This window comes from Bradyrhizobium oligotrophicum (assembly GCF_051168495.1).
GTDB classification, from domain to species: domain Bacteria; phylum Pseudomonadota; class Alphaproteobacteria; order Rhizobiales; family Xanthobacteraceae; genus Bradyrhizobium; species Bradyrhizobium oligotrophicum_A.
Map to the genome: position 1 here is coordinate 454,462 of NZ_JBNPVB010000001.1, position 115,001 is coordinate 569,462.

General features: G+C 64.4%; 97 protein-coding genes, 1 tRNA gene and 4 pseudogenes (2 of these 102 only partly in view). 46 read left to right on the plus strand and 56 right to left on the minus strand.

The genetic code is table 11. The features are described 5' to 3' along the window. Both ACQR1B_RS01960 and ACQR1B_RS01965 read left to right on the plus strand, forming a co-directional pair. Positions 1–549, plus strand: the 3' portion of a protein-coding gene (locus ACQR1B_RS01960) for a Shedu anti-phage system protein SduA domain-containing protein (RefSeq protein ID WP_434831496.1). 87 nt of this gene lie to the left of the window's left edge; only the last 549 of its 636 coding nucleotides appear in the window; its start codon lies beyond the left edge, outside the window; it ends in the stop codon at positions 547–549. Between the two features lie 36 nt (positions 550–585). Continuing rightward, positions 586–1,371 carry a hypothetical protein gene (locus ACQR1B_RS01965; RefSeq protein WP_434831495.1) on the plus strand — a complete coding sequence of 262 codons (786 nt, stop codon included), beginning with the start codon at positions 586–588 and terminating at the stop codon, positions 1,369–1,371. A gap of 20 nt (positions 1,372–1,391) precedes the next feature. Here ACQR1B_RS01965 and ACQR1B_RS01970 read toward each other — a convergent pair whose 3' ends face one another. From ACQR1B_RS01970 to ACQR1B_RS01980, 3 genes are all read right to left on the minus strand, one after another. Then, positions 1,392–2,198, minus strand: a complete 807-nt coding sequence (locus tag ACQR1B_RS01970) for an enoyl-CoA hydratase/isomerase family protein (protein WP_434831494.1) — start codon at positions 2,196–2,198, stop codon at positions 1,392–1,394. A 225-nt stretch (positions 2,199–2,423) separates the two neighbouring features. Continuing rightward, on the minus strand, positions 2,424–3,581 hold the full coding sequence (locus ACQR1B_RS01975; protein ID WP_434831493.1) for an acyl-CoA dehydrogenase family protein: 1,158 nt from the start codon (positions 3,579–3,581) through the stop codon (positions 2,424–2,426). Positions 3,582–3,603: 22 nt separating this feature from the next. Next, entirely contained in the window at positions 3,604–4,668 is a 1,065-nt protein-coding gene (locus ACQR1B_RS01980; RefSeq protein ID WP_434831492.1) for an acyl-CoA dehydrogenase family protein, read from the minus strand. A 194-nt stretch (positions 4,669–4,862) separates the two neighbouring features. On the opposite strand from ACQR1B_RS01980, the gene ACQR1B_RS01985 reads away from it, so the two are divergent. After that, on the plus strand, positions 4,863–5,645 hold the full coding sequence (locus ACQR1B_RS01985) for an SDR family NAD(P)-dependent oxidoreductase (protein WP_434831491.1): 783 nt from the start codon (positions 4,863–4,865) through the stop codon (positions 5,643–5,645). Between the two features lie 126 nt (positions 5,646–5,771). Here ACQR1B_RS01985 and ACQR1B_RS01990 read toward each other — a convergent pair whose 3' ends face one another. From ACQR1B_RS01990 to ACQR1B_RS02000, 3 genes are all read right to left on the minus strand, one after another. Continuing rightward, a complete protein-coding gene (locus ACQR1B_RS01990; RefSeq protein WP_434831490.1) occupies positions 5,772–6,038 on the minus strand; it encodes a GlsB/YeaQ/YmgE family stress response membrane protein in 267 nt (88 codons plus the stop codon). Between the two features lie 36 nt (positions 6,039–6,074). Beyond that, positions 6,075–6,659, minus strand: coding sequence for a YidB family protein (locus ACQR1B_RS01995; RefSeq protein ID WP_434831489.1), 585 nt, complete (start codon positions 6,657–6,659; stop codon positions 6,075–6,077). Positions 6,660–6,855: 196 nt separating this feature from the next. Further along, the gene (locus ACQR1B_RS02000; protein ID WP_434831488.1) at positions 6,856–7,509 is read right to left on the minus strand and encodes a hypothetical protein; all 654 of its coding nucleotides are present in this window, start codon (positions 7,507–7,509) and stop codon (positions 6,856–6,858) included. Between the two features lie 430 nt (positions 7,510–7,939). Here ACQR1B_RS02000 and ACQR1B_RS02005 point away from each other — a divergent pair, with 430 nt between their 5' ends. Continuing rightward, positions 7,940–10,069 (plus strand): FAD-dependent oxidoreductase, encoded by a 2,130-nt coding sequence (locus tag ACQR1B_RS02005; RefSeq protein ID WP_434831487.1) that lies wholly within the window; start codon positions 7,940–7,942, stop codon positions 10,067–10,069. A 14-nt stretch (positions 10,070–10,083) separates the two neighbouring features. On the opposite strand, the gene ACQR1B_RS02010 is transcribed toward ACQR1B_RS02005, so the two are convergent. The 3 genes from ACQR1B_RS02010 to ACQR1B_RS02020 are packed head-to-tail and all read right to left on the minus strand — an operon-like array spanning position 10,084 to position 12,590. Continuing rightward, complete coding sequence (locus ACQR1B_RS02010; protein WP_434831486.1) at positions 10,084–11,028, minus strand: M28 family peptidase; 945 nt, start codon at positions 11,026–11,028, stop codon at positions 10,084–10,086. 24 nt (positions 11,029–11,052) lie between these two features. Continuing rightward, the gene (locus ACQR1B_RS02015) at positions 11,053–11,670 is read right to left on the minus strand and encodes a fused MFS/spermidine synthase (protein ID WP_434831485.1); all 618 of its coding nucleotides are present in this window, start codon (positions 11,668–11,670) and stop codon (positions 11,053–11,055) included. After that, the gene (locus ACQR1B_RS02020; protein WP_434831484.1) at positions 11,667–12,590 is read right to left on the minus strand and encodes a spermidine synthase; all 924 of its coding nucleotides are present in this window, start codon (positions 12,588–12,590) and stop codon (positions 11,667–11,669) included. The genes ACQR1B_RS02015 and ACQR1B_RS02020 overlap by 4 nt, the downstream gene beginning before the upstream one ends. A gap of 396 nt (positions 12,591–12,986) precedes the next feature. Here ACQR1B_RS02020 and ACQR1B_RS02025 point away from each other — a divergent pair. Together ACQR1B_RS02025 and ACQR1B_RS02030 are read left to right on the plus strand one after the other, a co-directional pair. Beyond that, a tRNA-Arg gene (locus ACQR1B_RS02025) sits at positions 12,987–13,063 on the plus strand. 236 nt (positions 13,064–13,299) lie between these two features. Next, the gene (locus ACQR1B_RS02030) at positions 13,300–15,411 is read left to right on the plus strand and encodes a tetratricopeptide repeat protein (RefSeq protein WP_434831483.1); all 2,112 of its coding nucleotides are present in this window, start codon (positions 13,300–13,302) and stop codon (positions 15,409–15,411) included. A 200-nt stretch (positions 15,412–15,611) separates the two neighbouring features. Here the strand turns inward: ACQR1B_RS02030 and ACQR1B_RS02035 are convergent, their stop codons facing one another. Further along, positions 15,612–16,652 (minus strand): LLM class flavin-dependent oxidoreductase, encoded by a 1,041-nt coding sequence (locus ACQR1B_RS02035; protein WP_434831482.1) that lies wholly within the window; start codon positions 16,650–16,652, stop codon positions 15,612–15,614. An 859-nt stretch (positions 16,653–17,511) separates the two neighbouring features. Between ACQR1B_RS02035 and ACQR1B_RS02040 the strand changes: the two genes are divergently transcribed. Both ACQR1B_RS02040 and ACQR1B_RS02045 read left to right on the plus strand, forming a co-directional pair. Then, the gene (locus ACQR1B_RS02040; RefSeq protein ID WP_434831481.1) at positions 17,512–18,537 is read left to right on the plus strand and encodes an alpha/beta fold hydrolase; all 1,026 of its coding nucleotides are present in this window, start codon (positions 17,512–17,514) and stop codon (positions 18,535–18,537) included. A 14-nt stretch (positions 18,538–18,551) separates the two neighbouring features. Then, positions 18,552–19,511, plus strand: a complete 960-nt coding sequence (locus ACQR1B_RS02045; protein WP_434831480.1) for a fatty acid desaturase — start codon at positions 18,552–18,554, stop codon at positions 19,509–19,511. Between the two features lie 228 nt (positions 19,512–19,739). Here the strand turns inward: ACQR1B_RS02045 and ACQR1B_RS02050 are convergent, their stop codons facing one another. Beyond that, positions 19,740–21,800: an ATP-dependent helicase gene (locus ACQR1B_RS02050; protein ID WP_434831479.1), complete on the minus strand. Its 2,061-nt coding sequence runs from the start codon at positions 21,798–21,800 to the stop codon at positions 19,740–19,742. A 196-nt stretch (positions 21,801–21,996) separates the two neighbouring features. Here ACQR1B_RS02050 and ACQR1B_RS02055 point away from each other — a divergent pair, with 196 nt between their 5' ends. The 11 genes from ACQR1B_RS02055 (at position 21,997) to ACQR1B_RS02105 (ending at position 35,791) form a co-directional block, all read left to right on the plus strand. Continuing rightward, positions 21,997–24,312, plus strand: a complete 2,316-nt coding sequence (locus tag ACQR1B_RS02055) for a Tex family protein (protein ID WP_434831478.1) — start codon at positions 21,997–21,999, stop codon at positions 24,310–24,312. 143 nt (positions 24,313–24,455) lie between these two features. Continuing rightward, complete coding sequence (locus tag ACQR1B_RS02060; RefSeq protein ID WP_434831477.1) at positions 24,456–25,115, plus strand: nucleoside-diphosphate sugar epimerase; 660 nt, start codon at positions 24,456–24,458, stop codon at positions 25,113–25,115. A gap of 185 nt (positions 25,116–25,300) precedes the next feature. Then, positions 25,301–26,194: a TRAP transporter substrate-binding protein gene (locus tag ACQR1B_RS02065; protein WP_434831476.1), complete on the plus strand. Its 894-nt coding sequence runs from the start codon at positions 25,301–25,303 to the stop codon at positions 26,192–26,194. 34 nt (positions 26,195–26,228) lie between these two features. After that, the gene (locus ACQR1B_RS02070; RefSeq protein WP_434831614.1) at positions 26,229–28,244 is read left to right on the plus strand and encodes a methyl-accepting chemotaxis protein; all 2,016 of its coding nucleotides are present in this window, start codon (positions 26,229–26,231) and stop codon (positions 28,242–28,244) included. A 205-nt stretch (positions 28,245–28,449) separates the two neighbouring features. Next, positions 28,450–29,394, plus strand: a complete 945-nt coding sequence (locus ACQR1B_RS02075) for a TRAP transporter substrate-binding protein (RefSeq protein ID WP_434831475.1) — start codon at positions 28,450–28,452, stop codon at positions 29,392–29,394. A 15-nt stretch (positions 29,395–29,409) separates the two neighbouring features. After that, entirely contained in the window at positions 29,410–31,443 is a 2,034-nt protein-coding gene (locus tag ACQR1B_RS02080) for a methyl-accepting chemotaxis protein (RefSeq protein WP_434831474.1), read from the plus strand. A 114-nt stretch (positions 31,444–31,557) separates the two neighbouring features. Next, positions 31,558–32,241, plus strand: a complete 684-nt coding sequence (locus ACQR1B_RS02085; protein WP_434831473.1) for an alpha/beta hydrolase family protein — start codon at positions 31,558–31,560, stop codon at positions 32,239–32,241. Between the two features lie 123 nt (positions 32,242–32,364). After that, positions 32,365–32,850 carry a hypothetical protein gene (locus tag ACQR1B_RS02090; RefSeq protein ID WP_434831472.1) on the plus strand — a complete coding sequence of 162 codons (486 nt, stop codon included), beginning with the start codon at positions 32,365–32,367 and terminating at the stop codon, positions 32,848–32,850. A 298-nt stretch (positions 32,851–33,148) separates the two neighbouring features. Beyond that, positions 33,149–34,150 carry an ABC transporter substrate-binding protein gene (locus tag ACQR1B_RS02095; protein ID WP_434831471.1) on the plus strand — a complete coding sequence of 334 codons (1,002 nt, stop codon included), beginning with the start codon at positions 33,149–33,151 and terminating at the stop codon, positions 34,148–34,150. Between the two features lie 44 nt (positions 34,151–34,194). Further along, positions 34,195–34,968, plus strand: a complete 774-nt coding sequence (locus ACQR1B_RS02100) for an ABC transporter ATP-binding protein (protein ID WP_434831470.1) — start codon at positions 34,195–34,197, stop codon at positions 34,966–34,968. Next, complete coding sequence (locus tag ACQR1B_RS02105; protein WP_434831469.1) at positions 34,961–35,791, plus strand: ABC transporter permease; 831 nt, start codon at positions 34,961–34,963, stop codon at positions 35,789–35,791. Before ACQR1B_RS02100 ends, ACQR1B_RS02105 begins: the two co-directional genes overlap by 8 nt. 5 nt (positions 35,792–35,796) lie before the next feature. On the opposite strand, the gene gtdA is transcribed toward ACQR1B_RS02105, so the two are convergent. Continuing rightward, a complete protein-coding gene (gtdA, locus tag ACQR1B_RS02110) occupies positions 35,797–36,834 on the minus strand; it encodes a gentisate 1,2-dioxygenase (protein ID WP_434831468.1) in 1,038 nt (345 codons plus the stop codon). A 102-nt stretch (positions 36,835–36,936) separates the two neighbouring features. Here gtdA and maiA point away from each other — a divergent pair, with 102 nt between their 5' ends. Continuing rightward, on the plus strand, positions 36,937–37,569 hold the full coding sequence (gene maiA / locus ACQR1B_RS02115) for a maleylacetoacetate isomerase (RefSeq protein ID WP_434831467.1): 633 nt from the start codon (positions 36,937–36,939) through the stop codon (positions 37,567–37,569). Further along, positions 37,559–38,068 carry a MarR family winged helix-turn-helix transcriptional regulator gene (locus tag ACQR1B_RS02120; RefSeq protein WP_434831466.1) on the plus strand — a complete coding sequence of 170 codons (510 nt, stop codon included), beginning with the start codon at positions 37,559–37,561 and terminating at the stop codon, positions 38,066–38,068. The genes maiA and ACQR1B_RS02120 overlap by 11 nt, the downstream gene beginning before the upstream one ends. A gap of 38 nt (positions 38,069–38,106) precedes the next feature. On the opposite strand, the gene ACQR1B_RS02125 is transcribed toward ACQR1B_RS02120, so the two are convergent. The 3 genes from ACQR1B_RS02125 to ACQR1B_RS02135 form a co-directional block, all read right to left on the minus strand. Beyond that, entirely contained in the window at positions 38,107–39,720 is a 1,614-nt protein-coding gene (locus ACQR1B_RS02125; RefSeq protein ID WP_434831465.1) for a benzoate-CoA ligase family protein, read from the minus strand. Beyond that, positions 39,717–40,856, minus strand: coding sequence for an FAD-dependent monooxygenase (locus tag ACQR1B_RS02130; RefSeq protein ID WP_434831464.1), 1,140 nt, complete (start codon positions 40,854–40,856; stop codon positions 39,717–39,719). The genes ACQR1B_RS02125 and ACQR1B_RS02130 overlap by 4 nt, the downstream gene beginning before the upstream one ends. A 112-nt stretch (positions 40,857–40,968) precedes the next feature. Beyond that, on the minus strand, positions 40,969–41,922 hold the full coding sequence (locus ACQR1B_RS02135; RefSeq protein ID WP_434831463.1) for a RimK-like protein: 954 nt from the start codon (positions 41,920–41,922) through the stop codon (positions 40,969–40,971). A gap of 285 nt (positions 41,923–42,207) precedes the next feature. On the opposite strand from ACQR1B_RS02135, the gene ACQR1B_RS02140 reads away from it, so the two are divergent. From ACQR1B_RS02140 to ACQR1B_RS02150, 3 genes are all read left to right on the plus strand, one after another. Beyond that, on the plus strand, positions 42,208–42,981 hold the full coding sequence (locus ACQR1B_RS02140) for a ferredoxin--NADP reductase (RefSeq protein WP_434831462.1): 774 nt from the start codon (positions 42,208–42,210) through the stop codon (positions 42,979–42,981). A gap of 165 nt (positions 42,982–43,146) precedes the next feature. Further along, complete coding sequence (locus tag ACQR1B_RS02145) at positions 43,147–44,712, plus strand: acyl-CoA synthetase (RefSeq protein WP_434831461.1); 1,566 nt, start codon at positions 43,147–43,149, stop codon at positions 44,710–44,712. Positions 44,713–44,919: 207 nt separating this feature from the next. Beyond that, a complete protein-coding gene (locus ACQR1B_RS02150; protein WP_434831460.1) occupies positions 44,920–46,542 on the plus strand; it encodes an FMN-binding glutamate synthase family protein in 1,623 nt (540 codons plus the stop codon). 230 nt (positions 46,543–46,772) lie between these two features. Here ACQR1B_RS02150 and ACQR1B_RS02155 read toward each other — a convergent pair whose 3' ends face one another. From ACQR1B_RS02155 to ACQR1B_RS02180, 6 genes are all read right to left on the minus strand, one after another. Next, the gene (locus ACQR1B_RS02155; RefSeq protein ID WP_434831459.1) at positions 46,773–48,074 is read right to left on the minus strand and encodes an ABC transporter ATP-binding protein; all 1,302 of its coding nucleotides are present in this window, start codon (positions 48,072–48,074) and stop codon (positions 46,773–46,775) included. Between the two features lie 15 nt (positions 48,075–48,089). Next, positions 48,090–49,823, minus strand: coding sequence for an ABC transporter permease (locus tag ACQR1B_RS02160; RefSeq protein ID WP_434831458.1), 1,734 nt, complete (start codon positions 49,821–49,823; stop codon positions 48,090–48,092). Between the two features lie 1,037 nt (positions 49,824–50,860). Beyond that, the gene (locus tag ACQR1B_RS02165) at positions 50,861–52,171 is read right to left on the minus strand and encodes a hemolysin family protein (protein WP_434831457.1); all 1,311 of its coding nucleotides are present in this window, start codon (positions 52,169–52,171) and stop codon (positions 50,861–50,863) included. A gap of 451 nt (positions 52,172–52,622) precedes the next feature. Next, positions 52,623–54,617 carry a carbohydrate porin gene (locus ACQR1B_RS02170; protein ID WP_434831456.1) on the minus strand — a complete coding sequence of 665 codons (1,995 nt, stop codon included), beginning with the start codon at positions 54,615–54,617 and terminating at the stop codon, positions 52,623–52,625. Between the two features lie 377 nt (positions 54,618–54,994). Next, positions 54,995–55,273, minus strand: coding sequence for a hypothetical protein (locus ACQR1B_RS02175; RefSeq protein WP_434831455.1), 279 nt, complete (start codon positions 55,271–55,273; stop codon positions 54,995–54,997). 146 nt (positions 55,274–55,419) lie between these two features. Further along, on the minus strand, positions 55,420–56,235 hold the full coding sequence (locus ACQR1B_RS02180; RefSeq protein WP_434831454.1) for a creatininase family protein: 816 nt from the start codon (positions 56,233–56,235) through the stop codon (positions 55,420–55,422). 92 nt (positions 56,236–56,327) lie between these two features. On the opposite strand from ACQR1B_RS02180, the gene ACQR1B_RS02185 reads away from it, so the two are divergent. From ACQR1B_RS02185 to ACQR1B_RS02215, 7 genes are all read left to right on the plus strand, one after another. Beyond that, positions 56,328–57,347 (plus strand): ABC transporter substrate-binding protein, encoded by a 1,020-nt coding sequence (locus tag ACQR1B_RS02185; RefSeq protein WP_434831453.1) that lies wholly within the window; start codon positions 56,328–56,330, stop codon positions 57,345–57,347. Between the two features lie 27 nt (positions 57,348–57,374). Beyond that, the gene (locus ACQR1B_RS02190) at positions 57,375–58,181 is read left to right on the plus strand and encodes an ABC transporter ATP-binding protein (RefSeq protein ID WP_434831452.1); all 807 of its coding nucleotides are present in this window, start codon (positions 57,375–57,377) and stop codon (positions 58,179–58,181) included. A 26-nt stretch (positions 58,182–58,207) separates the two neighbouring features. Then, on the plus strand, positions 58,208–58,993 hold the full coding sequence (locus ACQR1B_RS02195) for an ABC transporter permease (RefSeq protein WP_434831613.1): 786 nt from the start codon (positions 58,208–58,210) through the stop codon (positions 58,991–58,993). Then, the gene (locus tag ACQR1B_RS02200; protein ID WP_434831451.1) at positions 58,993–59,976 is read left to right on the plus strand and encodes a 2-hydroxyacid dehydrogenase; all 984 of its coding nucleotides are present in this window, start codon (positions 58,993–58,995) and stop codon (positions 59,974–59,976) included. Before ACQR1B_RS02195 ends, ACQR1B_RS02200 begins: the two co-directional genes overlap by 1 nt. A gap of 92 nt (positions 59,977–60,068) precedes the next feature. After that, the gene (locus tag ACQR1B_RS02205) at positions 60,069–60,665 is read left to right on the plus strand and encodes an AprI/Inh family metalloprotease inhibitor (protein WP_434831612.1); all 597 of its coding nucleotides are present in this window, start codon (positions 60,069–60,071) and stop codon (positions 60,663–60,665) included. 143 nt (positions 60,666–60,808) lie between these two features. Then, positions 60,809–62,461, plus strand: coding sequence for a PAS-domain containing protein (locus tag ACQR1B_RS02210; RefSeq protein ID WP_434831450.1), 1,653 nt, complete (start codon positions 60,809–60,811; stop codon positions 62,459–62,461). A gap of 107 nt (positions 62,462–62,568) precedes the next feature. Then, entirely contained in the window at positions 62,569–62,886 is a 318-nt protein-coding gene (locus ACQR1B_RS02215; protein WP_434831449.1) for a hypothetical protein, read from the plus strand. 53 nt (positions 62,887–62,939) lie between these two features. On the opposite strand, the gene ACQR1B_RS02220 is transcribed toward ACQR1B_RS02215, so the two are convergent. Next, a complete protein-coding gene (locus ACQR1B_RS02220) occupies positions 62,940–64,340 on the minus strand; it encodes a PLP-dependent aminotransferase family protein (RefSeq protein ID WP_434831448.1) in 1,401 nt (466 codons plus the stop codon). Between the two features lie 113 nt (positions 64,341–64,453). Here ACQR1B_RS02220 and ACQR1B_RS02225 point away from each other — a divergent pair, with 113 nt between their 5' ends. Next, positions 64,454–65,314 (plus strand): DMT family transporter, encoded by an 861-nt coding sequence (locus tag ACQR1B_RS02225; RefSeq protein ID WP_434831447.1) that lies wholly within the window; start codon positions 64,454–64,456, stop codon positions 65,312–65,314. A gap of 28 nt (positions 65,315–65,342) precedes the next feature. On the opposite strand, the pseudogene ACQR1B_RS02230 reads toward ACQR1B_RS02225, so the two are convergent. The 5 genes and pseudogenes from ACQR1B_RS02230 to traA form a co-directional block, all read right to left on the minus strand. After that, positions 65,343–65,507: pseudogene (locus ACQR1B_RS02230) on the minus strand (JAB domain-containing protein); the annotation flags it as partial. Between the two features lie 103 nt (positions 65,508–65,610). Next, positions 65,611–65,841, minus strand: a complete 231-nt coding sequence (locus ACQR1B_RS02235; RefSeq protein WP_434831446.1) for a helix-turn-helix domain-containing protein — start codon at positions 65,839–65,841, stop codon at positions 65,611–65,613. A gap of 211 nt (positions 65,842–66,052) precedes the next feature. Next, a complete protein-coding gene (locus ACQR1B_RS02240; RefSeq protein WP_434831445.1) occupies positions 66,053–66,292 on the minus strand; it encodes a helix-turn-helix domain-containing protein in 240 nt (79 codons plus the stop codon). Between the two features lie 655 nt (positions 66,293–66,947). Further along, positions 66,948–67,163 carry a helix-turn-helix transcriptional regulator gene (locus ACQR1B_RS02245; protein ID WP_434831444.1) on the minus strand — a complete coding sequence of 72 codons (216 nt, stop codon included), beginning with the start codon at positions 67,161–67,163 and terminating at the stop codon, positions 66,948–66,950. A 128-nt stretch (positions 67,164–67,291) separates the two neighbouring features. Then, entirely contained in the window at positions 67,292–70,303 is a 3,012-nt protein-coding gene (traA, locus tag ACQR1B_RS02250; RefSeq protein WP_434831443.1) for a Ti-type conjugative transfer relaxase TraA, read from the minus strand. 171 nt (positions 70,304–70,474) lie between these two features. Here traA and ACQR1B_RS02255 point away from each other — a divergent pair, with 171 nt between their 5' ends. Continuing rightward, complete coding sequence (locus tag ACQR1B_RS02255) at positions 70,475–70,801, plus strand: conjugal transfer protein TraD (RefSeq protein ID WP_434831442.1); 327 nt, start codon at positions 70,475–70,477, stop codon at positions 70,799–70,801. 1 nt (position 70,802) lies between these two features. Next, positions 70,803–71,048: a conjugal transfer protein TraD gene (locus ACQR1B_RS02260; protein ID WP_434831441.1), complete on the plus strand. Its 246-nt coding sequence runs from the start codon at positions 70,803–70,805 to the stop codon at positions 71,046–71,048. Between the two features lie 523 nt (positions 71,049–71,571). Here the strand turns inward: ACQR1B_RS02260 and ACQR1B_RS02265 are convergent. From ACQR1B_RS02265 to ACQR1B_RS02285, 5 genes and pseudogenes are all read right to left on the minus strand, one after another. Next, positions 71,572–71,739 carry a hypothetical protein gene (locus tag ACQR1B_RS02265; protein WP_434831440.1) on the minus strand — a complete coding sequence of 56 codons (168 nt, stop codon included), beginning with the start codon at positions 71,737–71,739 and terminating at the stop codon, positions 71,572–71,574. Between the two features lie 14 nt (positions 71,740–71,753). Further along, a pseudogene (locus ACQR1B_RS02270) lies at positions 71,754–72,615 on the minus strand (ParB/RepB/Spo0J family partition protein); the annotation flags it as partial. An 830-nt stretch (positions 72,616–73,445) separates the two neighbouring features. Continuing rightward, positions 73,446–74,382 (minus strand): annotated as a pseudogene (locus ACQR1B_RS02275) (ArdC family protein). A 203-nt stretch (positions 74,383–74,585) separates the two neighbouring features. Then, positions 74,586–75,674: a DUF3800 domain-containing protein gene (locus ACQR1B_RS02280; protein ID WP_434831439.1), complete on the minus strand. Its 1,089-nt coding sequence runs from the start codon at positions 75,672–75,674 to the stop codon at positions 74,586–74,588. A 140-nt stretch (positions 75,675–75,814) separates the two neighbouring features. Then, positions 75,815–76,324, minus strand: a complete 510-nt coding sequence (locus tag ACQR1B_RS02285) for an SOS response-associated peptidase family protein (protein WP_434831611.1) — start codon at positions 76,322–76,324, stop codon at positions 75,815–75,817. 56 nt (positions 76,325–76,380) lie between these two features. Here ACQR1B_RS02285 and ACQR1B_RS02290 point away from each other — a divergent pair, with 56 nt between their 5' ends. Continuing rightward, positions 76,381–76,971, plus strand: a complete 591-nt coding sequence (locus ACQR1B_RS02290) for an SOS response-associated peptidase (RefSeq protein ID WP_434831438.1) — start codon at positions 76,381–76,383, stop codon at positions 76,969–76,971. A 45-nt stretch (positions 76,972–77,016) separates the two neighbouring features. Here the strand turns inward: ACQR1B_RS02290 and ACQR1B_RS02295 are convergent, their stop codons facing one another. From ACQR1B_RS02295 to ACQR1B_RS02320, 6 genes are read right to left on the minus strand one after another with little or no spacing between them, the layout of a single operon-like run. Then, positions 77,017–78,405: a hypothetical protein gene (locus ACQR1B_RS02295; protein WP_434831437.1), complete on the minus strand. Its 1,389-nt coding sequence runs from the start codon at positions 78,403–78,405 to the stop codon at positions 77,017–77,019. Positions 78,406–78,415: 10 nt separating this feature from the next. Then, positions 78,416–79,633, minus strand: a complete 1,218-nt coding sequence (locus ACQR1B_RS02300) for a restriction endonuclease (protein ID WP_434831436.1) — start codon at positions 79,631–79,633, stop codon at positions 78,416–78,418. Then, positions 79,630–80,241, minus strand: a complete 612-nt coding sequence (locus tag ACQR1B_RS02305; RefSeq protein WP_434831435.1) for a hypothetical protein — start codon at positions 80,239–80,241, stop codon at positions 79,630–79,632. Before ACQR1B_RS02305 ends, ACQR1B_RS02300 begins: the two co-directional genes overlap by 4 nt. A gap of 8 nt (positions 80,242–80,249) precedes the next feature. Continuing rightward, positions 80,250–81,296, minus strand: coding sequence for a UvrD-helicase domain-containing protein (locus tag ACQR1B_RS02310; RefSeq protein ID WP_434831434.1), 1,047 nt, complete (start codon positions 81,294–81,296; stop codon positions 80,250–80,252). 10 nt (positions 81,297–81,306) lie between these two features. Next, on the minus strand, positions 81,307–82,902 hold the full coding sequence (locus ACQR1B_RS02315) for an ATP-dependent nuclease (RefSeq protein ID WP_434831433.1): 1,596 nt from the start codon (positions 82,900–82,902) through the stop codon (positions 81,307–81,309). Between the two features lie 54 nt (positions 82,903–82,956). Further along, on the minus strand, positions 82,957–83,445 hold the full coding sequence (locus ACQR1B_RS02320) for a hypothetical protein (protein WP_434831432.1): 489 nt from the start codon (positions 83,443–83,445) through the stop codon (positions 82,957–82,959). Between the two features lie 247 nt (positions 83,446–83,692). On the opposite strand from ACQR1B_RS02320, the gene ACQR1B_RS02325 reads away from it, so the two are divergent. The 7 genes from ACQR1B_RS02325 (at position 83,693) to ACQR1B_RS02355 (ending at position 89,952) form a co-directional block, all read left to right on the plus strand. Continuing rightward, a complete protein-coding gene (locus ACQR1B_RS02325) occupies positions 83,693–84,439 on the plus strand; it encodes a hypothetical protein (RefSeq protein WP_434831431.1) in 747 nt (248 codons plus the stop codon). A 343-nt stretch (positions 84,440–84,782) separates the two neighbouring features. After that, complete coding sequence (locus ACQR1B_RS02330; RefSeq protein WP_434831430.1) at positions 84,783–85,295, plus strand: hypothetical protein; 513 nt, start codon at positions 84,783–84,785, stop codon at positions 85,293–85,295. After that, the gene (locus ACQR1B_RS02335; RefSeq protein WP_434831429.1) at positions 85,292–85,981 is read left to right on the plus strand and encodes a hypothetical protein; all 690 of its coding nucleotides are present in this window, start codon (positions 85,292–85,294) and stop codon (positions 85,979–85,981) included. The genes ACQR1B_RS02330 and ACQR1B_RS02335 overlap by 4 nt, the downstream gene beginning before the upstream one ends. Positions 85,982–86,040: 59 nt before the next feature. Next, entirely contained in the window at positions 86,041–86,940 is a 900-nt protein-coding gene (locus tag ACQR1B_RS02340) for a bacteriophage abortive infection AbiH family protein (protein ID WP_434831428.1), read from the plus strand. A 45-nt stretch (positions 86,941–86,985) separates the two neighbouring features. After that, entirely contained in the window at positions 86,986–87,984 is a 999-nt protein-coding gene (locus ACQR1B_RS02345; protein WP_434831427.1) for a restriction endonuclease, read from the plus strand. Beyond that, positions 87,974–88,687, plus strand: coding sequence for an AbiV family abortive infection protein (locus ACQR1B_RS02350; protein WP_434831426.1), 714 nt, complete (start codon positions 87,974–87,976; stop codon positions 88,685–88,687). The genes ACQR1B_RS02345 and ACQR1B_RS02350 overlap by 11 nt, the downstream gene beginning before the upstream one ends. 53 nt (positions 88,688–88,740) lie before the next feature. Then, positions 88,741–89,952 carry a restriction endonuclease gene (locus ACQR1B_RS02355; protein WP_434831425.1) on the plus strand — a complete coding sequence of 404 codons (1,212 nt, stop codon included), beginning with the start codon at positions 88,741–88,743 and terminating at the stop codon, positions 89,950–89,952. A gap of 117 nt (positions 89,953–90,069) precedes the next feature. Here the strand turns inward: ACQR1B_RS02355 and ACQR1B_RS02360 are convergent, their stop codons facing one another. The 15 genes and pseudogenes from ACQR1B_RS02360 to ACQR1B_RS02430 all read right to left on the minus strand — a co-directional run bounded on the left by ACQR1B_RS02360 (position 90,070) and on the right by ACQR1B_RS02430 (position 107,925). Then, on the minus strand, positions 90,070–92,106 hold the full coding sequence (locus ACQR1B_RS02360) for an ATP-binding protein (protein ID WP_434831424.1): 2,037 nt from the start codon (positions 92,104–92,106) through the stop codon (positions 90,070–90,072). Positions 92,107–92,263: 157 nt separating this feature from the next. Next, entirely contained in the window at positions 92,264–95,533 is a 3,270-nt protein-coding gene (locus tag ACQR1B_RS02365; RefSeq protein ID WP_434831423.1) for an error-prone DNA polymerase, read from the minus strand. Beyond that, the gene (locus tag ACQR1B_RS02370; protein ID WP_434831422.1) at positions 95,530–97,053 is read right to left on the minus strand and encodes a Y-family DNA polymerase; all 1,524 of its coding nucleotides are present in this window, start codon (positions 97,051–97,053) and stop codon (positions 95,530–95,532) included. Before ACQR1B_RS02370 ends, ACQR1B_RS02365 begins: the two co-directional genes overlap by 4 nt. Continuing rightward, complete coding sequence (locus tag ACQR1B_RS02375; protein WP_434831421.1) at positions 96,968–97,720, minus strand: ImuA family protein; 753 nt, start codon at positions 97,718–97,720, stop codon at positions 96,968–96,970. The genes ACQR1B_RS02370 and ACQR1B_RS02375 overlap by 86 nt, the downstream gene beginning before the upstream one ends. Before the next feature lie 119 nt (positions 97,721–97,839). After that, positions 97,840–98,856, minus strand: a complete 1,017-nt coding sequence (locus ACQR1B_RS02380; protein ID WP_434831420.1) for a hypothetical protein — start codon at positions 98,854–98,856, stop codon at positions 97,840–97,842. An 83-nt stretch (positions 98,857–98,939) separates the two neighbouring features. Beyond that, positions 98,940–99,770 (minus strand): restriction endonuclease, encoded by an 831-nt coding sequence (locus tag ACQR1B_RS02385; protein WP_434831419.1) that lies wholly within the window; start codon positions 99,768–99,770, stop codon positions 98,940–98,942. A gap of 3 nt (positions 99,771–99,773) precedes the next feature. After that, on the minus strand, positions 99,774–100,727 hold the full coding sequence (locus tag ACQR1B_RS02390; protein WP_434831418.1) for a restriction endonuclease: 954 nt from the start codon (positions 100,725–100,727) through the stop codon (positions 99,774–99,776). Beyond that, on the minus strand, positions 100,724–101,992 hold the full coding sequence (locus tag ACQR1B_RS02395) for a three-Cys-motif partner protein TcmP (protein WP_434831417.1): 1,269 nt from the start codon (positions 101,990–101,992) through the stop codon (positions 100,724–100,726). Before ACQR1B_RS02395 ends, ACQR1B_RS02390 begins: the two co-directional genes overlap by 4 nt. A gap of 26 nt (positions 101,993–102,018) precedes the next feature. Next, entirely contained in the window at positions 102,019–102,801 is a 783-nt protein-coding gene (locus ACQR1B_RS02400) for a DUF5131 family protein (RefSeq protein WP_434831416.1), read from the minus strand. Between the two features lie 50 nt (positions 102,802–102,851). After that, positions 102,852–103,226: an XRE family transcriptional regulator gene (locus tag ACQR1B_RS02405; protein WP_434831415.1), complete on the minus strand. Its 375-nt coding sequence runs from the start codon at positions 103,224–103,226 to the stop codon at positions 102,852–102,854. Positions 103,227–103,230: 4 nt separating this feature from the next. Beyond that, complete coding sequence (locus ACQR1B_RS02410) at positions 103,231–103,596, minus strand: type II toxin-antitoxin system RelE/ParE family toxin (RefSeq protein ID WP_434831414.1); 366 nt, start codon at positions 103,594–103,596, stop codon at positions 103,231–103,233. Between the two features lie 97 nt (positions 103,597–103,693). Then, complete coding sequence (locus ACQR1B_RS02415) at positions 103,694–104,947, minus strand: tyrosine-type recombinase/integrase (RefSeq protein ID WP_434831413.1); 1,254 nt, start codon at positions 104,945–104,947, stop codon at positions 103,694–103,696. A 148-nt stretch (positions 104,948–105,095) separates the two neighbouring features. Continuing rightward, positions 105,096–105,706: pseudogene (locus ACQR1B_RS02420) on the minus strand (JAB domain-containing protein). A gap of 72 nt (positions 105,707–105,778) precedes the next feature. Then, positions 105,779–106,318 (minus strand): MAPEG family protein, encoded by a 540-nt coding sequence (locus tag ACQR1B_RS02425; protein WP_434831412.1) that lies wholly within the window; start codon positions 106,316–106,318, stop codon positions 105,779–105,781. Between the two features lie 56 nt (positions 106,319–106,374). Then, positions 106,375–107,925 carry an alpha/beta fold hydrolase gene (locus ACQR1B_RS02430; protein WP_434831610.1) on the minus strand — a complete coding sequence of 517 codons (1,551 nt, stop codon included), beginning with the start codon at positions 107,923–107,925 and terminating at the stop codon, positions 106,375–106,377. 159 nt (positions 107,926–108,084) lie between these two features. On the opposite strand from ACQR1B_RS02430, the gene mddA reads away from it, so the two are divergent. Both mddA and ACQR1B_RS02440 read left to right on the plus strand, forming a co-directional pair. Then, positions 108,085–108,861, plus strand: coding sequence for a methanethiol S-methyltransferase (gene mddA, locus ACQR1B_RS02435; RefSeq protein WP_434831411.1), 777 nt, complete (start codon positions 108,085–108,087; stop codon positions 108,859–108,861). A 152-nt stretch (positions 108,862–109,013) separates the two neighbouring features. Further along, positions 109,014–110,204 (plus strand): MFS transporter, encoded by a 1,191-nt coding sequence (locus ACQR1B_RS02440; RefSeq protein WP_434831410.1) that lies wholly within the window; start codon positions 109,014–109,016, stop codon positions 110,202–110,204. Here the strand turns inward: ACQR1B_RS02440 and ACQR1B_RS02445 are convergent, their stop codons facing one another. Then, the gene (locus ACQR1B_RS02445) at positions 110,205–111,011 is read right to left on the minus strand and encodes an intradiol ring-cleavage dioxygenase (RefSeq protein ID WP_434831409.1); all 807 of its coding nucleotides are present in this window, start codon (positions 111,009–111,011) and stop codon (positions 110,205–110,207) included. 177 nt (positions 111,012–111,188) lie between these two features. On the opposite strand from ACQR1B_RS02445, the gene ACQR1B_RS02450 reads away from it, so the two are divergent. Then, on the plus strand, positions 111,189–112,241 hold the full coding sequence (locus ACQR1B_RS02450; protein ID WP_434831408.1) for a DUF3616 domain-containing protein: 1,053 nt from the start codon (positions 111,189–111,191) through the stop codon (positions 112,239–112,241). A 53-nt stretch (positions 112,242–112,294) separates the two neighbouring features. Here the strand turns inward: ACQR1B_RS02450 and map are convergent, their stop codons facing one another. Next, the gene (map, locus tag ACQR1B_RS02455; protein ID WP_434831407.1) at positions 112,295–113,119 is read right to left on the minus strand and encodes a type I methionyl aminopeptidase; all 825 of its coding nucleotides are present in this window, start codon (positions 113,117–113,119) and stop codon (positions 112,295–112,297) included. A 418-nt stretch (positions 113,120–113,537) separates the two neighbouring features. Between map and ACQR1B_RS02460 the strand changes: the two genes are divergently transcribed. Further along, the gene (locus tag ACQR1B_RS02460; protein WP_434831406.1) at positions 113,538–114,275 is read left to right on the plus strand and encodes a response regulator transcription factor; all 738 of its coding nucleotides are present in this window, start codon (positions 113,538–113,540) and stop codon (positions 114,273–114,275) included. Positions 114,276–114,361: 86 nt separating this feature from the next. On the opposite strand, the gene ACQR1B_RS02465 is transcribed toward ACQR1B_RS02460, so the two are convergent. Then, positions 114,362–115,001 carry the 3' end of a mechanosensitive ion channel family protein gene (locus ACQR1B_RS02465; RefSeq protein ID WP_434831405.1) on the minus strand. 677 nt of this gene lie beyond the right edge of the window, so the window shows 640 of its 1,317 coding nt (coding positions 678–1,317); its start codon lies beyond the right edge, outside the window; the stop codon is at positions 114,362–114,364.

Here is a 115,001-nt window from a genome sequence, read left to right on the forward strand (position 1 = left end):
GCTACTTTCAAGGAAAGAGCGGTCGTCGCCCACTTGAAAAAGGCATCGAGCCTCACCTGCTTACTCGGATCGTTGATCGCTGGTGTTCCGAGAGCTGATGTCTACAAGTTCGAATTCGCAGTTTTGGGGGCATTTCGCGCTGACTTTGTGGTGGGCGACTCGACCAGTCGACGGCTGGTTTTTGTTGAGTTTGAAGGCGGCGAACCAAATAGTTTGTTCGGCCCGACTGGTACCGCCCAGATGCGAGACTGGTCAAAGTCATTGGAACACGGTTTCGGCCAGTTGATCGACTGGGCGTGGGCACTCAAGGATGGTGCAACAAATCCGTTGCTTCAGAATGCTTTTGGGTTCGAAGTCGCATCATTTGCGTCCGTGGTAATCTGTGGTCGGGACTCGTTCATGGATGTCACCGAAAGAAGACGTTTTGATTGGCGAGCAGCGAATGTTGCAGTAGGCCAAACGACGTCGACATCGACCTGCCTAACTTACGATGGGTTGCTTGCCTACTTTGAGAGCACGATTGCGGCCGTTAAATCACTTGGTTCATAACGGCGCTCGCGAGCTCAATCTCAGGAATCTGAGCCCTTGACGAAGCTAACGGCGTCTCATCTCCATCTGCGCCAGATCTGCCTGGTTGCACCGCGGCTCGAGCCCGTCGTGTCGGACATCGCCGCCATCATGGGCCTTGAGGTCTGCTACCGAGACCCGCATGTCGGCAAATATGGGCTGGAGAATGCGCTGCTGCCGGTCGGGCCGATTCTGCTCGAAATGATCGCGCCGACCCGCGAGGGCACCCCGGCCGGCCGCTTTCTCGCCAAGAGCGGCGGCCGTGGCGGCTACATGGCGATCTTTTCCTGCGACGATCCGGATGGCCGCGCTGCCAGAGCGAATGCAATCGGCGTGCGCACCGCCAATGTCATCGATCATCCACCCTATCACGGCGTGCAACTGCATCCGCGCGACTGCCGCGCCGCCTTCATCGAGCTCAATCACACCGATGGCAGCGACGACGTGCTGGGGCCGTATCCTCCGGCCGGGCCGGATTGGACACGCGCGATCCGCAGCGATGTGACGACGACCCTCACCGAAGTCGTGCTGCAGAGCCCCGAGCCGGCATCGCTCGCGGCGCATTGGGGGCGCATTCTCGATCTTGTGCCGGTGACGACGGAAGAGGGCGTTCAACTGACGCTGCCGAACGTGCGGGTTCGGGTGGTGCCGGGAGAGCGCGAACTCATGAGTGGGCTAACTTTCCACGTCGTCGACGTCGCGCGGATCAGCGACGCCGCGCGCGCCCGTGGCTATGCGGTTGCGGGCGAGACTTTCACGATCGGCGGCGTTGCCTTTGCCTTGCAGGGCGCGGCCGCCAGTTAGTGGCAGGACGAGTTGGAAGATCATCGCCCCTTGAAGTTCGCGAAGCGGCGCTCCTCGGTCGCCTTGACGCCTTCCTTGAAATCTTCCGTGGCGCGCAGCCGCGTCTGTTCGGCGAGTTCGTGCTCGGTCGCGGCCATCACGCGGTCGGCGAGGCCGGCGCGCATCGTGGCGCGGGTCGAGAGCAGGCCGAGCGGGGAGCACTCCGCAATCTCCGACGCCAGCTTCATGGCGGCTGCCCGCACCTGGTCCTGCGGCACGCATGCATTGGCGAGGCCGATTCTGAGCGCCTCCTCGCCGGTGACGCGGCGGCTGGTGTAGAACATCAGCTCGGCGTTGTTCTTGCCGACCAGCTCCGGCAGCGTCACCGTCAGCCCGAAGCCCGGGTGGAAGCCGAGCTTGGTGAAGTTGGCAGAGAAGCGCGCCTCAGGGCAGGTGACGCGGAAATCGGCCGACACGGCAAGGCCCAGCCCGCCGCCGATCGCCGCGCCATGTACGGCCGCGACCACCGGCTTCCTGCAGCGGAAGATGCGGACCGCCTGCATGTAGAGATGATTGATCGCCCCGAGACTGTCGGCGGGATCGCCCTTTGCTTCCGCATCATCCTGCGCCTGCCGCGCCGGATCGCCGAAGTTGGCGCCGGCGCAGAACGCTTTGCCTTCCGCGGCCAGCACCGAGGCGCGGATCTCGATGTCGCGATCGAAGCCTTCGAGCGCATCGGCGATCTGGTTGATCAGCGCAATGTCGAAGAAGTTGAGCGGCGGCCGGCGAATCTCGATCAGGCCGACATGGCCATGGATCTCGACGCCGATGTCAGGGAAGTGGGTCATGTGGGTCTCCGGTGAGCGTCGTCAATGATGTCGCGCTACGCTTCTGTCGAAGCTGTCGCGCAGGAGCCGGTCTGCTCCCTCTCCCCGTTCTTACGGGGAGAGGGTCGGGGTGAGGGGCAGACGCACGGGGAGTGTGCGTGGTGAGACCTGTACCCCCTCACCCGGATTGCATCTGACGATGCAATCCGACCTCTCCCCGCAAGCGGGGAGAGGTAAGAAGCATCTTCACCGCAGCCCCAGCCCGCGCGCGATGATGCCGCGCAGCACCTCGGTGGTGCCGCCCTGGATGGTCAGCTTCGGCGCGGTGCGGATCGCGAAGGCCAGCTGATTCTCCAAGGTCTCGCGATTGCCCGCGTCCTCCTCGACGAAGGCGGCGAGGTCGCGCACGCGGTGCGGCAGCTGCTGCTCCCACACCGTGCCGACGTCCTTGACGATCGAGGCCTCCACCACCGGCTCTTTGCCGGCCTGCAGCATGCCCGCGACCGACACCGACATCCGCCGCATCGCGTGGAGTTGTGCGACGAGCCGCCCGATGCCTTCGGCGCTGCGCGTGTCCGGATCGGGGCCGACGGCGCGCACCAGCTCGGTCAGTACGTAGTAGGTCTCCAGGAAGCGCTCCGGTCCCGAGCGCTCATAGGCGAGCTCCGAGGTCGCCTGCTTCCAGGCGCCGTCGATCTCGCCGAGCTGATGATCGTCCGGCACGAAGGCGTCGGTGAAGACGACCTCGTTGAACTCCTTCTGGCCGGTGATCTGTCCGATCGGGTTCACCTTGATGCCCGGCGATGTCATGTTCACCAGGAACTGCGTCAGGCCATGACGCCGGTTCTCCTTCGTGGCCGGCGACGTCCGGAAGATCGCAATCATGTAGTCGGCCATGTGAGCCGACGTCGTCCAGATCTTCGAGCCGTTGATCAGCCATCCGCCATCGGTCCTGGTCGCGCGCGTCTTGGCGGCGAACAGGTCGGAGCCGGAGTTCGGCTCGCTCATGCCGATGGCAAAGCACAATTCGCCGCGGCAGATGCGCGGCAGGATGTCGATCTTGATGTGTTCGGGCGCATAGCGCAGCAGGATCGGGCCGCTCTGGCGGTCGGCGACGAAGAAACGCCTGACGGGCGCGTTGGCGACGCGCATCTCCTCGGTCACCACGTAGCGCTCCAGGAACGAGCGCTCATGGCCGCCATATTGCTTCGGCCAGGTCATGCCGATCCAGCCGCGTTCGCCGACGCGGCGCGAGAACTCGCGCGCATCGGCATCCTCGCGCAGCGGCTGGAACGGGTTGAAGGTGCCGGCGGCGATCTCCTCGGCCAGGAAGGCGCGCACCTCCTTGCGCAGCTCCTCGCATTCGCTCGGCAGGCGGATCGGATCGAAACGGAGCGCGGTCATGGTCTATTCCTCTCGTTTCGGTTCAGCGTGAGGCGACCAGCGGCCACAGCTCGTCGGCGCCGCGCGCGGCGACACGCCTGCCCAGTGCGACGGCCCAATGGCTCTCGGAGCCGAAATCGTCGCGCCAGGCGAGCGCCCGCAGCGAGAAACGGTGCAGGATGTGCTCGGTGGTGAAGCCGATCGCGCCGTGCACCTGGTGTGCGATCGCAGCGCCCTTCTCGGCGGCTTCGGCGCAGCGGATCTTGGCCGAGGCGGCCTCCAGAAAGATGGCGTCGTCGAACGCGCCGGCATGCGCGATCGCATCGGCGGCCGAGGTCGCGGCGGCGCTGGCGGCCGCGCATTCGCCGGCGAGGCGGGCGAGATTGTGCTGCACCGCCTGGAATTTGCCGATCGGCTTCTCGAAGGCGACGCGCTCGCCAGCATAGTTGACGCTGATCGTGAGCAACCGGTCCAGCGCGCCCGCGATCTGCAGGCCGCGCACGACGCCGCCCATCAGCATCAAACTGTCCTGATCGAAGCCGGTCGGCGCCGCCCCGATCGCCACCGGCGCGACCTTGTCGAAGCTGACGGTGTCGCTGGGATCGTTGGCGAGCGACAGGCCCGCATCGATGCGCAATGCGCTCGCATCGACCAATGCGATCGAGACACCGTCGCCGCCATGCGCGACGACGGCGATATGCCTTGCGCTCCTTGCGAACGGCACGCCGCGGGCGCGGCCCGACAGCGTGCCGTCGGCATTCAGCGTGATCCTGTCCTTCGGACCCGCAGGCGCGATCGTCATGATGCCGTCAGGCGAGGCGATGCCGCCCTGCTGCAGCAGCCAGCCGGCCAGCAAGGTTTCGGCGAGCGGGACTGGCAAGGCGAAGCGGCCGGCAGAGTTGATGATGGCGAAGCCGTCGGCGAGATCGGCGCCGGCGCCGCCGAACTCCTCGCTGACCCAGGCCAGCGGCAGGCCCGCTTCGCTCAGCGCCTGCCACAGCGGCGCCGCCCAGCGTCCGTCCTTGTCGTGATTGATGCTCTGCGGGTCGGCGAGATCGGCGAAGATTTTCTCCGCGGTCGCAACCACGATGTTCTCGGCGTCCGCCACGGCGTTCCTCGTCCCTGATCGTTTGCGCGGCATGATGAGCGCAAGCGAAGGTCATGACAAGCGCGGGCCTCGCAACGCCACGTCCGCCGGCCGCATGGACGCGCGATGATTTCCGCACTGCGGAGATTGGCGCGATTTGCACTGTGCCCGAACTTGGCTAAGAAGGCTGATAGGTGAGAACGGGGAGAAACCGAATGCCGACCAAGGGTCTTTGCGCGATCGTGACGGGTTCGGCATCCGGCCTCGGGGCCGCGACGGCGCTGCTGCTGGCCAAGGCCGGCATGCGCATCGTCGTCAACTACGCCAACAGCAAGACGGACGCCGAGCAGACCGCGGATCTCTGCCGCAAGGAAGGCGCCGAGGTGGTGGTCGTGCAGGGCGACGTGTCGCGCGACGAGGATTGCAAGGCGATCGTGGCGGCGGCTGCGCCCTGGGGAAGGCTGGACGTGCTGGTCAACAACGCCGGCACCACCAAACACGTGCCGCATGCCGAACTCGACGACCTCTCAGCCGAGGATTTTCAGCGCATCTTCGCGGTCAACACCATCGGCCCGTTCCAGATGGTGCGCGCGGCGCGGCCGCTGCTCGAAGCCGCAGCCAAGCAGACGGCCCGGGCCTCGGCCGTGGTCAACGTATCGTCGGTCGCCGGCATCAGCGGCATCGGCTCATCGGTGGCCTACGCCGCGAGCAAGGGCGCGCTGAACACGATGACCTTGTCGTTGGCGCGCGCGCTCGCGCCGTCGATCCGCGTCAATACGGTCTGCCCCGGCTATATCGATACGCCCTGGTTCACCAAGGGCCGCGGCGAGGCGGGCGCCAAGCAGGTGCGCGATGCGATCGTGGCCCGGGTGCCGCTGCGGACGGCGTCGTCGGCCGAGGACATCGCGCAACTGGTGACATTCCTGGCGAGCCCGGCATCGGGACAAATGACCGGCGAGGTCGTGCGCATGGATGCGGGGATGCATCTGCTGGGCTGAGCGGGCCGCCCGGTCGCGGGCGGAGCCGAAGCAACCCAGACCGCCCTTGCGGATCTGGTCTGGATTGCTTGTCGTGAACGCCGTTCGGGCCGTACCGAAGCCGTCGCCTCGCTGGCGATGGCGGGGCTACCGGTTGAAGTCGCGGATCGTGCCGCTGGCGACCAGCCGATTCCACACGAACAGCACGACGATGGCGCCGATGGTCGCGGTGATGTAGCCGGCGCCCTCGCTCGGACTGTAATGCCCGATGGCCTGCCCGACAGCGGTGGCGAGAAACGCGCCGACGATGCCGAGCACGATGGTCAGGATGAAACCGGAGGGATTGTTGGGCCCGGGCGACAGCATGCGCGCGAGGAAACCAGCAACCAGCCCGACGATCAGAATGTGCAGCACGCGTGTCGTCCTTTCCCGTCAAGTCATCGAGGATCGTCAGATCCGGCCGGCGATCTCATGCTCGGTCGGCAGCCGCCCGTCGGGCGTCAGCTGATCGATCACTTTCGGCAGGTACTGGCTCAGCCCATTCAGCAGTTCGTCACGCGGCAGGCCGGTCTGCGCAGTGAGCTGATCGATCTGGTCGGCGCCGAGCGCGTTGGCGAGATCACCCGGGGCGATCGGCTTGTTCTCGCCGGGAGACACCCAGGAACTCGCGGTGTCGCCATGGCCGTTGTCCTGGAACCGGCGCAGCAGATCGCCAAGTCCGCCGGACAGCACGCTGCCGGCCGCGCCGCCTGCAAGCAGCCCACCAAGTCCGCCGGCAATGACGTTCCCGAGGCCGCCACCCAACGCACCGCCGAGCGGTCCGCCTTGCGGGCTGGTCGGCTGTTGCGGCGGAACGGGCGCGGGAGCCGCGTTTGGCTGCTGTCCGTTCGGCGAGAAATGCTTCACCGCCTTCCACGCCAGCAGAGCGAGGATCGCCATCGTCAACGGCGACATGCCGCCGTTATTCTGCGTGGTCGGATGACTGGGCCCGTGCGGACCGTTCTGCATGCCGTTGAGGATGTCGAGTAGACCCATAGCCTGCCTCCGTGCGCCCCACACGCGTCAAGCTATGGGCTTGCATCGGGCGTTACAAGCGGCGGGCAGAACCGGCGCCAACGAATCGGTGCGACGGCAGCCGCCGCGCGTGTCGCTGCGTGATATGGCAGGGTGGAGATGACGGCGGGATGAACGGGCAGGTGTACGCCGCTTGCGCCGGTGCGCCCGGTCCGTGTCAGTTCTTCGCGTCGGCGCGCTTGGGGGACTTCGCCGCCGCTGAGGTCTGGCTCGGACCGGTGAACATCCGCTTCAGCTCGTCGAGCTTCTCGGACAGGACCGGAAAGTTGCAGGAGAACGAATCGCGCCGCCAGCCGTCTCGGGCGCATTGCGCCGCCTTGATGCGGGCGCGTGCCTCGGCGCTGGCGCCCGGCGGGGGCGTCAGTCCGGCCTGCGGCGCGGCCGGTGGCTTGCTCGGCCGCGGCGGTGGCGGCGGCGCGGGCGCAGGGGGGGGCGGCTCGATCGCGGCACGCGCCGTCATCTCCCTGAGCGAGGTCGACTGCAGCCCCTGCGGCTGCGGCCGCGGCATCATCGCCGAGCTCATGTTGGCGTGGCGCTGCCGCTCGAGGTACTGAGTGTACTGCTGGTCGATGAACTTCTGTTCTTCGGGCGTCGGGTTGGGACCTGCGATGTCGAAGCTGCGGTCCTGCATGAAGTCGTAGTAGACGTAGCCGCCACCCGTCTTCCGTCTCCCGGCAAATTTGGCGTTGCATTGCGCCAGGGCCGCGGTCTTCTCCTCCTTCGTGGCCGACTTCTCGGCCGCGTCGGCGCATTCCTCGAAATCCGTCGGGGAGCGGCTCCACCACTCGGCATGCGCGCGTTGAGGTTGCATGGCGGGCAAGCAGGTGATTGCAGCGAAGGCCAATACTGGCAGGTTGGGTCGGTTCACGAACGGCAATCCTCAGCGTCTGCCTGCCTCAGATGACCGCAGATTGTCGCCATTTTGCGGCGGTGTGTGACTCCTATGCTGCGCAATTTGCGGCTTTCTTCGTCGCATGCCGTGATTCCGTGTTCATAATGCCACAGTCGGGCCAGCTTTGACGGCCTTGGCGTGGGCGAATCTCGCCTGCTGTGGCGGCCGAACGATAGGCCGTGGCGGGCATGCCGAGGGCAGCATCATGGTACCATTTCCATCCCGCGGTGGTTGATGAAACTAATCTTGACGGTGGAAAGATTCGTGTTGACCCGGCCGGGGCGTTGCCGCTAGCTTATCTTGACAACGGCAAGATCGAGCGCGCGCCGATGGCGCGGAGGAGGCGGGTATGAAAGTATTCCTCACCGTAAAATTGGCGCTGTTGCCATACATTATATTTTGGGCCCTGCTCGGCTGGAACCAGCCAGCCTGGGCGGTATGGTCCGCCCTGGCGCTGTCGCTGTCCGGCAATCTCTGGCGCGCCCATCGCGGCGAACTCGCGCTTCTCGAACTTGGCAGCCTCGTGCTGTTCGTCGTCCTGGCGATAGCCAACGATCTCGCCCCCGGCTGGACAGCGGTCCATGCGCTGTGGCTGTCGTTTGCGGCGCTCGGCGGAATCAGCCTGGTGTCGCTCGCCGCCGGCCGCCCGTGGACCGCGGACTATTCGCGGGCGAGCTATGCCGACAATGCCGCGACGCCGCAGTTCCACCTGATCAACATGCTGATGACCGGGCTGTGGGGCGTCCTGTTCCTCGTGCTCGGCCTGTGCCGCTGGGCCGGCGTTGCGTCCTGGATCACGACCCTGATCGTCGTGGCCGGCGCGCTGATCTCGATCTTCGGTCCGCGCCTCGCCATCCGCCAGGCCCTGCAGCGGATGCGGGCCTCGCGCGAGGACTACCATTGGCCGGCGCCGAGCTTCACGCCGGCGGCCGAGACCGATTGCGACGTCGCGGTGATCGGCGCCGGCATCGGCGGCCTCACGGCGGCGGCGCTGCTGGCCGATGCCGGCCTGAAGGTGAAGGTGTTCGATCACCACGTCGTGCCCGGCGGCTTCTGCCACAGCTATCTGCGCAAGGCGCATCACGATAACAAGCCGGTGCTCTATCGCTTCGACGCCGGCCCGCATGATTTCTCCGGCGTCTGGCCGGGCGGCCCGATCGACAGCGTGCTGCACCGGCTCGGCGTCGCCGATCGCGCGCAGTGGAAGCGCGTCACCCATTCCTATCGGCTCGCCGGCCGCCGCATCGACGTGCCCGAGGACTGGCGTGCCTATGTCCGCCAACTCGGCGAGATGTTTCCCGGAAGCGCCGACGGCCTCGCAAAACTGTTCGATACGATCCACGCGATCTTCGAGAGCATGTATGCGACCGGCCGGGGCCGCAGCGGCATTCCCGGCATGCCCGAATCACTCGAGGAGATGCTGGCCTTCCCGAAACAGCATCCGCTGGCGTTCCGCTGGATGAACCGTCCCTTCGATGAACTGGTCGCCGCGCATGTCTCCGATCCCGAGGCGATCGCCTATCTCAATGCGCTGGCGGGCTATCTCGGCGACGGCCGCGACCGGCTGAGCTGCGCCCAGATGGTCCCGATCTTCGGTTATTATTTCAAGGGCGGCTTCTATCCCGTCGGCGGTTCCGGCCACTTCGCCGACGTCCTGGCCGACGCCATCACCGCCCGCGGCGGCGAGGTGCTGCTGAAATCCAAGGTCGCGCGCATCCTGGTCGAAGACGGCCGCGCCACCGGTGTCGTGCTCGGCAACGGTCGCACGATCCGTGCGCAGGCCGTCGTCTCCAATGCCGATCTCGGCCGCACCTTCACCGAGCTGCTGCGGCCCGACGATCTGCCGGCCGCCTTCCGGGCGCGGGCCAGCACGATCGAGCCTGCGAATTCGTGCTTCTCGGTGCATCTCGGCCTTGATGTCGTGCCCGACATCGCACCGGCGACCCATCTCGACACGCCGATGGGCATCGGCCTTGCCGTGATGTCCAAGCTCGATCCGTCAGCGGCGCCGCAGGGGCATGCGACGATGACCATCATCACCCTCGTCTCCCACGCGCAGGCCAAGGGCTGGTTTGCGGGCGAGGGGGGTGACGACTGGAAGGCGTGGCGCCGCTCGCCGGACTATGAGGCGCGCAAGCAGGCGCTCGGCGACGCCATGGTCGCCGCGGCCGAAACCGTCATTCCCGGCCTGTCGCAGCACATCGTCTATCGCACCGATGCGAGCCCGGTGACCTATGCCCGCTATGACCTCGCCAGTGCCGGCTCGATCTATGGCGTGGCCCGGTCGGGCCGGCTGAAGGGCGCCAAGGCGCCGCTGCGCAATCTCGTCATCGCCGGTGGCGGCAATGCCGGAGCAGGGGTCGAAGCGGTGGTGATATCAGGCGCAGAGGCAGCCGAAGCGCTGGTGCCCGGCCTGTTGTCGCGGGCGCCCCGCGCCGGATCGGATGCAGCCGAGGCGCCGGCGTCGCGGGCAGCGTAACCAGCGCCGCTCGCTCACGGCGTATAGAGATAGCGCAGCAGGGTGCGGCCGACGGTCTCCAGGCTCTGGGCCGAGCACTGTTCGATCGTATCCTGCGTGGTGTTGAAATAGGGCTCGTAGTCGAAGTCGATGACCAGGAAGCTCGGAATGCCGGCCTGCTGCAGCGCCGTGTGGTCGTCGCTGATCGGATAGGCCGTCGGCTCCGGCGAGAACGCCTGTGGCGCGATGCGGCTGCCGATGCTCCAGAACTTCTTCACCTCCGGCAGCGCCGAATGCAGTGACGACGGCTCCGGCTGCAGCCTGAGGTCCTTGTCGCAGACCATGTCGAAATCGACCGCCTTCTCGGGCTTCCTGGTCGGATAATAGTCCTTCAGATTCGCCGCGAAATGCGGCGAGCCGAGGGGACGCCAGGTCGGGTCGCCGGCGCCGAGCGATTTCGGGCCCTCTTCGCCGTCGAAGAAGATGATGTCGATGCCGATATCGGGCTTGGGCGACAGCGACAGCACGCGCGCGGTCTCCAGCAGCAGTGCCACGGCGGAGGCCGAATTGTTGGCGCCGGGCATCGGCGCCTCCGGCGATTTGGCGTCGCGATAGGCCTTGACGATGCTGTCGTAATGGGTGGCGACGATCACGCGCCGCGGGTTCTGTACCTGGAAGCGGGCGATGATGTTGGTGAGCGGGATCGTCTTGCCGTCATCGCCCTTGGCGGTGAAGCTCTGCGTCAGCACGGCCTCGGCCGCGCTCTTGGCCATCGACGCCTTGATGTAGTCGATCGTCTTCTGATGCCCCGGCTCGCCCATCGACCGCGGCGTGAAGCGCAAGAGATCGGCGATGTGCGTCATCGCGCGCTGGCCATCCCACAGCTCGATCTGCGGCTCGGCCGCATCAGCCGCAGGCGATGTCAGCAGCAGCACCGTGGTCGCCGCCATGGCGGCGAGGCGAGGCCAGAACTCGGTCATCGGCACGCTCTTCATGAATGAATGTCAGGAGGTCTTCTTGCTGAAGGGAATGAACAGGATGCCGGCGCAGCCCGCCAGCACCACGGCAAAATAATAAGTAATCGCGCGCGAGCCGATGGTCGGGATCAGCGAGAACGTCGTGACCAGCGTGCCGACGACGTTGCCGATGGTCGAGACGCCGTAGACGAGGCCTGCGACGCGGCCGGCATCGTCGCCCGAGCGCGTCAGCAGGCTGACGGCGATCGGCGAGAACGTGCCGAGCAGCGTCAACGGCACCAGCAACAGCGCGGTGGCGGCCATCAGCGTCGCCATCGGACCGTCGCCGATCGTGTCGAGGATGTCGGCCATCACGGTGTCGGCCGTCGCCGGCACCACCGCCATGTAGGCGGCGGCGATCAGGATCATGGTGCCGATGGTGCGCGTCGAAGGCCTGCGGTCGACGATGGCGCTGCCGGCGAAATAGCCGATCGCGAGCGCGCACAGCACGGTCGAGATCAGGCTGGCCCAGGCGCCGATGCCGCTGCCGAAATACGGATTGAGATAGCGGCTGCCGAGCATCTCGAACCCCATCAGCACGCAGCCGACCAGGAACGAGCAGATGTAGATCGCCAGCATGCCGGCGCGGGAGACCGGCGCGCTCACGGCAGCTTCCTGTTGTGGCGCTCGATGGTCTTGAGCGCCTCCACCGGCGCGAAGTCGTCGGTCAGCACCTTGGCCTTGGCGTCGATCACCTGGCCGTCGTCGATGTCGATGCGCTTGCGCTGCGCCAGCATGTCGGCGAGTTTGTAGCGGAAGCCGAATTCCTTGTCGCGCTGCTGGGCGATGCCGGCGAGATCCTCGGGCTTCCGCTCGTCACCGGGATAGGCGACCATGACGATGTTGCCGTCGGCCTTGTAGAAGTCGACCTGCGGGAACACGCTGTGGATGGTCTTGACAGCGGAATCGAACAGCATGGTCGAGGGCTCGACGTTCTGCGCCACCACGCCGCCCTCGGCGAGATGATCCTTGAGCAGCTGATAGAATTCCTTGGTCAGCAGATGGAACGGCACGAACGGGCCGCGATAGGCATCGATCAGGATGATGTCGTAGCGCTCCTTGGATTCCTGCACGAACAGCCGGCCGTCGCGGTTGGCGACGTGGAAGTTCGGTTCCTCCTTGATGCCGAAATATTTCTTGGCGAACTCCAGCACGGTCGGATCGAGCTCGACCGACGTCACCTGCACCTTGGGCAGGAAGCGATGCAGATACCAGGCGGTGCGGCCGCCGCCGAAGCCGATCTCCAGGATCGAGCGGACCTCCTTGGCGTACATCACGCTCGCGGTCATGAAGCGGGTGTAGTCGACCGGCAGGTCGAGCTCGTCGCGGGTATTGTAGACGCTCTCGGTATAGATCCGCCGGTTGTGACCGAAGGTCATGCTGCGGTAGGGCGCCTGCTCATAGACATAGATGTTGTTGTAGAGCGACTCCTTGGACTCCAACAGATGACGGGTGTCCTGCGCGCGGGCGGCGGCAATGGAGAGGAGACCTGCGAGTGCGCCGAAAATGACCGAACGAATGAGCATCGACTTGACTGTTTCCCTCGGCTGAAATGGTGGTCAATCACATGCGGCCTGGCCGCTCCCAGGCCGCAGGACGGCCGTCCCCCGTCGGAGCCTGCGCTCAGGCACGACCAATACGGCAATCCCGAGGCCGGTTCCGCATCGGCGCCGTTCTCTTAGCCCATTTGGCTGCCTCCGGGATAGCCAAACCGCCCCCGCCAACGGGGCTGTGATCGGACCCCGGGCTCGAGAGCGGCCTGGTATGCGGACGTTCCGCCGCGAATTGGGCCGCGCACCGGCCGCGCGCGGCGTTGTGCCACGGCGATCGGCCCCGTCCGGGCGATGACCGGAGAGGCTTCCGGTCGGTGGCCGGGTCTGCTATGGAGACGGCCGAAGCAGGTGCACTCCGGTGCAGGCTCCGGTCCCGTAGCTCAGCTGGATAGAGCGGCGGTTTCCTAAACCGTAGGTCGCATGTTCGAGTCATGCCGGGATCGCCATTTGCCGCAACGCCGTGCGCGTGGGCTCATCCAGACCGAATCACCGTGCGCTCGTCCCTTCCGCTCAGGCAGCGGCGCGAGTCTCTCGCCGCGGACGGCCTGTCGCCATGAGCCGGACGGGTTCGTAGCAGCCGGACTCGACCCGCGGCCGTGTCCGAAGCCATTGCCCGCTTCTCGCCTGATTTGGCGGTCCCGCACGTTGAAGCCTTCATCCGAGTGCGAGACGTGGGGATGTCATGGGGGCTGTTTCTGTCGAGAGGCTGCTGATCGAGGCGGCTGATCACTACAAGGCCGGGCGGCCCGAGCCGGCGCGTGTCCTGTGCGGCGACATCCTCCAGGCGGCCCCGGATCATCTGCCCGCGCTGCATCTGTCGGCGGTCCTCGCCTTTGCCGACGGCCGCATGGCGGAGGGCGCGGAACTGCTCGGGCGTGTCTTCGCCTGCGATCCCGACCATGCGCCGGCCTATGTGACGCTCGGCGACGCGCTGGCGGTGAAAGGCGAGCGCGACGGCGCCGCCGATGCCTTCGCGCGCGCCGCGGCGTTGCGGCCGCTCGACGCGTCCATTCACGGCAAGCTCGGCAGCGCGCTGCTGGAGCTGTCGCGCTTCACCGAGGCCGAGGCCGCCTATCGCCAGGCACTGGCGCTCGATCCTGCGCTGCTCGGCGCGCGCTGGAATCTCGCTTTGGCGCTGAGCCGCCAGGGCCGCCTGGCGGAGGCCGAAGCGACGTACCGCGCGCTGCTCGAATGGGATCCGGCCTATCCCGAGGCCTGGCGGGCGCTGGCGCATGTGCTCGCCGACCAGGCGAAGGACGAGGCGGCCGTACCGGCCTATCTGCACGCGCTGGCCACCCGTCCCGCCGATGCCGGCCTGCATAGGAGCCTCGGCGACGTGCTCTACAGGCAGGGCGCTTTCGCCGATGCCGCCATCCACTACCGCCGCGCCTGCGATCTCACGCCCGGCGATGCCGACGCTGCCCGGCTGCTCGGCCACGCGCTGCACGAGGCCGGACGTCCGGCCGACGCGGTCGAGGCCTATCGCCGCGCCGCGGTGCTCGCGCCCACCGACGTCGTGGTGCTCAGCAATCTCGGCGCCTGCCTGTGCGGCATCGGCCAGCTCGATGCGGCGATGGCCGCCTGCGAGCACGCGCTGGCGCTGCAGCCCGATCACGCCCCGGCGCACACCAATGTCGGCATCATCCACGACAGGCGCGGCGAGACCGGCGAGTCCGTCGCGGCGCATCGCCGCGCCGTCGCCGCCGATCCGGCCTATGCCAAGGGCCATGCCAATCTCGCGGTGGCGCTGCGCAATGCCGGCGACATCGACGCCGCGCTGGCCGCCTCGCGCCAGGCGGTTGCGCTCGCGCCCGACAACGCGGTCACGCGCTACAACCACGCGCATTTCCTGCTCATGTGCGGCGATCTCGCGAGCGGTTTTGCCGAGCATCGCTGGGGCCGCGACTGTCCGGATATTTGCCAGGGCATGCAGCGCTTCGATGCGCCGGAATGGCAGGGCGAGCCGCTCGCAGGGCGCACGCTACTCCTGTTCGCCGAATACGGCATCGGCGATGCGCTGCAGTTCGTGCGCTATGTCGAGCGCGTCAAGGCGATGGGCGGCAGCATCGTGCTGCAGGTGCAGCCGGCGATCGCGCCGCTGCTGCGGGGGCTGGAGGGCGTCACCGTGGTGGCGCGCGGCGAGCCGCTGCCGCGTTTCGACTTGCAACTGCCGCTGATGGACCTGCCGCACATCTTCGGCACCACGCTGGAGACGATCCCGGCCGACGTGCCCTATCTCGCTGCCGATCCGGTCAAGGTCGCAGCCTGGCGCAACGTGCTCGGCCGTGCGCCGCAGGTGAAGGTCGGTGTGGTCTGGGCCGGCAATCCCATGCACAAGGGCGACCGCCAGCGCTCGCTCGCCGCGAGGGACGTGCTGCCGCATCTGGTGATGCCGGGCGTGCAGCTTTACTCGCTGCAGAAGGAGCCGCGGCCGGACGACGCGCCGGTGATGGCCGAACTCGGTCGCGACATCATCGATCTCGGGCCGCTGCTGAAGGACTTTGCCGAGACCGCCGCCGCCGTCGCCGCGCTCGACCTCGTCATTTCCGTCGATACGTCGGTCGCGCATCTTTCCGGCGCGCTCGGCCGGCCCGTCTGGATGCTGTTGCCCTACGCGCTCGACTGGCGCTGGCTGCGCGACCGCGCCGACACGCCCTGGTATCCGACCATGCGGCTGTTCCGGCAGAACAGGCCGATGGCCTGGGACGGCGTGCTGGCACGCGCGGCGGCGGAGCTGGCGCGCGTGGCGGCGGGAGAGCGGGAGTTGCTGCTGCCGGGTGTGCCTGCGTCGTAAGCGTTGCGCTGTCCAAGCCCTCGCTGTCGTCCCGGGCGTAGACCCGGGACCCATAGCCCCGACTGGTGGTTGGGCGAAGGACGCGGCCACCGCGCGTCATCGAGAGATCACGCGGTATGGGTCCCGGCGCGGAGGCCGGGACGACATTTGTGGGTGCTGCATCACCGAGGCTCACCGACGCGCCAGTTAAGCAACGATGATCAGGACGCAGCCGCCAGCAACTCCCGTACCCGCGGCACCACCACCCGCCCATACAGCTCGATGCTGCGCATCAGCTTGGCATGCGGCAGCGGCCCGGCGGAATATTTCAGCTGAAACCGCGAGATGCCCAGCGCCTTGATCGTCGCCGCGATCTTCTGGGCCACGGTCTCGGGCGAGCCGACATAGAGCGAGCCGTGATCGGCCTCCTGGACGAACTCGTCGCGGCCCATCGGCGGCCAGCCGCGTTCGCGGCCGATGCGGTCGCGCATGGTCTTGTAGTCCGGCCACAGCTCCTCGCGCGCCTGCGCGTCGGTGTCGGCGATGTAGCCCGGCGAATGCACGCCGACCGGCTTCACCTCGCGGCCGAACTGCTTGATCGCGCGGTGATACAGCTCGACATAGGGCGCAAACCGCGTCGGGTCGCCGCCGATGATGGCGAGCATCAGGGGCAGTTCGTAATGCGCGGCGCGCACCACCGACTCCGGGCTGCCGCCGACGCCGATCCAGGCCTTCAGCCGCCCATGCTCGACCGGCGGATAGACCAACTGCTCCTTCAGCGGCGGGCGCAGATTGCCCTGCCAGGTGAGCGGCTGCTGCGGCAGCAGGCTGACGAACAGATCGAGCTTCTCCTCGAACAGCGCCTCGTAGTCCTTGAGGTCGAAGCCGAACAGCGGAAAGGATTCGGTGAACGAGCCGCGGCCGAGGATCACTTCGGCGCGGCCGTTGGAGACCGCGTCCAGCGTCGCAAACCGCTGGAACACACGGATCGGATCATCCGAGCTCAGCACCGTCACCGCCGAGCCGAGCTTGATCCTGGTGGTGCGCGCGGCGATCGCCGCCAGCGCCACCTCCGGCGCCGAGATCGCGAAATCGCCGCGGTGGTGCTCGCCGAGCCCGATGAAGTCGAGCCCGAGCTGGTCGGCCAGCACGGCCTCCTCGACCACGTCGCGGATCACCTGGGCATGCGTGGCCGCCGCGCCATCGGCGCCGCGCGTGACGTCGCCGAACGTGTCGAGGCCGAATTCGATTGCTGTGGTCATGTCTCATTCCATTGCGTCGGGCCGTCTTACGGCGTCTGTGCGTCAGCTGGAAGGGCCGGAACCGGATTGCAAGCGGCTTCGATGAAACACTGGGTTTCGGCCCGGTTGCCACTGGCGTGCTTTCAATTGGGGGCACGTCATGCCCGGGCTTGTCCCGGGCATCCACGTCGAGCCACGCCCAACGAACGACGTGGATGGCCGGGACAAGCCCGGCCATGACGGATGCGAGAGGACGGGCACAAACACCGAGATCCATCCGGGCGGGGGACTTCGAAAAATTCCTCTTTCGTTTTTCCGAAAACTATGCTCTATTGCGCGCATCCCGCCTCATCGATGAGGGGCGTACGCGCGGTCGTCACGAGACGCGAGGCGGGGATGCGGTGGCCGTGGTGGATCGCAGCGTGACGCAGGTCGCGCCGACGAACGATCCGTTGCGGACGGTCAAGCCGTGTGGTCCTGGCATCCCGACGCTGATGTCTGCGCAATGCGCGAAGCGCATTGTCGCAAACGGTGGCTCACAAGCCGGACACCGGGGAGAGCACGGAGCAGCCGTAAGCCCATCGCGCAGGGAATGCCGGTTGATCGGCTTTGCCTGTGGTACCTGCCGCCTGCATTTCTTTCGCAGGCGGGCCATGGGTGGGGCCTTCACCCGGCATTCCCTGCGCCCTCAATTTTTCGAGGGTGTTCCATCCGGCAGGACTCGGGCGAAACCGGCCGCGAGACTGCATCTTCATGCCCGTATCCGCACCGAGCCTCCGGCGGCGCCTCTCGCGCGATCAGGCCATGCCAAAAAATGGGCGTGTCGGCCGGCCGCGCATCCCCTAGGCTCGGCGCATCGAGAACCCCGGAAGCAGCGCGCATGACAGCAGGCAGCGACTATCAGATCTTCGAGGCAGGCGATGTTCTGCTGCAATCCGGCGTGACGTTCCCGTCGTTGCGGCTGGCCTACAAGACCTACGGCACGCTGAACGCGGCCAAGGACAACGTCATCCTCTATCCGACCTCGTTCGGGGCGCAGCACCATGACACCGAATGGCTGATCGGGCCCGGCGGCGCGCTCGATCCTGCCAGATACTTCATCATCATTCCGAACCTGTTCGGCAATGGGCTGTCGTCCTCGCCGTCCAACACGCCGCGCGATGATGGGGCGTTCCCCGCGATCAGCTATCACGACGCGGTTGCGGTGCAGCGCCGGCTGCTGGAGCAGCAGTTCGGCATCACCAGGCTCGCGCTGGTCTATGGCTGGTCGATGGGCGGCATGCAGGCCTATCATTGGGCCGCCTGTCATCCCGACATGGTCGAACGCGCGGCGGTGGTGTGCGGCAGCGCGCGCTGCTCGCCCTACAACCATGTGTTCCTCGACGCCGTGAAGGCGGCGCTGACGGCCGATCCTGCGTACCGCGACGGCCGCTTCGTGGAAAAGCCGGTAGCGGGCCTGCGCGCGATGGGCCGCATCTATGCGGGATGGGCGATGTCCTACGAGTTCTATCGCGACGCGGCCTGGCGCGAGCAGGGCTTTGCAACACAGGAGGATTATCTCGCCGGCGTCTGGGACACCGCCTTCGCGCATCGCGATGCGAACAATCTGTTGACGCAGATCGCGATCTGGCAGGGCGGCGACCTCAGCAATTGCGCGGCCTTCGGTGGCGATCTCGACCGCGCGCTCGGCGCGATCACCGCGCGCATGCTGCTGATGCCCGGGCAGACCGATCGCTACTTCGATTGGCGCGACAACGAGCGAGAGCTGCCCAAGCTGGTCAACGCCCGCTCCGCGCAACTGCGGCCGATTCCTTCGATCCATGGCCACCGTGCCGGCAATCCGATCCGCATCCCGGCCGATCGCGACTTCATCAACGCCAACGTCTCAACCCTCCTCAAGAGCTGAGTGCCGAGTCTGTCATGAGCGATGTGACCACCGACGAATTCGCGCCCCGCCCCAAGCTGCTGACGCCGGCGATGCTGCAGGCGCTGTGCCGGCGCTCGACTTCGCAGGGCGCGTTGCGCGCGCTCGCGCACTACGGCGCGATCATCGTCGTGGGGACGCTGATCGGGCTGATCGTGTCGGCTGACGGCGTCGCATGGGCGCTGCCCCTGGTGCTGGTTCAGGGCGTGCTCGTCGCCTTCCTGTTCATGGCCGTGCACGAGACTGCACACAAGACCGCGTTCGACGGCCGCACGCTCAACGTCGTGGTCGGCACCATCTCCGGCTTCCTGATCGGGCTGCCTTACGAGTACTACTGTCTGTTCCATTGGGAGCATCATCGCCACACCCAGGATCCCGAGCGCGACCCTGAACTGATCGTCGGCCCGAAGCCGCGCTCCGAAACGCAGCTCGCGATCGCCTATTCGGGCCTCGTCCAGGTGGCCGGCCGGCTGCGGCTGCTGCTCAAGCATGCCGTCACGGGCGAAGTGACCGTGCCGTGGGTTCCCGCTGGCCGCCGCGCCACCATCGTGCGCGAGGCGCGTTGTTACGTCGCCGGCTACACCGTGCTGCTGCTCGGCTTACTCGTTCTGCACAGCGCGCTCCTGTTGTGGGTCTGGGTGCTGCCGCTGCTGCTCGGCCAGTTCGTGCTGCGACCCTACCTCTATGCCGAGCACGTCGGCTGCGACCACACCAAGAGCGCCTTCCACAACACCCGCACGACGTTCACGACACGCGTCGTGCATTGGCTCGCCTGGAACATGCCCTATCACGTCGAACACCACGCCTATCCGGCCGTGCCGTTTCATGCGCTGCCCAAGCTGCACGAAATCGTCGACGGCGAGATCAAGCATCGCGGGCAGGGCTACGTCGCGGTGACGCGCCAGACGCGGGCGTGGTTTCGTCAGCAGTGGGAGGGGACGAAGGCTGACTTGTGATGAGTTCGAGTCCAAGCTCTTGCCGCGCGGGCGGTGCACCCTCTCCCCTTGTGGGAGAGGGTGGCTTTCATGCGCAGCATGAAAGCCGGGTGAGGGGTTGCCACGAACTCAGGCCCGAATTTGCGGCACGAACCCCTCACCCGAGTGAATATGCCGCTGATAGTGGTGATGCCCTCTCCCACAAGGGGAGAGGGCGCAGTCATGGACACCGGATGCCGCGTGGCTAGCTCACCGCCACCGCTCGCGCATGCGCGCACCCAAATCGATGCGCGGTCCCTGGCTCGCATATGCCGCGCCCGGCTGCGCGCGCGGCCAGCTCACGCGCTCGAACAAATGCACCAGCGCCTCCGGAATGAACCGGGTGCGCGAGGCGTAGACATGACGATCGCCGCGGACCGGCTGGCCATGGACGAAGAAGCGCTGCGGCACCAAGAGGTGCAGGTCATCCTTGGCGCGGGTCATCGCGACATAGAGCAGCCGGCGCTCCTCTTCCAGTTCGGCGCTGGTGCCGGCGCCGAGATCGGACGGCATGCATCCGTCGACGACGTTCAGCACATGGACCGAATTCCACTCCATGCCCTTGGCCGAGTGGATGGTGGAGAGGATCAGATAGTCCTCATCGAGCAGCGGCACGCCGGACTGATCGGAGGTCGCGTCCGGCGGGTCGAGCATCAGCTCGGTCAGGAATCGCTCGCGCGAGGGGTAGCCGCTCGCGATCTGCTCCAATTGCAGCAGATCGGCGCTGCGCACCTCGGCATCCTCGTGGACGCGCTCGAGATGCGGCTGATACCACTGCCTGATGCGCTCGATGTCGGCCGGCCAGTCCGAGTCTCGCAGTTGCTGCAGCGTGCGCACGAACGCCGTCCAGTCGTCGCCGGCACGTGCCGGCGCCGGCTGCGCGCACAGATCCGCGATCGGATCGGCGCAGTCGCTCACGGCATCGAGCAGCCGCTGCGCGGAGGCCGGACCGATGCCCGGAATCAGATGCAGCACGCGAAACCCGGCGATGCGGTCGCGCGGATTTTCGACGAAGCGCAAGCAGGCCAGCACGTCCTTGACGTGGGCGGCGTCGAGGAACTTCAAGCCGCCGAACTTCACGAACGGAATGTTGCGGCGTGTGAGCTCGATCTCCAGCGGCCCGCTGTGCGACGAGGTGCGGAACAGCACGGCCTGCTGTTTCAGCACGATGCCTTCCTCGCGCTTGGCCAGCACCTGCGCGACGATGTAGCGGGCCTGATCGGCCTCGTCGCTGATGGTGACGAGCTGCGGCTTGCGGGAGCTTGCGCGATCCGTCCACAAATTCTTGGTGAAGCGCTCGCGGGCCAGCCCGATCACGCCGTTGGCGGCGGAGAGGATCGGCTGCGTCGAACGGTAGTTGCGGTCGAGCGTGACGATGTCGGCGCGCGGGCTGAACTGATCGGGAAACTCCAGGATGTTGCGCACGGTGGCGGCGCGGAACGCGTAGATCGACTGCGCATCGTCGCCGACGACGGTCAGTCCCGTTCCGTTCGGCTTCAAACCGAGCAGGATCTGCGACTGCAGCCGGTTCGTATCCTGATATTCGTCGACCAGCACATGGTCGAAACGGTCGCCGATCTCCTGCGCAATGGCTGCATCGGCCATCATCTGTGCCCAGTAGAGCAAGAGGTCGTCGTAGTCGAGCACCGCATTGGCCTGCTTGGCCTCGACATAGGCAGCAAACAAGCCTTTCAGCTCGCCGGCCCACTCCGCACACCAGGGAAAATGCCGCACCAGCGCGTCGTCGAGCGGCATGTCGGCATTGACGCAGCGCGAGTAGATCGCAAGGCAGGTGCCTTTGGTCGGGAACCGTCGCTGTGTATTAGACAGGCCGCGCTCGTGCCGCACCAGGTTCATCAGGTCGGCGGAATCCTCGCGATCATGGATCGTGAACACCGGATCGAGGCCGATGCGTTCGGCATAGTCGCGCAGCATCCGCGCGCCGAGCCCGTGAAACGTTCCGGCCCAGGTCAGCCCGGCGGTGATCGCCTCGGCCTTGCCGGCCAGCACCTTGCGCGCAATGCGCTCGACCCGCCGGCTCATTTCGCTCGCTGCACGGCGCGAGAACGTCATCAGCAGGATTCGCCGCGGGTCGGCGCCGTTGACGAGCAGATGCGCCACACGATGCGCCAGGGTGTTGGTCTTTCCCGAGCCGGCGCCGGCGATGATCAGCAGCGGCGGCCCCGGCGCGGCCAGAGAGCCGCCATGCTCGACGGCGCGGCGCTGCTCCGGATTGAGATCGTCGAGATATGTCGCGGCGGTGGCCTGCACGAATCGCTCCCAGGGCTGCAGAATCCGCGATTCCGTTCGCAGGCGCAACGACGTGGCGCATTTGCGGCAGCGTTTTGGGTGATTCGCAACCGGTCTTTTTTGCCACGGTTGCCCACAGAGCGTCGGCCTGCCGCTTGCGCTGACGCGCGTGCACTCCTATCCAATCAGCCCCCGTCACGAATCTCGGAAGAACGCCGTGCCGAATTTTGCGTCCATCATCGCCGCTGAACTCTCCGTCAGGGATGCCCAGGTCCAGGCCGCGATCGACCTGCTCGACGGCGGCGCGACCGTTCCGTTCATCGCGCGCTACCGCAAGGAAGCGACGGGAATGCTGGACGACACGCAGTTGCGTAATCTGGAGGAGCGGCTGCGCTATTTGCGCGAGATGGATGCGCGCCGCACGGCGATCATCGAGAGCATCAAGTCGCAGGGCAAGATGACGCCGGAGATCGAGCTGGCGCTCGCAACGGCCGACACCAAGGCACGCCTCGAAGACATCTATCTGCCGTTCAAGGAGAAGCGCCGCACCAAGGCGCAGATCGCCAAGGAAGCGGGGCTCGAGCCGCTCGCCGATATGCTCATCGGCGATCCGATGAAGGCACCTGAGGTCGAAGCGAAGGCGTTCATCAAGAAGGACGGCGAGAATCCGGTCAAGGACGTCAAGGCCGCGCTGGAAGGCGCGCGCGCGATCCTGGTCGAGCGCTTCGCCGAGCACGCCGACCTCGTCGGCTCGCTGCGCGAGGAGATGTGGGGCCGCGGCGCCGTCAAGTCGACGGTGCGGCACGGCAAGAAGACCGAGGGCGCCAAGTTCGCCGACTATTTCGATTTCGCCGAGCCGTTCACCAAGCTGCCGTCGCACCGCATCCTGGCGATGCTGCGCGGCGAGAAGGAAGAGGTGCTGCAGCTCGATTTCGGCGATGGCGAGCCGGAGGATTCCAAGGACCCGTCGCTGTACGAGAACCGTATCGCGGTGACGTTCGGGATCTCGCGGCAGGGCCGCCCCGCCGATCAGTTCCTGTCGGACTCCGTGCGCTGGGCTTGGCGCACCCGCATCAAGACCTCGCTGGCGCTCGATATCCGCATGCGGCTGTGGCAGGAGGCGGAGAAGGAGGCGGTGCGCGTGTTCGCCACCAATCTGCGTGACCTGCTGCTGGCGGCGCCGGCCGGCGGCCGCGCCACGCTCGGGCTCGATCCCGGGTTCCGCACCGGCGTCAAGGTCGCCGTCATCGACCGCACCGGCAAGTTCGTCGATCACGCCACGATCTATCCGCACGAGCCGCAGCGGCAGTGGAACGAGAGCATGCTGACCTTGGCGCAGCTCTGCATCAAGCATCGCATCGAGCTGGTGGCGATCGGCAACGGTACGGCGTCGCGCGAGACCGAGAAGCTGGTCAACGACCTGGTCAAGCTGAAGCCGGATCTCAAGCTGACCAAGGCGATCGTGTCGGAAGCGGGCGCGTCGGTCTATTCGGCCTCGGAGTTCGCCGCCAAGGAATTCCCCAATCTCGACGTCTCGATCCGCGGCGCGGTGTCGATCGCCCGCCGCCTCCAGGATCCGCTCGGCGAACTCGTCAAGGTGCCGCCGGCCTCAATCGGCGTCGGCCAGTATCAGCACGATCTCAATCAGTACGAACTTGCGCGCGCGCTCGACGCCACCGTCGAGGACTGCGTGAACGCGGTCGGCGTCGATCTCAACACCGCCTCGGCGCCGCTGCTGGCGCGCGTGTCCGGCATCGGCGAGAGCCTCGCGCAGAACATCGTCGCACATCGCGATGCCAACGGCCCGTTCCCGAGCCGCGACAAGCTCAAGGAAGTGCCGCGTCTGGGTCCGAAGGCGTTCGAGCAGTGCGCCGGCTTCCTGCGCATCCGCGACGGTGACAATCCGCTCGACGCGTCCGGCGTGCACCCCGAGGCCTATCCGGTCGTGAAGAAGATTCTCGAGACGACCAAGAGCGACATCAAGGTGCTGATCGGCGACAGCAAGACCTTGAAGACGCTCAATCCGGCGAAGTTCGCCGACGAGCGCTTCGGCGTGCCGACCGTCACCGACATCATCAAGGAGCTGGATAAGCCCGGCCGCGATCCACGTCCCGAGTTCAAGACCGCGACCTTCCAGGAGGGTGTCGAGAAGATCACCCATCTCAAGCCCGGCATGATCCTGGAGGCTACCATCACCAACGTCGCCGCGTTCGGCGCCTTCGCCGACATCGGCGTGCACCAGGATGGCCTGATCCACATCTCGGCGATGTCGGAGAAGCGCATCAACGATCCGCGCGAGGTGGTGAAGCCGGGGCAGGTCGTGAAGGTCAAGGTGCTCGACGTCGACGTGCCGCGCAACCGCATCTCGCTGACGCTTCGGCTGTCCGATCCGCTGCCCGCGAAGGGCGAGAAGCGCACCAGCGCGCGGCCGCCGGCGGCGCGCAGCATGACCACGCGCGAGGAGAAGCCCTCCGGCGGCGGCGCGCTCGCCGCGGCCATGGCCAAGGCTGCGGAGCGGCGCAAGGGCGCCTGAGGCGCCGGTCGCCTTACGGACAACGATCATGCGCCGCGGGAGCCCTTCCGCGGCGTCGGGCTGAACAATGAGGATCGTCCTCGCCTTCCGTCTCGCCGGGATGATGTCTATCTTGATCCGCAGGCGCTGCGTGGGGACCGGATATGACGAACCGCACCGTGATCATTGCCGGGGCCACCGGTCTCGTCGGACGCGAGCTTCTTCGTGGCCTGCTGGCCGACCCGGCCGTCGATCAGGTCCACGTCGTCGGCCGCAGGGCGCCGCCGGTCGCCTCACCCAAGCTGACCGCCCATGTCGTCGACTTCGCCGCGCTGCCGCCGCTGCCGCGTGCCGACGAGCTGTATCTGGCGCTCGGGACGACCATCAAGGTCGCCGGCAGCCAGGCCGCCTTCCGCGCCATTGACCATGATGCGAACCTCGCCGTCGCCAAGGCGGCGCTCGCGAGCGGCACGACGCGGGTCGGCCTGGTCAGCGCCATGGGCGCCGACGCGGCGTCGAGCATCTTCTACAGCCGCGTCAAGGGCGAGCTCGAAGATGATCTGTCCGCGCTGCCCTTCGGGGGCCTCGTGATCGCGCGGCCGTCACTGCTGGTGGGCGCGCGGGCGGAGCTGGGACAGCCGAGCCGGTCGGGAGAGGAATGGGGCAACACGCTGAACAAGATCTTCGGCTTCCTGATTCCGGCGAACTACAAGCCCATCGAGGCGGCGGATGTCGCCAATGCGCTGCTGGCCAACGTTCCGTCAGCGGCGGGGAAGAGGGTCTTGCTGTCGGGCGAGATGCGCGGAGCGCCGAAGCGGGCCTAGGGATACCAAAACGCGAGAAGTCGGCATGACGCCCTTTAACACCTTAACCACATTTCGATGGTAATCATGCACCGGGAATAACAATTCGGTGCTTCATGCGCAGACGACTTTGGGCCTCTTGCGTTACAGGACTGATGGCGACGGCGCTGCTCGGAGCGTCTCCCGCGGCAGCAGCGTCGCCGCGCATGATGTCGCTGGTCTTCATCTCCCAGCCCCAGAACCCGCAGCAGGTCGGCTCGGACGAGCTTCGGGTCAAGCTGCAGGCGCTGGTCGGCAAGCGGATCATCATCGACGAGCGCGCCGGCAATGCGTTCGGCAGTGAGGCCGCCGTGCTGGCGGCGGCCCGGTCCGGCGCGGTCGACGTGGCGGTGGTGTCCGGCGGCGTCGCCAGCGCCGCGGTGCCGGAGCTGGGCGTGTTCGACATCCCGTTCCTGTTCCGTGACACCGCCCACGCCAAGGCCGTCGCGCAGGGGCCCGTGGCGGCTGCGATCGGCGCCAAATTTGCCGACAAGGGGCTGGTGCTGCTGGCGCTCGGCAAGCAGGGCTTCCGCAACGTCACCAACTCGAAGCGGCCGATCCGCACCGTGGACGACGTCAGGGGATTGAAGATCCGCGTGATCCCCAATCCGGTCTACCAGATGACGTTCAAGGCGCTCGGCGCCGACGTCATCCCGATGGACTTTCCCCTGGTCTATGCGGCGCTCAAGGACGGGCGTCTCGATGGCCAGGAAAATCCGCCCACCACGATCGCGGCCAACCACTTCGACGAGGTGCAGAAATATATGACGCTGACCGGACATTTCTTCGCGCCGATCGCGTTCGTGGCCAATCGCGCGATGTTCGAGCATCTCGACGCGGCCGACCGCGAGGCGCTGGTCGCGGCGGCCAAGGCCGCGGCAGAGGTCACCTGGCAGGCGCAGGCCGATGCCGAGAAGGTCGATCAGCTGCGCAAGGGGGGCATGGACATCACCGAGACGTTCGACCGCAAGGCGTTCGTCGATGCGCTGAAGCCGCTCGAGCCCGATTTCGAGAAGCGCTTCGGCAAAGAGCTGCTCGCCAGCATCAGGTCCACTCCTTGAACGGCCTCAGAGTCCCATGAAAAATTCTTCGTTGATGTCTTGGATCGGCCTGCGCCCTCGGATCTTCGGCGGCTTCGCCCTGATCCTCAGCTTCCTCGTGCTGCTCGGTGGCTTCGCCGTGCTCCAGGTCGGGCGCATCGGCCAGACCGTGGACGAACTGGTCACCAGCGCAGCCGGCGACGCCGGCATGTCGCAGGTGCGTGCCGCTCTGCTCAGCGCCAACGCAGCGGTCGAGAAGTTCATTCGCACCGGCAATGTCGGCGACAAGGATACGGCCGGCAAGGCGATCGACGCGGTCGGCCGGCTCACTGACCAGGTCGAGAAGCAGTCCGGCAAGTTGCAGGTGATTGGCGAAGGTGTCGGCTCGGTCCGCAACGCGCTAGCGGCGTATCTCTCCTCGTTCGCCGCAGCGGCCGATGCCGTGGACCGGTTGCGTGCGGCGACGACCAAGACCGAGGCTCTCGGCGCCGCGGCGGGTCTCAATGTCGGCGGCATTCAGGTCGCGCTGGCCAATCGGGCCGGCTCCGAGCCGCTGCTCAACCCGCTGCGGCTCGCGAGCGTCGTCGACGCGGTCCGTGTCACGGTGGCGCGATACAACGCTTCGCTGTCATCGGGCGATGCGGACGATGCCAAGCTGACGTTCAAATATGCGCGGCTCGCGATCGCCGACAGCGAGGCCGAAATCGCCGGCGTCGACGACGCCAAGGTGAAGGCGCTGATGGCGGCCTTGAAGGACGCGCTGACGGCCGACGAGGCCGCGCTCGAGGAGGTGACCAAGTTCTCCAGCGACCTGCGTGCCAAGCAGGCCGGGCTTACCAAGGCCAGCGCGGCGATCGACGCGGACGTCGGCCGCATCAATCAGCAACTCGCCGCAGCCCGTGCGGAGCAGGGCGCGAGGACGGGTGTCACGGTTCAGGACACCAAGCAGACGGTGATCGTCACGGCGACCGTTGCGGTGCTGTTCGGCGCCGTGCTGGCCTGGCTGATCGGCTCCAGCGTATCGAGCCCGATCCGCAGCATGACCGACCGGATGCAATCGCTGGCCTCCGGCGAATTGGAGCAGACGATTCCCGGCGGCGAGCGGCGCGACGAAATCGGCCGGATGGCCCGCGCCGTCGAGATCTTCCGCGACAACGCGCTTGCCGTCCGCCGCATGGAGCAGGAGGCCGCGGCGCAGCGGGAGGCGTCCGAAGCCGAACGCGCCAAGATGATGGCCGAACTGGCCGGTCGATTCGAGCAGGGCATGCAGGGCGTGATCTCGGGCGTCGGCGGCCGGGCGAGCGATATGGGCCAGAGCGCCAAGGAGCTTGCGCAGATCGCCGAGCGCGGCCGCGGGCTGGCGGAGGCGGTCGCGAGCCGCGCCGAGCAGACTTCCGCGAACGTGCAGACCGTGGCGTCCGCGACCCAGGAGCTCGCAGCTTCGATCCGCGAGATCTCCGGACAGGTGCAGCGATCGGTTTCGGTGTCCAACCGGGCCACGCACGAAACCCAGCGGACCTCGGAATTGATCAATGGCCTGTCCACCGCCGCCGAGCGGATCGGAACGATCGTACAGCTGATCCAGGCGATCGCGAGTCAGACCAATCTGCTGGCGCTGAACGCGACGATCGAGGCCGCGCGCGCCGGCGAGGCCGGCAGAGGCTTCGCGATCGTGGCGAGCGAAGTGAAGAGTCTCGCCTCGCAGACGGCGCAGGCGACCGAACAGATCTCGAGCCAGATCGTCGCCATCCAGAACGCGACAGAGGAGACGGTGGGAGCCATCGCTCAGTTCGGCACGACGGTGAAGGAAATCTCCGAAATCTCCAACGCGATCGCGGCCGCCGTCGAGCAGCAGGGCGCCGCGACCAGCGAGATCGCCCGCAACGTCGAGCAGGCCGCGACCGGCACGGCGGCGGTGACGCAGGAGATCGGTGACGTGCGCAACGTTGCCGGGCAGACCGACGCCGGCGCGGAAGCCGCGCTCGCGGCCGCTGCAGCGCTGCAGCAGCAGGCCGTGTCGTTGAAGAGCAATGTCGACGATTTCCTGCAGACGATCCGGACCGCAGCCTGAGCGCGGGACGGCTTGGTTGGTAGTTCCGAATCTCGGAACTTGTTAGTTTGTAGCAAGGCCCGCACGCCCCACCGTGCGGGCCTTTTATCGTTGGCATGGCGATCAGCAATGTCCCATTCGCGTATAGGACAAAACTGCCGCTCTTAATATCCTACCTACCATTCCCTGATAGGTATTCGCGGGTGCTGAACACAACGGTGGAAAGATGAGGAAGACGATTCGAGAGTTTGGGATCGCCGTAGCGACGGCGGCTGCACTGCTTGTGCCGCATCAGAGCGCGGCGACGCCGCGGATGATATCGGTGGCGGCCGGCCCCGAACTGTTCCGGGAGAAGCTCGCGGAAAGTCGCCGCTTCATCGTCGACGGGCGGTCGGGCAACGCGCTCGGCGGCGAGCCCATCATCCTCACAGCCACCCGATCGGGGGCCCTGGATGTCGCGGTGCTGACCGGCGGCGTCGTCAGCTCCGTCGTTACCGAACTGAGCGTGTTCGATATTCCGTTCCTGTTCCGCGACGAGGTGCATGCCAAGACGGTGATGCAGGGTCCGATCGCCAAACAAATCGCCGCCAAATTCGCCGACAAGGGGCTGGTGCTGCTGGCCCTCGGCAAGCAGGGCTTTCGCAATCTCACCAATTCCAAGCACCCGATTCGCACGCCCGAGGACATCAGGGGTCTCAAGATCCGCGTCATTCCCAATGAGACCTACAAGCTGGCCTTCAAGGCGCTGGGCGCCGAAGTCGTGCCGATGGACTTCCCGTTGGTCTACGGCGCGTTGAAGGACGGGCGACTGGACGGCGAGGAAAATCCGCTGACCACGATCTCGACGAGCCGCTTCTTCGAGGTCCAGAAGTACCTGACGATGTCCGGTCATTTCTTCGCGCCGGTCGCGTTCGTCGCCAATCGCGCGATGTTCGAGCAGCTCGATCCCGCCGATCAGGATGCGTTGATGGCGGCCGCCAAGGCCGGCGCCGAAGCGACCTGGCAGGCGCAGGTCGACGAGGCCAAGCTGAAGGAGCTGCGTGCCGCGGGAATGGAGGTCGTCGACAGGATCGATCGTCAGGCTTTCGTCGATGCGGTGAAGACGCTCGATCCCGAATTCGAGAAGCGGTTCGGCAAGGAGCTGATCGCCGCCATCCGGTCCACTCGCTAAGTCCAGGTGATTTCCGTGAAACTGTCATCTTCGCTCTCGTGGATCGGCGTCCGGCCGCGCATTTTCGGCGGCTTCGCCCTGGTCCTGTCCTTCCTCGTGCTGCTCGGCGGCTTTGCGATGGTCCAGGTCGGACGCATCGGCGGCACGGTGGATGAACTCGTCACGAGCGCAGCCGGCGATGCCGGCATGTCGCAGGTGCGCGCTGCGTTGCTCGGCGCCAACGGTGCGGTGGAGAAGTTCATCCGCACCTGGAATATCGGCGACAAGGACCTGGCCTCCAATGCCATCGAAACCGTCAGCCGCCTCGCTGATCAGGCCGAGCAGCGCTATGGCAAGCTGCCGGCCATCGGCGCGGGCATTGCGCCGGTCCGCACGGCCCTGGCCAGCTACCGATCCTCGTTTGCTCAAGCGGCTGAAGCGGTCGACCGGCTGCGTGCGGCGACGACCAAGACCGATGCGCATGGCGCCACCGCCGGGCTCGACGTCGCCGGCATCCAGGTCGCGCTCGCCAATCGAACCGGTACGGAGCGTCTGTTCCAGCCGTTGCGTCTGGCTGCGGCGGTCGACGGCGTCCGCGTCTCGGTGATGCGCTATGGCACGACGATGGCGACCGCCGATGCGGTGGATGCCAAGAATGCGTTGGCCAATGCGCAAGCCGTGGTCGGCGCCACCGAGAGCGAAATCGCTCCGACCGGCGAGGCCAAGCTGAAGATGCTGGTCGTGGCGCTGAAGGAGGCGCTCACGGCCGATGCCGCGGCGCTCGAGGAGGTGATCAAGTTCGCCGATGAGCTGCGTGCCAAACAGGCCGAGCTCACCAAGGCCAGCGCGACCATCGACGCAGAAGTCGGCCGCATCAATCAGCAGCTCGGCGCGGCGCGTGCGGAGCAGGGCGCAAGAACCGGCGTGGCCGTCGAGGACACCAGGCAGACCGTGGTCGTGACGGCGGCGGGCGCGGTCGTGCTCGGCGCCGTGCTGGCCTGGCTGATCGGCGCCAGCGTCTCGGGTCCGATCCGCGGCATGACCGACCGCATGCAGTCGCTGGCGGCGGGCGAACTGGAGCAGCCGATTCCCGGCGGCGAGCAGCGCGACGAGATCGGGCGGATGGCCCGCGCGGTCGAGGTGTTCCGCGAGAATGCGCTGACCGTCCGCCGCATGGAGCAGGACGCCGCGGCGCAACGCGAGGTGGTCGAAGCCGAGCGCGCGCGGATGATGGCCGATCTGGCCGGGCGCTTCGAGCAAGGCATGCAGGGCGTGATCACCGGCGTCGGTGGGCGCGCCAGCGACATGGGGCAGAGCGCCAAGGAGCTTGCACGCGTCGCCGAGCGCGGTCGCGGACTTGCGGAAGCGGTCGCCAGCCGCGCCGAGCAGACCTCCGCGAACGTGCAGACCGTGGCCTCCGCGACGCAGGAGCTGGCGGCCTCGATCCGCGAGATCTCCGGGCAGGTGCAGCGTTCGGTATCGGTGTCGAACCGGGCCACGCATGAGACCCAGCGGACCTCCGAACTGATCAACGGCCTGTCGAGCGCAGCCGAACGGATCGGCACCATCGTGCAACTGATCCAGGCGATCGCCAGTCAGACCAACCTGCTGGCGCTCAACGCGACGATCGAGGCGGCGCGTGCCGGCGACGCCGGCAGAGGCTTTGCGATCGTGGCCAGCGAGGTGAAGAACCTTGCCTCGCAGACGGCGCAGGCGACCGAGCAGATCTCGAGCCAGATCGCCGCCATCCAGAACGCCACTGAGGAGACGGTCGGGGCGATTGCGCAGTTCGGCACGACGGTGAAGGAGATCGCCGAAATCTCCAATGCCATCGCGGCTGCGGTCGAGCAGCAGGGCGCTGCGACCAGTGAGATCGCCCGTAACGTCGAGCAGGCCGCCAGCGGCACGGCTGCGGTGACGCAGGAGATCGGCGATGTGCGCTCGGTGGCAGGGCAGACGGATGCGGGAGCCGAAGCTGCGCTCGCTGCAGCCGCGGCGCTTCAGCAGCAGGCGGCGTCGCTGAAAAGCAATGTCGACGATTTCCTGCAGACGATCCGGACGGCCGCCTGATCGCGGTCACTTGCCGACGACGGGAGTTGGCGGGGAGGGCAGCGAGGATCGCTGCCCTTTGCTGCTGCTGCGGCCGGAGTTGACCTCCAGGGGGCGCGGCAGCAAGCTGACGCGATGACCGCTTCCCAGTCGTGTTTCGTCACCATTCCGGTCGATGGCGCGGGCACCGTCTCCGCGTTGTCGATTACGCCGCCGCAGGCGCGTGCCTGCTTCGTGTTCGCGCATGGGGCAGGGGCCGGCATGACCCACGCGTTCATGATTCAGGCGGCTGAAAGTCTCGCGGCGCGCGGCATCGCCACGCTGCGCTTCCAGTTTCCCTACATGGAGAAGGGCAGCAGGCGGCCCGATCCACCCGCGCTCGCGCAGGCCACGGTGCGGGCCGCCGTCGCCGAAGCTGCACGGCTCTGTCCCGGACTGCCCATGATCGCCGGCGGCAAATCGTTCGGCGCGCGGATGTCGTCGCAGGCGCAAAGCGCAGCCCCGCTGCCGGGTGTGGCGGGGCTCGCCTTTTTCGGTTTTCCGCTCCATCCCGCCGGAAAGCCGTCCGTGGCACGCGCCGACCATCTCGATGCGATCGAGCTGCCGATGCTGTTCCTGCAGGGCACGCGCGACAAGCTTGCGGAGATGACGCTGCTCGAACCGGTCGTGACGCGGCTCGGACCGCGCGCGACGCTGCATCGCGTCGAACAGGCCGATCATGCCTTCCACGTGCCGGCGCGGTCCGGCAGGGACGATCAGGCCGTCATGGAGGAACTGACGCAGGCGTTCGCGTCATGGGTCGACGCCCTCCGCGCCTGACGCCTCGGAAGCGTTCCGCGCCCATATTTTACGAAAAGATCAAACGAGAACAAAAAAAGAACTTTTGTCTCGCCTCAGGTTGCGTCATTGTTCTCGCCGACGGTCTGACAAGGAGGACTTTCGATGAAGTCGGCAACGCTGACTGCGACGATGCTTGTTGCTGGCGCGCTCTTGATGTCGGCGGGTTCAGGACGTGCGGACTCCCGCCTGACGGGCATGGCCACCGTGAAGGGGACATGCCAGAAGCTGGTCGTCGCTGGCCAGGATCGCAGCCTGGAGTGCACAGGTAGTTTGCTCAATACTGATTACGACGATCAGCGCAGCGGGTTCTATTTCATCCTGCTCAATGGCGGTGTGATCACGTTTTCAAACCGTGGCGATCTGGAGAAGAGGGTCGGACCTGACAAACGTGTCGCGCCGGTCGACCTCGTGATGATCGGAGAATACCCGAGCAAGAAGATCAATACCGTAGCGGCCAAGGGACGTTGCAGGTATGGAAACCCATTCAAGGGTCCCTCCCTCATCGAATGCTCCGCTGACAGCGAGCTTGGGCACTTCGAAGCGACCTTCCTGTCGAACGGCGAGAAGCCGGAGGTAAAGACTTTCTGAGGCGATCGACCGCCGCGCCCGAACGGGAGACAGGCTAACGCACGCTGGCGCGTCCGCGCCAACGCCCCTCGTGACCGCGCGGCAGGCGACGCGAACCGACTCGGCAACAGCGTTTTTGCAGGGGGTGCGATGGAGAGGATTCCTCCGTCTTTTTCACCGTTGATGCTGCGCCCAAGGCTCCCGGCCTCTCGGACCGCTGCTGTGGGCAAATTTGCCGCGACATCCGGCTCGAAATATTGCAACAAGTCCGGGTGACCGTCGGGCCGGTTCCTCGGCTCGCCGGATCTTGGAGAGCTTGATGTTCCGGTATGTGAACCTGGTCTTGGCGGCCCTTTTGTTCTTTGCATCGATCGGCGCCGCGCAGGCCGACGAGGCGAAGCTGCGGATCGGGGTTCTCAGGTTGTCGTCGTCCGCGCCGGTATTCATCGCGCTCGACAAGGGCTATTTCCGTGAGGCCGGCCTCGACGTCGAGCTGAAGTTCTTCGATGCGGCGCAACCGATCGCCGTGGCCACCGCGACCGGTGACGTCGACGTCGGCGTCACCGCATTCACCGCCGGGCTCTACAATCTTGCCGGCAAAGGTGCCTTGAAGATCATTGCGGGCATGAGCCGGGACCGTCCCGGCTATCCGCTGATCGGCTACTTCGCCAGCAACAAGGCCTATGAGGCCGGCCTGAAGACTCCGAAGGACATCGCCGGCAGGCGCGTGGCGATGACCCAAATCGGGTCGAGCTTTCACTACTCGCTCGGGCTGCTCGCCGACAAATACGGCTTCAAGCTCGCTGACGTGAAGATCGTCCCGCTGCAGTCGATGGCGAACATGGCCGCCGCGATCAAGGGCGAGACCGTCGATGCCGCGCTGATGCCGGTCTCGGCCGCGCGCAAGCTGATGGAGGAAGGCGCCGTCAAGCACCTCGGCTGGGTCGGCGACGAGACGCCGTGGCAGGTCAGCGGCGTGTTTGCCGGACACAAGACCTTGGCCAACGCACCGGTGGTGACGAAGCTGCTCGCATCCCTGCAGCGCGCCGAGCGCGAGTATCACGACGTCGTGCTCGCCTCGGTCAAGGACGGCAATGCCGCCATCGACGACAAGACGAAGCCGCTGCTCGAGATCATCGGCAAGTACACCAACCTGCCGGTCGAGCAGGTGGTCGGCAATTGCGCCTATATCGATCCCGACGGCAAGCTCGACGTCAAGAACATCGACAGCCAGATCAAATGGCTGCAGGCGCAGGGCTTCGCGGACCCGGGCTATGATGCGGCCGCGATCATTGCGAAAGACTATGTGAAGCCCGATTGACCGGAGAAGATCGGGCCAGCGGCATTGCACCGGAATCGTCTGACATGGACCTGCTCGCCGAGACCATCAGTCATCGCTTCGATACACTCGATGTGCTCCATGACGTGTCGTTCACGGTCGGCGCCGGCGAGGTCGTTGCCGTCGTCGGCCCATCCGGCTGTGGCAAGAGCACGCTGCTGGCGATCCTCGGCGGACTGTTGCAGCCGACGGCAGGGCGGGCGCTGCTCCGCGGCGCGCCGCCGCCGGGCAGCCTCAATCCCCTGACCTTCGTGTTCCAGGATTTCGCGCTGCTGCCCTGGGCGAGCGTTGCGGACAACGTCGCCTTCCCGCTTCTCCACACGTCGTTGTCCACGCAGCAGCGGGCTGCGGCGGTCGACGATGCGTTGCTGCGCACCGGGCTTGCCGACTTTCGGGCGGCCTATCCCAAGCAATTGTCCGGCGGCATGCGCCAGCGCGTCGGCATCGCGCGCGCACTCGTGGTTCGGCCGGCGATGCTGCTGATGGACGAGCCGCTGTCGGCGCTCGACTCGCAGACCCGCGAACTCCTGATGGAGGATTTCGTCGACCTGCTCGCCGACGGCAGCATGGGCGCGGTGTATGTCACCCACAATCTGGAAGAGGCGGTGCGGCTCGCCGACCGGATCGTCGTGCTGTCGCGACGCCCCGGCCGTATCCGCAAGGTCGTGAGCGTTCCGATCGGACGGCGCGATCGCGGCGAGGCGGCGGTGCGGGCTCAGTTGCTGGATCTTCAGAACGAGCTGTGGGCGCTGATCCGGACCGAGGCGATCGATGCCGAGCGCGAGGTCCAGCATGCTTGATCGCGCGCCCAATGACACGCGTCGCGCGGTCGGTGGAGCCGAGACCACGCCGGTGCGTTTCCGCGGCGGCGGCTTCACGCCGTCGGCGAGCCGCTGGGCGGGTCTGCTCGCGCTCGCTGCGGCGCTCGGGCTTTGGCAACTGATCGGCAGTCTCGCGCTGGTCAATCCCCTGTTCCTGCCGACGCCACTTGGCATCGTCAGCGCGCTCACGCGACTCGCAGCGAGCGGTGCGCTATGGCAGCACGTCTCGGCCTCGCTGCTCCGCATCCTCTTGGGATGGGCGCTCGGCACGGCCTCCGGCATTGTCGTCGGTTTTGCCATCGGCCTGTGGCGCGTGGCGCGCAGCATCGGCATCACCTTCGTCTCGGCGCTGTTTCCGATCCCGAAGATCGCCGTGCTGCCGCTGCTCATTCTCTGGCTCGGCATCGGCGAGCAGCCGAAGATCGCGACCATCGCGCTCGGCGTGTTCTTCTCGACCACGATCTCGGTCTATAGCGGCGTCGATGCGGTGCCGCGCAACCTGATCCGGATGGCGCAGAGTTTCGAAGTGCCGTTCCCGACCATCGTGCGCAAGGTGATCTGGCCTGGCGCGCTGCCGTCGATTCTGGCCGGCTTTCGCATCACCGCCTCGGTGGCGCTGATGCTGGTGGTCTCGGCGGAAATGATCGGCGCCGAGACCGGCATCGGCACCTTCGTGCTGCAGGCCGGCAATCTGATGCAGACCGATCAGCTGATGGCCGGCATCCTGATGCTCTCTTTGTTCGGCCTCGCGGTCGGCCGGTTGATCAGCCTGCTCGAAGCGCGCCTCCTGCACTGGCGCTGAACGCCTCACGCATTGCCGCGATCCTCGCGGAACAGGTCGAGCTTCTCCTGCACCGGACGGTCGGAGAACGAGAACAGCACTGCATCCTCGTCCGCCTCGTGGCTGACCCATTGCCAGCTCGGCACGACGAACAGGTCGCGCGGCCCCCATTCGAAGGTCTGATCGCCGATGCGGCTGCGCCCCTTGCCTTCGATCGCCGTGAACACCGTCGCATCCGTCGAGCGATAGCGCGCGGTTTTGAAGCCCTTCGGCAGCAGCTGGATGAAGGTGCCGATCGTCGGCATCGCGAAGTCGCCGGTCTCCGGATTGGAGAACTTCAACTTCAGCCCATGGCACGCATCCCATTCCTCGCTGCGCCTGGCGCTCTCCAGCGCCTCGCGCGTGTAGGCATAGGGATAGTTGAAGATCGGTGAGGTCCTCGATCGACGCTTGGCATCGACGGGCAGCAGATTGTGACCGTGGCGGGCGAAGCTGTCGCCCGTGGGGCGCGCGACCTTCTGCTGATCTTCCTGCGAGCCTTGCGCGAACGAAGCGTCGAGGAACTGCACCAGGGGAATGTCGAGGCCGTCGAGCCAGAACATCGGCTCGGAGGTTTCGTTGCCGTGATCATGCCAGGTCATTGACGGCGTGATGATGAAATCGCCGGGCTGCATCAAAGTGCGCTCGCCGTCGACGGTCGTGAATGCGCCTTGGCCTTCGAGCACGAAGCGCAGCGCCGACTGGCTGTGCCGGTGCGCCGGTGCAATGTCGCCCGGGATCACCATCTGGATGCCCGCATAGAGCGAGGTCGTGACCTTGGACTGGCCGCGCAGACCCGGATTCTCCAGGATCAGCACGCGACGTTCGGCTTCCTTGGCCGTGATCAGCCGCCCGGCCTCCACCATGTAGTCGCGGATCGCCGCGAATTGCCAGAGATTTGGCCGACAGGCGCTCTTCGGCTCGGGCGTGATGAGATCGCTCATCACGGTCCACAGCGCGGTCATGTTCTCGCCGTCGATCTTCCTGTAGAACGCCTCGCGTTCCGGCGTCGATGTCGCGGCCATATGCCCCTCCCGTGATCAGATGTCGTTATTGATTGACAGTATACTGTCAAATACGTTACCGTCAATTGCAACCAGAGATGTCATGTCGGGAGGGGTGACCCAATGAAGCTGCACGGCTATTTCCGCAGCAGTGCGTCCTATCGCGTCAGGATCGCGCTGAAACTCAAGGGTCTCACCGTCGTGCATCTGCCGCATCACCTCCGCAGGGGCGAGCAGCGTGCGCCCGCCTATCTCGCGCTCAATCCGCAAGGCCTCGTTCCGGCCCTCGAGGACGATACCGGCGCCGTGCTGATCCAGTCGCTCGCCATCATCGAATGGCTCGACGAGATCCATCCCGAACCGCCGCTGCTGCCGAGTGATCCTCTGCGCCGTGCGCAGATCCGGGCCTTCGCGCAGGTGCTCGCCTGCGATACCCATCCGGTGCAGAACCTGAAGGTGCTGGCGCGGCTGCGCGAGCTGGGCCTGCCCGAGGACAAGGTCACGGCCTGGGCCGGCTGGGCCAACCGGGAGGGACTTGCTGCCTGCGAAGCGCTGGTCAAGCATGAACCGGGCCCGTTCTGCTTCGGCGCGGCGCCCACGCTCGCCGATCTCTGCCTGGTTCCGCAGCTCGGCAACGCGCGCCGCTTCGGCGTCGACGTCGGGGCGTTTCCGCGCCTGCTGCAGGCGGAAGCTGCCGCCAAGGCGATGCCGGCGTTCGCGGATGCTGCACCGGAGCGTCAGCCCGATGCCGAGTAAGCCGCCTGTCATCACCATGGATGCGGTCTACACCAAGCCCGGCTATCTGTTCCGGCGCATGCAGCAGATCGCGGTCTCCATCTTCGTCGAGGAATGCCGGGAGTTCGATCTGACGCCGGTGCAGTACGCCGCGCTGGTCGCCATCCAGACCCATCCGGGCATCGACGCCACGCGGCTGTCGGCCGTGATTGCCTTCGACCGTTCGACGCTGGGCAGCGTGATCGAGCGGCTCGAGGCGAAGGGCCATGTCGAGCGCAAGCCTTCGGCCGAGGACAAGCGCGTCAAGCTGCTCTATCTGACCAAGGCAGGCGCCGTGCTGTTGCGCAACATCATGCCGGTCGTCGATCGGGCCCAGGCGCGGATGCTGGCGCCGCTGAAATCGGCCGACCGCAAGATGCTGATGGCGTTGCTGTCGCAACTGGTCGATCTCAACAACGAAGTGTCGCGCGTGCCGCTGCGCGCCGAAGACGCGCTGGAGCATCTCGGCAAGACCGGCTGATCGCAGGCGCCTGTGGATGCGTCGCGGACAGCGTTCGCTCATAGCCGCATCACCGCCTGACGGTCGATCTTGCCGGTGCCGGTCTTCGGCAACTCGTCGATGAATACGATCTCGCGCGGATATTTGTAAGGCAGCAGCTTCGCTTTGATGTAGTCCTGCAACGCCCTGGTCATCGCGGGCTCGTCGTGGGACCGGCCGTTGGTCACCACCACCGCCTTCAGGCTCATGCGGCGGTCCGGCAACTCGTGCGCGAATACGGCGCATTCCCGGATGTCCGGATGCTCGGCGAGACAGAGCTCGACTTCCAGCGGGTACACCCATTGTCCGGAGATCTTGACCAGATCGTCGGCGCGGCCGCGAAAGAAATGAAAACCGTCGGCATCGCGCACGAAGCGGTCGCCGGTGTAGATCCAGCCGCCGTCGCGGATCGTCTCCGCGGTCTTGTCCGGCCGGTTCCAGTACAGCGGCGTATTCGAATCGCCGCGAACCCAGAGAATGCCTTCTTCGCCCGTGCCGACGTCGCGTCCGTCGCTGTCGCGCAGCGCGAGCTCGTAGCCGGGCACGCGCAGCCCGGCCGCACCGAGCTTCTTCCGGTCCTCGCGGTTGGAGAGATAGACGTGCAGCACTTCGGTCGAGCCGAGACCCTCGACGATCTCCAGGCCCGTCAGGCTCTTCCAGCCGTTGAAGACCTCGGCCGAGAGCACCTCTGCCGCGGAAACCGACAGCCGCAGCGACGAGACATCCGCGTCCTTCGCGCCGTCGGCCTTGGTGAGCGCGGTGTAGAGCGTCGGCAGGCCGAAGAACACGGTCGGACGAAATCGGCTGATCGCATCGAAGATGGCCGCGGGCTTCGGCTGCCCCGGCAGCAGCAAGGTCGTCGCGCCCACTGAGAACGGAAAGGTGATCGCGTTGCCGAAGCCGTAGGCGAAGAAGATCTTCGGTACCGAGAAGCAGATGTCGTCCGGGGTCAGCCGCAGCACGTTCCTCGCGAACGCCTGCTCGCTATAGGCCATGTCGTGCTGCAGATGGACGATGCCCTTCGGGCGGCCGGTCGAGCCGGACGAGTACATCCAGAATGCCATCTCGTTGCGGTGGGTATCGGCCTCCGCGAGCTGATCGGCGAAGCCCGGCAGCCAGGGATCGACTGCAACCGTCGATGGCGCTGCGGTCTCCGGCGGCTCACCGTTGACGACGATCAGCGTCTGCAGCGCCGTCGCCGCGCAAGCCTGCGCGTCGAACCGTCCAGCGAATTCCGCATCCGCGACCGCAACCTTGGCGCCGGAATCGGCGAGATAGAACTGCAGCAGGTCCGGCGGCGTCAGCGTGTTGATCAGGAGCGGCACGAAGCCCGCACGCACCGCGCCGAAGAACGCAGCCGGATAGGCCGGGGTGTCGTCGAGGAACAGCAGGACGCGGTCGCCGCGGGTGAGCCCGAGCGCGGTGAAGCCGTTACCCCAGCGGCAGGCCTCACGGCACAATTCGGCGTAGCTGCGCTGGCCGGCCGGGCCGATCAGCGCGGGCTTGTTCGCATTGCCCTTGGCGAGGTTGTCGAACAACAGCCGGCTGGCGTTGTAGCGCGTGGGAATCGCAAAGCCGATTTCGCGTGCGCCGGCGCTGTCGAAAGGAACGTGGTCCGCAATCTCCATCGTCATGCCCGCTCTCCCCCATTGCGCGACGCCGCGTAGCGGGCCATGAACTGCGGAGCCATGGCGCGCAGCCTGTCGTCATCGATGCGGCCCGAGCGGGTGATGTAGCTGTAGGCGAAATCCATCAGCCCGAGTGCCATGTGGGCAGGAAAGTTCTCGTACCAGCCGGCGCTGGTGCGCGCCGCGTTGACCAGCTTCTTCACGATCGGCTGCCGCTCGGCCTGGTAGCGCGCGAGGCCGTCGGAGAGATCGGCTTCCGCATCGAGCGCCTTGGCGAGCGCGACCGCATCCTCGATCGCGAGCCGCGTTCCCGAGCCGATCGAGAAATGCGCGGTGTGAAGCGCGTCACCGATCAGCACCATGTTCCGGTGCCACCAATGCTCGTTCCAGACCCAGGGGAAATTGCGCCACACCGACCGGTTCGAGACCAGCGCATGACCGTCGAGCGCATCTGCGAACACCTGCTCACAGATACGCCGGGATTCGTCGACCGATCTCTCGGCGAAGCCGTAGGCCTGCCAGGTCGCGCGATCGCATTCCACCAGGAAGGTGCTCATGTCCGGCGCATAGCGGTAATGGTGGGCATTGAAGCTGCCTCGGTCGGTCGTGACGAAGGTCTGAGACAGCGTCGCAAAGGTCTTTGAGGTCCCGTACCAGGCGAATTTGTTGCTGGAGTAGGAGACGGAGTAGCCGAAGTCGCCCTCGAAGCTGCGGCGCACCAGCGAGTTGAGCCCGTCGGCGGCGACGATGAGATCGTAGCCCACGAGCTGGTCCAGCGACTGGACGGTCGTGCCGTAGCGGGCCGCGACGCCGACGCTCTCGGCACGGGCCTGCAACAGCTTGAGCAAATCGAGCCGGCCGATCGCCGAGAAGCCGACGCCGTCGATCTCAACGCTCTCGCCACGCAGATTGAGCGTGATGTTGCGCCAGCTCTCCATACCAGGCGTGATCGCGTCGACGGTGTCGGGATCATCGGCGCGCAGGAATTCCAGCGCCTGGTCGGAAAAGACCACGCCGAAGCCCCAGGTCGCGCCGGCCGGGTTCTGCTCGAACAGGTCGACCACGGCGGCCGGGTGCCGCTTCTTCCAGAGATAGGCGAAATACAGCCCGCCAGGGCCGCCGCCGAGCACGGCGATGCGCAAGGACGTTCTCCCAATTGACAGTATACTGTTTATTTTGGATCGGAGACTATTCCCTCGTGTTGAGCGAAGCCAGCGAAATCTTATTGCCCGGTTCGATGCAGATGGGCTGCCCTCATCCCGAAGGATGATGTGCGAACACCTTGTCGAGAGCGGCAAAGCAGGCCGTCTCGACGAGTTCCGGCGCATGCCGGCCGAGCACCTCCATCTTCACGCCGGAGTTGATTTCGAGCACCTGCCAGTGCCCGTCGACCAGCACGACGTCGATGGACGTATAGCGGATGCCGATGACGCGCGCGGCCGCGCGGGCCAGCGCGGTGCAGGCCTCGCGCAGCGCACCGGCCGTCAGCAGCACGGGCTGCGCACCGAATTCGAGATTGTGCCGCCAGCTCAGCAGGCGCTGCGCGCCTCGCGGGAGGATGGCGTCCAGTGTCGACGCATCGAATTCGCCGGCCAGACGCCGCAGCAGTTGCGCATGCTGTTGCACCGGCACTGTCGCGAGCGCGAGCTCACGCAGCGAATGGCCGCCATCTCCGCTCACGACGGGCCGCTGCTTGCGGTAGACGATCAGCGGCACATCATCGAGCAGGATCACCCGGACTTCGTCCGCGATCTGCAGGAGCGGCGCAATCGCGGCGCTCGCGCCGGTCGCAAAAATTCGGGTGAGCGAGCCCTTCAGTTCAGCCGCGGTCGTCGCGCGTGTCACTGCGCGGCCCGACGTCCCCTCATTGGGCTTTACGACCAGCCCCTTCGGATGGCTTTCGAGCAATTCCAGGATTGACGGCCAGTCCGGCTCACGCGCCCCCGTCAGCGCCGGCGCGAGAACGAACGCGTGCGGGATAGCGGGAATTCCCGAAGCCGCCAGCAAGCTGGCGGTGGCGGCCTTGTCGCAGGCCAATCTGTGCGCCACCGCACTGTTGAGGCCGAAATCGTAGCCGAAAATGAAATGACGCCGGGGCGCATCGCCCAGGATCAGCAACCAGCCGTCCTCACGGACGTCGAGGGCGATGCCCCGTTCGGCGCAATAGCGGGTGACGGCGGCGAGCTGGAGGTGCGGATGGTTAACCATTGCTCAAGGATTGGGCTGGATGTGCGAAACGAAAGTGCTGGAAAGTCAGGATGTCGGCAAGTAAATTACCGATATCGTTTGTGTACGAACGAATGGCCGATCGAAGCGAAACCGCATCGGCCGGCATGCGTTTGATCGCGATCAATGGTGCATCCATGCGGGTTGATTATTCGCTGTTTTCACGTACATCAGGCGCCGAAAATCGCCGGATCCATAGGGTTTTTGCGGCCCCTCTCGTCACGACTTGTTTCTTCCAACTTCAGCCCACGTGAAAAAACAAACGACATGAGCGCGTTCTATAAAGAGAAAGTTCTTTCCGTTCACCACTGGACGGACACCTTGTTCTCGTTCCGGGCGACCCGCGATGCGGGGTTCCGTTTCCAGAATGGCCAGTTCGCGATGATCGGCCTCGAGGTCGAGGGGCGCCCGCTGCTGCGCGCCTACAGCATGGCGAGCGCCAATCACGAGGAGGAACTCGAGTTCTTCAGCATCAAGGTGCAGGACGGTCCGCTGACGTCGCGGCTGCAGAAGATCAAGGAAGGCGACACCATCCTGGTCGGCCGCAAGGCGACCGGTACGCTGATCCCCGACAATCTGCTGCCGGGCAGCCGGCTGCTGCTGCTGTCGACCGGCACGGGACTGGCTCCGTTCGCGAGCCTGATCAAGGACCCCGACGTCTACGAGCGCTTCGAGAGCATCGTGCTGGTCCATGGCTGCCGCCAGGTCGCCGAACTCGCCTATGGCGAGAGCGTCGTGGCCAAGCTCCGTGAGGACGAGCTGTTCGGAGAGCTGCTCGAAGGCAAGCTGCAGTATTATCCGACCGTCACCCGCGAGCCGTTCCGCAATCGCGGCCGCATCACCGACCTGATCACGTCGCAGCAGCTGTTCAACGATCTCGGCCAGCACGCGCTCGACATCGCCAAGGACCGCATCATGATGTGCGGCAGCCCGGCGATGCTGGACGAGCTCAAGACCATGTTCGAGTCGCGCGGCTTCCTCGAAGGCAGCGGCAACGAGCCCGGCCATTTCGTGATCGAGAAGGCGTTCGTGGAGCGCTGAGCGTCCCGCCTTCCAGTTTTGACATTTTGGAAAGAGCGCCTCGACGCAATCGGGGCGCTCTTTTCGTTGGCAATATCCTCCTTGCACGCGTCCGAGCGGCCGTGCGATTTTCGGCACCAAGATCGGGCCGTCAGACGTCCGACGCCAAATAGGGAGGGGATGAGCATGGATTCCATCGTACGACGGCAGACGCTCGGGGATCTCTTGCGGCGGAGCGCGGCGCGGACGCCGCACAAGACGGCCGTGATCTGCGGCGAGACCAGCTGGACGTACGCCGAATTCAACGCCATCGCCGATCGTCTGGCCGCAGGACTCGCCGCCCGCGGCGTCGGCAAGGGCGAGCGCGTCGCGATCCTTGCGCGCAATTCGCATGCCTTTGCTGCCCTGCGCTTCGCGCTGGCGCGGCTCGGCGCCGTGCTGGTGCCGATCAACTTCATGCTCAAGCCCGAAGAGGTCGCCTACATCCTCAAGCATGCCGGCGCGCGGCTGCTCGCGACCGACAGCGGCTTCGCCGGCGTGGCGCGTGCCGCCAAGGCGCTGGCGCCCGCGGTCGAGCAACTGATCTGGCTGCCGTCGGAAGGTCCGAGCGAGCGGCACAGCGACATGATCGATTTCGCCGAGCTTGCGGCCTCGACAGAGGCCGTGCCGGCAGTCGAGATTGCGGGCAGCGACGTCGTGCAGATCGTCTACACGTCGGGCACGGAGTCGCTGCCGAAGGGCGCGATGCTGACCCATGACGCGGTGATCTGGCAGTATGTCAGCTGCGTGGTCGATGCCGGCATCGCAGCCGATGATGTCACGCTGCACGCGCTGCCGCTGTATCATTGCGCGCAGCTCGACGTGTTCTTCGGCCCCTCGATCTATGTCGGCGCCACCAACATCATCACGGCATTTCCGACGCCGGACAATCTGCTGCCGCTGATCGCGAAGTATCGCATCACTTCGTTCTTTGCGCCGCCGACGGTGTGGATCTCGATCCTGCGCTCGCCGCTGTTCGAAACCACGGACGTCTCCACTTTGCGCAAGGGCTATTACGGCGCCTCCATCATGCCGGTCGAGGTGCTGCGCGAACTGGCGCAGCGGTTGCCCGAGGTTCGCTTGTGGAATCTGTACGGCCAGACCGAGATCGCGCCGCTGGCGACGATGTTGGGACCCGAGGATCAGTTGCGCAAGCCGGGCAGCTGCGGCCGCGCCGTGCTCAACGTCGAGACCCGCGTGGTGGACGACGACCTCAACGATGTCGCGCCGGGCCAGGTCGGCGAGGTCGTGCACCGCTCGCCGCATCTGATGCTCGGTTACTTCCACGACGACCAGCGCACCACGGCGGCCTTCCAGGGCGACTGGTTTCACTCCGGCGATCTCGCGACCATCGATGACGAGGGCTACATCACGATCGTCGACCGCAAGAAGGACATGATCAAGACCGGCGGCGAGAACGTCGCCAGCCGCGAGGTCGAGGAGGCGCTCTATTTGATCCCCGAAGTTTCGGAGGTCGCCGTCGTCGGCCTGCCGCACCCGCGCTGGGTCGAGGCGGTGGTCGCCGTGGTCGTGGTCAAGTCCGGTTGCGAGCTGACCGAGGAGGCGGTGATGGCGCAGGCGTCGAGCCGGCTCGCCAGCTTCAAGACGCCGAAGCGGATCGTGTTCGTCGACGCCTTGCCGAAGAACCCCAGCGGCAAACTGTTGAAGCGGCAGTTGCGCGAGGCCCATTCGGGGCTGTTTGCGGAGGGGTAAACGGCTGCCGCCCTTGGCGATCGTGGGTGCTGCCGGGAGGCCTGCCTGGCGCTGCGGATCGATACCGCAGCGCCGCAGTCCATAGCCCGGGGCTATCGACGTTGTGATATGATCGATGGCCGACTGCGCGCTCTTGTGTAACGATTGCTTCGCGATGCGCGTAGTATCGTGACGCCAGACCTTCCACGAGCCACCCCGAGGCCTCCCATGGATACGCTGCTGCTCCCGTTCTCGCCGCGCTTCATCGTGCTGACGATCTGTGCCACGGCGACGGCGCTGCTGCTGATCCTCGGCATCTACGATCGCAAGATCTTCGATCTCGTCCTGATTCCGCTGTTGATCTTCGGCGCGCTGACCCTGCTCGGCGTGCGCGATCTCGTGCAGAAGAGCCATGCGGTGCTGCGCAACTATCCGATCTCCGCGCATCTGCGCTTCCTGCTCGAGGAGATCCGGCCCGAGATGCGGCAGTATTTCTTCGAGAGCGAGAAGGACGGCATGCCGTTCTCGCGTGACACCCGCGCCGTCGTGTACCAGCGCGCCAAGATGGTGCTCGACAAGCGCCCGTTCGGCACCCAGGAGGACGTCTATCGCGAGGGCTATGAGTGGATGCACCATTCGGTGTCGCCCAAGCCGCACGCCGAGGAGAAGTTCCGGATTCAGATCGGCGGTCCCGATTGCGCCAAGCCGTATTCGGCCTCGGTGTTCAACATCTCGGCCATGAGCTTCGGCGCGCTGAGCCCGAACGCGGTGCGCGCGCTCAACGGCGGCGCCAAGCGTGGCGGCTTCGCCCACGACACCGGCGAGGGCGGCTTCAGTCCCTATCACGCCGAGATGGGCGGCGACATCATCTGGGAGATCGGCTCCGGCTATTTCGGCTGCCGCCACCGCGATGGCAGCTTTGATCCCGACGCGTTCGCGCGGGTCGCGGCCACCGAACAGATCAAGATGGTCGAGCTCAAGATCAGCCAGGGCGCCAAGCCCGGCCATGGCGGCGTGCTGCCGGCCGCCAAAGTGTCTGAGGAGATCTCCAAGATCCGCGGTGTGGCGACGGGTGAGGACTGCATCTCGCCGGCGGCGCACCGCGCGTTCTCGACGCCGATCGGGATGATGCAGTTCATCGGCGAGATGCGGCGGCTGTCGGGCGGCAAGCCGGCCGGCTTCAAGCTGTGCATCGGCCATCCCTGGGAGTTCCTGGCGATCTGCAAGGCGATGCTGGAGACCGGCATCTATCCCGACTTCATCGTCGTCGACGGCAATGAGGGCGGCACGGGGGCGGCGCCGCTCGAATTCATGGACCATCTGGGCATGCCGATGCGCGAGGGCGTCAATTTCGTGCACAATGCGCTGGTCGGGATGAACGTCCGCGACCGCATCAGGATCGGCGCCTCCGGCAAGATCGCCACCGCCTTCGACATGGCGCGCGCGATGTCGATCGGCGCCGACTGGTGCAATTCGGCGCGCGGCTTCATGTTCTCGCTCGGTTGCATCCAGTCGCTGAGCTGCCACACCGACCGCTGTCCGACCGGCGTGGCCACGCAGGACCCGTCGCGGGCCCGCGCGCTGGTCGTTCCGCACAAGATCGACCGCGTCTACAACTATCACCACGCCACCCTGCATGCGCTGACCGAGCTGCTCGCGGCGGCCGGTCTCGAACATCCGCAGGACCTGCGTCCCATCCACTTCTCACAGCGGACCTCGACCACCGAGGTGTCCTCCTTCGCCAAACTCTATCCGTCGCTGCGCCCGGGCGAACTGCTCGACGGCACCCATGACGTCCGTTTTCGCGACGCCTGGGCAATGGCGCGGCCGGATACGTTCGCGGCCGCGTGAGATTGCTGCGCCGTTCTCAGTGAGGCTGTAAGTCGCGCCCCCACACTCGCCGTCATCCCCGCGCACGCGGGGATCCATAACCACAGGCGGTTGCTTGTTGCGTTGAAGGTTCAACGCGCAGCCCGCCTCGAGATGGATCACGCGGTATGGGTCCCGGGTCGGCGCCCGATGCCGCTCGCGCGGCGTCGGGCTTGCCGGGGACGACAGCGGGGGTTGGGTTGGCCTGCGCCTCAATGCGGGTTTTCCAGGCTGAAGGTCTCGGACTGCTCGTCATAGGCAAAGAGCTCGGCGTAGCGGCCCCAGGAGACGATGGTCTGCAGGGTCTCGTCGGCATAGTGCTCGGACATGTAGTCCTCGAGCTCGATGCGGAAGCGTGTGGCGGGTGCTGCATGCGACGGGCGGTCGTCGAGCACGCGGCGGATCAGGCCCATCAGCGGCACGTTCTCCATCAGGTGCTGGGCGAACAGTTTCTTGCGCTCGTCGGTCTCGAGATCGGCGAAGCGGCGGCCGGCCTCGGTCAGGGTCAGATCGCCCTCGCTGAGCTGGGCGAAGCGCAATAGCTGCAGCGCCTCGGCGAGAGGAAAGATCTCGTCGACTTCGAGCTGGAGATGTCCGGCCAGTACCGGCAGGTCGGCATGGCCATTATAGGGTTCGCCGGCGAGCGCCTCGATCAGGCCCGAGATCGAGTTCGACGACACGTGATTGAGCACCATGCCGACGCCGGCGCTGGCGGTGCTCGGCAGCTTCGGCTCGGGCCGCTGCGTCATGCGGGCGTAGAGGCTGTCGACGAGCTGGCGGAAGACGGGGTCGAGCCGGTTGCGCGGATGCGGCAGGTCGATTTTGAACTCGGCGGCGACGCGGCCGGGATTGGAAGAGAACACCAGGACGCGGTCGCACATCAGCACCGCCTCCTCGATGTTGTGCGTCACCATCAGCACCGACTTGATCGGCAGCCGTCCATCCGTCCAGAGGTCGATGAGGTCGGTGCGGAGCGTCTCGGCAGTCAGCACGTCCAGCGCCGAGAACGGCTCGTCCATCAGCAGCAGATCGGGATGCACGACCAGCGCGCGGGCGAAGCCGACGCGCTGGCGCATGCCGCCGGACAGCTCCTTCGGAAAGGCCGATTCGAAGCCGTCGAGGCCGATCAGGTCGATCGCGGCCAGCGCGCGTTTGCGCCGCTCGCCGGCCTCGATGCCGAGCGCCTCCAGGCCGAGCTCGACGTTCTGCAGCACGGTGAGCCAGGGAAACAGCGCGAACGACTGGAACACCATCGCGACGCCGACAGGCGGACCTGCGATCACCTCGCCGCGATATCTGGCTTCGCCCGAGGACGGCGACACGAGTCCTGCGATGATGCGCAGCAGCGTCGACTTGCCCGAGCCGGAGCGGCCGAGCAGGCCGACGATCTCGCCGGCACGGATCGTGAGGTCGACCTTCTCCAGCACCAGGAGATCCTCGCCGCTGCCCTTCGGAAACAGCCGGCTGACGCCCTTGATCTCGATCAGCGATGTCTCTTTGACCTGGTCGCGCATGACAAATTCTCCCGGTCAGCCGAGCCGCAGCCGGCGTTCGCCGAAGGCGTAGAGCGGCCGCCACAGCAGCCGGTTGAACAGAGTGACGAGAATGCACATCACGGCGATGCCGAGCACGACGCGCGGAAAATCGCCGCGTTCGGTCGCCGCCGCGATGTAGGCGCCGAGCCCCGAGGCCGTCAGATGCGTGTCCCCCCAACTCGCGACCTCGGCGACGATCGCGGCATTCCACGAGCCTCCGGAGGCGGTGATGGCGCCGGTGATGTAATAGGGGAAGACGCCGGGCAGCACGACCTTGAACCACCAGCGCCAGCCGGTCAGGTGCAGGCTCGCAGCCGCCTCGCGCAGATCGGTCGGGAACGCGCTGGCGCCGGCGATGACGTTGAACAGGATGTACCACTGCGTGCCCAGGATCATCAGCGGGCTCAGCCAGACATTGGCGTCGAGGCGATAGCGCACGATCAGCACCACGAACACCGGGAAGGCGAGATTGGCCGGGAAGGCGGCGAGGAACTGCGCCAGCGGCTGCAGCCGCTCTGCGAGCTTCGGCCGCAGCCCGATCCAGACGCCGACCGGGACCCAGATCAGCGAGGCCAGCGCAATCAGCACGGCGACCCGCACCAGCGTGATCAGGCCGTAGCCGATGGCGCTGAGGATGTCGGCCGGCGCCAGCGTCGCCGCGAGATAGAGATAGGTCTTCCAGCCGGCATAGGAGCAGCCGACGATGACCACCGCGAGCCAGAGCCCGTCGACGAGCTGCGACGGCGGCGCGTGGCGCACCGGGCCGCTCCAGGCCTTCGGCCAGTTCAAGCGCAGGTTCGAGAACGCGCGATTCACGGCGGCGAACAGCACGGACAGTTTGCGCAGTGCGCGGGTGTGCCGGAACAGGTCGAGCATCCACGAGCCCGGCGGATCGCCGGACGCGGTCTGCTCGAAGCGGAATTTGTCGGCCCAGGCCACGATCGGGCGGAACAGCAGCTGGTCATAGGCGGTGATCACGAGCAGCATCGTCAGCAGCGCGATCCCGATCGCCGCGAGATCCTGCTGCTGGATCGCGAGCGCCACATACGAGCCGATGCCCGGCAGCGTCACCGTGGTGTTGCCGACCGTGATCGCCTCCGACGCCACGACGAAGAACCAGCCGCCGGACATCGACATCATCGCATTCCAGATCAGCCCGGGCATCGCATAGGGCACGTCGAGCCGCCAGAAGCGCTGCCAGCCGGAGAGGTGGAAGCTGCGCGTCGCCTCCTCCAGATCCTTCGGCACGTTGCGCATCGACTGGTACATGCTGAAGGTCATGTTCCAGGCCTGGCTGGTGAAGATCGCGAACACGCAGGCGAGCTCGGCGCCCAGCACATTGCCCGGGAACAGGTTCATGAAGAACACGACGGTGAAGGTCAGGAAGCCGAGGATCGGCACCGACTGCAGGATGTCGAGCAGCGGGATCAGCACGATCTCGGCGCGGCGGCTCTTGGCCGCCAGCGCGGCATAGACGAAGGTGAAGACCAGCGAGCAGGCGATCGCGAGCAGCATGCGCAAGGTGGTGCGCAGCGCGTAGAGCGGCAGGTTGGCGGGATCGAGCGACACCGGCGTACTGTCCAGCGCCGACAGCGGCTGCGTGGTCTGCTCGCCGCCATAGACGATCAGCACCATCGCGCCGACCACGATGATCAGCGCCACCACGTCCCAGATGTTGGGGCGCACGGTGTCGCGCAGCACGGTCGTCCTGATGTCCTGAAGCATCATCCGCGTGTCTCGTCTCGTCGTCCGCAGCCATCGGCGATGGCTCCGGAGGCCTCCTTGTCATGGCGCGCGGGGCGGGTTCAAGCCGGCAGGCTGCCGGCCAAATTCGCACCCTAGGTGCCCTGTATGATGGTTTGATATCAAGCGGCGGCGGGGTCCGGCGCCGCGTTCCGGCCTATCAAAGGATACGCGGGGCGCGTCTTCACGTTCCCGCGACATCGGATGTCCGGGGTATGCCAGATGGTCGGCCCTCGGCAGATGTGAGGGCGCAGGGAAGGCCGGACCTCGACTGAGGCCCGTGGCCCGCCTGCGAGAGAAAAATGCAGGCGGCAGGAACCACAGGTCAGCCGGACGACCCGGCCCTCCCTGCGCGACAGTTGACCGGCTTATACGTGCTCTCCTCGGTGCACCGGGCTTTTTGGCCACCGTGGCGACGACGCGCGCATCACGCACGCTGCCGCGGACCTCAGCGTCGGGAGATCAGGACCACACGATTTCGCCGTCCGTGACGACAACGCTCGTCCAGCGCCGCCATCCCGTCCATCGCATTGCCGGCCCAACGTTCGTGACGACGCGTACGCCCCTCATCAGGACCGGAACGGGGACAGCATAGAACGGGATTTATGATTTTCGGAAGCGGTTTATTTTTCGCGGAGGATCTTGAAGCGGGGCTTGGCATTGAGCGCGCAGGGGAAATGAGGGGGTCGGCGCAGGTCGCCCTTGTGCTCCATCTGCCGTCGTTCGGCATGTGGGAGATCGGCACTCTGCCCGACGGGCGAATCGGCCATGAGTTGTTTGTTCACGCAGAGCGCGGCGGGCTCGGTGCACCTCTCCCCGCCCTTTGCGGGGAGAGGTCGGATTGCGCAGCAATCCGGGTGAGGGGCATGGCACAAGCGGAGCTGCGTCGCAGGTCCATCGGACTCATGGGCCGGCGCCAATAGTAGGCATCGCCCGTGCGGCTGCCCCTCACCCCGACCCTCTCCCCGTGAAGAACGGGGAGAGGGGGCGCAGCGTTCGTGCGGTGAGAGCGGGGGGCTCAGCTATCCCACATTCGGCTCGCCACCCTCGGGCGCGAGCTTGGTGGCCAGGATCTTGTCGATGCGGCGGCCGTCGAGGTCGATGATCTCGAAGCGCCAGCCGTCGAGCTCGAAGCTCTGGCCGACCTCCGGCACGCTGCCGAAGTGCTGCAGCACCAGGCCGGCGACGGTGTGGTAGCCGCGATGCGGCGGCACCTCGATCGCCAGCACATCGGCGAACTCGTCGAGCGGCATCCACCCGGACACCAGCAGCGAGCCGTCGTCGCGGCGGACGCAGGCGGGCTCCGGCGGTCCTTCCTCGGAGGAGAACGCGCCGACGATCGATTCCAGGATATCGGCCGCGGTCACGACGCCTTCGAACGCGCCATATTCGTCGTGGACCAGTCCCATGTGGACCGGCGAGACCTTGAGGATCGCGATCACGTCGCGCGCGTCGACGGTGGACGGAATGATCGGTACCTCGCGGACCAGGCCGCGCAGGTCCGGCATCTCGTCGCGCAAGTACGCCGCCAGCAGGTCCTTGGCCTGCAGCACGCCGATCGGCCGGTCGCGCTCGCCATCCGATACCGGCAGGCGCGAATGCGGGCTTTTCGCCAGCAGCTCGCGGATGGCCTTGGGGTCGTCGTTGAGATCGACGACGTCGACCTCGGGACGAGGCGTCATGATCGCGCCGACGGGGCGGTCGCCGAGCCGCATCACGCCGGCGATCATCTCCTTCTCGCCGGGTTCGAGCACGCCGGCGGTCTCGGCCTCGCGGACGAGATGATGGATCTCCGCCTCGGAGACCTTCTCCTCGCCCTCGCCGGAGCGGCCGAGCAGGGCGAGAATCAGCTTGCCGGAGAGATCGAGCAGCACCACCAGCGGCAGCGACACCTTGGCGAGCACCTGCATGGCAGGCGCGACGCGGACGGCGACGGCTTCGGGATCGCGCAGCGCGAGCTGTTTCGGCACCAGTTCGCCGACGATCAGCGTCGCATAGGTGATGGAGGTGACGACGAGGCCGACGCCGACGATGTCGGCGACCGAGCTCGACAGGCCGAGTTCCAGCAGCCATTGCGCCAGGCGCTGGCCGAGCGTGGCGCCCGAGAAGGCGCCGGAGAGCACGCCGACAAGGGTGATGCCGATCTGGACCGTCGACAGGAAGCGCCCGGGATCGGAGGCCAGCGTCAGCGCCCGCCGTGCGCCGGATACGCCTTTTTCGGCCAGCATGGCCAGCCGGGCCGGTCGCGACGAGACGATCGCGAGTTCGGACATCGACAACAGGCCGTTGACGACAATGAGGACGACGATGATGGCGAGTTCGACGGAGAGCATTGAGACCTGTGGAGGTGCCCGGATGGGCAGGGAATGGGGACAGGTCCTAGCATATGGGGACGGCAACCGCCCAATGCCGCGTTGCGGTGGGCGCATGGTTGGGGGCGGGTGGGCGGTCAGATTGGGCACTTGCCGCGCCTGGACCTCCGCTGTCGTCCCCGCGAACGCGGGGACCCATAACCACCGGCCCTGATGAGGCGGGCAACTGGCAGTCACGTTCCTCGATAGCTTCCGCGGTATGGGTCCCCGCGTTCGCGGGGACGACAGCGATTTTGACGAGGCGTTGTGGCTCTACAGCGTCATTGCGAGCGCATCGAAGCAATCCAGGGGCGCGGGCGGCACTCTGGATTGCTTCGTCGCTTCGCTCCTCGCAATGACGGCCGTGGAGAGGATCTGGCTTTATCCCGCGGCACTCGCCTCGGCAGGCGCTAACGCAGCAGCGACGTCACCCTCAGAAATCTCCGTGCAAACGTCCCGAGAAGATCGACACCGGGCCGCGGTCGGCGTTGTAGGCGGGGTTGCTGACGAACTGATAGTCGGCCGTGAAGGTCAGGTATTTGTTGATCGAATAGGCGTAGTAGGCCTCGATGATGTTCTCGCGCCGGTAGTTCAGCGCGCCGTCGCCGATCAAGGGGCCGAGGCCGCCGGCGGCGAGGAAGGCGCGGTGGTTGCTCGACAGGCCGTTGCTGACGCCGGCAAGGCCGATGGTGTCGTCGGGACGGCCCCAGCGGGTGCCCTTGATCGAAGCGCCGAGCGACAGGCTGGAATCGATGTCGGTGAACGCCATGATCTCGGTCTTGCCGTCGTTCCAGCTCCAGCGGCCGAACAGGCCGAGCTCGTCCGACAGCGCCTGGTCGAAGCTGACGACATAGCCGTATTTGCTGCGGCCGCGGCGGGTCTGGCTGATGTCGAGATTGAGCGCGAGATTGTCGAGCGTCTCGCGATAGCTGCCGGAGAAGACGCTGTTGAACCAGCCGATCGTGCGCAGATGGCCCGGCTGCCCGAACAGCTGGTAGCGCGTCTCGAGCTCGACGACGTAGCTGCCGCGCCGGAACACGTTCATGTCGAAACTGTTCGAATTCGACACGGCGTCCATCAGGAAGTAGCCGGCGCGCAGCGCCCAGCTCTTCTGGTTCAGCTCGGCGGTGGCGCCATAGGTCAGGCCGAGCTTGTCGGCCGCGTAGTCGAAGGCGCCGGGCGCCCACACCGACCAGTTCATGAAATCCTTGCGCGCGTCCTTGGCGTAGGCGTTGCCGTCGAACACGTCGAGCACGGCGAACTTGCCGATCTGGAAGGTCAGCCGCGAGATGTCCTGCTTGCCGGACAGCTGCAGCTGGCCGCTGCCGAACTGCTCCTGCTCGCCGCCGAAGCCGAAGGTCTGGCGCAGGAACAGGCGCGAGGTGTTGTAGTGGGGGTAGGGGAAGTCCGACTTCTGCGCCTCGCCGTTGGAAAAGCCGCCGATGCCGACGGTGTTGCTGAGCCCGAAGCCTTGCAGCAGTTCCGGATTGTAATAGACCTCACCGCCGTCCCACAGCCGCGCGTTGATGTAGAGGCTGTTGCTCCAGGTCTGCTGGAACTGGCGCGCGGGGGTGAGGCTGTTGGCGCCGGTATACGGGGCGCGGAATGAAGGATAGCCCTGGCCGATCACGGTCGCCTGGCCGTGGATCTCCCAGCGGTCGGACTCGGGATCGGACGGATCGCTCTTGAGCTTGAGGTCGGGGCCGTCGGCGAAATCGAGCTTGCGGTTGAGTCCGACGCGCAGGGTCTGGAAATCCAGCGCGGAGGTGTAGCTGGCGCCGTTGGAGAAGCGCACGCCGCCGTCCTCGAAACGGCTGTAGAGATATTCCAGGCGCCAGCTCCAATGCGGCGCAAAGCTGCGTTCGATGCCGGCGCCGGCGGACCAGCCGAGCCGGGTGGTCAGCCGCTTCTCATCGTTGCCGGCCGCATCGGTGTTGATGAAGCGGCCGCCGGTCCAGGCGAGGCCGCCGGTGGCATAGACCAGCCAATCACCCTGGACGTAGCCGACGCGGCCGCGCGCGGTGGCGACGTAGTCCCACAGTTCGGACACGTTCGAGCCGGGCGTGCCGAGCGTCGCGACGGTGTGGTTGGAGGTGAGATAGTTCGGAAAGCCGAAATCGCCCTCGAGCCCGAGCAGCAGGCCGGAGCGGGTGACCCAATTGTAGCCGGCCTGCACGCCGCCGATGAGCCCGCTGAACGGGCTGCCCGCGCTGGCCACGCCGGTCGGATCGGTCAGGGTCGCCCGGGCATGATCGCGTGTGTAGCCGGCATGGACGCCGACATTGAGCCCAGTCCAGTCGAACACGGTCTGCGCCATCCGCGCCTTGACGGGCAGGTCGGCGGCGGCAGCCGGCGTGGCGAGCGGGCCGAGCGAGGCGATCATGGCGCCTGCGAGGATCATCTCTCGGGGGCAGTTCGAGCGGATCATTGGCGGAAGAGTCCCAAGGCAAGCAAAACGGCGCGGACGGAGTCCGAATCTCATTGTCCGCGTACAGTCACGAGAAGATTACGAAGTAGCCCATGTTCGATCGAAACTGTGGACCAGCAGCGGCGATTTGTGGATGATTTCTATTGCAATTAATTTGCAACAGCAAGTTTGCTGCGGGGTTTGGGCATCTTCGGCCGAGGGTGTGACCTCTGTGCAACAGACAACCCGCCCGGGGGCGGCCGGGCGGGTTGGGGAGACGCGGGTCGGGGCAGGACTCGAGGCCTGCGTCATGGGCGGGACGCTGGCCGAGGCAGAACGGGTGAGGCGAAGTAGCGAAGGGCTTGGCCGAGTTGCTAGGCGGGGCGAGCGCCGCAGCATCAATAGCGGCAGGCCCGGACGCGGCCGAGATACCGGCCGTAGATGTCGTATTGCGGCACCCAGCGGCAAGTGCGATAGCCGTCGCCATAATAGTAGGCGTCGTTGTTGGCGGCGATCGCGCTGCCGACGACGGCGGCGCCGACGAGCCCGGCTCCCACGCCCCAGCCCCAGTGAGGATGATAGCCGCCCGCAGCGGCAGGCGTTGACGTCGCGGCGATGCTGCCGGTCACGGCGAGCGCGGCAAGCGTGACCGCGGCAATCCTGGTCTTGATCGACATGGTGAAAGCTCCTGTGTGCGTTGGGGCGGCAGGTTCCCGGCCGCTTGCCCCATTGGACGGAGCCTTTTCGAAAGCGGTTCGATTCGCCCGAGGATGGTCGGGGCGATATCGGAATTAGTTAATCGATACAGACGCTTGATGCCGGTCTAACGGCTCGCGAGCGGGCCCGCGCGAAGCGTGTTCACGTCGAAGTTATCGACATCCTCCAGCAACGCGCAGAATGCGCGAGCGCCGTGCTCGAGCACGCGGTCGCCCTTCTCGGCCGAAGCCTGCGTGGCGTCGCCGACCGCGCCGCTCGCGTTCAGGTCCTGCGTCTGCCACGCCAGCGGTGCGGGCCGCTGCGTCGACAGCACGCGGTTGCCGGTCTCCATCGCAGCGCCCGAGGATGTGAAATCGGCAATGGCGTCGTTGCGCACCAGCTGCGGATGACGGGCCTGCATGATCGAGGTCTCGACGGCGCCGCCATGGATGCCGTGGCGCAGCTCGTCGGCGGAGAACAGGCCGTCGGGCGCGCCGAAGCGCGACCACGACGTCGTCACCACCAGCATGCGATGGACCGCGCGCAGGTCCTGCGCAACCAGGGTCATCGCGGCGCTGTTGCCGCCATGGCTGGTGACGATCACGAGCTTCCTGATCCCGGCGCGCGCGACGCTGTCGCCGAGCGCGCGCCAGCTTTGCAGCGCGGTTTCGGTCGGGAGGGTCAGCGTGCCCGGATAGTCGATATGCTCGGTCGAGATGCCGACCGGCTGCACCGGCAGGAATGTCACCGGCAGCTCTGGCGGCAGCAGCGCGCGGACGCAAGCGAGATAGGCCTCCGCGATATGGACGTCGGTGCCGAGCGGCAGATGCGGCCCGTGCTGCTCGGTGGCCGCGAGCGGCAGCACCGCGATCCAGCTGGCGGCGTCGGACGTTTCCAGGGCGGGCCAATGCAACTCGGTCCAGTCGCGGGGTGGCAGGGTCATCGCGCGGGCAGTTTCCTTCGTCCGTCGGGCAGGGTAGTTATCGCCCATTGATCTTAACATGTTCAGCCAGAAAGCACCGGGGGAGACCAGACATGGCGCAATCGCTTCTGTCGCGAACGTTAATGGCGGCATGGCTGGTTCTCGGCGCCGTGGCCGGATCGGCGCAGGCCCAGACCCTGGACAAGGTCTCGTTCGGCACCAATTGGGTTGCCGAGGCCGAACATGGCGGTTTCTTCCAGGCCGTCGCCGACGGGACCTACAAGCGTTACGGCCTCGACGTGACGATCGTGCCTGGCGGCCCGAACGAGAACAACCGCATGCTGCTGATCTCGGGCAAGATCGAGTTCTTCATGGCGGCGAACACGCTGATGGCATTCGACGCCGTCGCCAACAACGTGCCGGTGGTGTCGATCGCGGCGATGTTCCAGAAGGATCCGCAGGTGTTCCTAACGCATCCGGAGTCCAAGATCACCAAGCTCGAGGAGCTGAAGCCGCTGACCCTGTTCGTCTCCAAGGAAGGCATCTCCAGCTACTATCAATGGCTGAAATCGGAATACGGCTTCTCCGAGAAGAATGTCCGTCCCTACACCTTCAATCCGCAGCCGTTCATCGCGACCGCGCAGAGCGCGATGCAGGGCTATGTGACGTCGGAGCCGTTCGCCGTCGAGCGCGCCGCCAGCTTCAAGCCCGGCGTGATCCTGCTGGCCGATTACGGCTTCAACACCTACTCGACCCTGATCGAGACGCGGCGCGACCTGATCGAGAGCAAGCCGGATCTGGTGCAGCGCTTCGTCGACGCCTCGATCATCGGCTGGTACACCTACATCTACGGCGACAACTCTGCCGGCAATGCGCTGATCAAGAAGATGAATCCGGAGATGACCGACGACCTCCTGGCCTATTCGGTCGCCAAGATGAAGGAATATGGCATCGTCGATTCCGGCGACAGCGTGGAGAAGGGCATCGGCGCCATGACCGAGGAGCGCACCACCAGCTTCTTCGACAAGATGGTGCGGGCCGGCGTCGTCAAGCCGACGATCGACTACCGAAAATCCTTCACCACGCGTTTCGTCAACAAGGGCGTCGGCCTCGATCTCAGGCCGAAGAATTAGGACGGATCGCATCGGCGCCATCAGCAGATGAGTTCGCCCCCTTCGTCCGAGAGCCGTGCCGGAGTCGCCGCGGTGCGCCTGCGCGGCGTCACCAAGGTCTACGACTCCGGCGTTGCCGCGCTCGGGCCGATCGATCTTACGATCGAGAGGGGCGCGTTCGTCTCGCTGCTCGGCCCCTCCGGCTGCGGCAAGTCGACGGCGCTGCGGCTGATCGCCGGTCTCGTTGCGCCCAGCAGCGGAGTGGTGGAGGTTGCCGCGGCATCGACGGACGCGCGGCCCGGCCACCGCATCGGCTTCGTGTTCCAGGAGCCGACCTTGATGCCCTGGACCAGCGTGCGCGACAATGTCGGTCTGCCGCTCAAGCTTTCGCATGTGCCCTCTGGCGAGGCGCGGCTGAGGATCGATGCGGCGCTGGCGCAGGTCGGCCTGGCCGATTTTGCGGAGGCCTTTCCGCGCGAATTGTCCGGCGGCATGAAGATGCGTGCCTCGCTGGCGCGGGCGCTGGTGACGCGGCCGGACATCCTGCTGATGGACGAGCCGTTCGCAGCCCTCGACGAGATCACGCGCTTCCGTCTCAACGACGATCTGCTGGCGCTGTGGCGCAGCTTGAACATGACCGTCGTGTTCGTGACCCATTCGGTGTTCGAGTCGGTCTATCTGTCGCAGCGCGTGCTGGTGATGACGGCGCGGCCCGGCCGGCTCAGCGCCGAGATCCGGATCGAGACGGACGCGCCGCGCGATGATGCGTTCCGCGCCTCGCCGGCCTATGCCGGCTATTGCCGCCGCGTGTCAGATGCGCTGGCCCCGGCCTATACCGGAGTACATGCGCTGTGAGCGGCGGCCACGAGCGAGGTCTGGCGATCGCGAGTGCGCGGCTGGCGAGCCTCGCCTTTCCGGCCGTGGTCTTCGTCGCCGCGATGACGGCGTGGGAACTGGTGGTGCGCCTCAACGGCATCCAGCCCTATGTGCTGCCGGGTCCGCTGCTGGTGCTGAAGACCTTGATCGCCGATTGGGACATCCTGGCGCAGTCGCTGCTGACGACCCTGATCACGACGCTCGAAGGCTTCATTGCGGCTGCGCTCGGCGGCATCGCGCTGGCGCTCTTGTTCAACCAGTCGCGATGGCTGGAATGGGCTTTGTTTCCCTATGCTGTCGTGCTGCAGGTCACGCCCGTGATCGCGATCGCGCCGCTGCTCCTGATCTATCTGCCGCAGCAGACCGCGGTGGTGACCTGCGCGTGGATCGTCGGCTTCTTTCCGGTGCTGTCCAACACGGCGCTCGGCCTCAATTCGGTCGACCGCAATCTCGCAGGGCTGTTCCAGCTCTACGGCGCGTCGCGCTGGCAGACCTTGCGCCATCTGAAGCTGCCGGCCGCGCTGCCCTACATTCTCGGCGGCCTGCGCATCGCCGGCGGGCTGTCGCTGATCGGCGCCGTGGTCGCCGAGATCGCCGCCGGCAGCGCCGGCGCGGGCTCGGGTCTCGCCTATCGCATCGCGGAATCCGGCTATCGTCTCAACATACCTCGCATGTTCGCAGCATTGGTGCTGCTGTCGGTCGCCGGGATTGTCATCTATGGCGTGCTGGCGCTAGTTTCGCACCTCGTTTTGCGGCGCTGGCACGAAAGTGCTCTTGGAAAGGACAACTGATGGCGGCCACTTCCTCTGACAAGATCGACGTTCTGATCTATGGGCCATTGCGGCCGATCCTGGAGAAGGGGTTTCCCGACAGTTTCACCGTGCACCATGCGACGACGCAGGCCGATCTCGAAGCGCTGCCGGCCGACGTCAAGGGCCGGATTCGCGGCGTCGCCGTGACCTTCCACACCGTCAAGACCGATGCCGCAATCATGGCGATGCTGCCGAAGCTGGAGATGATCGCGAGCTTCGGCGTCGGCTACGACCACATCGCCGCCGCCCATGCCGGTCAGCACGGCATCATCGTCACCAACACGCCGGACGTGCTGACCGAGGAGGTTGCCGACGTCGCGTTGGGCCTCTTGATCGCGACCTGCCGCGAGTTCGTCAAGGCCGACCGCTTCGTCCGTTCCGGCGCGTGGTCCGACAAGCCCTATCCGCTCAGCGTCGGCTCGCTGCGCGACCGCACCGTCGGCATGGTCGGCATGGGCCGCATCGGCCAGGCGATCGCGCGCCGGCTCGAAGCCTCGCTGGTGCCCGTCGTCTATCATTCGCGCAAGCCGGCCGATGGCGTGTCCAACAAGCACTATCCCGACCTGCTGCAGATGGCCAAGGACGTCGATACTCTGGTCGTGATCGTGCCCGGCGGCGCCAGCACCAACAAGATCGTCAATGCCGAGGTGCTGAAGGCGCTCGGACCGCGCGGCGTCGTCGTCAACGTCGCCCGCGGCACCGTCATCGACGAGCCGGCGCTGATCGAGGCGCTGAAGTCGGGCACCATCCTCGCCGCCGGCCTCGACGTGTTCGAGAAGGAGCCGGCGGTGCCGGACGCGCTCAAGGCGATGGACAATGTCGTGCTGCTGCCACACATCGGCTCGGCTGCCATCGTAACCCGCAACGCGATGGATCAGCTGGTGGTCGACAACCTCAAGGTCTGGTTTGCCGGCAAGCCGCCGCTGACGCCCGTTCCGGAAACGCCGGTGAAAGGCCGCTGATGACGAGAGCTCTCCCACCGCTGATCGCGCTTCTGTGTTTCGCGACGAGCCTGCCCGTTGGTGCGCAGGACACGTCGGGCCTCAAGAAGGCGATGATCGGGCAGTGGGAGCTCGCGACCACCGAGCGCAGCAAGACCTGCGTCGTGACCCTGAAGCCGGATGCCGCGCCGCGCGGCATGAAGCTCGATCTGGAGCCGGGCTGCGCGGCGGCGCTGCCCTTCACCAAGGACATCGCCGGCTGGAACGTGAAGGGGCTCGACATCGTCAGCCTGCAGGCCGCCAACGGCGAGGCGGTGATCGACTTCACCGAGGTCGAGGCCGGCATCTTCGAGGGCCTGCGCCAGGGCGAGGGCGTCTACATCCTGCAGAACCTGGCGGCGGCGCGGTCGCTGGCCAAATCGATGGACCAGATGATCGGCGATTGGGCCATGGTGCGCGGCAACGGCGTCACCGTGTGCACGCTGGTGCTGACCAACACCGACGCCGGCAACGACAATTTCCAGGTGTTCGTAAAGCCCAAATGCGATGCCGCGATCGCGGCCTTCGCGCCGACGCAGTGGCGGCTCGAACACGGCCAGATGATGCTGATGTCCGGCCGCGGCGAGACCTGGCGGTTCGAGGCCGACGACAACGCGCAATGGCGGCTGGTGCCCGACAGCGCCAATCCCCTGATCATGCTGCGGCAGTGAGCCGGCACGCCTCGCGCAGCCGGCACCGGCGTTAACGAATGCGAAACCGGGGTTAACGCTTCGTTGCGACTTGCGGCCGTGCTTTGAACGTGTCGTTTACCGATTTTGCGTCTGCTGGTTGTCTCCAGAGTCGGGAGCGAGCCATGCCGTCGCGGTTGCGCAGGTTCACCACGTCGCTGCCGTCGTTCAGCCTCAACGACAAGATCTCGGCGGTCGCCACCGCCTTCGCCGTGCTCGTGACGGTGTTGACGCTGGGCGCGCTCTCGGCGCTCCAGGAGCAGCGCCTGTTCTATCAGCGGCTCGAAACGCTCGCTGCCGTATCCCGCAACATCGAGCGCACCAACGCGCTGATCTTCGCCGTCGTGATGGAGTCGCGCGGCATCTACATGTCGCCGGACCGCAACGTGGCGCGGCGTTACGCCGATGCGCAGCTGGCGAAGATCCAGCAGCTCGCCAAGGTGGTCGAGGAATGGCAGGCGCTCGTGACCGACGACGACGCGGCGCAGTTCGCCGCGTTCAAGCAGCGCATCGATCAGTTCATGGAGTTTCGTACCGAGATGGCGCGGCGGACGATCTCGGTCGGCTCGTCCGCGGCGCGCGAACTCGGCGACAACGACCAGAACCGCGAGGCGCGGACCGCGCTCAACGAGGATATCGAGCAACTGGCGCGACTCTACGCCGACCGCATGCGGGAGCTCGGCGAGGCCATCGACGCGCGCGGCCTGGTCTCGTTCTATCTCTGCGGGCTCGGCGTGCTCATCCTGATGCTGATCGCCGCCGTCGCGCTGGCGCTGCGCTGGGGCGTGCTGACGCCGCTGCTCGAAATCGCCCGCGTGACCGACCGCATCGCTGCGGGACGGATCAAGCTGAAAATCCCGTATGCGCGTCGTCACGACGAGATCGGACGGGTCGCCCATGCGGTGGAAACGTTCCAGGACGGCGCGTTCCGTATTCTGGAGCTCGAGGAGCACGAGGTCGAGATCGAGCGCCAGCATGCCGACATCCTGCGCGAGCACGAGCGGCTGGAGCAGGGCGCGCTCGACAGCCAGCAGCGGCTCGACGCGGCGGTCGCCAACATGCCCCAGGGACTGATCATGCTCGACAGTTTCGGCTACGTGCTGATGATCAACGATCAGTACCGCGAGCTCTACGGCGTTCCGGCCTCGATCGCGAAACCCGGCGCCCATGTGCGCGACATCCTCGCGCACCGCGCCAAGCTCGGCCTGATGCGCGAGAAGCCGTCGGACTTCCTCGCCGCCCTCAGGCAGCGCATGAAGGAAGGCAGGGCCGACATCGTCGAGGTCGAGCTCGCCGACGGGCGCGTCATCCGCATCTCGGAGCGCCCGATGGCGGGCGGCGGCTGGATCGCGACGCATGAGGATTTCACGGCGCAGCGGCGCAACGAGCGGGTCCTGGCGCGGGCGGAATATTTCCTCGCGGCGCTGCTCGAAAACATTCCGCAGGCGGTGCTGGCCAAGGATGCGCATTCGCTGCGCTACGTGTTCGTCAATCGCGCCACCGAAATCCTGTTCGGCCTGCCGCGCACCGAGATCATCGGCCGCACGCCGGCCGAGCTGTTCTCCGAGCCCACCGGCGCGATCCTCGAGGAGGCCGCACGCGATCAGCTCGCAGGGCGCGGCGACGACCGGCCGCGCGCGCATCGCATCGTCACACCCGGAAACGGTCCTCGCGACATCGTCGTGCGCCGGCTGCCGGTGTCGATCGGCGAGGGCGAGCCGAAATATCTGCTCAGCATCATAGAGGACCAGACGCAGGATCATCGCGCAGCGGCATGACGTCGACCCGGGGTAATCCCGGGATTATCCTGCCTTGACTGCGCCTTGATCTGCATCAAGAACGGCCCGACCGGGCGGGATCGAAGGCCCGGAACGGAGGCCTGTTCATGATCCGACGCTCGAGAATTCCCTTTGCCGCCCGCCTTGGCGCCGCAGCGCTGCTGACGCTGGCGGCTGTCGCGCCGCTGCATCAGGCGGCCGCGCAGGATGCACTCGGCGGCGCGATCCTCGGTGGCGCCGGCGGCGCGATTCTGGGTGGCGCGATCGGCGGCGGACGTGGTGCGGCGATCGGTGCCGGCACGGGAGCCGCGATCGCTGCCGACGGCGAGCGACGCCGCGGCGGATACTACGCCTATCGCAACGGCTGCTACCTGCAGCGCGGCGACGGCGCCTATGTGCGCGTCCATCCGCGCTACTGCTACTGATCCGGTCCTGGTCGGCCCGGGCATGAAGCGGCGCGGCCATGCCGTGCCGCCGGTCAGTCGAGGGCGCGCTCCAGCGCGGCCATCACGCGCGGATCCTCGCAATGCGCGACGTTGAAGCGCATCATGTGCGTGGCCGTCTGTGAGACGCTGAAGACATTTCCGGGCGCGAGCACGACCGCGTCCGACAGCGCCTTGCGCGCGACGTCGGCTGCGTCACGACCTTCGGGCAGGGCACACCACAGAGCGGCGCCGCCGCGCGGCATTAGCCACGGCGTGATCCCGATGCGGCGCAGCTTGTCCGCGGTCTGACGCCGCGCGCGTGCCAGCCGTCCGCGCAATTCCTCGACATGCTTGCGATAGACGCCGCCCGACAGGATGCGCGTCAGCGCCTCCGTTGCGGAGCGGCCGGGGCCGCCGAAGCCGGTCGCGATTTGCAGGTCGACCAGGTGCTCGACCCAATCGGACCGGGCCGCGATGTAGCCGCAGCGCATCGACGCCGACAGCGTCTTGGAAAAGCTTCCGACCAGGATCACGTTGGACAGGCCGTCGAGCGCGGCCAGCCGTGGCGACGGTTCGGGCTCGAAATCGGCAAAGATGTCGTCCTCGACGATGATGAGACCATGGGCCGTAGCGTTCAGCAGCCGGTGCGCGGTCTGTGGCGACAACGTCGCGCCGGTCGGATTCTGCAGCGCCGAGTTGGTGATGTAGAGGCGCGGCTGCTCGGTGGCGAGAATGGCTTCGAACCGCGCGACGTCGGGTCCCGAGGGCGTCATCGGCACGCCGATCACCTTGACCCGATGCGCGCGCAAGAGCGCGAGAAAGTTGAAGTAGCAGGGATCGTCGACCAGCACGGTGTCGCCCGGACGCAGCAGGAAACGGCAGATCAGGTCGATCGCCTGGGTGCCGGACACCGTGAGCAGCAATTGCTCCGGCGCGGCCTCGATGCCGATCGCGTTCAGGCGGGTCAGCAGCAGCCGGCGCAATGCTCCGGACCCATGCGCGCTGCCGTAATCGGCCAGGACGCGGTCGTCGCCGCGGGCGAGGCCGCGAAAGGCGCGACGCAGCGCATCCTGCGGCATCCAGTCCGCCGGCAGCCAGCCGCAGCCGGGCATCAAGGTGCCGGGCTCCGCGTCGAGCGATTGCCGCGAGACCCAGAACGGATCCACGGCCCGCTCGCGCGGCTCGTTGGCGGTGAGCGCCATCGGCGGCGAGGCCGCGGCCGCGGCGTAGAATCCCGAACCGCGGCGCGCGTTGATGAGGCCTTCGGCAGCCAGCCGGTCATAGGCCTCCACCACCGTCGACGGCGAGACCTTCATGGCTGCCGCGAGCCCGCGGATCGAGGGCAGCCGGTCGCCGGGACCGAGGGCGCGGTTGGCGATGCGGGTGCGGATGGCGTCCATCACCGCACGGGTCCGTGTCGGGGCCGCCGGCAGCAGCGTGTCGTTCGCGCTCATTTGTACTGCTTCCTCTAGCCATACAGTTTGATGAAAGTGTACTGATCTGTACCTGCCCCGGCAAGCCGCCCGCGGGCTACCGACGCCCTGCACGTGAATGCAGGGAGGCCGGCATGGGATCATCGCTCGCGGGATGGGGCAGCGGACTGTTCGCCGTCGTGATCTTCAGCGCCTCGCTGCCGGCCACCCGGGTCGCCGTGAGCGGGTTCGCGCCGCTGTTCCTGACCGGTGCCCGCGCCAGCCTCGCTGCGGTGCTGGCCGCGCTCTGCCTCGCGCTGCTGCGCCAGCCGTTTCCGGGGCGGCGCGATCTGGTCTCGCTGGTGATCGTGGCGCTCGGCGTCGTCGTCGGCTTTCCGCTGCTCACGGCACTCGCGCTCCAGCACGTCACCTCGGCGCATGCGATCGTGTTCATCGGCCTGCTGCCGCTGTCGACGGCGCTGTTCGGCGTGTTGCGCGGCGGCGAGCGGCCGCGGCCGCTGTTCTGGCTGTTTGCTGCTGTCGGCGCCGCGTCCGTCTCGGGTTTTGTCCTGTCGCAGGATGGTGTGGCGTCGCCGATCGGCGACCTCGCGATGATCGCGGCCGTGATCGTCTGCGGTCTCGGCTACGCCGAAGGCGCCGTGCTCACGCGGCGGCTCGGCGGCTGGCAGGTGATCTCATGGGCGCTGCTGCTGTCGGCGCCGGCGATGCTGATGCTGTCTGCGCTGACCTGGCCGGCGTCCGCGAGGGCGATCACGGTGGCGGCCTGGCTGGGGCTCGCTTATGTCTCGGTGTTCAGCATGTTCATCGGCTTCGCGTTCTGGTACCGTGGGCTGGCGCGCGGCGGCACCGCGACGGTCGGCCAATTGCAGTTGCTGCAGCCCTTTCTCGGCCTCGCTTTCGCGGGCGTGCTGCTGCACGAGCCGGTGTCCGCGACCATGCTCGGCGCCGCTGCGATCGTCGTGCTGTCCGTCGCGATGGCGCGGCGGTGGGCGTGACGGCGAGAACGCAAGCCAGAACGTCGCCTCACATCAGCCCGGAGCCCTTCAGGCTGGTATGTCCGTTCTTGCCGACGATGATGTGATCGTGGACGGCGATGCCGAGCGGCCTGGCGATGTCGACGATGGTTTTGGTCATGCGGATGTCGGCCTGCGACGGCGTCGGATCGCCGGAGGGGTGGTTGTGCACCAGGGCAGTGCTGGGCCTATGTGGTTGTTATAAGGGTGTATTTCGAGAAAAATCGTTTAGGTGGGGACGGGGAATGGGGACGGTAACGTGTGACGAATCGTGATCATCACGCTTTATCAGTCTCGGTCCTGGTCGCTCTTCCGGAGTCACGGCACAACACCATATTGCGCTTGTCCCAGGCCTCAAGCTGATCGACGGGGTAGAGAACTGCTTTGCCGATTTTGACGAAGGGTGGGCCAACGCGCGTCACTCGCCAATTCCGCAACGTCCCCACGCTCACTGCTCCGCGATAGCGCTCAGCGACTTCCTCTACGGTTAGGTATTTCCGATCTCCCATCCTTCTACTCCAGATCACGATGCGTAAGACAGGAGCATGCAAGGTCTCGGTCAGAGCTGAAATTTGGACGAGCCATCTGGAGTGCAGCTGCGGGCGAACGGCGATGAATAGGCGTATGTCCATTCTTCGAGCGCGGCCGATCTCGAAAGTGAGACGATCGTCGTTCTGTCGCGCCCAATTCATGGGGCGGACAAGTGAAGGGTACACACAGCTAACCGACGCCCCTTCGGGACCCGGCTGCAATCAGGCGTTCCGGAGTCGTATGCAGTGCGGTTGCTAGACGCGCAAGGACGACGATGGTCATATTCCGCTTTCCCCGTTCGACCTGGGAAATGTAGGTACGATCAAGATCTGCCTCGAAAGCAAGTTGCTCCTGAGACCAATTCAACGCTTTTCGCGCTCGTCGCACGTTCGCAGCGACTATCCCCACAATTGCCGATTCATCCGCCATAGGGATAAATCGAGAAGAATGTAGACTATCGGTCTACGGACTATGAATCTCATTTCCGATTGCTAGATTGTAGACGATGGTCTACAATCGCGAGGCTTCCCACTCTCGCCAGGAAAGCAACTGGGGTGATGCGAAATCGGGGATCGTTGCTATGCCGGGTCGGGGCAATGTCGGAGATGGTGGTCCGAGAAAAAGCAGGTCCAAGTCTCGAACTCACGAAGAGAATTCCCTCAATGATCGCGTCTTGGCGGTCACTGCTATCGATTATCGGGGCCACGTCCTAACGGTGGTCAGCCAATCCGACGTTGCCTGTGGGACCGCGCAGGCAGCCGAGGTCATACCGTTCATGACAACCATGTTCGGAGGGCCTTTGGGCCAGATGACGTGGAAAGCCGATACGTGGGCAAACTCTCTCCGAAACCATGAGACGGCGGTCTGCCAGCTGATCGAGTCAATTGCCTCAACCCGCCGCGGCTGAACGGCTAAGCGAATCGTTCATGATTGGTCAGGATCGCGTCGATCAAGCTGCTTTCGAACACGGTTGACTGGCTGACGGAACGACGGCTTCCATCGGCCAGCTTGCCGGTTATCGGGCAATGGCGGACACTTGGTCTTCGGCAATTTCGTCTCCCTGGCGACAACGAGCTTCTTCTCTTTATCGGACTTCATTGAACTCGCCTTTCGGACGCCATCCGACTGGATTTTTGATCCACCGGCCGATATCGGATTCATGCCAGCCGGACCCGTTTGCGCTGATCTTGAGCTGAGCCGGGAAGGTGCCCTCGGCGATCTTGCGGTAGATGGTGGATCGGGACAGCCCGGTCCTGGCGAGGACGGTTTTCAGACGGAGGATACGATCTGGTTCGCGCATGGCCGCGCTGCCTCCTGTTGGCTGTTTCTGACCGCTGCTGAGAGCAGAGGGGCAGGCATCTGCCGGGCGTGCAATTGGATTTTCGACTTGTCGCGGCGTGGCGTCCCAACGGCGGCAAATTGGCCGAGTCAACGTTCGAGCCCTCGGTCTCTTCCAAAGCCGATGCCATGGGCGAAGGCCAATTCCTGGCCGAGCCGGCGGCCTGATTCGAACGCGATGCCGAGCTCCCGCTTGCGATTGTCGAGGAGCGATTCCAGTTGCGGATCGCGTTCGAGGCTTCTTGCCATGTCGCCCATCGCGGAGCGCGTGGCCCTGTAGCCGGAGAAATCGCCCGCCTGATACTGGCGCAGGCTGGCTTGGTCGAGCCTCTGCCAGTCCTCCACGAAGCGGTCGGCGCGGCGGTGAGGGGCGATGCGCAGTTCGGTCTCGAGCTGGAGCGCGCGGATGGCGCGGTTGAGGCTCCCGCTCACGGCTTCGCGGGCGAGCTCCGGGTTCTTCTTATAGGCGGTTTCAGCGTCGTGGAAGCCAAAGGGGCGCACCTCCTCGAAGGCCTTGCGGGCGTTCTGCAACTCTCTCACCTGTTCAGGGCTCGCTCTGCCGCCCGTCTCCTGCGCCGCGAAGATCGCATCCACGGCGCGGGCATGGCGCACTAGCGCCCGGGTCCGGACGCGACGCGCTTCTGCCTCCGAGTCTTGCGCCACGTCCCTTGCCGGCGCTTCGGTTTCGCGTCGGTCGGCTGCGATGCGGCTGCCGTCCCGTTCCGGCGCTTCCCGCTGGGGTCGCCGTCCGCCGTCCTGGTCGGATGCCTCTCGAGGCACGCGATGGCCGTCGAACATGCCGCGCAGCTCGTCCGGCACGACCTTGCGCACGATCTCGACCACGCGTTCGCGGAACGTGATCCCGCGCCGCTCGGCGTAGCTCTGGACCGGATCGGCACGGTCGTAATCCGAGGCCATGTCCTTGGCGCGATCGCGCGACAGGACGCGGGTGAGCCGATGCGTGTTGGCAAAATCGTCAGTGCCATAATGCAGGTCCACCCCGTCGCGGTGCCGCGACAGGGCGACATAGCTGCTGTGGGCGTCCATGCCCGGCGTCGCAAGCACATGGACGCGGTCAACCGTCATGCCCTGCGCCTTGTGGATGGTGGCGGCATAGCCGTGGTCTATCCGGTTGTAATCCTTCAGATCAAAGCGCACGGACCGGCCGTCGTCGGTCTGTACGGTCATGGATTGGGTGCTGACCAGCTCGACGGTCCCGAGCGTGCCGTTCTTGACGCTAAGGCTGCGCTCGTTCTGCAGGAACATGACGCGATCCCCACTGGCGACGGTTTTCGTGCCGCGTTCGACCGTCACACGCACCTCGTGCCCCAGATCGCCGGCGGCCCGCATCCGCTCGCGCGCTGCCTCGTTCAGGACGCGCACCTCGTCGTTGGTGTGGGTGAGGATGATCCGGCTCCGGTCCGGTGAGACCTGCCGGTCGCGGTCCCAGCGTCCGATCAGATCCGCGCGCGCCTGCTCGCGGGTTGGGGCCTCATGCACCATGCCATTGGCACGATACGCTTCCAGCGCATGGCCCACTTTGCCGGTCGCCAGATCGCGCGTGGCGTCGCGCTGCCAGTCCTGGCGCTGACGGCGCACCTCGCCGATTTCTGCGCCGCCGTGATGCTCATGGATCGACCGGAATGCCGCGCCCGCCTCGATGGCCTGCAGCTGTTGCGGATCGCCGACCAGGACAACCTTGGCTCCAGCCTCGGCCGCATGGGACAGCACGCGCTCGAGCTGCCGCGTGCCAACCATGCCGGCTTCGTCGATCACCAGCACATCGCTCGATTTGAGCAGATCGCGGCCCTGTTCCCAGCCATGCTCCAGGCTGGCGATCGTGCGCGACGCAATGCCCGATCCGCCTTCGAGGTTTTCCGCCGCAATGCCGGACAGCGCCACGCCCCGGACCTCGAAGCCTGCCGCTTCCCACGCCTCCCGCGCCACTCCCAGCATCGCGCTCTTTCCCGTACCGGCATGGCCGAGAACGATGCTGAGATCGCGTCCGTTCGTGACATGCGCCAACGCCTCGGCCTGCTCGGACGAAAGTACCAGGCCGCGTGCTTCCGCACGCACCACAGCGGCCTCTCGGTCCGCGTCGCGCACCTCATGGCGCTCCCGTTCCGCCATCAGTTTGGCCGCGCGGTGCAGGCGCTGTTCGGCCTCAATCATATCGCGGGTGGTGAACCGATTCTCACCGCGGGCGTCCCTGCCGAGTTCGACCAGATCGGGCGCTCCCCGTAGCGCGCCCATGACCTCGTTGAACTGGTCGAGCCCGTCACTGTGCCGGTGCGCGAACTTGGCCAGGTCGCGCCGTGTAAAGGTCGATTGCTGCTGGGTGATGGCGTCCAGCCCGAGGGAGGAATCGGCGATGATCCGCGCGCCGTTGTTCCGCGCGATCTCGCGGTGCATCTCAGCCCGGTCGGCCTCGATCGCTCCGCCGTCGATGCTTAGAGCCTCGATCCGCTTGGCCGGCGCGCCGATCTGGCTTTGCGGCTCAAGCCGGATACCCTGGGCTTCCAGACTGCGATGGTCGATCCGTGCATCGATGTCGAGCTCGGCCAGCCGCTCGTTGGCAAGCTCCGCCCAGCGTTCGCGCCAGCGCTCGACCATCTCGGTGCGGTTCCAGTCCCGCAGTTTCCGGCCGAACCCGTTCTCGTCGACCGCACGCATGGTCAGCATCACATGGGCATGGGGTTTCGGCATGCCGTCCTCAGCCCTGTCCCAGTGCACGTTGAGGTCGGCGATCATGCCGAGACCGACGAACTCCCCCCGAACGAAGTCGCGGGCCAGCTCGATGCCTTGCGCCTCACTCATCTCACGCGGAAGGGCGAACTCCACCTCACGGGCTAGCTGGGCATCTTTCCGGACTTCGGACGCTTCGACCGCATTCCAAAGCCGCTCCCGATCGCTCCACGCCTCCGGCGCATTCTCCGGCAGCATCACCTCGGAATGCACGACGCCGCGTTTGGCGGAAAAATCCTGCTCCCGGCCGAGCCGCTCGTCGCGCAGCCGCGAGGCGGAGCGGTAGGCCGCCGACGCCACCGCACTGCTCCCGGCCTTCCGGCCAATGACCTTGACGTGAAGATGATAGATCGCCATCGCGACCAGAGCATCTACACAGCGAAGCGAACGTCGGCACGACGTATAAGCGCGCCCTCCCTCGAAAAATTCTCGGGAGGGACTATCCCGTCTCAGCTCGTCCTGATGACCTTACAGCATTGTGCGGGGTACCAAGCTATCATTTCTCCATCGACACTGATGGAGACGATAATGCGCAAACCACGGGACTTCGATGCCGAATTGAAGGCACTCACGGACAAGGCGCGTGACCTGAAGAGCCGCAAGGTGCTGCAGCTCGGTGAACTCGTCATCGCTACGGGGGCTGACGCGCTCAGCGCCAACGAACTCGCCGGCGCGCTGATCGTGCTGGCCGAGACCAAAGAGGCCGGAAAGAGGGAGGCATGGGCTAGGCGCGGGGCCGCGTTCTTCCAAAGCCGGGCGCGGCAAAATGCACCGACAACTGACCGCAACACGGACGGCGCTCCTACGCAACCGAGCGGCGCGCAACCGGCATCAAGCCGAAAGGGCGCGACATGACATGCGCACGTGGCAGGTCGAGCGCCGCAAGCGCACGCGGCACCTCATAGAACTGGGTGGCCTCATCGTTAAAGCCGGTGTAGTCGATCTAGTCGGCGACGAGCGCGCCACCATTCTCGGAGCGTTGCTCTGGATCGCCGACAAGCTCAAGGGCGATCAAGGCAAACGGGCACGAGCGCTGTGGGCCGCAAAGGGGAAGCAGGCGTTCGAGACGGACCCGGCGATGCACGTACGCACAGATCGTTGATGCGCGACAATGGTACGTTCGCGCTGCCGAGCGCGATGACGGCCAGATCGAGTGGACCTCTGGAAGAAATCGGGGGTCACTGCGAAGGCAAGCCTGCTCCAAGCAATTGGACCAGACCGCCGGCGCCATTTCAGGGCGGGCGCGCCCCAATGTCGGATAGCTTCCCCATGCTGCGATAACGGAGTCATGGAACGTGCCCGCGATCGTTATCGTGCGGCTGCTTGCCCGACAGAGCTTAGGGTTCCCAATCGAGCCTCTCGGCGTTCTCATCGTGGCGGCTTGCCTCCTCCTCGAAACTGTCGGCAAGGCCGTTCAGAGCCTTTGCCGTGCGGGGGTGCATAGGTGAGGGCAGCGGCGAAACTACGGTATTTTGCAGCCGCGTGCGCTCAAGCTTGCCGCCGTCCCGTGGCATCCGCGTGGTGATGCGCGCCGATTTCGCCTTCCGATCCAAAACCCGTCGAACATCGGCTTGCTTTCGAAGTCCTCGATGACCTCTCGTACCGCCTCGGCGGGCCAAATGCCATCAGTGCCATTCGGCGATGCAGAGAGAATAGCGCCAATCCGCCCGAGCAAGCCAGTCGGCCTGGGCAATGCTGCGGCCAAGGCTGTGCTGGCAGAGGCCCGCGCCGCCGTAGCGGTCCTCGACCAGCGCGTTGACGCCGTAGCTCACGCAGTGCGCCAGCAGCGCCATCCGGCTGGTGTCGTCGAGACCGCGACCCACTTCCAGCCTTCGCGGGCGATATCCTCGGCGACGATCTTCAGCTTGTCCGTGAAAAACTGGTCGAACAGTGCCACATCCTGCAGCCAGCCGCCGTCGTCCTGGAAGAGGTCGCGCATGATCACGCCGCCCGCGGCCTCGTAAGCGTCGCGGCCGACGAAGACAGCCCGCTTGTCGCTCGCGCGAACGGTCTTTTCGGTCAGCATGCGCCGGATCTGATATGCCTCCTTCGACCAGGCGTTCTTGATAGAGTCCCAGACCTGTTCCTGGCGCGCGTGGTCGCTTGAGACAGTGAACGCCATGAGCGGCTCGAGCGTCATCTCCTCCGTTTCATAGACGGCGAGCAGTGCAGGCGAGACGGTGAGCAGGCGCAGGCGCTGCTTGACCACCTGGACCTGCACGAGGAAAGCCGCAGCGATCTCCTCCTCGGACATACCCTCGACAACATCGCGGCGAAGGCGCGGAATTGCTCGAGCGGCGTCAGCGGAAGCCGATCGATGTTCTCGGCGAGCGAGACCTCCTCGGCGAGGATGGAGCTCTTGGCGTCACCAAGAACACATGGGATCGGCGCGGTCTTGCCGAGGCGCTTCTGCTTCACGAGAAGTTCGAGCGCGCGATAGGGACGGCCCCCGGCGGGAATATCGAACATGCCGGTCTCGGCGCCTCCGGCATCGAGGATGGGCCGGACATGGAGACTCGGAATCAGGCCGCGACGGGCGATCGAAGCCGCTAGGTCTTCGATCGAGACACCGTCCTTGCGGGTCCGGAGGTTGGCTGCGACAGGATGAATTTATTGAAGGGGATGTCGCGCGAGGACGACAAGGTGATCTTCTGAATGACAGTAGTCATCGGGATTTACTCCGCGACGGGCGGCCGAAAGCCTCTCTCCCGGCCTTCAACCCGTAACGGAAATCCCCGCACTCCTCTCACTCTTGCGCGTGGCTGCGTCCGATTGGGTACGCGGCAGTTCGTCCGTTCGAAGCGACCGGCTCGTGCGCGGACTCCGCGTTTCGGGATTGAACGGGAGCTACAGACCAATCGACGACGATACCATCAGGACCGTGGCGAGATCGGCCACGCTCATTCTTCCAGGATGGCGGTTAAGCTCCCCGCTATGTTGGCGGGGCAGGAGCGGGGCGAATGAACAATCGCGCAAGCAATGGGGCAGAAGAGTGCCGATACTGATTCATTATACGAGCCTTGAGAATGCGATATCGATTGTAAGATCGGGCGTATTTCTGACAGCTGGAGGCGGCGACGCTTGCCTAAATGCTTTTGTCGAGGGCAGGCCAGCATCTCGTGGGCAGGAGTTTCAGGCGGACGGTGCGATCCTCAGGTTTGAATGGTCGGGCCCGGTTCGGGTTAACAATGCATTTCCGCTGGAGATCGATGTTCTCCATGACGACTTGCCGTGGAGGGCCGTCGTTCCGGTCGGCTCGACGCGGCATCTCAGGATTATTGGATTGGATGCGAAGGACGATGCTTGGATCGAGGCGGTCGACGGTGTGCCGTGGTATTGCCTGATAGCGCGGATGAAATCGTCCTGTCGCCGGGGCCGTGCGGACGCTTTGAAGCGGGAGATCAAAGGCCGGATCGCAATCCGACCTCCAGTCGTCGTTCGTTCAAGATACTAGGCAACGGAGTCGCGGGATCGCCTGACGAGTTCGATCGGCGGACGGTCACGCCGCTGCGCGGTGGTTCCTCGTGAGTGTCGTTGAAAAAAGGCCAAGCATCCAGTCCGCTGCCTTGCTTGCCTGGCTCGTGGCACGCACGATCGCGCGATTGTCCTCGCGCAGCACTTCGAGCCAGGAGCCGATATAGTCGGCATGCCGCACCGTCGGCACGATGCCGATCGAGGCGGAGCAGAAGGCGGCATTGATCTCGGCGACCAGCGCTTCGAGGGCGTATTTCCTGGTGCCGAACGAGCCCGAAAGATCGCGCCCGAGGCGAGAGGCGTGGCCGGTCGCGTGGCCGAGTTCATGCAGCGCCGTGCGGTGCCAGTTGATGGGCTCGAAAATGGGCCTGAGGCGGCGGGATCTGGACGAAGTCGGGACCGGGCGCGTAGAAGGCGCGATCGCCGCCGATTCGGAAGTCGATGCCGGTCGCTTTAATGAGCGCTTCGACGCGCGGCTCGATGAGGCCCGGCTCAGGCGGGGGAGCGCGGACGGCGAGATCGTCCGGCAGACCCTCGCATTGAGCAGAATTGAAGACCGTAAAACGCTTGAGGAACGGAATGGCCTGCGCGTCCTCACCGGTTTCGCGGGCACGCTTCTTCTCGTCGTCGGGCACGAAGCGGTCCGCATAGACGACGGTCGTGCCACGTTCGCCCTTGCGGACATTGCCGCCCAGGGCGAGCGCCTGTCGGAAGGTGAGCCAGCTCTGGCCGGGATATCCGTGCTCGATCACGGCGCCCCAGAGGATCAGGACGTTGATCCCGGAGTAACTGCGCCCCGTCGAGGCGTTGCGCGGCATGGCGAGCGGCGCCTTGGCCGCCGCGGTTCCCCAAGGTTGAACCCAGGGCAACCGGCCGTCTTCCAGCTCGGCGATGATCTTGTTGGTGATGTCGTCATAGAGGCTCGCCCGATCGGGGGCAGCCCGGCGCTGATGCTTGGTCATCGCGGGTCTCCGTGACGGGCGCCGGAAGCCTTTCCTCCAGCCCTCAACCCGTCACGGCAAACCGGTCCGCACTCTTCCTCTCGTGCGGGGGCGTTGCGGGGCGGCAGGCCCCGCAGAAGGGGTCGAGCGAGACCGCAAGGCTCGGGCGCAGGGGAAGGCTTTCCCCTGTTCTCGATGCAGGTGCAGATCAACGCTCCGTTGGTTCAGCTTTCTCGTGGGCCAGCGAAGTTTGCGGCAAAATAGTCGATCAGCTCGGCCGCCTGCGTGCCTTGCCTGAAACGCCGCTGCTCCTCGAAGTCGACCGAGGGGATCAAATGGATGAATTGATCGTCACCGTAGAGTGCCATCACCGCCTCGGGATCGAGCCCGCCGGACCGCAGGCCCGTCATATTGTTTGCCGCTTCGATCGCGGCGCCAATCATGACATCGGCCAGTTGCACCGCAGGGCTCGTTTTGGAATCGACCTGCGTGACTTCGGAGAGCTTGAGCGGGAATTTCAGGGTCGCGATTTCGGTTTGGCGGAACTCGATAGCCTGGTCGTGATCAATGAAGCGCTGTAGCAGGTCGTGGTAGGTGAGCAGATTCTTCGACTGGTCGTGCTCGACGCGATAAGCGCCGTCGGCCATCACCTCCATGCGGCTGATGAGCGACTGCAGCACCACCAGCGCAGCGTCCGTGTTCACACCGGGCGTTGCGATCGCCGAAAGACATTCGGGTGCGGCGTACTGGGCAAGCGGTCCGAGCGCCTCGGGAAATTCACGCCACCGTGTCGCGCGCGTGGCGGTGACGAGCGCCCTCAGCGCGTCTGGCGTCTTCTCCGTGGCGGCGTGTTGGAACGCGGCGAGCATGGTGTCGAACGCCGCCTGGCCAAGAAGTGTAGGCCCCGCCATGGTGAGCAGCGACGCCATCGCGTAGTTCTGCCCGTTTTCGTAAAAATTGAGGCCCCGTTCGTAGTAGAACGGCTCGACGGCATAGTCGACGAACATGAGGACAAGCAGAAAGCGCTTGTCGCAGACATAGGTGACGCTCTTGTAGTGGGTGAGAAGATCACGCTGTAGAGCAAGTAGCCGCTGATGATTGGCAGAGCGGCGCGACAGCGATCGATATTTGAGCTCCGGCGCCTGGAGCCGCGGGAAGTGTTCCTTGATGAGGCGTGCGGCATCCTCGTCGCTGATGGCAATCGCGGACGCGCCCTGGAAACGCTGGTCAGCATTCAGGAGATCGAAGCCCGTATATCCGCTTTCATCGATGCGAAAGCATTCCATATCTGCGTTGTCTGGCAATGTCGGCACGTCTTTCGTGTCGTAAAAGGGATCTCCCTTGGGCTTTCGTCTACGCTATGCCTTGTCTTCGGCGAAATCGATGGGACGGGTGGCGGCGCAAGGCCAATTATGTTGGCCGCAAACAGCGAATGTACGGATTCAAAGACGGTTCAGAGGGCGAATGCCGCCTGGGCGTGAAAATCTCGCAGGCGTGAGACATGGAAGCTGCCGCGCGGTTGAGGCACCAGAAGTTCGTCTTCCGGCACGGTCATGTCGAGCCAAGCCATCCGCTGGTCCCGGCGCAGCACGGCCATCTGCCGATCGTGGTAGGCTTCGACGTCATCGTTGGCTACTGTTGTGAGGATCGCGTAGGACTCGCGCCAACCCCGCGTTGCTGGTCGCCAGACGCCGGCGAAATAGAAAAAGTCGCCGCTCTCCAGTTTGAAGCTGTAGTTCTTGCCGTGGCTGCGATGACGGAATTCCGATGCCGGCACCAGGCATCGATGATTTGGGAAAACGCGGCCCTCTGCACGCACGACCGTAAAAGGCCTGCCGCTGCTCTCGCGGGGCTGCAGGCCCCAGTTCAGCTCCACCATCTCAACATCGTGGCCGACACGCCGTATGATGACGCGGCGTTCGTCGAGCGATGTTTCGGAATCGAAAACCGTTGAGCTCATAATCCGCGAACATAACAAGAACACGGTCGCAAGGCAATGGCGATCGGGACGGAGGACCGATGTGCAACGATTACCGACTGAAGGTGGACGTGGCCTCCATCATGGAGGACTTTGCCGACCTCAAGATCAAGATCCGCTTCGGGGAGGGCGCGCCGAACATCGAGGCGCGCGACGACATCAAGATCACGGACATGGCTCCGATCATCCGCACGATTGAGGGGGTGCTCGGCGAAGGTGACCTGGTGCAGCGGCGCTGGAGCTGGCCGAGCCAGAACAAGCGGCCAGTCTACAATTTCCGATCGGAGGGACGCGAGTTCTCCTCGAACCGCTGCCTGATCGTGGCCGACGGCTTCTACGAGTTCACCGATCCGGCCGAGAAGGGAAAGAAGCGCAAGGACAAGTGGCTTTTCACCAAGCGTGACGAGCCGATCTTCTGCATCGCCGGCATCTGGCGCGAAACGAAGTACGTCGGCGAGGCCTTCACCATGCTGACGATGGAGCCGGGACCCGACATCGCGCCATATCACGACCGGCAGATCGTCATCCTCGGGCGCGAAGCCTGGGCCGACTGGCTCGATCCTACCGTGCCGGCTCAATCGCTAATCCGGCCGCTCCCCGCCGGGAGCTTGCAGGTGGAGCAGATCGGTTAGATCAGGGCGTGGCTCGCCTGCCAGCCTCTAGCCGGCTTACGTCTGTTACTCTTGGGATCTGAAGCGCTCCGGATCGAAGTGCCCGAGGATTTCCAAGACCTTGGCTTCTGGGATACGGGGCAATGCGAAGAGGTTCCGGACCCGATTGTAGGCGTTTGTCAGAAAGGTGATCTGGGCGGTGTTATTCCAATCCTGACTTTGTCGGAATTCGATCGCTTCGTTACGTCGAGACTGTATCCGGTCCATCTCCCATTCTGCATACCAGCGCAGGTCGCGAACATTGAAGAGGCCGGCCTCGACACGGCGAGCGGCGTGCGCGCCGAATCGGTCCATCACGACCATCGAACGGCGAAGGAATTGCGACCACTGCCCGAGCATCGGTTGGTCTTTCAGAAGCGAATAGCCGTTGTGCGGGACGATGACGCTGCCATGAAGCATCCAAAATTCGCCGGTGTCGTCAAAGAACATGGTCATGTTGGTCGAGGAAATCGGTTCGCCATGCCCACCCGTGATCCAATACCTTACGAAACCCTCTTCGGTTGCACCGAAGTCGCCATTGACGGCGGTGTCGTGCGGGGCTTCGACGGTGAGCGACTGAGGCAGGTTTGCAATATCGGCGACCGATGGAGGATGCGTCTTCCAGCCTGCCGGCGTGACGCGGATGTAGGCGCGCGGGATGTCGGGAAGCCGGACCTCGGTTCGCCCAGGCCGGCCGAATGCATCGTTATGGACAAGGATGTCTTTCGCCGACGCCCAGATGGATGGGTTTTGCGCATTGGCTGACACGCCTGTGATCGTCGCAGCCGCGGCGATCTCTTCGGCCCGGCCGGCGAGATTGATCTCGAGCGCGCCTTTCAATTCCCTGACCAGCTTCTTCTTCACGCTTTTGCGTGTAGCCTGGTCTGCGCCGTCGGCCAGATGATAGGTGATCACCCGCCTCTGACGGATGTCGAAAGGAAGGTCCTCGATTTCGGCTCCGGTCGCCGTGTTCAGGACGCCGATGACTCGCTCCCAACCGGGCTTCTGCATCGCCCAGCCCAATTCGATCATGACGTTCGGATTCGGAAGCCATTTCTCTGCCGGCGCCGGCGACCGCGCGATCGGCGTCAGGTCTGCGACAAATACGGCGGCGTTGGCGATCTTCGTAAGGATGGTGGAGGCGATATCGACCATGCCCCGTTCGCCCTTCGTATCGTGATCGACCTCTGGCCTGTCGGCGTCGTTGACGTCCATCTCGCTATTGATCATTTCGATGGCCTCGACCAACGAGGCGCGCACAAAGCTGCGGCAGGTCTCCGGCGAATAGTCGCTCTGCCATGACCAGAATATTTTGGGGGACCCCTCGGCCGTCACGATTGTACCTCTGTTGTTCTTGCGTGCTTTAGATCGCTGCGTTGTCGGATCGGCCGGGGCCACGATGTGATAGCCGACCACCAGAATTTAATTAGTCGGCGAGGTCGAAACTCACCGGCTCGCCGCTCCAGGCGTGGTAGAGATTCGAACCATCCCAATAGGAAACTCTTCCGTTGTCGAGTTTTCGCTTCGCGCGCCAAACCAGGTCGCCTTTGAGCCTGGTCATCGTTGAAGGACCGAATTGTGGGACCTCGAAGCCCCTTTGACTGTAGCCGTCATCAGACACCGTGTGATTGCCGAGTCCCATCAGCAATGCGGCGTGTCTGGTTTCTTTGATGACCAGCGCGAAGTTGTTCCGGATGACGCTGTATCCGGAATGCGCATGGAGCACCCGGGGGTCGCGGCGATTAGCCACTTCCGAGATTAGCCGACCAACGGCTTCGGACGAGACTAAAGATGATTTGTCGGTGATGATACCTTCCGTTGCTCTGGCACACCAGTTTACGACGTCTTGTCGTTCGGCAAGTTCAATCGAATTTGGGAATCGAGCGGCCCATCGACGGGCTCCTGGCAAATAGCTCGATGTGGTGACAAACAGGGATTTACTCGCACCTTCTCCGATGCCGATCCCATACAGAGCTGCGACATTTGTCAGATCAATCTTGTTGCCAATGGCGTACCGCTTTGCCTGTACGACCGTGAGGATGTCGCCAATGGGGTCTCGTTGCCAAAGCCGGAGGTCGACGCCGTTATCGGCAGTGCCGGGGCCAAGCTCGGCCGTAAATCCCTGATTCTGAAATATGCGAAACAGCAGCGTCTCGAAGTCGCGCCAATGCAGGCGATTGAGATCATCCGGATTGCGCACGAAATGATCGTACAGCTCTTGATAAACATCGGCGGTGTCTTGGGTGATGAGGCTGCAGACCCAGCGCCAATGAAAATAGCGAACAAACGCTGAAGAGAGCGGCTCGACCTCGGTATAAATGGCCATCGTGTAGCCATTGAGATTTTCGTAGAAGTATCCGCGCTTTTCGAGGATTTCTCTGAAAGCGGGCTCGTGGCCGTCAGGATCCTCTCCGCCAAGCACCGTGACCAGATCGCCTCCGCATATCAGCAGTGTTACGACCGGCGGTTCATGCGGCTCCCCTCCGACATGGTCCAAAAAGGGTTTGAAGCCGCAGTCAAACCAGAGATCCTCGCTCTCTGCCCAGCTTTGAATTGCCGCCTGCAGGGTCGTTATTTCCACCTCGAGATCGGCGTCCGACCACTTTTGGCACGTCGTAAAATGGGTTTCTTCGTCGCGGCTCATGGTCCGGCGCCCTGCAGAGAGTCCAGATAGCCGTCTGTCCCGGAGAAATAGCCGTCGAGTGCGTTCATTACGTCCGCGAGCGCAGCGAGGTCGAGCTCGCTGTGGGCGATCGGAATCGGGCGGCCTTTGATGTCGACGGGATACCTGTACGAGAAGGATTTTGGATCGACCTTGGCAAACTCGGCGACGATCTGCGCGACGGTCGGATCGGTCCCGTCGACGTCCCGGTGGCCGTAGCCGGTGAGAACGGCCATTAGTGCCTTCCACAGGTCGCCCAAGTCATGGGTGTTCCAGATTGCGTCGACGCCCACGGTGTGGCCGTAGGTCGAGATCAGGTACTTCAGCGACAGCTCGATAAACTGCCGGTAGTTGAAGATGATCGGATAGACCAAGGACGACTGATCAACGTCGTCGGCGATCGCGCGCTCGACCATCAAGTCGGCCGCTCTCTTATACCCCGCCATCATCATCACGAGCCGGCCGTGACCGTGCGGGTCGATGTAAGCATTGTCCTGCCAGTTCTGCGATTGCGTGAAAGGCCGATCGCCGGCCTTCGGCCATCGGAATTCCCTATTCAAAATCGATTCGAAGGCGTTCTCCTCCGTCATGGCACCTCCTATTTGTAGAGTTGGACGTCGGGGATCGCCACCGCGCCATCGTGAACAAAGGCAAGGCTGTGCCGCGCGCGCGTGGCGCCGACATACATCCTCGCGACCGATTTCTCGACGTGGCTGATCTGGCCCGTGCTTAGCCATTTTTTTGCAAGGCCGTGTGGGAAGATCATGACTCTGTCGAAGGTCAGGCCCTTTGACTCGCCGAAATTCATCGCCGGTAGATCGCGGCAGGCGGTCTTTTTGTCGAACCGCAGAACCTGCGGTGCGAACATCGCCACGTAGGCATCGACCTTCGCGGGTGCGACGATGAACACACCATCATGACCGGTCACAATGTCGTTCAGGGACTTGGTGGCGGGCTCATTGGGGAAGAAGCGATCACCGAGATCAGCGATGTGCTGATGACAGCGATGGGTGTGTTGTTCGTAGGTCAGCGCCGCGAGCCCGGCTTTGTCCCATGCTTTGAATTTCTTGATGATGTTGATGCCGCCGAAAGCTCCATTCTTCTTGCCCTGATTGGTCTTGAGGGTGGCCTGTCTGTGGTCGCCGACCAGGGTGAGCTTGATTCCTGCCTTCAAGATAAGTTCGACGACGTCGAGATCGTAGCCGGCCATATCCTGAATCTCGTCCACGAAAATGTGGTCGAAGCGCTGCGCGAGCCGGCGCATGACCGCGCCGTTCGTCCGGCGGTTACACTCGCAGATGAATTTCGAGATCTTATCGGAATAGATGAGGCGCCCGCCCGCGAAATAGTGAGCGGCGGTGTTCGATTCTGGAATGTAGGGAACGGAACGTCCTTCCTCCCACTGAAGTCCCTCGATCCGGCGGTCGTGCATCACGCGCCTATACGGACGCGCGAGGTCGCGCAGCAGGAAGCCGAACCATGTCATCACTTCGAGATTGGATGGGATGACCGGTCCCAGGCCGTAAAGCTTGCGCTCGATCTCTTTTTCGTTGTTGCGCGTGTAGGTGACGAGCAACGACCGTTCGGCGCCCCCAGCGGCCTCGCCGACGATGCGGGTGGTTTTGCCGCCGCCTGCGGCGCACATGATGATCCGATTAGCTGACGGCACTGGCGATGTACCCTGGAACGATCCATGGTTCCGTCGTCTTGAAGAACCTCAGCGCCGTGTCGGCCTTGTTGTCCTTCATATAGTCCAGCAGGGCAGCATCCGAAACGAACGTCTTGCCGAGCACCTTTTCGATCGCAGCTCTGCCGTTTGCCTTGAGGAGTTGCGGCTCGAGCGTCGGGTATTTTTCATCGGTGTCGTAGAGGATGCTGATTTTCGGCTTTCCTGCGTAGTCCGCATATTTCGTGGCGAGGGCGGCGACCTTGCCATCGTTATCCGTCACGACTGCCACCATCCGATCGAGGAGAACCGCGATCTCGAGGAAGCGCCGGAAGGCGAGTGAGTTGACGGAGATAACGTCAATACCGTTCTCGAGCGGCATTTTGCCGTGCTGTTTCACATAGGCGGCCTGGACGATCAGCTCGTCCGACGGCCCTTCGACGAGGATGGCGCGCCTCGCCAGGATCAGCCGCAAGGTATCGTGACCCGGCAGGCGCATGAAGTAATCCTGCGTGCCGCTGGTCAGGGCGTTGAGCCGGATCGACTTGCCATGGTGGAACAGGACCACGGCCTCGACGCCCAGCTTGTTGAGGACGAAGCTGCTGTGTGTGGTGATGATGAGCTGGCGGCTGCCGCGCCGCGTGGCGATGTGGCTGATGAGCTCGTTGAGGTTCGAAAAGGACAGATGGTTCTCCGCCTCTTCGATCAAGATCAGATGGGAGTCGGCGGACGACTCCATAGCCAACTTGATCTTGATGGCGTTCTGTTCTCCCTTGCCGACGAGCGGAAGCGGCACATCGTCGAGGTGTGGCATGACGCCGGTCTCCCAAGTCGCGCGCGATGACGTGTCAAGGGAGACCGAAAGCGCCTTTTCCGAGATTCCGCCCTTCTTCTTGGCGAGCGCCTCGTTGACGCCCTTGACCTTGGCATTGTCGAGGAACGCGTCCTTCATCATGCGATATGACAGTGCGAGATCGACCTTCTGGCCCTTGCTAAGGCTGTCGCGCATGATGTCTACGACGTAACGGCTCGCCGCGGCGTTATTGCGGATTGTGCTCGCGTCAATGAAGGCCGGCTTGATTGGTATCGAGCGTGAGGTGAGCAGTTCGTTGTCAGCGAATCCGCGCCATTTCACCACGTAATATTCGATCGGCAAGGTCCGGATCAGTGTCGGGTCCGCGACGTAGGATTTGAATTCCTCCGCATAGTCCTGATTGAACTCGATTGAGAGCGCGACGCCGGGAAGGTCGGCTCCGAGAGTGTTGTTGGTCCCCTTGAGTTTCGAGAGGGCGGCATCGTCGTGTAAATAAAGCTCGATGAGAATCGCTGGCGGTGCGGCCGAAGTTTTGGCGATGAGGGCGGCAATGTAATTCGCCACGGTCTCGGCATTGAAGAGATGCGGGTGAAGTTCAGTTTGAATCGGCCGACCGTTAAGCTGACCAGTGAGCGCAAGATTAATCGCCTCGAGCAGGGTCGATTTTCCGCTCTCGTTGTCGCCTACGATAATATTCAGATCGGGATTTAGAGTGACATCCACTGTCTTCAGGCAACGATAATTACTGATGATCACCCGCGATATATACAACGTGCCCTCCTAGTGACCGCCCCCTAAAGCCACTACGGCAAGGTTGTAGGAAGATTAGTCGAAGAACAGCTTTTGGTCTACTTTATGTAGAGTGGGTGAGGCGCCCAAAGGGCCGAGGTTGTTAAGATCGGAGAACATATGCGGGAGCTGCCGCAATGGGAGTTTGATATCTACGCGCTGTCGCTGCCGCGAGGCCACGGCTTCGGCGATAAAGAGCCGAGAGCGGCGTGGCTGACCGACGACGGGCGCACGTTGGGCATCGTGACGATGTACCATCAGACAGGGCCCTTTGGGTATCTCGTCATGCGGCGCCGTGTTGATTCGGGGTGGGGCATTACCGCCGAGGCGACCGACTTTGGCACGCTGTACGAGGCGACGCTTGCTATCGAACCGTTGATGATCGAGGGCAAAGAGCTGGAGCCGATGAAACCAGGGGTCGCTGCGCGGCCACCCCTGTTTGATCTGCAAGGGCGTGAAGCGAGCGAGGTCTTCAAGCTGCTCACGCGCCCATCGCATGTCCCAGCCGCCTGGGCGCTGAACCATCTCTATCTTGCCCTCCCTAAGCCGGATCGGAACTGGGTCAGCGACTGCCAGACCGGCAATTTCCACACCCGCATATGGGAGGCGCAACTGCTTGCGTCGTTTCGTGAGCAGGGGTTGCTGGTGACACAGCCCTACGAGTCTCCGGATTTCCATATCGCGAACCGCCTTGGAGGCGAGGCCTGGGTGGAAGCGGTTACGGGCAAACCCGCCGGTCGCGTACAATCATGTGAACGCACCGCACGGGGCAATGCCGACGGAGAAAGAGGAAGTGTTCTTCGGCGCGGCCGCGCTGCGGTTCGCGAAAACGTTGGGCAACAAGCTGGACCGGGACTACGACAAGCTACCTCATGTCACCGGCAAGCCCTTCGTGATCGCCATCGCCGACTTTCAGGCTCCGTCCTCTATGATCTGGAGCCGGGAGGGACTGATTGGCTACTTGTATGGAGAAGGCGCGCAGGTCGCGACAGTGGACGGCCGGGCGCAGGCCGTCGCGATGCCGGCCACGCACTTGCTCGGGCCATCGGCCTTTCCCGCCGGGTTGTTCGCCGATGATCGTCATGCGGAGCTTTCGGCGGTGATTTTTTCGAATGCCTGCTCGATCGCCAAGCTGTATCGCGTGCCGATTTCCGGCGGCGGGGCGCCGAAGGGCCTGCGGTACGTGCGGATTGGAAATTTCTTCGACCGGACCCCCGGGGCGCTCTCCGGCATTCCGTTCTGCTTGGATATCACGAGCGACGAGTATAGGGGGCTATGGCCTCACGGATACGAGCCCTGGACGGCTGAGATGGAGGTCTTTCACAACCCCTTCGCCCGGCATCCGGTGCCGTTCGAACTTCTGCCTGAGGCGGCCCATTGGTATGAGGAGGATGGTGTGCGGCTGTGCAGCACCGTCTACGAGACGTCGATCCTTTGGTCGCGAACCATCATTCAGGATGAAGATCAGAGGCCGCCGAAAATCGAAGATTTCCTGGGCGGGGGTGAAGTCGAGCAGTGACATTCTAGCCCTCGGCGAGGGCGCCGTGTTTTTTCGAGCACTTTCATCGGGATCGCGTCCGCCGCGGTGAAATTGTCGACCTGATCTTCGGCAACAACGCGCCGCATCCACGTGGTTGCGCGTCCAGGCGCCTCACTCCGATGAATGTGAATGCTCGTCAGTCATGGGAGGCAGTCCGGGTCAACGAGCCGCGACGTCCTGCTTGAAAACCGCGACTGTTGCTGCGCGCGGGAGCCGTCGTGCTGAGACGCGCGCCTGAAGTTTTCGCGTCTGTGCCGCCGATTTCGGTGTTCACGTCGGAGCCCCCGATTTTCTTTGAAGTAATTCATGATAAATGGGTGGTATGGGAGATGATTTGCAAGCGATACTTTCAGTATTCGCGGCTGCGGTGCGTGCACTGCTGCAGGACAAGGATCTTGCGTATGCCGATCCGGCCGAGCGCGCGCTTGTCGCTCGAATTCGGGATCTCCTGCACGGCCAGTATGCCGGTTGGTCGATCGATCTCGAATGGAATCGCCGCGAGGATGTCATCAAACGTCTTCGATACGGTCTCAGCGACGATGAACTGATTGGCAACGACGCCATCGTGCCTGACCTGATCGTGCATCGGGTCGGAAGGAGGGAGAACCTGCTGGTCGTCGAGGTCAAGAAGTCGACGAACAAGGACTACGAGGGGGACATCTGGAAGCTCAAGGGCATGACCGAGCAAGCTGGACCCTATGGGTATTTGGTCGGCCTTCATCTGGTGATCGACGTGAAGGCAGGGGTTGCCCCTCGTTGCGACGTCTATGTTGATGCCGAATTGGATGAAGAGTTGACGGAATGGATGCACCTGGAGCTGGAGGCAGCAGATTGACCGCAGACCCGGCCGAGATCGTCAAATTGGTCGGACGATTCACCGGCCCGGACCTGACGCAAACACTATCGCGCATTGAAGGCGCGGTTCGTGGTGTTACGGCAGGAGACTGCGGGGGCTTCCTTGAAAACGCGGGGGCCGGCCGCGACGTTCTCGCGGCCGCCGCCGAGATGAAGCGGCTGGCCGGCCAAATCAACGTCACGATCCACGCGCTCGGCATCCTCATGTGTCTGCCGCACATTCTCGAGCCGGGGGAGCGGGTCGAATCTGTATCGCTCGGCGCCGGGAATACGGGCCGCGACTTCGATCTTGAGACCAATCTTCGGGTTGCTGAATTCAAGTTCATCCGGTGGCGGGGCGGCGCGGAAACGATCCGCCAGAATTCCGTTTTCAAGGATTATCTGCTGCTTGCGGAGCATCCGACGGCGAAGCGTAAGCACCTCTATCTGCTCGGGACCGAGCACGCGATCAGGTTCTTGCGGGGTGGCCGGGCCATGTCGAGCGTGCTGAGCAGAAACAGCAAACTGCAGAAAATGTTCTCGGATCGGTTCGGTGAGAGTTTCCGAACGGTCGGAGACTACTACGCGGACCACGGCAAGGCGGTGCAGATTGATGACGTCTCACCGTGGCTTTCGGAATTGGCCGAAGAGCTGATCGAGGAGGTGGGCATGGAGACGGATGACTGATGGGCGGCGGGCATGGGCAACTCCGATCGTCAACCTTGAACTGCGGAAGGATGGATCCGATGGCGAAGACTCTCTACATCATTGGAAATGGCTTCGATCTCCACCACGGCATTCCGTCGTCATATAAAGCGTTCGGCGAATATCTTCGAAAGCACGACTCCAAAATCTATGAGGTGGTCGCGAAATACTTCGCCATGGACGCGCAGTTTTGGGCTGAGTTTGAGGATCGGCTGGCCTCATTCGACAGTGATTCACTGATCGAGGACGCCTCAAATTTCCTCGTCGGGTACGGGGCGGAGGACTGGAGCGATGCTTACCACCACGATTATCAATACGAGATAGAACAGGGGGTCGAGGCGATTTCGACGACGTTGCGTTTGCGGTTTGCCGAATGGATTCGTCAACTTCCCATTCCGGCCGCTTCGGATATCGTTGAACGGCGCGTCCCGGTCGACCCCTCCGCGGTCTTCCTGAACTTCAACTACACCCCGTCATTGCAGCGCCTGTACGGTGTCCCTGACATCAACATACTTCATATTCACGGCGCGGCCGCGAACCCAGCGGACACCCTTATTCTGGGTCATGGGTGGGAACCGGATCCAAATCCCGACCCTTACCGTTTTGAACGAGATCCGGAGGACGCGGACATCCGCGTCATCGAAGGGCAGCGACTTGTCGACGACTACTTCAAGGACACGTTCAAGCCGACGTCAAAAGTCATTGAAAACAATGCCTCCTTCTTCGCCGGCCTTTCGGACGTGGATCGGATCTTGGTTATGGGACACTCGGTGTCCGACGTCGATCACCCATATTTTGGCGAGGTGATTGCCAACATCGACGTTGATCGGGTTCGGTGGAAGATCAGCTACTACGGCGATCTCGACGGCTTGCGCGTGCGCATTGAGGCGCTCGGCGTGCCAACTCATTTGGTCGAGTTTGCCCTGCTGAGCGAGTTTTGAAGGGTCTGGAGAAGTTGGAGAGATTGAAAGGGAACAAATCCGGTAATGCGCGCGGCGACCAAAATTTCGAATGAAGAATATATCCGCATCATCGCAGACATTTCCCGGCTCGAAGTCGGATCGGCGCCATCGCCAATGGAGGCTGAGCGGATTTTGGGAGGTGTATTGAAGCCGATCCTCCGGGTCGAAGGGTTTGACCTCCAAGCGACATCCACACACAGGGACGAAGGGATCGACTTCGTGGGCGTCCGCGGTGATCCATCGCTCGGATCGGCGGAAAGCCTCGGGGTGGTAGCCAAGTTTTACTCACGAGCACGAAAGGTCGCGGTTGAGCAGGTCAGGGAGCTAATCGGGGCTGGCCTGTCGAGGGGGATGGGTAGAGTGATCCTCGTCAGCAATTGCGTCTTCACTACCGCGGCCAGGGCTACGATCGAGCATGACCTCCCCCTGTCGGTCGAACTGAAAGCGCTTGAGGATCTGCGCAGCTGGTTGGAGCTCGTGCGGGAAGCTGAGCCCGACGCAGAGACAGAGGTGCGGGTCATGCTGCGCGAACTCAGCGAGCGTTTCGCCCGGCTCATCGCGCGAGACCCCGGCGCCTTGGCCTATTTGGAATGGCGGGATGTCGAGCGCACCGTTGCCGAGGTCTTCGATGGGCTTGGCTTTCGGGTGACGCTCACCCCAGGGTCGAAGGACGGCGGGAAGGACGTCATCCTGGAATGTGAGGTCGCCGGAAAGCAGGCGACCTATTATGTCGAGATCAAGCATTGGCGGTCATCGACCAGGGTTGGTGCCGACGCGGTCGCGAAGTTACTCAAGGTGATTGTCACGGAAAAGAAGGCAGGTGGCCTGTTTCTGTCGACCTATGGATTTACCGAGAATGCGTTCGAGCAGCTCACCACGATTGAGCGAGAAAAATTGAGGTTCGGGGATCAGGAGAAGATCGTCACTCTTTGCCGGACATATGTGAAGGCTAAGTCTGGGATTTGGTCGCCGCCAGAAAATCTAACCGAAGTCCTTTTCGATGGAGATGCGGGTGGCCGATAGCAAGGCGGATGAGAATCAAGCGTCCTTGGGGGTTCTGCTCCAGGGCGCAGAGAAGACCTTCACCAATGCGCAACAGCTTTTCTTTGAGGCGGAGCTGCTGGCGAAAGCCGGTGCGCTGGCCCGCGCCCTTTGCCTGCACCAGATTTCGCTCGAGGAGTGTTCAAAGGTGAACAATCTCGGAGCGTGGGGTGTTAGCCTTGTTCTCGGTCTTGAGGTTGATCAGAAGAAGATCCTTGCCGCGTTCGCGCGGCATTCGTCGAAAAACAAGTCCAATGCCTACATGCTCGTACCGTCCGAGGAGGAACGAGAGGCACGAGCGCGGGGCGACTGGAAAGGCGCGATGGAAGCGTTCAGGAGAACGCAAGACGAATTTCACCGCGAGTCAAATCAAAAGAAGAACGCTTCGTTCTATGTGGACTGGGTTGGCAGCGAGTTCGTTGCGCCAAGTGAACGCATTACCGGTGAGATGCTTCAGGAGATCACCGAGAGAAACGCCGAGTTTCTTGGTTATGCGCAGAATGAATTGAATGCACTGAGGACTTTGACGGCGTCGTCGGACGTCCTTCGAGACCTGCTTTCTGACCTTGTGGAGGAATCGGAAAAGTTGCGGGCGGAAAAGCCCGACAATCTCGCCGAGGCGATGGACGCGATGTTGTCGCGCTTTCTGGAGGCGGGAAAGGCAAAGTTGGGAAATCGGGCTTAGTCAAAAATTCTATCTCGTAGTATCGCCGCTATAGCGGGCGAAAGGGGGGGCGCATGTCTACGCCGAGTGCTGCTAATAATTCCATTATGACGGCCCTCGAGCAATTCGAGGCGACGGAAGCCAATCTGATCAAGCTCGAACGGCTCTGGGACGAGATGGTTGCTATGATCCCGACCGGTGTCACTTTCGGCGAAAACGTCGAATACGAGGATCGCGCGCGCTCTTTCGACCTTCTCGTCGCGAGCCTTCCGAAAATCGGGGGATGGAAGCCGACGGCGACACCTCCGGATCTCGACGGGCTCGCGCAGAGCCGGTTGGACGCGATGGAGATCGACGAGCCGAGCGCGCATGTATCCGTGGAACGCTGGATCGAGGAGCCCGGTCGTGAACTTCGAGAATATCGCTTCCGGCTCAACAATATGCGCAAAGCGCTTATTCGGGATGCGCTCGTCGGCCTGATCGACCAGATCGATGCGGACATCCGAACTGTTCGTGCGGGCGTCGGCCTGGATGCAGATCCGCGGGACCAGATTGAACGAGAAGTGTGGAGCACCATGCGTGAGCACATGAAACAGATTGAAGTGCTGCTCGGCTCAAGCGTGAAGAAGCCGGCGCGGTGGTCGGACATGATGCGGCATATGCATTTTGGATATGTCGGCGACCTTCATGATATAGAAGTGATGGATTGGCCGGACGTAAAGAATACCTTGCGGAAGGGACTTTACGGCGTCAACGAGGCGGTACCTGTGCAGGTCGAGGACCTGTCGGCCTTGGTTGCCGCGCGGCCGACTGGGCCGATCACGACGGCATTGGCCTGGTCCAAAATCGATGACCAGGCTTTCGAGCGCCTGATTTTCACGCTCATCAGCGACACGCCAGGCTACGAGAATCCAGAGTGGCTGATGCAGACGAGGGCGCCTGACAAAGGTAGGGATCTATCTGTGATGCGCGTGATCCAGGACGAGCTGTCGGGCACGCTGCGCCTTCGTGTCGTGATCCAGTGCAAGCATTGGACGAGCCGTAGCGTGAGCCTCTCCGAGGTCTCGTCGACGAAGGATCAAATGGCGCTTTGGCCCAATCCGCGGGTCGATGTGCTGATCATAGCAACCAGCGGGCGGTTCACCGCTGATGCCGTGACTTGGATCGAGCAGCACAATGCGAATGGGGCGTCGCCGCGCATCGAGATGTGGCCCGAGAGCCATCTCGAACGTCTCCTCGCCGCTCGGCCTGCAATCATCGCCGAGTTTGGCCTGCGGGGACACTGATCGGCCGTTGAGCGGTAACTAGCGCGGATTGCGATTAAATGCTGCGGGCTGGTGAAAGCAGCCCGGCTGCTGCGGTTGAGGTGCCGTCTGGCTTGATGCATCAGCTAGCGCAGGACATTACGCAGGCATGGAATCTTCCGGGGCAGGAGTATCCGGCTGATCTTCGCTGGTCTCGGTGACTTCCTCGACAATCACGCCCTCGAGAAACTGGCTGTGCTTTTCCTGCAGGTATTTTATCGCGGCGCTTTCGTCAGCGGAATGCTGCAGATGTTCCTGGAAGAACTGAAGGCGAGCGCGGTTTTCTTCTATAAGTTCGCCCCACGTCTTGATTCCGATGATGTGTCTCGGCCCTTTTGCGATGAGGCGCCGCTCTCGATCCGGTCCACTTTCAATCTCGTGCTTGGCAAAATCGTCGTAGGCGTTCGAAACGAGCCAGAAGTGCCAGCGGACTCCATCGACGGTCGAAAATCGCTCATCGGAGGTGACAGCGATCGCATACTGTTTTGCCTGTGTGATTTCCTTGGCGCCGATCTTGACCTTGGGAGCCTTGAGTTCGACGATCATGTGTTCGATGTCGTTGGCGCGATGCCGCCGGGTGGAGCGCGAGAACATCAGGTCGATGATCCCACGCGCCTTACCGATCACCTTTACAGGCTCGTCGATCGAGATGTCCGGATCAAGATAGTCGCGATGCTTCTCGAGGACACGGCGAAGATCCTTGTCGCTCACCCATAAATTATACTCTTCGCCGAAAACCCACGTATTTTCAGCGAGTATCTTGTGAAGCTGGGTGCGCTCCTTCAGACGCCCTTTGGTTTCGGGGTCAAAGACGATCGACTCCAGGGCTGAAATGAATTTGAGTCGGTCGGCGACCGTCTTGGCCGCAGTAATGATCGCGGAGAGGGTGGTCTCCTGGAGAAGGGAAGCAAGTTCCTTCTGCTTGCGAGCCGGAAGGTCCAGCACCTCCTTCAATATCAGCTGCAATTCCTCTGGTCCGCGCTCAATCGCGTTTCGAAGCATCCGAAGGTGTAACGCCTTCGCCTTTGACGAGCTGATCCCGAGGTCAGGCGCGAGCTCTTGAACTTGGACCGCCACGATATCAAAGACCTGCCGTTCGACCTTTTCAACGGCGTTCTGTGGTGCGCCTCGATATGGATAGACGTCTTCGGCGATCCATTCATCGACGAGGGATCGAGCCTTTTCCGCCGCTTTGTCGCGGAAGTAGTCTTTGATCGCGGACCGCGCATTTTCCACCGCCACGGCGAGCAAAGGATCCATTTCCGAGAGCGCGACGCGTTCTTCGTTGTGCAGTTCCTCGACGTAGGTGGATTTCAGGTAGGCGGAGAAAGAAAAGCCGGGAATGTGAAAGCGCGTCTCAACCTGATCGAACGGAAATCCGCCCGCCGAGCACAGATACAACACGCGGCGCGCGTCCGTTCGCCATTCAATGACCTCGAGCTCGACGCTGTGCTGGTCGCCTTCCGCCGTTTCGATTGGCGGAAGCGAAGCTTTATGGTGGCTGGCGATCACCTTCTCCGGATCGAGCCTCTGGCCGGCGACAGAGATAGATACCCCGCGATAATTCATGAGGTAGAGCGCGAAGATCTCGTTCAGGTCCTGAATGCCTTCGTCGCTCTCGAAGGTTCTGAAATCCCGCCGAAGGTCGTCGATCTCGACGATGACGCCGGTTGAGCGATCAGGCGCGGGCACTTCTTCTGTGATGGTGACATCTGTGAGATCGGCTTCCAGGAGCCTGACCTCAAAAGCCTTTCGGCCCGATGCATCGTCGTAGCACACCTTCCAGGTGGCGGACTGGCCGAGGGCGAATGCCTTGTAGCGCCCGCGCCCTTCTTGTCCGTGGATCATGCGATGATTGCGTTTGGTCTGACGAATTTTGCGCTTCCACGATCCGCCGAGATTGCCGAAGAGCGCACGCGCGTCTGTGCGCGAAAAGCCGTCGCCATTGTCGTAGACGATGATCTTGGACATTCCGCCGGCTAGGTCGCTATGGACGAATTCGACCGAGACGTCGGTGGCGTCGCCGTCGAGGCTATTCCACAGCAATTCCGCGAGGGCAGGTACCGGCTTCGCTTTGGTCTGCCGCGCCAAAAAGTCATCTCGAACTGCAACGGAGACGTGTTCCTCGCCTGACATATTCCCTCCGGCCCTGACGACGGCCAACTATACTTTCGATCCGACAATTTAGGGTGTCGAGACCGGCCGAAATCGACGGCAATTTTGTTTATCAAGCCCGGTTTCATGCCGTTCTGGCAAGAGGCAACTACGGTTTCTGCGACTTTCGACCGATGCGTCAATGGAAATTCCGTGCCTTTACCTTGATTGTGTCGATGTGCAGATCCGGAATGTAGATGTCGCGCGTGCGCAAGCCCTTGGGCGGCAGGTCGCGCGGATCGGGACCGGAGCCACCGTTGCGGACCTGGTCGCCGCGGCCATGCGGAAGCGGAAATGCCGCGTCGCGACTGCCGACGCTGGCGAGATCGGCTGAGAGATCGGTGATCCGCTGCGCGACCAGGTGAACGACATCGCCCTCGCGCTGAATGCGGCCGCGCACGGCCATCATGCTGGCCGACAGGACGGCGTGCCGGTTCGCTTCGAACACCTTTGCCCAGACGACGAGATTGGCGATGCCGGTCTCGTCTTCCAATGTGATGAACATGACGCCCTTGGCGCTGCCGGGGCGCTGGCGCACGAGGACGATGCCCGCGGCCTCCAGCCAACGTCCATCGCGAGCGGCCATAGCCTCGGCGCAGGTGACGATGCGCCGGCGCCGGAGATCTTCGCGGAGGAAGCTGAGCGGGTGCGCTCTGAGCGTCAGTCCGACATGACCGTAGTCCTCGACGACTTCGCTGCCCGCCGTCATCGGTCGCAAAGCGACCGCCGGCTCGTTCACCTCGGGCACGATCTCGGCCTCCCGCGCGGACGCGGCCGTGAAGAGTGGCAGCGGTTCGTCCCGGAGGGCTTTGATTGCCCATAGAGCGTCGCGGCGCGCGAGGCGCAGGTCAGGACGGAAGGCGTCGGCCTCGGCCAGTCGAACCAACGCGGCTGACGGCACGCCGGCGCGCCGCCAGAGATCATCGATTGAAGAGAAGGGCTGGTCGGCCCGCGCGGCGACAATAGTGGCGCCGTGAGCGTTAGCGATTCCTTTGACCATACGCAGGCCTAGACGCACGGCGAACCGGCTATCGTCGTTCGTCGGCTCCAGGGTACAGTCCCAGCGCGAGGCATTGGCGCAGACGGGCCGGACATCGACGCCGTGAGCGATAGCATCCCTGACGATCTGGGCTGGCGCGTAGAAGCCCATGGGCTGTGCATTCAGGAGCGCCGCGCAGAAGACGTCGGGATGCCAGCATTTGAGCCAGGCGCTGGCATAGGCGATCAGCGCAAAAGAGGCTGCGTGCGATTCCGGAAATCCGTAAGAGCCGAAGCCTTCGAGCTGGCGGAAGGTATGTTCTGCGAAGTCGCGCTCGTAGCCGTTGTCGACCATGCCCTGGATCAGCTTCTCCTTGAAGCCGGAGACGCCGCCAGTGAATTTGAACGTGGCCATCGACTTTCGCAGCAGGTCGGCTTCGCCGGGAGTGAAGCCTGCGCATTCGATCGCCACACGCATGGCCTGCTCCTGGAAAAGCGGTACGCCGAGCGTCTTGCCGAGCACTTTCTCCAGCTCGGGCTTCGGGAAGACGACGGGCTCCAATCCTTCGCGGCGACGAAGATAGGGATGGACCATGTCGCCCTGGATCGGCCCCGGCCTGACGATGGCAACCTGCACGACCAGGTCGTAGAAGGTTCGCGGCTTCAGCCTCGGCAGCATCGACATCTGCGCGCGGGACTCGATCTGGAAGGTCCCGAGCGTGTCGGCTTTGCGGATCATGGCGTAGGTGCGTGGGTCCTCGGCCGGGATCGAGGCGAGATCGAGATTGATGCCCTTGTGGTCGGCGAGCATGTCGAGCCCGCGCTTCATGCAGCTCAACATTCCCAGGGCCAATACATCGACCTTCATGAAGCGCAGCGCATCGATGTCGTCCTTGTCCCACTCGATCACTTGGCGATCCTGCATGGCGGCGGGCTCGATCGGCACCAGCTCGTCGAGCCGGTCATGGGTCAGGACGAAACCGCCGGGATGCTGCGACAGGTGCCGCGGTGCGCCCATAAGCTGGCGTGCAAGAGCCAGCGCGAGGCGTAAGCGCCGATCGCCGAGATTGAGGTTGAGCGCATCGACATGCTTGTCCTCGACACCCTCCGACCATCCCCAGACCTGTCCCGAGAGTGTCTTGATGAGATCCTCCGTGAGGCCAAGGGCCTTGCCGATGTCGCGCATCGCGCCTTTGGTGCGATAGCGGACGACGGTCGAGCATAAGGCGGCACGATCCCGACCGTAGGTGTCGAACACCCACTGCATGACGATCTCGCGCCGCTCGTGCTCGAAATCCACGTCGATGTCGGGCGGCTCGCGCCGCTCCTCGCTGACGAACCTCTCGAACAGCAGGTCATTGCGGCCCGGATCGATCGAGGTGATCCCAAGCACGTAGCAGACCGCCGAATTGGCGGCTGATCCGCGTCCCTGGCACAAGATATCCTTGGACCGGGCGAAGCGCACGATGCTGTTCACCGTCAGGAAGTATGGCGCATATTGCAGCTTCTCGATGAGGCGGAGCTCGTGCTGGAGAGAAGCGCGGACGCTGTCCGGAACACCCTCGGGATACCGTGCTTCGGCGCCTTCCCACGTGAGTTTCTCCAGCGTCTCCTGAGGCGTGAGCGCCGGATCGTCACGCTCCTCGGGGTACTGATAGGCCAGTTCCTTGAGGTCGAACCGGCAGCGCGCGGCGATCTCGAGCGTGCGGGCAACCGCCTCGGGATTGCGCGGGAATAGCCGGTGCATCTCCTCGGGCGGTTTCAGGTAGCGGTCGCCATATTCCCGGCGGTCGCCAAGCTCGTCGATGGTGATCCCGTGGCGGATGCAAGTGACAACGTCCTGCAGGATGCGCCTGTTGGGTGCGTGATAGAGCACGTCGTTGGTGACAACGGTCGGCACGCGCATCTGCGCCGCCAAGTTCGACAGCTCATGGATGCGGAGCTGGTCGTTTGGCCGCCGGCGCAGGGTCAGCGCGAGATACGCGCGGTACCCAAAAGCGTCGCGCAGCCGGCGCAAATGGAGGCCGCAGGTTTCACCGGGCTCGTCGGGAACGAGGATGCCAATTAGGCCATCGTTGTAGGCGACGAGATCGGCCCATTCCAGAACGCACTTCGCCTTGCCGCCGCGCTTCTTGCCAAGCGACAGCAACCGGCAAAGGCGGCCATAAGCGGCGCGGTCGGTCGGATAGACCAGCACCGACAGGCCGTCGGCGAGATCAAGGCGACAGCCGACGATCAGCCGGACGCCGGTCGCCTTGGCGGCCTCGAAGGCGCGCACGATGCCGGCGAGCGAGTTTCGATCGACGATCGCTATTGCTTCGATACCCTGGGCGGCGGCGTGGGCGAACAGCTCGTCGCATGACGATGCGCCTCGCAGAAACGAGAAATGTGACGTGACCTGAAGCTCGACATAACGATTTGGGGCGTTCATCCGAACACCCCGTGCAAGAACCAGCGCTGCGAGCCGGTGTTGGGATCCTCGCCGTCGCCGGAGCGAAAGATCCAGTAGCGCTCACCAGCCTCGTCTTCGACGCGAAAATAGTCGCGCACGGCGGCGAGCTCGGCATCGCGGCGCCACCATTCGCCACGGATCCGCTCAGGTCCATCGGCTCGGCGAACACGGCGCCGGATGCCACGCCAAGTGAAGGAAACCGGCGGATGATCGGGCAGAAGTGCTACCGTGTCGATCGGCTCAGGCGGTGCCAGTAACCGTGATGGCCGCGGCCAATATCCCGGCCATCCCTTGCCGGCTTCGGGCGCCATCGGTGGAATCCGGCGCACCGATCGTTCGGGCACTTCGGTCGCGACCGGCTCGGCCCGGTAGAGACTGCGCTCGCCGACGCGATTGATCAGGGTATCGACGAGGTCGGAGACGTCAGGCACACTGTCATCAACCATGACAGTCAGGGTTTGCCTTTCGGCCAGCGGCTCCGCCAGCGTCGCCGTCAGGGAGAGGATCTCGATGCCGAATCCCGGTTCGATGGTCTCGATTTTGTCGGTTAGCAGGCGCGTGAGGCGCTTCACATCGCGCACTGGCGTAGCGGTGCTCACGCGAACGGCTTGCAGGCGATTGTCCACGCGGTGGCAGATCAGGTCGAGGCGCTTGGCGCCCAGACCTTTGGCTTCAAGTTCAGCGCAGAGCTGGACGACCAGCTTGCCGATATAGCGGGCAATAGTCTCGGCCGCACCAATCGGCTCTGCGAAATTGCGTCTCGCTTCGACCAGATCGTCTGGCCGGATCGGGTCGATCGGCTCGCCGGTCGTGCCGAGAGCCTGGTCGATGCGGCGGCCGAGTTGTGGTCCGAAACGAAGCGTTAGCGGCGCTCGCGGTTGGGCGAGGAGATCGCCAATTCGCTCGAAGCCGAGCACATGGAGCGCAGCAATCATGTCGAGCGGCAGGCGAAGCGCCGCGAGCGGAAGTCCGGCCAGAACGGAGCTGCCATGGCCTGCAGGAGCGACGAGCACCGGTCTGGCGGCGTAGCGCGCCAAGGCGTGTGCCGCGCCCCACGTGTCGGCGATTGCCGCGCGAGCCGAGATGCCGGCCACAGCGAGCCTGTCGATGAGGCCGCGGAGCATCGTCTCTTCGCCACCATGGAGGTGATCGGTGCCGGTGGTGTCGATCACCAGTCCATCGGCCGGGTCGGTCGAGACGATCGGAGCGTAACGTTGGAGAATCCAAAGGGCGAGGCGGTCCAGGCCCTCGGCATCCGCGACGGCGTCATGATCTTGGACGATGAGGCCCTGCACGAGGACGCGGGCCTTGGTCGCGGGCATCCCAACGCGCGCTCCAGCGGCCTGGGCCGCAGCGTCCACCGCCAGCACCACCTGCCTTCTCCCGTCGCGGCCTATTAAAGCGAGCGGCGCCTCAACCGGAGGCGCCGCGTCGCCAGCCTTCCGTCGAAGCCGGTCGGTGGACCAGCTCGGCAGGAAGAGCGAGACAACCCGCGTCATCACACGCCTCCACTTCAAAATCTGCACTTTCACCTGCTCGGGCGCGGATCAACTCCAGCAGCCAGCGATGGCGGCCGACGCCGGGGACCGGCAAGGATGCCGAGGGCACGACCGAAACGCGCCATCTGGTGGCTGCCGCCGTGGGCTGACCGAAATCGGCGGCTTCGGTTTGTCGGCGCCAGCGGCGCAATGCGATGCCGATCGTGCCGCTTGCTTCCGCGCAGAGCTGCAGCCGCCGCGAGGCGGTCATATCAAGTCGCGCGACTTCGCCGACCACAGCGCCGAGGCCGCCATGGCGCAGACCTTCCTCAACGCAGGCAAGGACGGTCTTGTCGTTACCGGCCTCCACGTAGATCACACGGTCGGAGGCGAGGCCTGCCTGCGCCAATGCCGGCGCGAAAAGATCGGGTCGCGTAATGACCCAGAGAACCTTGCCCTTGGTGCGGGCCGCAATTCCGGCAGTGAAGAGGGCGGCCGCCGCGCCGTCGATGGCTCCGTTACCGCCGCCTGCGATTTCGTGGAGGGCGCCAAGTGCCAGGCCCGCACCCGGAAGGCGAGAGTCGATGTCGGCGATCCCGAACGGAAGCGCCGATTTGACGCGCCGGCCTCTGCCTTCGATCTTTTCGATCTGCGCGCGCAATGACTCTATGGCGGGCTCGGGCCGCAATCTCGTTCTTGACCTCCAAAGGCGGGTGCAACATAATGTTCTCTATTTGTTCTACAGATGGACGGCGCGAGTCAAGGGCGAACAATGCAACCTTCGTCAGTCTTCGGAACTCGCCCTGCTTAGTCGATCAGAACGCGTGCGCTATCCGGCGGTAGCGCTTTTCCGACACTCACCTTGACGGTGATCGTATGGCGCGGAAGCACGGTGATGGTCGTGGGCGCTAAGGCCTCCTCGCCAGCCTCGTGTACTTCGTCGATCAGAGCGCGGACTGCCTGTTGGTCTCCGGTAACGATGCGTCTGACGCGGTCATTGTTGCGAGGCTCGGCCAGAATTGGACCGCTTCGCATCAGGCCGGAGAACGATCCATGAGGGGAGCGTGGGGTAAAGTGCTCGATGATGAACCAGGTAAACGGCAGAGCCGAACGAAATGCCTCGTCGTGCAGCCCAACAAGGCCCGTGGGCTTACCCTCTATTGATCGAACCCAGATACCAGCGTCGATTCCACCGTTGCTGACCAAGGTATCTCTTAGCGCAAGCCCAGTTCCGTAATCGAAGATTTGGCCACTTAAGTTTCGCGTGTGAAGGGCGCGCACTTGGGTGCGGGTCGTGTCCGGAATCTTCGGCGTTTGTGGGCAATAGAGCCCGTACAGGAGTGCGCCCTCGCCAAGAATCGAAGCGAGCCGGTCGAGCCGGGTTTGTTGCTCTGCATCGACGGCTTGGAAGTTTGCCCGTTGGTCGTACTCGCCAGACTTCGAGTTTCGAAAGAGCCGCTTCGCTTGAACCAGATATGCCGTGGACCAGCTTTCCTTGGGCAGGATGTGGTTTTCATAAGTGAGGACGAGACCGAAATCGGACTGGGAGACGTGGCGCTCCATCGCCGTGTTATGAGGATACGTATCGAGCGCGACTTCGAAATCGAGACCGTCGCCAAGGGAAGCAAGGTCGGCGTTGAGCTGGTCCAGGCTATAGGTGAGGTTCTCTTCGCTCCGCTGGGTTTCTACATCGAGCAAGGCGCAAAGCTCGTTGGTGAGAGCCGGTTCATCCGGTGGATGTTTTCGAAGCATCCGCTGGGATAAAGCGTGGTCGACGCCGTCAAGGTATTGGATGACGTGCTTTAGGTGCTGCGGTCCGAACATAGTGCTACTTCTTGTTACTGCGCTTCGATTTGAGCGGCGCTAGGGTTTTCGACTATCGATTTTCGTCGCCCTGCTGCGGGCGGCTAGAAGGTATCCGCAAATAGAATACTGGGGAGGGCGTCGGTAGGTGTCCAAGCTCCAAACGTATGCCTGACATAGGACTGGCAGAGGGCGACAATCTTGTCGGCGTCCCCCAGACGAACAAGTTGCCGGGCGATTTCTGAACGCCCGGAAAGGGCTGGCGCGCTGTAACCGGAGCTGGACAAGAGAAGACCGCGGCTTGCTCCGCACACCATGACCACCTCAAAGAAGCGCTCCAGAATGCCGGATCCTGGTCTCGATGGCGCCTTCCAGTGCTTGATCTCAACGAGATAGATCACAGGCTGACCGGCCTCTGCGCAACGCAGTTCCAAATCAAAACCGCCGTCGCGTCCCGGGCGTGTGACTAGAACGTCGAATCCCAACCCCGAAAGAATCTCGCCCAGCAATCGTTCTAGGTCACGCCACTCGACATGTATGAGGTAATCAGGGCTACGAACGATTTCTTGAGCTAAGGCTTGCAACATGGAACGCAGGGCACATTCGACGGATGCCCCGGGTGCGTCATCTTGGTCCCGCAGCGCTTCCTGTTGTTCAGAAATATAGCGCTTCAGACGGGGGCGGCTGCCGTTGGCCGGCCACACGATTCGGCCGTCCGCGTCTTCGGCTTGCGCTCGCTCTAAAGTGAACCGCCAGTGTCGGCCGTTCGGAGGAAGATGTCCTCTCCAGTCGTATTGAAGGCGTGACCGCACCCCATGAACCGTCAGATCGGCAAGCAAATATGGTCCGCGTGAATCATTATCTGGATTGCGATAGCGATCTGCATTGGGCACCGATCGGCGCTCGCCTGTGCGGCGTGTGTCATGAACGCTCACGATCTATCCCTCGTTGTCTGGCCAATTGCCGCCAGTTCGGAGATCGGCGACATTGGTAGAGTCCTTGGGCATTTGTAACGAGATGTGCCAATCCCGAGGTAGGGTTCGCTTCGAAGTGAACTCGACGCGCTGAATTGCAGGCGCTTCGGACGACCCGTATTCGACTCTTTGCGCATTTTCGAGAGGGACCATTTCTGGCTCGATCCAAAGAGCCACGCCCAGAAAAACGTGGCCCAGCAAATAAGTGCCGCCCCCATGGTCGATCGCGACGTTACCGGAATATGGAACACGCGCGGTTCGAATGATCGGCGGTGCGCCCTTCGCAATGTCGCCGAAGGGATTCAGTGCCGCCTGGACTTCGTGCCAAACATCATTGACTGACCAAGTGGACCCGTCGTCCGTGTTTCGAAAGATAGGTGCGAATAAGTCTGTATCTGCCGGCAAGGTGAAGTCGAATTCATCCGGCGGTGTTGTGCCGGACTCGGCCGGGCGAAAGGTCCGAATACCGACTCCCGCAAGGGCGCACGCTTTGTGCCAGAAGATCACGAGATCCAGCTTCAAGAGCTGATTGATATCTGAGATTGAAAGCTCCGACGCCTGCCGAAGCGAAATGCCATGTTGTCGTGCGATGGCGTCGGCCTGGGGCGAAAAACCTGATGCGCTGACTGCTATGGTGCGGTCTGCGCCGATTGCTTGGCGTTTGGCCGCCAGTTGTTCGATCCAGGTGACATCCTGCTTCTTGGTTCTCCGCCGACACTCTATCGTGATGAGGAGCTCCGATGTCCCCGCTCGCGTGCGGATGCTCGCATCGACCTCGCGCAGCCGGCCAGTGACCCTACATTTGATCCGGTCAGGAGACTTTACGACCATGCCGGTCGGGCCGGCGTCGGCCTCGATCCGCGCAACCAAACGCTCGAACTCGCGCCATTCGGGATCTTGACGGGGTCGAGCGGTCACTCCTCACCGCCTTTCTTTTTCGCCGCCGCGTTCAGAAACATCGGAAAAAAGCTTCGCTGCGTTTTTACTTTGATGATGTCGTTGACGCCGATCGTATTTGCCTTCCTCCTCTCGCCGCCGGCTGGAGTGATTACTTCCAAATCCGGGTTCTCGATGATCGCCGCATGGACATCCTCTGCATGCGCAGGGGTGATGTTGTAGATGCTCTCGTAGAAGTCGATTACGGACATGGCATCACCGGATTCCGTCACGAGGCGCGGAATGTCTCCCAAGAGTTGGTCCTTCGCGGACGCCCGGCCCTTAACGTCGAACAAGTAGAGCATTCCCTCGTCGTGCCTGGGGTCGTAGGACAGCATATTGAGGCCCGAGCGACCGAAATGCGCCTGGAGGCTCGCATTGTCATGAAGGATGTTGTTGTAGACCTGCCGTGCCCGGTAGGCATTGGCGAAGTGGATCAACCAATACCGCCATCCGCCTGGATTGTTGATCGAGAAGGGACTGACGTAGGGCGCGCATAGGCGAAAGGCGTCGAAGACAATCTTCTCCGCAGTTCCCAGCCAGTCGTTCTTGCTCATCAAGCCATTGAGCGCATCGATGCTCGCGCTCGTCAGCCCAAGATGAGCAAGACGTGTTTTCAGCTGTTCTGGTTGGTTCTTCTGCAGGAAAGCGAGCAGTGAACTGATCATAAAAGTGTAGAAGATTTCTGCAGCGGGATAGGAGTGCATGATGTCGAGGAGCGTATCCCTCTCGACGTGACTGTCGCCGCATTGATCCAGATTGAAGATGACGCTCCGATACCGTCCCTGCTCAAGAAGCGTCTTGATCTGCGGGTATGCCGCCTCGAAAAATTCGTTCAAATATTCGACGCGGAGGTGCAGCTTTGGGCACGTCTCGGCGATGGCAGCTTGCATCGGCGCGACATGTGTCTTCAACAACTCAATGGCATCGCGGCTGGCGTCGTTGAAGATGAGAAGGCATTCGACCTCGATCGCGCCAAGGCCTTGCACTGACCGATGTGTGTTTACTGCCTCGACGGCGCGCTGCAGTTCCTCAATGAATATCAGCGGTGATCCCGGTGTGCCGCACTGGTATCGTCCGCCGCCTGCAAAGCCGTCCACAATTGCAAGTCGAAACCGTTCCTGTTGCGGCAGCCTGCAGCGGACGCTGAGATAATCGAAGACGTATTCGCGCAGGATTTTGTGCTTGCGCTTAGAATGCTCCTCGAGCTTTGCGCCATCAGCCCATTCGTATGGTTTTTCTACCACCTCGCCCCCAATCCCTCGTGGACCCTTTAAGGAACAGCGCTGGGAACGGTGGGCATCTCATCCCAGGTACGTCCCCGATACTCGCGTCCGTTGGCTCTTTTTGAGCGCTTTTTATTGTCTTTTCCCCAAGTGCCCCACTGCTTAAAAAAGAAGGCTGTTCCTGCTGACAGGCACTGCAGATGTATTTCGTCGATCCATTCCTCACGGATTGGCCGAGCTGACTTCCCGCTCTCGCCGCCGACGATCGCCCAATGGATATCGCGAAGGTCAACACGACCGACGGCGCCAATAAGGGGCTCGAAGGAGATGAACCGTATGGCCGCTGGTGCCTTGCGCAGGTGTCCTATGCGTTCGACCACATCCGCGTTCTCGATGCTGGTACCGAGCCAGACATTCGGCAGGATCTCGCCAATGCGATTGGCCACCAGCTTAGCCATGCGCTCGGGACGCTTCGTCAGGATCTGGTAGTGGTGATGCGGCGTCTCGCGCATGACCTGCCAGACGTCGCTGATGAAGGCATCGCTCACCCGTTCATGGAAGAGGTCGCTCATCGAGTTTACAAATATCTTGCGGGATTTGCGCCAACGGAGTGGGATCGAAAGCGCCTCGCGGTCCTCCCGCACGACACCATTCCAGACGGTGCGCTTTCCCGTTTTGCGAGTGAGCTTGGCATATTTATCCACGCCCATAGCCTCGAGGCGCCTCGCCATTTCCATGGCATAGCAATGAGTGCAACCGGCGGTGACGATTGAGCAGCCCGCGACTGGATTCCAAGTGGCGTCCGTCCACTCGATCTGAGTTTCAGCCATCTTGTCCCCCATCCTGACTTTGTGTCGGCCGGCGCATCAGGCGGTTCCAGTCATCGCGCGCCGGCTTGCTTGCGACGCCGAGCGGCTGTGTGAATTGCCTTCGTCTTAACGCCGATGTCTCCGAGTTTCTGGAGGCGAAACGCAGGCCGCGCAGGAAGCTTCACCGTCAGTTCAAGCTTTCCACCGATTGCCTCGACATAGCTTCGTAGCGTCGACAGATACATGTCGGTCTGCTTCTCGATCTTCGACACGGAGGGCTGCTTGATGTTGAGCGCGGTTGCGATGTCCTCTTGCGCCTTGCCGGCGATCTGGCGCAGCTCGCGCAGTCCCTCGACCTCTTCCCGCAGGTCCTGGTAGCGCGCCTCGATCTGCTCCTGCTGGTCGCGAGGCAGCGCAGCAATGATATCATCCAGTTTCCGACCCATATGATCATCCCTCCTTTCCGGATTTCAGGCTTTCCAGATGTTCGGAAAACCGACTATCCGCCTTTGCGATAAGCTGCTTGTAGAAGCGCTTCTGGCTGCCGCCGGATTTGTCGCCTGCGACCAGAAGGATGGCCTTCCGTTCCGGGTCGAAAGCGAACGCAGCACGCCATTCGCCGTCGGCAGCTGAGAAGCGCATCTCCTTCATGTTGGCGTGTTTCGAGCCCTTGAGCGTATCGACGTAGGGCCGACCGAGCTGCGGGCCGTATTCGGCGAGCAGTTTGGCGACGGCTAGCAACTCCGTCTGGACCTCGCGGACAAACGCTAGAAACTCCGCCTCGAAAGCATCATGCAGTCTGACGTCCCAATTCATATAGCTTCCAGGCTATGTCCGGTCAATGGCAATCCCGCCAGCGAATCCGCATCGGCGATCCAGCGCTGGCGGTTGAGATGGGGCAGGAGGAGAGGGGTTATGCGGCTTCCGGCAGCGCGCTCTTCCGCTTCTTCTTCGCCAGAAGCTCGCGGACGAACTTGTCCCACCTGGTCATGGCTGCGCGCTTTTCCGGCATGTAATTCCAGCGATCGTAGCTCTTCGAGCTGACGTCCTGCAGAGTATGGTTCTGCAATCGGTCTCGGATCTCTTTCGACAGGCCCGCCTTGCCCGCAAGTGTCTTCCATGTGCGCCGCAGATCGCGGTTCGTCACCACAGGGATAACTTCGCGGTCTCGCTGGCGCCACATAAACGAGTAGAGGGTGCCATGGCTAACCGGCTTGGAGGGATCAGTCGCGGACGGGAAGAACCACCCATATTCGTTCGGCTTGATCGACTCGATGAGCTCGGCGGCGACTTTGGGCACTGGGATGGCGTGTGGTTTGCCATTCTTTGTTTTTGACCAGTCGATGATGCGCTCCGCGGCATCCCATTGGTCGACATGCAAGCGGGCGATCTCTTCGACGCGCTGACCGGTCAGCATGAGAATTCTGACCGCGCGGGTGTAGGGCGGGTGAACTGGCGCATCGGGGCATTCGAGCCAGCGATAAAGGCGCACGAACTCCTCTTCGTCCAGCCAGCGCGTGCCGACATTCTTTGGCTCGGTCGGAATTCCGGCAGCCGGATTGAACACGAGACGAAAGCGTCGGGCTGACGTGCTGCGGTAGTCGTGTTCGGACTTCAAGCCCCAGCTGTAAGCCGATCGGATGTAGCTGCGAACATGGTCGGCCATGGAGCGTTTGCCGCGTTCATAGATCGGGCGGATGAGGTCTCTAATTTCTTCAGGCTCGATGTCGCGGGCTGGGCGGTTGCGCCCAAGCGTATCGGCGATCTTGTTCAAACCCTTTTCGACCTCCTTCCAGGACGGCTTCCCATCTGCCTTGAGTGAGGCGACGTAAGCTTCGAATAGATCGGCAACAGTGCCGGGCCGCGTGTCGCCCGCAATCTTGATGCTGCGTCCCTTCTGGATCATGTCGGCGTAGTCGCGCTTGAATATCTCGCGCGCTTGGCTGAGGCTCATGGAAGGGTAAGAGCCGAGCTTCTTCTTGAGGCGCTTTTGGTCTCGCCACTGCTGGGCCATCCAGTCCGCCGTCACGCGGGTTGGCATTGGCTTCATCACGAGGACCAGTCGGCCCGTTCCGTGGCCCTCACCGTCGACAAGGCTTTGCTGCTTTCCGGTCTCTTCAACCTGTTTCAGAGCGCGGCGAATTTCTCCATCTGTAAGGCTTGGCACTGGGGTCTCCCGTAGGCTTTCAAGTGGGATCGGCGGACGGGTAGTAGGGGTCTGTGCTTGGGTCCAAAACGGGCCTCGATCCCCCCTAAAACCGACCCCAATATGCCACGGTATCCGGCTCTACGACAAGCCAGAAAATCGTTATGCTTCAATGTGCTACAGCGTGATCCAACGTGATCAAAAGGGCCGAGTGGGATGGTTGTGCACCAGGATGATGGCGGTGGCCGACAATTCCAGCGCGCGCTTGATGACCTCGCGCGGATAGACCGGCGTGTGATCGACGGTGCCGGTCTGCTGCACCTCATCCGCGATCAACTGGTTGCGCTTGTCGAGGAACAGCAGCCGAAACTGCTCCTTGTCGGCGAACGCCATGCTGGTCCGGCAATAGGTGATGACGTCCTGCCATGACGCCAATGCGTGCTTCTGCTTGACCTCGCCCCTGGCGATGCGGTGCGCGGCGGCGGCGATCAGCTTGAGCTGCGTGATCGAGGCATCGCCGATGCCGTCGATCTCGCGCAGGCGGAGCTCCGGCGCATGGATCACCTCGGCGAACGATCCAAACGTCTTCAGCAGCGCCTTGGCCAGCGGCTTGACGTCGCGCCGCGGCAGCGCCGCGAACAGCACCATCTCCAGCAGCTCGTAGTCGTTGAGCGCGTCCGGGCCGGCGCTGTGGAAGCGTTCGCGCAGCCGCTGCCGATGGCCGTGATAATGCGGCGTCTCGGGCGGCGTGTCGGCAGGGGAAGCGGTTTCGTCGGACATCGGACGGCAAGCATGCCGCGGTCCGGCGTTTTTGCAACCTCGAACTGCGCGTGGCAATGCCCCCGAACTGCGTCAGGCGGCGCGCCCGGCCAGAACGAGGCCGAGGCCTGCGAGCAGCGCGAACGCGGTCGGATAGAAGGTGAGCGCAAAGCCGAAGGCGCGGCCGGCGGCGCCGCGGGCATAGCCGAGCCAGAACAACAGCCGTCCGAGGCCGAACAGGACGACGAGCGTCGTCAGCAGCGTCCGGGGATCAGGCAGGATCGCCGCCAGCGCCAGATGGACGGACACCGCGAGCACCGCCTGCTCCAGCGTGTTCTGCAGGATCGCATTGCCGCGGCGGACGGCCTCGGTCGCGACGGTGGTCGCGCTGCCGGCGATGTCCTGGGCCGAGAAGAAGCGCAGCCGGGCGACGTTGCCGATCGAGGCGAGCAGCCAGACGATCACGAACAGATCGAGCTTCAGTGCCGTCGCCAGCCGACCGGCGGCCGGCTGCGCGGGACCGTCCGCCTGCCACAGCGCAATCCCGATCGCCACGATTGCGATCAGCGCGGCGGCGGCCATGCCGCCCGCGACCTGCTTCTGCTCACGATGGAACGCTGCGTCCATTGTCATGATGATCGATTCCCCCGCCACCGGACTACAGCGATCCCGCCTCGCCTTCCATCCGCTCAATGCGGGAGATCGCTAAGAAAGGCTGCGATGCCGGTGAGGACCGGCGCCTGGTCGCCGGCGAACACCCAATGGTCGGCGCCGTCGAGCGCCACGAAACGGGCCTGAGGGATGTGGCTGGCGAGATGCCGGCCCGCCTCGATGAGCACGGCCCGATCGCCGCGCCGGTGCAGCACCAGCGTCGGTGCGGTGACCCGCCCGAGCAAATGGCGGACATCCGTATCGCGCAAGGCCTCGAGCAGGCCCTTGATGGCGCCCGGGCTGGACGCGGCCCGCAGCAGGCCCGCCCACCAGGCGCGCGCCTGGGGATCGGCGGCGAGGCTCGGCGCAAACGTTTCGATGCCCGCGGGGCCGCCCCATCCGGCGACCAGCTGCTGCAGCCATCGGGCGTACTGGCCGGCCTGCAATGCGTGCGGATAGTCCGCTGTCGCGCTTCCCTTGGCCAGCGAGGCGAACAGGATCAGTCCGGCGACGCGGTCGGGATGTTGGGCGGCGAAGGTGATGCAGGCCGGCCCGCCCTCGGAAGCGCCGAGCAGCACGATGCGCCGGCTGCCGGCGGCGTCGAGCACCGTCTCGATATCGCGCGCGGTGGCTTCCACCCCGGGACTGAAGCCGACCCGGTCGGAGAGCCCGACACCCCGGCGATCGAACAGGATGAGACGGCCCATGGCGGCGAGCGCGGCGAGGAAGGCGCGGGAGCGCGGCTCCTCCCAGATCCGTTCGACATGGGAGACGAAGCCCGGCAGCAGCAGGATGTCGAGCGGACCGCTGCCGTAGGTCTGATAGGCGAGATGAATGCCGCCCTTGCCGACATAGCGGGTCGGCGGTGCGCGCTCGTGCTCCGCCGTCGCGCCGTGCTTCAGCAGCGCCAGCGTGGCCGATTCGGGTGCGACGCCGAGTTCGTCGCGAAGACGCAAGGTGAGGGCATCGAGCTGGCGCTCGGCCGCGCTGCGGTCGCCGGCCAAAAGCAGGCTCGATATCAGGGCGCGGCCATAGACCTCGCTGAGCGGGTCGAGTGCGACCAGGCGTCGGGCATGGGCCACGGCTGCGGCGTGGTCGCCGGCGGCGCTGGCGTCCTGCACCACGCGCTCCAGGGCCTGCACGGCTCGGCCGCGCAGGGCCTCGCGGCGAAAGAACGCCCATTCGTCGAATTGCGGGCAGTCGCCGGGCGTGAAGCCGTCGAGGAAATCCCCGGTATAGAGCCGGCAGGCCAGAGCGAACGCGCCGCGATCACAGGCCGCCTCGAATAGCGCGGAGTCCACCTCCAGCGCGACGGCAGGCGACCAGCGCATCGTCGTCCGGTCGATGACGAGACAGTCGTCGCCGAGCGTCGCCTGCAGCCGGTGCAGCAACCGGCGCAGCCGCGCCCGCGCCACCTCTTCCGGACTGTCCGGCCAGAACATCGTCGCGACGACGTCGCGTGCGACGGGGCCCTGGGCGGCGGCGAGATGGACCAGCAACGCAAGCCCCTTGCGCAGCGGCAGCCGGCACAATTGGTCGTCCCGGCGGATCTCTGGAAAGCCGAGCGTCCGTACGCTGAACCGAACCATCGTGATGGGACCTGAGGTGACGGGACCTGCCATGACGCCGCCCGGGGGACGCTGGGGGGACGCGCGCCTGCTAGCGGTCATGCTCGATCCCAGCGCGCGTCCTGGGGTGGTCGATCCCTTGGCGCCAGCGCTGCCGTCCGCACAACCCGGGAAGCCTCCATGTTCGCACGTCTCCTGATCCTGTTCTACGCCGTCGTCAGTTATGCCGTCTTCCTCTTGTCGTTCGGCTGGGCGCTCGGGTTCGTCGGCAATTACAGCCAGCTCGCCGCCAAGACGATCGACAGCGGCGCGCCGGGGAACCTCGCCGAGGCTGTCGTCACCGACGTGCTGCTGCTCGCCGCGTTTGGAATCCAGCACAGCATCATGGCGCGCCCGACCTTCAAGCGATGGTTTACGCGTGTGATTCCGGCGGCCGCCGAGCGCAGCACCTATGTGCTCCTGTCCAGTCTGATGCTGCTGCTGCTGTTCTGGCAATGGCGCCCGATCCCGACGCCGGTGTGGCACGCCGAGGGGCTCGTCGCCAACGTCCTGACGGGAGTGCATTGGCTCGGCTGGTCGATCGCGTTGGCCTCGACCTACATGATCGATCATTTCGATCTGTTCGGCCTGCGCCAAGCCATTCACGCCGTGCGCGGCGCGGAGCCGACGGCTCACCCGTTCAGGACGCCGCTGCTGTATCGCCTGGTGCGCCATCCGCTGATGCTCGGCTTCCTGCTCGCGTTCTGGGCGACTCCGGAGATGACCGTCGGTCACCTGCTGTTCGCGGCTCTGAACACGGCCTACATCCTGGTCGGGCTCTGGTTCGAGGAGCGTGACCTGATCGTCCAGTTCGGGGCGGCCTATCAGCACTATCGCCAGCGGGTTCCAATGCTGTTGCCGCTGCTGACCGGCCGGCGGATGGCTGATCCCGATACCGAAGCGCGGCGCGCGCCGTAGCGCGCCGTCTGCCTGCTGCCGTGCCCACGCAGACGTGAATTGGTGAGGCGGACCCTCAGCACCTATGTCAATGACTGATGCCGCGATGCAGCATCGCGGCGCAAGCCGCTTCCGCGACTCTGGGACATCGGTCCCGCCGGGAGATCTTTGCATTGACCACCGTCACGTCCGAGCCCGCCGACAGAATGTCGGGCTGGATCACGCTGCTGCTGGCCTTTTCCTGCGGGCTGATCGTCGCCAACATCTATTATGCGCAGCCGCTGATCGGCCCGATCAGCAGCGATCTCGGCCTGCCGCCGCAACTCGCAGGCCTGCTGGTGACCATGAGTCAAATCGGCTACGGCGCCGGCCTGCTGCTGGTGGTTCCGCTCGGCGATCTCATCGAGAACCGCAAGCTCGTCATCATCACCGTCATCGTCGGCGCCACAGCCCTGGCCTGTGCGGCGCTGGCGACGCAGCCCGTGACCTTCCTGCTGTCCGCGCTGCTGATCGGCTTCGGCTCGGTCGCCGTGCAGATCCTGATCCCCTATGCGGGGCACATGGCGCCGGAGGCGATCCGCGGCCGCACCATCGGCAACGTCTCGACCGGCCTGATGCTCGGCATCATGCTGGCGCGCCCCGTCGCGAGCTTCGTCGCGGCCCATGCTTCGTGGCATGTCATCTACGCGGCATCGGCGGTTGCCATGGTGATCCTAGCCGTGGTGCTGCGCGTGGCGCTGCCGCCGCGCGAGCCGGCGGCGCGGCTGAGCTACGGCCGGCTGCTCGGCTCGATGGTCGAGCTCTATCGCAACACGCCGGTGCTGCGCCGCCGGGCGCTGTATCAGGCCGCGCTGTTCGGCTGCTTCAGCGTGTTCTGGACCACCTCGCCGCTGCTGCTGGCGGGGCCGGACTTCCAGATGTCACAGAGCGGAATCGCGTTGTTCGCGCTGGCCGGCGTCGCCGGTGCGATCATGGCGCCGGTGTCCGGCCGCATCGCCGACCGCGGCTGGACGAGGCCCGCGACGATCGCGTCGATGGTGTTGTGCGCGGCCGGCTTCGCGCTGACGCTGCTGGTTCCGTTGGGGACGCCGTGGTCGCTGACCACGCTGGTGATCGCGGCGATCGCGATCGATTGCGGCGCGCAGCTCAGCCTGATCCTCGGCTATCGCGTCCTGTTCGTGCTCGGCGCCGGCCAGCGCAGCCGGCTCAACGGGCTCTATATGACGACGTTCTTCGTCGCCGGTGCGGCCGGCTCAGGCATTGGCGCCTTCGCCTATGCCCGTGGCGGCTGGACGCTGGCAGCCGCGTTCGGCACGGTGCTGCCGCTCGCAGCGCTCGCCTACGCCTTCACCGACGATACCTGATCAGAACGGGCTGCGCTTCAATCCGGGCACCAGCGCCGCCAGCCGGTCCTTGATCCACGGTGCCGGCGGCAGCCTTCCCGCGGGCATCTCGACCGCCGCGGCCGGCTTGCGGCTGACGGCCAATGTCAGCGTCGCGAGATAATGGTCGCGCGCCTCCTTCACGGCACAATAGGCGCGGTGATCCGGATCGGCCTCGGTCGCGACACGGTCGTTCACGTTGATGACGAGCCGCGGCTTCGGCCGCCCGGTGTAGTCCGGCACGTTGCCGTAGATGAATTCGTTCAGCGCCTCGGGAAAGAAGGTCTGCCCCGTGAGCACGGTGGCCTCGTCGAGAAACACCCTGAAGTGGATGTGGGTGGCGCGGCCAGCATACCAGCCGGGATAGATCGTATCGAAGCCGGCCCAGCCGGCGGCGTCGGCCATCTGGGTGCCGCGCAGGAACGTCTTGCCGCTCTGGTCGATCTTGTGATTGTCGCTCTGGCCGGGAAATCCCGAGTAGAGGCCGCGTGCGTCGCAGTGCCAGACATCGATCCGCGCGCCCGGGATCGGCGTGCATGCGCCGCCCTCGATCACGCGCAGGCGCAGCCTGAGCGGCACGCCCGGCCGGCCCTCGGCGATGTCGGCCCGCACCAGCTTCGGATCGAGATAATAGGGACCCGATTCCGATTGCGGCGTCAGGATGCAGGCGTCGTCGGTGGTGGAGACGGCGCCCTGATCAGTCGCGGCCAGCGCTTGCCGTGCCGGCAGCAGCGTGGTTGCTCCGGCGGAGACGAGGCCCAGGAAGCCGCGGCGGGTTGCGTCGGTCATGCGTGCCTCCGTGGCGATGATGATGTGATCGCACTCGATCAGTGGGGCATGGCAACAATCGGACGGCGGCCAAGTTCGAAAACGCGATAGCCGCGCGCGACGCCGTTGCGGTCCCCGGCCGTTCATGCAATCATGGATTGCTTTTCATGCACGATTGAATTTTTGAGGGAGCGATCCATGCGGGCCACATGGCGTGCCGCCGCACTGATCCTGATCGGTTGTTCGATCGGTCATCAGTGCCTCGCGGATGAGAAAGTCATCAATCTCAAACCGGTGAACGTCTCGGGCAAGTTCGAAGGCAAGAAGGACAAGACCGCGGTCGACATCTCCGGCATCTCCTGCCTGCCGCCGGACGGCGACACGCGGACCTGCCTGCTCGTCAATGACGAGAACAAGAACGCGCAATTCGCGACGTTCGATGCCAAGAAGAACGAGTTGAAGGTCGGTCAGACCGTCAAGCTGATCGGCAAGAATCCGACACCGGAGACGACGCTCGGGACGGCGCCCGACGTGCCATGCAAGGGCGGCGATGACGGCTTCAAGGATCTCGACGGCGAGGGCGTCGCCTACGCCGCCTCCATGTTCTACGTGGTGGGCTCGCACGGCTGCTCACGCAAGAGCGACGAATTCCGGCTGTCATCCTTCATCCTCGCGCAGGTGAGCGCCGATTCGGCGCATACGGTCGTCACGACCTACCGCGTGTCGGAGATGTTGAAGAAATCCGACAAGGTCTCGTCCTATTTCGGTAAGGCCCTCGACGGCGGCAACGGCCTGAACATCGAAGGGATTGCCACGATCGGCGACAAGTTATGGGTGGGCCTGCGCGCGCCGGTCACCAAGGATGGTGATGCCTATCTGGTGAACGCCAGCATCTCCGAGCTGTTTCGTGCCGGCCACGACCCGGCCGTGACGACGATTCAAACCATGGGCATCAAGCTGGAGGGCCGCGGCATTCGCGATCTCGCGCCGTTGCCGGACGGGCGTATCCTGGTGCTTGCGGGGCCGGCCCAGGATCAGGACGTGTCCTACAAGCTCTACATCGCCAACCCAGCAACGAAACAGGACACGTCGCTCGGCACGTTGGAGTCCATCAGCCAGGATGGCACGGCGGGCAAAGCCGAGGGGCTGACGGTGCTCGACGTGGCCGGCAACAAGGCGAAATTCCTGGTCGTCTTCGATGGGCTGAAGAACGGCGACCCGCACAGCGGCGAAGTCGACCTGCCGAACTGAAGCAGGCGCCAATCCGCCGGCAGCGGCGCAGTCGATGACTGCGCCCGCCGTCGTCACACCTGCGTCAGCGGCTTTTCGCCATGGCGCTCGGACAGCGTGAAGATCTCGACGCCGTCGGCGGTGACACCGACCGAATGCTCGAACTGCGCCGACAGCGAGCGGTCGCGCGTCACGGCGGTCCAGCCGTCGGACAGGATCTTCACATGCGGCTTGCCGAGATTGATCATCGGCTCGATCGTGAAGAACATGCCGGGCTTGAGCAGCACGCCTTCGCCGGGGCGGCCGACATGGATGATGTTCGGCTCGTCGTGGAACAGCCGGCCGAGGCCGTGGCCGCAGAAGTCGCGCACCACGCTCATGCCCTGCGGCTCGACGAAGCTCTGGATGGCGTGGCCGATGTCGCCGGTGGTGGCGCCGGGCTTCACCGCGGCGATGCCGCGCATCATCGATTCGTAGGTCACCTCGATCAACCGCTCGGCTTTGCGCGAGATCGGGCCGATCGCATACATGCGGCTGGAGTCGCCATACCAGCCGTCGACGATGAAGGTGACGTCGACATTGATGATGTCGCCTTCCTTCAGCGGCCGGTCGTTCGGCATGCCGTGGCAGACCACGTGATTGATCGACGTGCAGGTCGAATAGCGGTAGCCGCGATACATCAAGGTCGCCGGATAGGCGCCGTGGCTGAAGGCGAACTCGCGCACGACATCGTCGATCCGCGACGTCGGCACGCCGGGCTTGACGACGTCGGTGAGGGCATCGAGGCACTTCGAGACCAGCGCACCGGCCTTGCGCATGCCGGCAAAGCCGCTCGCGCCATGCAGTTTGATCTGGCCATTCTTGCGCGCAGCGGTGTCGGTGGCTTCGATATAGCTCATGGGCCTGTTTCGTTCTTGGAATGGTCGTCAGGTGATCGCCTAATTTAATGATCGTGCGGGCCGGTGCAAGCGAGGTCTGCGCGGCCGCCGGATCGCGGCATCAGGGTGTCGGTTCCATCGCAAATCGTCGAACGTTTCGAGGCCATGCGGCGACACACCCTGTAGGTGCATTTGCAAGTCCATGGTTCCTTCGCGAGGAAGGCGCGCAGATGTGCGATCAAGGCAGAATCGTACCGGCTTTTCATCGAGGTTTTGCGGCGAGCACCCAGCAATGCCGACCACGTTCTCGTCATGATCGTGGGGCAGATTCATCCAAAGGTTGTTTAATTTCCGCATCATTTCATCGGCAATCCCCCGTCTCTGCAGGACCCGTCGTCCCGCAGGACCGCTGCGGCCATTCTGCAAGTCGGAGTTTTCAATGTCGCGACGCGCCGTCGAGTTGGACGTTCTACCGGGTCCCTCCCTTGCGGCGGACATGGCCCACCCGGTCGTCGGCAAGATTCGCATCCTCATCGTCAGCGAAACGCGCTTCTTTCGCGAGGCTCTCGGGGCGCGGCTGGGGCAGAACGACCGTCTCGAGGTGATCGACACCGTCGATCACCGCGGTGCACTCGGCCTGGTCGCGCCGAGCCGACCGGACCTGGTCCTGCTCGATGTCGGCGAATGGCACGGTCTCGATCGCGCGACCGCGCTGTTGCGCGAGCAGCCGGATCTCGGGATCCTCGCCATCGGCGTCCCGGAGATCGCCGTCCCGGTGTTGTCCATCGGCCGCGGCATTGCCGGCTGCGCGCCGCGGGACGGATCGATCGACGATGTCATCACCGAGGTCGATCGGCTGACGGCCGGCTGCCGCGGTGAACGGATCTCGCGCGAACATATCTCGATCGTGGCCGAGGCCGAAGCGCTGCCCGATCCCGTGCCGCCCTCGGCTCCGGCGAAGGCGAGGTTCGGCGAACTGACGCCGCGCGAATGCGAGATCCTGCGGATGATCGAGGTGGGATTGTCGAACAAGGAGATCGCGCGGAATCTGCGGATCGAGGTCGGCACGGTCAAGAACCACGTGCACAACATCCTCGAGAAGCTCAACGTGCGCCGGCGCAATCAGGCTGCGCATCGCTTGCGGGCGCTTCACCAGCGGCATGGCGGGGAAATCTGAGCGCCGGCCTGTGGCCGCCGCGCGATCGCGAGCCGCGCCTGAACCGGCATCCGCCGGCGCTGCGACGCACGGCGTGCCGCAGATGATCAGGTCGGCACTTCCACCGTGGTCTCCACCGGCAGGGCGCCGCCGCGAACGCGAATCTCGCGCACCGGATAGGGCACGCGGATGCCTTCGCGCTTGAAGGCCTCCCACAGCGCCAGCATCACCTCGCTCTTGACGCTGTCCATGTAGCCGGGGTCGGCGATCCAGCACGTCAGTGAGAACTTCATGCCGGCTTCGGTGAACTCGGTGAGCAGGCAGTTCGGGGCCTTGGATTTCAGCGTGCGGGGAATCTCGGCGGCAATATCGGTGGCGAGCTTGCAGACGATGCGGGGATCGGCGTCGTAATTGGTGCCGAAATTGACCTTCACCAGCGTGTTCTTGTCGGTGTAGGTCCAGTTGGTGACCTTCTGCGTGACGAGGTCCTCGTTCGGGATCAGGAACTCGCGGCCGTCGCCGGCGGCGACCGAGATGTAGCGCGTGTTCATCGCACTGATGCGCCCCGAACTGTCGCCGATGGTGACGAGATCGCCCGGCTTCACCGATTTGTCGGCGAGCAGGATGATGCCGGCGACGAAATTGGCGACGATGCGCTGCAGGCCGAGACCGATACCGACACCGGCGGCGCCGGAGAAGATGGCGAGCGCCGACAGGTTGATGCCGACCGCGCTGATCGCGATGGCG

Bases quoted from the DNA above. Each gene is read 5' to 3' on its own strand.
- ACQR1B_RS01970 (WP_434831494.1), bottom strand. From the start codon at position 2,198: ATGACCCACTTCCCTGACATCGGCGTCGAGATCCATGGCCATGTCGGC.
- ACQR1B_RS01975 (WP_434831493.1), bottom strand. From the start codon at position 3,581: ATGACCGCGCTCCGTTTCGATCCGATCCGCCTGCCGAGCGAATGCGAG.
- ACQR1B_RS01985 (WP_434831491.1), top strand. From the start codon at position 4,863: ATGCCGACCAAGGGTCTTTGCGCGATCGTGACGGGTTCGGCATCCGGC.
- ACQR1B_RS01995 (WP_434831489.1), bottom strand. From the start codon at position 6,659: ATGGGTCTACTCGACATCCTCAACGGCATGCAGAACGGTCCGCACGGG.
- ACQR1B_RS02000 (WP_434831488.1), bottom strand. From the start codon at position 7,509: ATGCAACCTCAACGCGCGCATGCCGAGTGGTGGAGCCGCTCCCCGACG.
- ACQR1B_RS02005 (WP_434831487.1), top strand. From the start codon at position 7,940: ATGAAAGTATTCCTCACCGTAAAATTGGCGCTGTTGCCATACATTATA.
- ACQR1B_RS02010 (WP_434831486.1), bottom strand. From the start codon at position 11,028: ATGACCGAGTTCTGGCCTCGCCTCGCCGCCATGGCGGCGACCACGGTG.
- ACQR1B_RS02020 (WP_434831484.1), bottom strand. From the start codon at position 12,590: ATGCTCATTCGTTCGGTCATTTTCGGCGCACTCGCAGGTCTCCTCTCC.
- ACQR1B_RS02030 (WP_434831483.1), top strand. From the start codon at position 13,300: ATGGGGGCTGTTTCTGTCGAGAGGCTGCTGATCGAGGCGGCTGATCAC.
- ACQR1B_RS02035 (WP_434831482.1), bottom strand. From the start codon at position 16,652: ATGACCACAGCAATCGAATTCGGCCTCGACACGTTCGGCGACGTCACG.
- ACQR1B_RS02040 (WP_434831481.1), top strand. From the start codon at position 17,512: ATGACAGCAGGCAGCGACTATCAGATCTTCGAGGCAGGCGATGTTCTG.
- ACQR1B_RS02045 (WP_434831480.1), top strand. From the start codon at position 18,552: ATGAGCGATGTGACCACCGACGAATTCGCGCCCCGCCCCAAGCTGCTG.
- ACQR1B_RS02060 (WP_434831477.1), top strand. From the start codon at position 24,456: ATGACGAACCGCACCGTGATCATTGCCGGGGCCACCGGTCTCGTCGGA.
- ACQR1B_RS02065 (WP_434831476.1), top strand. From the start codon at position 25,301: ATGATGTCGCTGGTCTTCATCTCCCAGCCCCAGAACCCGCAGCAGGTC.
- ACQR1B_RS02070 (WP_434831614.1), top strand. From the start codon at position 26,229: ATGTCTTGGATCGGCCTGCGCCCTCGGATCTTCGGCGGCTTCGCCCTG.
- ACQR1B_RS02075 (WP_434831475.1), top strand. From the start codon at position 28,450: ATGAGGAAGACGATTCGAGAGTTTGGGATCGCCGTAGCGACGGCGGCT.
- ACQR1B_RS02085 (WP_434831473.1), top strand. From the start codon at position 31,558: ATGACCGCTTCCCAGTCGTGTTTCGTCACCATTCCGGTCGATGGCGCG.
- ACQR1B_RS02090 (WP_434831472.1), top strand. From the start codon at position 32,365: ATGAAGTCGGCAACGCTGACTGCGACGATGCTTGTTGCTGGCGCGCTC.
- ACQR1B_RS02095 (WP_434831471.1), top strand. From the start codon at position 33,149: ATGTTCCGGTATGTGAACCTGGTCTTGGCGGCCCTTTTGTTCTTTGCA.
- ACQR1B_RS02100 (WP_434831470.1), top strand. From the start codon at position 34,195: ATGGACCTGCTCGCCGAGACCATCAGTCATCGCTTCGATACACTCGAT.
- ACQR1B_RS02105 (WP_434831469.1), top strand. From the start codon at position 34,961: ATGCTTGATCGCGCGCCCAATGACACGCGTCGCGCGGTCGGTGGAGCC.
- gtdA (WP_434831468.1), bottom strand. From the start codon at position 36,834: ATGGCCGCGACATCGACGCCGGAACGCGAGGCGTTCTACAGGAAGATC.
- maiA (WP_434831467.1), top strand. From the start codon at position 36,937: ATGAAGCTGCACGGCTATTTCCGCAGCAGTGCGTCCTATCGCGTCAGG.
- ACQR1B_RS02120 (WP_434831466.1), top strand. From the start codon at position 37,559: ATGCCGAGTAAGCCGCCTGTCATCACCATGGATGCGGTCTACACCAAG.
- ACQR1B_RS02125 (WP_434831465.1), bottom strand. From the start codon at position 39,720: ATGACGATGGAGATTGCGGACCACGTTCCTTTCGACAGCGCCGGCGCA.
- ACQR1B_RS02135 (WP_434831463.1), bottom strand. From the start codon at position 41,922: ATGGTTAACCATCCGCACCTCCAGCTCGCCGCCGTCACCCGCTATTGC.
- ACQR1B_RS02140 (WP_434831462.1), top strand. From the start codon at position 42,208: ATGAGCGCGTTCTATAAAGAGAAAGTTCTTTCCGTTCACCACTGGACG.
- ACQR1B_RS02145 (WP_434831461.1), top strand. From the start codon at position 43,147: ATGGATTCCATCGTACGACGGCAGACGCTCGGGGATCTCTTGCGGCGG.
- ACQR1B_RS02150 (WP_434831460.1), top strand. From the start codon at position 44,920: ATGGATACGCTGCTGCTCCCGTTCTCGCCGCGCTTCATCGTGCTGACG.
- ACQR1B_RS02155 (WP_434831459.1), bottom strand. From the start codon at position 48,074: ATGCGCGACCAGGTCAAAGAGACATCGCTGATCGAGATCAAGGGCGTC.
- ACQR1B_RS02160 (WP_434831458.1), bottom strand. From the start codon at position 49,823: ATGATGCTTCAGGACATCAGGACGACCGTGCTGCGCGACACCGTGCGC.
- ACQR1B_RS02165 (WP_434831457.1), bottom strand. From the start codon at position 52,171: ATGCTCTCCGTCGAACTCGCCATCATCGTCGTCCTCATTGTCGTCAAC.
- ACQR1B_RS02170 (WP_434831456.1), bottom strand. From the start codon at position 54,617: ATGATCCGCTCGAACTGCCCCCGAGAGATGATCCTCGCAGGCGCCATG.
- ACQR1B_RS02175 (WP_434831455.1), bottom strand. From the start codon at position 55,273: ATGTCGATCAAGACCAGGATTGCCGCGGTCACGCTTGCCGCGCTCGCC.
- ACQR1B_RS02180 (WP_434831454.1), bottom strand. From the start codon at position 56,235: ATGACCCTGCCACCCCGCGACTGGACCGAGTTGCATTGGCCCGCCCTG.
- ACQR1B_RS02185 (WP_434831453.1), top strand. From the start codon at position 56,328: ATGGCGCAATCGCTTCTGTCGCGAACGTTAATGGCGGCATGGCTGGTT.
- ACQR1B_RS02190 (WP_434831452.1), top strand. From the start codon at position 57,375: ATGAGTTCGCCCCCTTCGTCCGAGAGCCGTGCCGGAGTCGCCGCGGTG.
- ACQR1B_RS02200 (WP_434831451.1), top strand. From the start codon at position 58,993: ATGGCGGCCACTTCCTCTGACAAGATCGACGTTCTGATCTATGGGCCA.
- ACQR1B_RS02205 (WP_434831612.1), top strand. From the start codon at position 60,069: ATGATCGGGCAGTGGGAGCTCGCGACCACCGAGCGCAGCAAGACCTGC.
- ACQR1B_RS02210 (WP_434831450.1), top strand. From the start codon at position 60,809: ATGCCGTCGCGGTTGCGCAGGTTCACCACGTCGCTGCCGTCGTTCAGC.
- ACQR1B_RS02215 (WP_434831449.1), top strand. From the start codon at position 62,569: ATGATCCGACGCTCGAGAATTCCCTTTGCCGCCCGCCTTGGCGCCGCA.
- ACQR1B_RS02220 (WP_434831448.1), bottom strand. From the start codon at position 64,340: ATGAGCGCGAACGACACGCTGCTGCCGGCGGCCCCGACACGGACCCGT.
- ACQR1B_RS02225 (WP_434831447.1), top strand. From the start codon at position 64,454: ATGGGATCATCGCTCGCGGGATGGGGCAGCGGACTGTTCGCCGTCGTG.
- ACQR1B_RS02235 (WP_434831446.1), bottom strand. From the start codon at position 65,841: ATGGGAGATCGGAAATACCTAACCGTAGAGGAAGTCGCTGAGCGCTAT.
- ACQR1B_RS02240 (WP_434831445.1), bottom strand. From the start codon at position 66,292: ATGGCGGATGAATCGGCAATTGTGGGGATAGTCGCTGCGAACGTGCGA.
- ACQR1B_RS02245 (WP_434831444.1), bottom strand. From the start codon at position 67,163: ATGCGCGAACCAGATCGTATCCTCCGTCTGAAAACCGTCCTCGCCAGG.
- traA (WP_434831443.1), bottom strand. From the start codon at position 70,303: ATGGCGATCTATCATCTTCACGTCAAGGTCATTGGCCGGAAGGCCGGG.
- ACQR1B_RS02255 (WP_434831442.1), top strand. From the start codon at position 70,475: ATGCGCAAACCACGGGACTTCGATGCCGAATTGAAGGCACTCACGGAC.
- ACQR1B_RS02260 (WP_434831441.1), top strand. From the start codon at position 70,803: ATGCGCACGTGGCAGGTCGAGCGCCGCAAGCGCACGCGGCACCTCATA.
- ACQR1B_RS02265 (WP_434831440.1), bottom strand. From the start codon at position 71,739: ATGGCGCTGCTGGCGCACTGCGTGAGCTACGGCGTCAACGCGCTGGTC.
- ACQR1B_RS02290 (WP_434831438.1), top strand. From the start codon at position 76,381: ATGTGCAACGATTACCGACTGAAGGTGGACGTGGCCTCCATCATGGAG.
- ACQR1B_RS02300 (WP_434831436.1), bottom strand. From the start codon at position 79,633: ATGAGCCGCGACGAAGAAACCCATTTTACGACGTGCCAAAAGTGGTCG.
- ACQR1B_RS02305 (WP_434831435.1), bottom strand. From the start codon at position 80,241: ATGACGGAGGAGAACGCCTTCGAATCGATTTTGAATAGGGAATTCCGA.
- ACQR1B_RS02310 (WP_434831434.1), bottom strand. From the start codon at position 81,296: ATGTGCGCCGCAGGCGGCGGCAAAACCACCCGCATCGTCGGCGAGGCC.
- ACQR1B_RS02320 (WP_434831432.1), bottom strand. From the start codon at position 83,445: ATGGTTCAGCGCCCAGGCGGCTGGGACATGCGATGGGCGCGTGAGCAG.
- ACQR1B_RS02325 (WP_434831431.1), top strand. From the start codon at position 83,693: ATGCCGACGGAGAAAGAGGAAGTGTTCTTCGGCGCGGCCGCGCTGCGG.
- ACQR1B_RS02330 (WP_434831430.1), top strand. From the start codon at position 84,783: ATGGGAGATGATTTGCAAGCGATACTTTCAGTATTCGCGGCTGCGGTG.
- ACQR1B_RS02340 (WP_434831428.1), top strand. From the start codon at position 86,041: ATGGCGAAGACTCTCTACATCATTGGAAATGGCTTCGATCTCCACCAC.
- ACQR1B_RS02345 (WP_434831427.1), top strand. From the start codon at position 86,986: ATGCGCGCGGCGACCAAAATTTCGAATGAAGAATATATCCGCATCATC.
- ACQR1B_RS02355 (WP_434831425.1), top strand. From the start codon at position 88,741: ATGTCTACGCCGAGTGCTGCTAATAATTCCATTATGACGGCCCTCGAG.
- ACQR1B_RS02360 (WP_434831424.1), bottom strand. From the start codon at position 92,106: ATGTCAGGCGAGGAACACGTCTCCGTTGCAGTTCGAGATGACTTTTTG.
- ACQR1B_RS02365 (WP_434831423.1), bottom strand. From the start codon at position 95,533: ATGAACGCCCCAAATCGTTATGTCGAGCTTCAGGTCACGTCACATTTC.
- ACQR1B_RS02370 (WP_434831422.1), bottom strand. From the start codon at position 97,053: ATGACGCGGGTTGTCTCGCTCTTCCTGCCGAGCTGGTCCACCGACCGG.
- ACQR1B_RS02380 (WP_434831420.1), bottom strand. From the start codon at position 98,856: ATGTTCGGACCGCAGCACCTAAAGCACGTCATCCAATACCTTGACGGC.
- ACQR1B_RS02400 (WP_434831416.1), bottom strand. From the start codon at position 102,801: ATGGCTGAAACTCAGATCGAGTGGACGGACGCCACTTGGAATCCAGTC.
- ACQR1B_RS02405 (WP_434831415.1), bottom strand. From the start codon at position 103,226: ATGGGTCGGAAACTGGATGATATCATTGCTGCGCTGCCTCGCGACCAG.
- ACQR1B_RS02410 (WP_434831414.1), bottom strand. From the start codon at position 103,596: ATGAATTGGGACGTCAGACTGCATGATGCTTTCGAGGCGGAGTTTCTA.
- ACQR1B_RS02425 (WP_434831412.1), bottom strand. From the start codon at position 106,318: ATGACAATGGACGCAGCGTTCCATCGTGAGCAGAAGCAGGTCGCGGGC.
- ACQR1B_RS02430 (WP_434831610.1), bottom strand. From the start codon at position 107,925: ATGGTTCGGTTCAGCGTACGGACGCTCGGCTTTCCAGAGATCCGCCGG.
- mddA (WP_434831411.1), top strand. From the start codon at position 108,085: ATGTTCGCACGTCTCCTGATCCTGTTCTACGCCGTCGTCAGTTATGCC.
- ACQR1B_RS02445 (WP_434831409.1), bottom strand. From the start codon at position 111,011: ATGACCGACGCAACCCGCCGCGGCTTCCTGGGCCTCGTCTCCGCCGGA.
- ACQR1B_RS02450 (WP_434831408.1), top strand. From the start codon at position 111,189: ATGCGGGCCACATGGCGTGCCGCCGCACTGATCCTGATCGGTTGTTCG.
- map (WP_434831407.1), bottom strand. From the start codon at position 113,119: ATGAGCTATATCGAAGCCACCGACACCGCTGCGCGCAAGAATGGCCAG.
- ACQR1B_RS02460 (WP_434831406.1), top strand. From the start codon at position 113,538: ATGTCGCGACGCGCCGTCGAGTTGGACGTTCTACCGGGTCCCTCCCTT.